The 115,343-nt window shown below is 45.1% G+C and carries 120 protein-coding genes, 6 pseudogenes and 1 other annotated feature (2 of these 127 only partly in view); of the genes and pseudogenes, 99 read left to right on the top strand and 27 right to left on the bottom strand.

The window, feature by feature from the left end; all coding sequences use genetic code 11:
* From alaS to ABDB98_RS12430, 12 genes are all read left to right on the top strand, one after another.
* Nucleotides 1-2,406, top strand: partial view of an alanine--tRNA ligase gene (gene alaS / locus ABDB98_RS12485; RefSeq protein WP_438420297.1) — the 3' portion only. The gene continues 231 nt to the left of window position 1, outside the view; the window shows 2,406 of its 2,637 coding nt (coding positions 232-2,637); its start codon lies off the left edge, out of view; the stop codon is at nt 2,404-2,406.
* An 84-nt stretch (nt 2,407-2,490) separates the two neighbouring features.
* Complete coding sequence (locus tag ABDB98_RS12480; RefSeq protein WP_003152749.1) at nt 2,491-2,757, top strand: IreB family regulatory phosphoprotein; 267 nt, start codon at nt 2,491-2,493, stop codon at nt 2,755-2,757.
* An 8-nt stretch (nt 2,758-2,765) separates the two neighbouring features.
* Nucleotides 2,766-3,182 (top strand): Holliday junction resolvase RuvX, encoded by a 417-nt coding sequence (gene ruvX / locus ABDB98_RS12475; protein WP_438420296.1) that lies wholly within the window; start codon nt 2,766-2,768, stop codon nt 3,180-3,182.
* 12 nt (nt 3,183-3,194) lie between these two features.
* Nucleotides 3,195-3,476, top strand: coding sequence for a DUF1292 domain-containing protein (locus ABDB98_RS12470; RefSeq protein ID WP_003152751.1), 282 nt, complete (start codon nt 3,195-3,197; stop codon nt 3,474-3,476).
* A 110-nt stretch (nt 3,477-3,586) separates the two neighbouring features.
* Nucleotides 3,587-4,678 (top strand): endolytic transglycosylase MltG, encoded by a 1,092-nt coding sequence (gene mltG / locus ABDB98_RS12465; protein ID WP_438420295.1) that lies wholly within the window; start codon nt 3,587-3,589, stop codon nt 4,676-4,678.
* Nucleotides 4,679-4,828: 150 nt separating this feature from the next.
* Nucleotides 4,829-5,482, top strand: coding sequence for an O-methyltransferase (locus ABDB98_RS12460; protein WP_016938835.1), 654 nt, complete (start codon nt 4,829-4,831; stop codon nt 5,480-5,482).
* A 6-nt stretch (nt 5,483-5,488) separates the two neighbouring features.
* Complete coding sequence (locus ABDB98_RS12455) at nt 5,489-6,418, top strand: peptidase U32 family protein (RefSeq protein ID WP_438420294.1); 930 nt, start codon at nt 5,489-5,491, stop codon at nt 6,416-6,418.
* Nucleotides 6,419-6,435: 17 nt separating this feature from the next.
* Nucleotides 6,436-7,704 carry a peptidase U32 family protein gene (locus tag ABDB98_RS12450; protein WP_016938837.1) on the top strand — a complete coding sequence of 423 codons (1,269 nt, stop codon included), beginning with the start codon at nt 6,436-6,438 and terminating at the stop codon, nt 7,702-7,704.
* 5 nt (nt 7,705-7,709) lie between these two features.
* A complete protein-coding gene (gene udk / locus ABDB98_RS12445; RefSeq protein ID WP_016938838.1) occupies nt 7,710-8,345 on the top strand; it encodes a uridine kinase in 636 nt (211 codons plus the stop codon).
* A 253-nt stretch (nt 8,346-8,598) separates the two neighbouring features.
* The gene (gene greA / locus ABDB98_RS12440; RefSeq protein WP_438420293.1) at nt 8,599-9,072 is read left to right on the top strand and encodes a transcription elongation factor GreA; all 474 of its coding nucleotides are present in this window, start codon (nt 8,599-8,601) and stop codon (nt 9,070-9,072) included.
* Between the two features lie 52 nt (nt 9,073-9,124).
* Nucleotides 9,125-10,879 carry a peptidoglycan D,D-transpeptidase FtsI family protein gene (locus ABDB98_RS12435; RefSeq protein ID WP_438420292.1) on the top strand — a complete coding sequence of 585 codons (1,755 nt, stop codon included), beginning with the start codon at nt 9,125-9,127 and terminating at the stop codon, nt 10,877-10,879.
* Nucleotides 10,880-10,942: 63 nt separating this feature from the next.
* A complete protein-coding gene (locus tag ABDB98_RS12430) occupies nt 10,943-11,638 on the top strand; it encodes a YrrS family protein (protein WP_438420291.1) in 696 nt (231 codons plus the stop codon).
* Between the two features lie 40 nt (nt 11,639-11,678).
* Here the strand turns inward: ABDB98_RS12430 and ABDB98_RS12425 are convergent, their stop codons facing one another.
* A complete protein-coding gene (locus ABDB98_RS12425) occupies nt 11,679-11,882 on the bottom strand; it encodes a YrzA family protein (RefSeq protein WP_003152771.1) in 204 nt (67 codons plus the stop codon).
* Between the two features lie 183 nt (nt 11,883-12,065).
* Here ABDB98_RS12425 and ABDB98_RS12420 point away from each other — a divergent pair, with 183 nt between their 5' ends.
* The 5 genes from ABDB98_RS12420 to ABDB98_RS12400 all read left to right on the top strand — a co-directional run bounded on the left by ABDB98_RS12420 (nt 12,066) and on the right by ABDB98_RS12400 (nt 15,851).
* The gene (locus ABDB98_RS12420) at nt 12,066-12,707 is read left to right on the top strand and encodes a class I SAM-dependent methyltransferase (RefSeq protein ID WP_438420290.1); all 642 of its coding nucleotides are present in this window, start codon (nt 12,066-12,068) and stop codon (nt 12,705-12,707) included.
* A 20-nt stretch (nt 12,708-12,727) separates the two neighbouring features.
* Nucleotides 12,728-13,423, top strand: coding sequence for a 5'-methylthioadenosine/S-adenosylhomocysteine nucleosidase (mtnN, locus tag ABDB98_RS12415; protein ID WP_060964679.1), 696 nt, complete (start codon nt 12,728-12,730; stop codon nt 13,421-13,423).
* A 46-nt stretch (nt 13,424-13,469) separates the two neighbouring features.
* Nucleotides 13,470-14,393 (top strand): O-acetylserine dependent cystathionine beta-synthase, encoded by a 924-nt coding sequence (locus ABDB98_RS12410; protein WP_438420289.1) that lies wholly within the window; start codon nt 13,470-13,472, stop codon nt 14,391-14,393.
* A gap of 1 nt (nt 14,394) precedes the next feature.
* Complete coding sequence (locus tag ABDB98_RS12405) at nt 14,395-15,537, top strand: bifunctional cystathionine gamma-lyase/homocysteine desulfhydrase (RefSeq protein ID WP_438420288.1); 1,143 nt, start codon at nt 14,395-14,397, stop codon at nt 15,535-15,537.
* A gap of 83 nt (nt 15,538-15,620) precedes the next feature.
* Nucleotides 15,621-15,851 (top strand): YrhC family protein, encoded by a 231-nt coding sequence (locus ABDB98_RS12400; protein WP_007408222.1) that lies wholly within the window; start codon nt 15,621-15,623, stop codon nt 15,849-15,851.
* Between the two features lie 39 nt (nt 15,852-15,890).
* Here ABDB98_RS12400 and ABDB98_RS12395 read toward each other — a convergent pair whose 3' ends face one another.
* Entirely contained in the window at nt 15,891-16,382 is a 492-nt protein-coding gene (locus ABDB98_RS12395; protein ID WP_438420287.1) for a DUF1641 domain-containing protein, read from the bottom strand.
* A gap of 17 nt (nt 16,383-16,399) precedes the next feature.
* The gene (fdhF, locus tag ABDB98_RS12390) at nt 16,400-19,342 is read right to left on the bottom strand and encodes a formate dehydrogenase subunit alpha (RefSeq protein WP_316098482.1); all 2,943 of its coding nucleotides are present in this window, start codon (nt 19,340-19,342) and stop codon (nt 16,400-16,402) included.
* A gap of 305 nt (nt 19,343-19,647) precedes the next feature.
* Here fdhF and ABDB98_RS12385 point away from each other — a divergent pair, with 305 nt between their 5' ends.
* The 7 genes from ABDB98_RS12385 (at nt 19,648) to ABDB98_RS12355 (ending at nt 26,607) form a co-directional block, all read left to right on the top strand.
* Entirely contained in the window at nt 19,648-20,016 is a 369-nt protein-coding gene (locus tag ABDB98_RS12385) for a DUF2294 domain-containing protein (RefSeq protein WP_016938847.1), read from the top strand.
* A gap of 265 nt (nt 20,017-20,281) precedes the next feature.
* Nucleotides 20,282-21,082, top strand: coding sequence for a formate/nitrite transporter family protein (locus tag ABDB98_RS12380; RefSeq protein ID WP_045926805.1), 801 nt, complete (start codon nt 20,282-20,284; stop codon nt 21,080-21,082).
* 389 nt (nt 21,083-21,471) lie between these two features.
* Nucleotides 21,472-21,612 (top strand): YrzI family small protein, encoded by a 141-nt coding sequence (locus ABDB98_RS12375; RefSeq protein ID WP_016938849.1) that lies wholly within the window; start codon nt 21,472-21,474, stop codon nt 21,610-21,612.
* Nucleotides 21,613-21,781: 169 nt separating this feature from the next.
* Entirely contained in the window at nt 21,782-21,937 is a 156-nt protein-coding gene (locus ABDB98_RS12370) for a hypothetical protein (RefSeq protein ID WP_201025252.1), read from the top strand.
* A 172-nt stretch (nt 21,938-22,109) separates the two neighbouring features.
* On the top strand, nt 22,110-22,649 hold the full coding sequence (locus ABDB98_RS12365; protein WP_045926782.1) for a class I SAM-dependent methyltransferase: 540 nt from the start codon (nt 22,110-22,112) through the stop codon (nt 22,647-22,649).
* A gap of 202 nt (nt 22,650-22,851) precedes the next feature.
* Entirely contained in the window at nt 22,852-23,418 is a 567-nt protein-coding gene (locus ABDB98_RS12360) for a TetR/AcrR family transcriptional regulator (RefSeq protein WP_016938851.1), read from the top strand.
* 27 nt (nt 23,419-23,445) lie between these two features.
* On the top strand, nt 23,446-26,607 hold the full coding sequence (locus ABDB98_RS12355; RefSeq protein WP_438420286.1) for a bifunctional cytochrome P450/NADPH--P450 reductase: 3,162 nt from the start codon (nt 23,446-23,448) through the stop codon (nt 26,605-26,607).
* A 149-nt stretch (nt 26,608-26,756) separates the two neighbouring features.
* Here the strand turns inward: ABDB98_RS12355 and ABDB98_RS12350 are convergent, their stop codons facing one another.
* Complete coding sequence (locus ABDB98_RS12350) at nt 26,757-27,965, bottom strand: MFS transporter (protein ID WP_438420285.1); 1,209 nt, start codon at nt 27,963-27,965, stop codon at nt 26,757-26,759.
* A gap of 215 nt (nt 27,966-28,180) precedes the next feature.
* On the opposite strand from ABDB98_RS12350, the gene ybaK reads away from it, so the two are divergent.
* Both ybaK and ABDB98_RS12340 read left to right on the top strand, forming a co-directional pair.
* Nucleotides 28,181-28,663, top strand: coding sequence for a Cys-tRNA(Pro) deacylase (gene ybaK, locus ABDB98_RS12345; protein ID WP_438420284.1), 483 nt, complete (start codon nt 28,181-28,183; stop codon nt 28,661-28,663).
* A 46-nt stretch (nt 28,664-28,709) separates the two neighbouring features.
* Complete coding sequence (locus ABDB98_RS12340) at nt 28,710-29,627, top strand: MBL fold metallo-hydrolase (protein WP_438420283.1); 918 nt, start codon at nt 28,710-28,712, stop codon at nt 29,625-29,627.
* A 148-nt stretch (nt 29,628-29,775) separates the two neighbouring features.
* Here the strand turns inward: ABDB98_RS12340 and ABDB98_RS12335 are convergent, their stop codons facing one another.
* Nucleotides 29,776-30,501 (bottom strand): MurR/RpiR family transcriptional regulator, encoded by a 726-nt coding sequence (locus ABDB98_RS12335; protein ID WP_438420282.1) that lies wholly within the window; start codon nt 30,499-30,501, stop codon nt 29,776-29,778.
* A 220-nt stretch (nt 30,502-30,721) separates the two neighbouring features.
* Between ABDB98_RS12335 and ABDB98_RS12330 the strand changes: the two genes are divergently transcribed.
* From ABDB98_RS12330 to ABDB98_RS12305, 6 genes are all read left to right on the top strand, one after another.
* Nucleotides 30,722-31,534: a Cof-type HAD-IIB family hydrolase gene (locus tag ABDB98_RS12330; protein ID WP_438420281.1), complete on the top strand. Its 813-nt coding sequence runs from the start codon at nt 30,722-30,724 to the stop codon at nt 31,532-31,534.
* Between the two features lie 32 nt (nt 31,535-31,566).
* The gene (locus tag ABDB98_RS12325; RefSeq protein ID WP_438420280.1) at nt 31,567-32,391 is read left to right on the top strand and encodes a Cof-type HAD-IIB family hydrolase; all 825 of its coding nucleotides are present in this window, start codon (nt 31,567-31,569) and stop codon (nt 32,389-32,391) included.
* 240 nt (nt 32,392-32,631) lie between these two features.
* A complete protein-coding gene (locus ABDB98_RS12320) occupies nt 32,632-32,895 on the top strand; it encodes a DUF2651 family protein (protein WP_438420279.1) in 264 nt (87 codons plus the stop codon).
* Between the two features lie 196 nt (nt 32,896-33,091).
* On the top strand, nt 33,092-33,595 hold the full coding sequence (locus tag ABDB98_RS12315) for a DinB family protein (RefSeq protein ID WP_438420278.1): 504 nt from the start codon (nt 33,092-33,094) through the stop codon (nt 33,593-33,595).
* A gap of 169 nt (nt 33,596-33,764) precedes the next feature.
* Entirely contained in the window at nt 33,765-33,983 is a 219-nt protein-coding gene (locus tag ABDB98_RS12310; protein WP_438420277.1) for a hypothetical protein, read from the top strand.
* Between the two features lie 163 nt (nt 33,984-34,146).
* Entirely contained in the window at nt 34,147-34,683 is a 537-nt protein-coding gene (locus ABDB98_RS12305; RefSeq protein ID WP_438420276.1) for an ATP-binding protein, read from the top strand.
* A gap of 302 nt (nt 34,684-34,985) precedes the next feature.
* On the opposite strand, the gene ABDB98_RS12300 is transcribed toward ABDB98_RS12305, so the two are convergent.
* The 3 genes from ABDB98_RS12300 to ABDB98_RS12290 form a co-directional block, all read right to left on the bottom strand.
* Nucleotides 34,986-35,858, bottom strand: coding sequence for an AraC family transcriptional regulator (locus tag ABDB98_RS12300; protein WP_438420275.1), 873 nt, complete (start codon nt 35,856-35,858; stop codon nt 34,986-34,988).
* Nucleotides 35,859-36,415: 557 nt separating this feature from the next.
* Nucleotides 36,416-36,943 carry a PadR family transcriptional regulator gene (locus ABDB98_RS12295; RefSeq protein ID WP_438422142.1) on the bottom strand — a complete coding sequence of 176 codons (528 nt, stop codon included), beginning with the start codon at nt 36,941-36,943 and terminating at the stop codon, nt 36,416-36,418.
* Nucleotides 36,940-37,782 (bottom strand): sialate O-acetylesterase, encoded by an 843-nt coding sequence (locus tag ABDB98_RS12290; protein ID WP_438420274.1) that lies wholly within the window; start codon nt 37,780-37,782, stop codon nt 36,940-36,942. Before ABDB98_RS12290 ends, ABDB98_RS12295 begins: the two co-directional genes overlap by 4 nt.
* A gap of 111 nt (nt 37,783-37,893) precedes the next feature.
* Between ABDB98_RS12290 and ABDB98_RS12285 the strand changes: the two are divergent.
* Both ABDB98_RS12285 and ABDB98_RS12280 read left to right on the top strand, forming a co-directional pair.
* Nucleotides 37,894-38,260 (top strand): annotated as a pseudogene (locus ABDB98_RS12285) (recombinase RecT); the annotation flags it as partial.
* Between the two features lie 58 nt (nt 38,261-38,318).
* Nucleotides 38,319-38,567: pseudogene (locus tag ABDB98_RS12280) on the top strand (phage major capsid protein); the annotation flags it as partial.
* A gap of 191 nt (nt 38,568-38,758) precedes the next feature.
* On the opposite strand, the gene ABDB98_RS12275 reads toward ABDB98_RS12280, so the two are convergent.
* On the bottom strand, nt 38,759-39,208 hold the full coding sequence (locus tag ABDB98_RS12275; RefSeq protein WP_438420273.1) for a MerR family transcriptional regulator: 450 nt from the start codon (nt 39,206-39,208) through the stop codon (nt 38,759-38,761).
* A 168-nt stretch (nt 39,209-39,376) separates the two neighbouring features.
* Here ABDB98_RS12275 and ABDB98_RS12270 point away from each other — a divergent pair, with 168 nt between their 5' ends.
* Nucleotides 39,377-40,228 carry an aldo/keto reductase gene (locus tag ABDB98_RS12270; protein ID WP_438420272.1) on the top strand — a complete coding sequence of 284 codons (852 nt, stop codon included), beginning with the start codon at nt 39,377-39,379 and terminating at the stop codon, nt 40,226-40,228.
* A 470-nt stretch (nt 40,229-40,698) separates the two neighbouring features.
* On the opposite strand, the gene gdh is transcribed toward ABDB98_RS12270, so the two are convergent.
* From gdh to sigK, 5 genes are all read right to left on the bottom strand, one after another.
* A complete protein-coding gene (gene gdh / locus ABDB98_RS12265) occupies nt 40,699-41,484 on the bottom strand; it encodes a glucose 1-dehydrogenase (protein ID WP_060964700.1) in 786 nt (261 codons plus the stop codon).
* Between the two features lie 68 nt (nt 41,485-41,552).
* Entirely contained in the window at nt 41,553-42,404 is an 852-nt protein-coding gene (locus ABDB98_RS12260) for a RhaT/GlcU family sugar-proton symporter (RefSeq protein ID WP_045926768.1), read from the bottom strand.
* A gap of 521 nt (nt 42,405-42,925) precedes the next feature.
* The gene (locus ABDB98_RS12255) at nt 42,926-43,561 is read right to left on the bottom strand and encodes an FMN-dependent NADH-azoreductase (RefSeq protein ID WP_438420271.1); all 636 of its coding nucleotides are present in this window, start codon (nt 43,559-43,561) and stop codon (nt 42,926-42,928) included.
* A gap of 71 nt (nt 43,562-43,632) precedes the next feature.
* Nucleotides 43,633-43,950: a winged helix-turn-helix transcriptional regulator gene (locus ABDB98_RS12250; RefSeq protein ID WP_438420270.1), complete on the bottom strand. Its 318-nt coding sequence runs from the start codon at nt 43,948-43,950 to the stop codon at nt 43,633-43,635.
* A gap of 519 nt (nt 43,951-44,469) precedes the next feature.
* Nucleotides 44,470-45,198 carry an RNA polymerase sporulation sigma factor SigK gene (gene sigK, locus ABDB98_RS12245; protein ID WP_438420269.1) on the bottom strand — a complete coding sequence of 243 codons (729 nt, stop codon included), beginning with the start codon at nt 45,196-45,198 and terminating at the stop codon, nt 44,470-44,472.
* A 179-nt stretch (nt 45,199-45,377) separates the two neighbouring features.
* Nucleotides 45,378-45,608, top strand: a binding site (T-box leader).
* 47 nt (nt 45,609-45,655) lie between these two features.
* Between sigK and ABDB98_RS12240 the strand changes: the two genes are divergently transcribed.
* Together ABDB98_RS12240 and ABDB98_RS12235 are read left to right on the top strand one after the other, a co-directional pair.
* Entirely contained in the window at nt 45,656-46,912 is a 1,257-nt protein-coding gene (locus ABDB98_RS12240) for an MFS transporter (protein WP_438420268.1), read from the top strand.
* The gene (locus ABDB98_RS12235) at nt 46,878-47,282 is read left to right on the top strand and encodes a GNAT family N-acetyltransferase (protein WP_438420267.1); all 405 of its coding nucleotides are present in this window, start codon (nt 46,878-46,880) and stop codon (nt 47,280-47,282) included. The genes ABDB98_RS12240 and ABDB98_RS12235 overlap by 35 nt, the downstream gene beginning before the upstream one ends.
* Nucleotides 47,283-47,361: 79 nt before the next feature.
* Here the strand turns inward: ABDB98_RS12235 and ABDB98_RS12230 are convergent, their stop codons facing one another.
* The gene (locus ABDB98_RS12230; RefSeq protein WP_099744676.1) at nt 47,362-47,988 is read right to left on the bottom strand and encodes a TVP38/TMEM64 family protein; all 627 of its coding nucleotides are present in this window, start codon (nt 47,986-47,988) and stop codon (nt 47,362-47,364) included.
* Nucleotides 47,989-48,157: 169 nt separating this feature from the next.
* Here ABDB98_RS12230 and ABDB98_RS12225 point away from each other — a divergent pair.
* The 3 genes and pseudogenes from ABDB98_RS12225 (at nt 48,158) to ABDB98_RS12215 (ending at nt 50,400) form a co-directional block, all read left to right on the top strand.
* Nucleotides 48,158-48,749 (top strand): annotated as a pseudogene (locus ABDB98_RS12225) (peptidoglycan recognition protein family protein).
* Between the two features lie 113 nt (nt 48,750-48,862).
* Complete coding sequence (locus tag ABDB98_RS12220) at nt 48,863-49,597, top strand: polysaccharide deacetylase family protein (RefSeq protein WP_438420266.1); 735 nt, start codon at nt 48,863-48,865, stop codon at nt 49,595-49,597.
* A 71-nt stretch (nt 49,598-49,668) separates the two neighbouring features.
* Nucleotides 49,669-50,400, top strand: coding sequence for an SGNH/GDSL hydrolase family protein (locus ABDB98_RS12215; protein ID WP_438420265.1), 732 nt, complete (start codon nt 49,669-49,671; stop codon nt 50,398-50,400).
* A 339-nt stretch (nt 50,401-50,739) separates the two neighbouring features.
* On the opposite strand, the gene ABDB98_RS12210 is transcribed toward ABDB98_RS12215, so the two are convergent.
* Nucleotides 50,740-50,880, bottom strand: a complete 141-nt coding sequence (locus tag ABDB98_RS12210; RefSeq protein WP_003152850.1) for a sporulation histidine kinase inhibitor Sda — start codon at nt 50,878-50,880, stop codon at nt 50,740-50,742.
* A 361-nt stretch (nt 50,881-51,241) separates the two neighbouring features.
* On the opposite strand from ABDB98_RS12210, the gene ABDB98_RS12205 reads away from it, so the two are divergent.
* From ABDB98_RS12205 to ABDB98_RS12170, 8 genes are read left to right on the top strand one after another with little or no spacing between them, the layout of a single operon-like run.
* A complete protein-coding gene (locus ABDB98_RS12205; protein ID WP_014470710.1) occupies nt 51,242-51,760 on the top strand; it encodes a YqeG family HAD IIIA-type phosphatase in 519 nt (172 codons plus the stop codon).
* Between the two features lie 2 nt (nt 51,761-51,762).
* On the top strand, nt 51,763-52,863 hold the full coding sequence (gene yqeH / locus ABDB98_RS12200) for a ribosome biogenesis GTPase YqeH (protein ID WP_438420264.1): 1,101 nt from the start codon (nt 51,763-51,765) through the stop codon (nt 52,861-52,863).
* Nucleotides 52,864-52,882: 19 nt separating this feature from the next.
* Complete coding sequence (aroE, locus tag ABDB98_RS12195) at nt 52,883-53,725, top strand: shikimate dehydrogenase (protein ID WP_438420263.1); 843 nt, start codon at nt 52,883-52,885, stop codon at nt 53,723-53,725.
* Nucleotides 53,719-54,009 carry a ribosome assembly RNA-binding protein YhbY gene (yhbY, locus tag ABDB98_RS12190; RefSeq protein WP_003152858.1) on the top strand — a complete coding sequence of 97 codons (291 nt, stop codon included), beginning with the start codon at nt 53,719-53,721 and terminating at the stop codon, nt 54,007-54,009. Before aroE ends, yhbY begins: the two co-directional genes overlap by 7 nt.
* 10 nt (nt 54,010-54,019) lie before the next feature.
* Nucleotides 54,020-54,589 carry a nicotinate-nucleotide adenylyltransferase gene (locus ABDB98_RS12185; protein WP_016938889.1) on the top strand — a complete coding sequence of 190 codons (570 nt, stop codon included), beginning with the start codon at nt 54,020-54,022 and terminating at the stop codon, nt 54,587-54,589.
* On the top strand, nt 54,579-55,139 hold the full coding sequence (yqeK, locus tag ABDB98_RS12180) for a bis(5'-nucleosyl)-tetraphosphatase (symmetrical) YqeK (RefSeq protein WP_047475592.1): 561 nt from the start codon (nt 54,579-54,581) through the stop codon (nt 55,137-55,139). The genes ABDB98_RS12185 and yqeK overlap by 11 nt, the downstream gene beginning before the upstream one ends.
* Before the next feature lie 16 nt (nt 55,140-55,155).
* Nucleotides 55,156-55,512 (top strand): ribosome silencing factor, encoded by a 357-nt coding sequence (gene rsfS / locus ABDB98_RS12175; RefSeq protein ID WP_016938891.1) that lies wholly within the window; start codon nt 55,156-55,158, stop codon nt 55,510-55,512.
* Nucleotides 55,509-56,246, top strand: a complete 738-nt coding sequence (locus tag ABDB98_RS12170) for a class I SAM-dependent DNA methyltransferase (RefSeq protein WP_438420262.1) — start codon at nt 55,509-55,511, stop codon at nt 56,244-56,246. Before rsfS ends, ABDB98_RS12170 begins: the two co-directional genes overlap by 4 nt.
* 68 nt (nt 56,247-56,314) lie before the next feature.
* Here the strand turns inward: ABDB98_RS12170 and comER are convergent, their stop codons facing one another.
* Nucleotides 56,315-57,136 carry a late competence protein ComER gene (comER, locus tag ABDB98_RS12165; protein WP_438420261.1) on the bottom strand — a complete coding sequence of 274 codons (822 nt, stop codon included), beginning with the start codon at nt 57,134-57,136 and terminating at the stop codon, nt 56,315-56,317.
* 58 nt (nt 57,137-57,194) lie between these two features.
* Here comER and ABDB98_RS12160 point away from each other — a divergent pair, with 58 nt between their 5' ends.
* The 3 genes from ABDB98_RS12160 (at nt 57,195) to ABDB98_RS12150 (ending at nt 60,796) form a co-directional block, all read left to right on the top strand.
* Entirely contained in the window at nt 57,195-57,809 is a 615-nt protein-coding gene (locus ABDB98_RS12160) for a helix-hairpin-helix domain-containing protein (protein ID WP_438420260.1), read from the top strand.
* A gap of 65 nt (nt 57,810-57,874) precedes the next feature.
* Nucleotides 57,875-58,444, top strand: a complete 570-nt coding sequence (locus ABDB98_RS12155) for a ComE operon protein 2 (protein WP_016938895.1) — start codon at nt 57,875-57,877, stop codon at nt 58,442-58,444.
* A complete protein-coding gene (locus tag ABDB98_RS12150; RefSeq protein ID WP_438420259.1) occupies nt 58,445-60,796 on the top strand; it encodes a DNA internalization-related competence protein ComEC/Rec2 in 2,352 nt (783 codons plus the stop codon).
* An 18-nt stretch (nt 60,797-60,814) separates the two neighbouring features.
* Here the strand turns inward: ABDB98_RS12150 and ABDB98_RS12145 are convergent, their stop codons facing one another.
* A complete protein-coding gene (locus ABDB98_RS12145; RefSeq protein WP_003152870.1) occupies nt 60,815-60,949 on the bottom strand; it encodes a YqzM family protein in 135 nt (44 codons plus the stop codon).
* 40 nt (nt 60,950-60,989) lie between these two features.
* Here ABDB98_RS12145 and ABDB98_RS12140 point away from each other — a divergent pair.
* Nucleotides 60,990-61,144 (top strand): annotated as a pseudogene (locus ABDB98_RS12140) (hypothetical protein).
* 39 nt (nt 61,145-61,183) lie between these two features.
* Nucleotides 61,184-62,225 (top strand): annotated as a pseudogene (holA, locus tag ABDB98_RS12135) (DNA polymerase III subunit delta); the annotation flags it as partial.
* Nucleotides 62,226-62,242: 17 nt separating this feature from the next.
* Here the strand turns inward: holA and rpsT are convergent.
* Entirely contained in the window at nt 62,243-62,509 is a 267-nt protein-coding gene (rpsT, locus tag ABDB98_RS12130; RefSeq protein ID WP_003152876.1) for a 30S ribosomal protein S20, read from the bottom strand.
* A 202-nt stretch (nt 62,510-62,711) separates the two neighbouring features.
* On the opposite strand from rpsT, the gene gpr reads away from it, so the two are divergent.
* The 12 genes from gpr (at nt 62,712) to mtaB (ending at nt 76,623) form a co-directional block, all read left to right on the top strand.
* A complete protein-coding gene (gene gpr, locus ABDB98_RS12125) occupies nt 62,712-63,818 on the top strand; it encodes a GPR endopeptidase (RefSeq protein ID WP_438420258.1) in 1,107 nt (368 codons plus the stop codon).
* Between the two features lie 67 nt (nt 63,819-63,885).
* Nucleotides 63,886-65,079, top strand: a complete 1,194-nt coding sequence (gene spoIIP / locus ABDB98_RS12120) for a stage II sporulation protein P (protein ID WP_438420257.1) — start codon at nt 63,886-63,888, stop codon at nt 65,077-65,079.
* A gap of 16 nt (nt 65,080-65,095) precedes the next feature.
* Nucleotides 65,096-65,434, top strand: a complete 339-nt coding sequence (locus ABDB98_RS12115) for a YqxA family protein (protein WP_016938900.1) — start codon at nt 65,096-65,098, stop codon at nt 65,432-65,434.
* Between the two features lie 131 nt (nt 65,435-65,565).
* Nucleotides 65,566-67,401 (top strand): translation elongation factor 4, encoded by a 1,836-nt coding sequence (gene lepA / locus ABDB98_RS12110; RefSeq protein ID WP_438420256.1) that lies wholly within the window; start codon nt 65,566-65,568, stop codon nt 67,399-67,401.
* 58 nt (nt 67,402-67,459) lie between these two features.
* Complete coding sequence (gene hemW, locus ABDB98_RS12105; RefSeq protein ID WP_438420255.1) at nt 67,460-68,599, top strand: radical SAM family heme chaperone HemW; 1,140 nt, start codon at nt 67,460-67,462, stop codon at nt 68,597-68,599.
* Nucleotides 68,600-68,679: 80 nt separating this feature from the next.
* Nucleotides 68,680-69,711, top strand: a complete 1,032-nt coding sequence (gene hrcA / locus ABDB98_RS12100; RefSeq protein WP_016938903.1) for a heat-inducible transcriptional repressor HrcA — start codon at nt 68,680-68,682, stop codon at nt 69,709-69,711.
* Nucleotides 69,712-69,770: 59 nt separating this feature from the next.
* On the top strand, nt 69,771-70,346 hold the full coding sequence (gene grpE / locus ABDB98_RS12095) for a nucleotide exchange factor GrpE (RefSeq protein WP_016938904.1): 576 nt from the start codon (nt 69,771-69,773) through the stop codon (nt 70,344-70,346).
* 24 nt (nt 70,347-70,370) lie between these two features.
* Nucleotides 70,371-72,209, top strand: coding sequence for a molecular chaperone DnaK (dnaK, locus tag ABDB98_RS12090; RefSeq protein WP_438420254.1), 1,839 nt, complete (start codon nt 70,371-70,373; stop codon nt 72,207-72,209).
* A gap of 179 nt (nt 72,210-72,388) precedes the next feature.
* A complete protein-coding gene (dnaJ, locus tag ABDB98_RS12085) occupies nt 72,389-73,516 on the top strand; it encodes a molecular chaperone DnaJ (RefSeq protein ID WP_016938906.1) in 1,128 nt (375 codons plus the stop codon).
* A gap of 23 nt (nt 73,517-73,539) precedes the next feature.
* The gene (gene prmA / locus ABDB98_RS12080) at nt 73,540-74,475 is read left to right on the top strand and encodes a 50S ribosomal protein L11 methyltransferase (RefSeq protein ID WP_438420253.1); all 936 of its coding nucleotides are present in this window, start codon (nt 73,540-73,542) and stop codon (nt 74,473-74,475) included.
* A gap of 22 nt (nt 74,476-74,497) precedes the next feature.
* A complete protein-coding gene (locus tag ABDB98_RS12075) occupies nt 74,498-75,268 on the top strand; it encodes a 16S rRNA (uracil(1498)-N(3))-methyltransferase (RefSeq protein WP_438420252.1) in 771 nt (256 codons plus the stop codon).
* Entirely contained in the window at nt 75,268-76,623 is a 1,356-nt protein-coding gene (gene mtaB / locus ABDB98_RS12070; protein ID WP_438420251.1) for a tRNA (N(6)-L-threonylcarbamoyladenosine(37)-C(2))-methylthiotransferase MtaB, read from the top strand. Before ABDB98_RS12075 ends, mtaB begins: the two co-directional genes overlap by 1 nt.
* Before the next feature lie 35 nt (nt 76,624-76,658).
* Here mtaB and ABDB98_RS12065 read toward each other — a convergent pair whose 3' ends face one another.
* A complete protein-coding gene (locus ABDB98_RS12065) occupies nt 76,659-77,585 on the bottom strand; it encodes a Na/Pi symporter (RefSeq protein WP_060964723.1) in 927 nt (308 codons plus the stop codon).
* 171 nt (nt 77,586-77,756) lie between these two features.
* Between ABDB98_RS12065 and rpsU the strand changes: the two genes are divergently transcribed.
* The 25 genes and pseudogenes from rpsU (at nt 77,757) to ABDB98_RS11940 (ending at nt 100,739) form a co-directional block, all read left to right on the top strand.
* The gene (rpsU, locus tag ABDB98_RS12060; protein ID WP_003152957.1) at nt 77,757-77,930 is read left to right on the top strand and encodes a 30S ribosomal protein S21; all 174 of its coding nucleotides are present in this window, start codon (nt 77,757-77,759) and stop codon (nt 77,928-77,930) included.
* Nucleotides 77,931-77,944: 14 nt separating this feature from the next.
* Nucleotides 77,945-78,391, top strand: coding sequence for a GatB/YqeY domain-containing protein (locus ABDB98_RS12055; RefSeq protein ID WP_007408278.1), 447 nt, complete (start codon nt 77,945-77,947; stop codon nt 78,389-78,391).
* 122 nt (nt 78,392-78,513) lie between these two features.
* Nucleotides 78,514-79,830 (top strand): NfeD family protein, encoded by a 1,317-nt coding sequence (locus tag ABDB98_RS12050; protein ID WP_438420250.1) that lies wholly within the window; start codon nt 78,514-78,516, stop codon nt 79,828-79,830.
* 24 nt (nt 79,831-79,854) lie between these two features.
* The gene (gene floA / locus ABDB98_RS12045; protein ID WP_016938912.1) at nt 79,855-80,847 is read left to right on the top strand and encodes a flotillin-like protein FloA; all 993 of its coding nucleotides are present in this window, start codon (nt 79,855-79,857) and stop codon (nt 80,845-80,847) included.
* A gap of 27 nt (nt 80,848-80,874) precedes the next feature.
* Nucleotides 80,875-81,309 carry a hypothetical protein gene (locus ABDB98_RS12040; RefSeq protein WP_438420249.1) on the top strand — a complete coding sequence of 145 codons (435 nt, stop codon included), beginning with the start codon at nt 80,875-80,877 and terminating at the stop codon, nt 81,307-81,309.
* Between the two features lie 56 nt (nt 81,310-81,365).
* Nucleotides 81,366-81,647, top strand: coding sequence for a sporulation protein YqfC (gene yqfC, locus ABDB98_RS12035; RefSeq protein WP_003152966.1), 282 nt, complete (start codon nt 81,366-81,368; stop codon nt 81,645-81,647).
* 17 nt (nt 81,648-81,664) lie between these two features.
* A pseudogene (gene yqfD / locus ABDB98_RS12030) lies at nt 81,665-82,889 on the top strand (sporulation protein YqfD).
* Complete coding sequence (locus ABDB98_RS12025) at nt 82,853-83,812, top strand: PhoH family protein (protein ID WP_045926742.1); 960 nt, start codon at nt 82,853-82,855, stop codon at nt 83,810-83,812. Before yqfD ends, ABDB98_RS12025 begins: the two are co-directional and overlap by 37 nt.
* An 80-nt stretch (nt 83,813-83,892) precedes the next feature.
* A complete protein-coding gene (locus ABDB98_RS12020) occupies nt 83,893-86,025 on the top strand; it encodes an HD family phosphohydrolase (RefSeq protein ID WP_060964728.1) in 2,133 nt (710 codons plus the stop codon).
* Nucleotides 86,026-86,499 (top strand): rRNA maturation RNase YbeY, encoded by a 474-nt coding sequence (ybeY, locus tag ABDB98_RS12015; protein ID WP_003152973.1) that lies wholly within the window; start codon nt 86,026-86,028, stop codon nt 86,497-86,499.
* A complete protein-coding gene (locus ABDB98_RS12010; RefSeq protein WP_060964729.1) occupies nt 86,480-86,854 on the top strand; it encodes a diacylglycerol kinase family protein in 375 nt (124 codons plus the stop codon). Before ybeY ends, ABDB98_RS12010 begins: the two co-directional genes overlap by 20 nt.
* Nucleotides 86,855-86,975: 121 nt before the next feature.
* Nucleotides 86,976-87,386: a cytidine deaminase gene (locus ABDB98_RS12005; RefSeq protein WP_016938918.1), complete on the top strand. Its 411-nt coding sequence runs from the start codon at nt 86,976-86,978 to the stop codon at nt 87,384-87,386.
* The gene (gene era / locus ABDB98_RS12000; protein ID WP_438420248.1) at nt 87,367-88,272 is read left to right on the top strand and encodes a GTPase Era; all 906 of its coding nucleotides are present in this window, start codon (nt 87,367-87,369) and stop codon (nt 88,270-88,272) included. Before ABDB98_RS12005 ends, era begins: the two co-directional genes overlap by 20 nt.
* A gap of 155 nt (nt 88,273-88,427) precedes the next feature.
* Nucleotides 88,428-88,571, top strand: a complete 144-nt coding sequence (locus ABDB98_RS11995; RefSeq protein ID WP_007408286.1) for a YqzL family protein — start codon at nt 88,428-88,430, stop codon at nt 88,569-88,571.
* 36 nt (nt 88,572-88,607) lie between these two features.
* Complete coding sequence (gene recO, locus ABDB98_RS11990; protein WP_438420247.1) at nt 88,608-89,375, top strand: DNA repair protein RecO; 768 nt, start codon at nt 88,608-88,610, stop codon at nt 89,373-89,375.
* Between the two features lie 301 nt (nt 89,376-89,676).
* Nucleotides 89,677-90,564: a glycine--tRNA ligase subunit alpha gene (gene glyQ, locus ABDB98_RS11985; RefSeq protein ID WP_060964731.1), complete on the top strand. Its 888-nt coding sequence runs from the start codon at nt 89,677-89,679 to the stop codon at nt 90,562-90,564.
* Nucleotides 90,557-92,596, top strand: a complete 2,040-nt coding sequence (gene glyS, locus ABDB98_RS11980) for a glycine--tRNA ligase subunit beta (protein WP_438420246.1) — start codon at nt 90,557-90,559, stop codon at nt 92,594-92,596. The genes glyQ and glyS overlap by 8 nt, the downstream gene beginning before the upstream one ends.
* Before the next feature lie 101 nt (nt 92,597-92,697).
* Nucleotides 92,698-93,336 carry a transcriptional regulator CcpN gene (gene ccpN / locus ABDB98_RS11975; protein ID WP_003152989.1) on the top strand — a complete coding sequence of 213 codons (639 nt, stop codon included), beginning with the start codon at nt 92,698-92,700 and terminating at the stop codon, nt 93,334-93,336.
* A 25-nt stretch (nt 93,337-93,361) separates the two neighbouring features.
* Entirely contained in the window at nt 93,362-94,174 is an 813-nt protein-coding gene (locus ABDB98_RS11970) for a pyruvate, water dikinase regulatory protein (RefSeq protein ID WP_016938923.1), read from the top strand.
* A gap of 256 nt (nt 94,175-94,430) precedes the next feature.
* A complete protein-coding gene (locus tag ABDB98_RS11965) occupies nt 94,431-94,937 on the top strand; it encodes a YaiI/YqxD family protein (protein WP_045926739.1) in 507 nt (168 codons plus the stop codon).
* A gap of 21 nt (nt 94,938-94,958) precedes the next feature.
* Nucleotides 94,959-96,770 carry a DNA primase gene (dnaG, locus tag ABDB98_RS11960; RefSeq protein ID WP_438420245.1) on the top strand — a complete coding sequence of 604 codons (1,812 nt, stop codon included), beginning with the start codon at nt 94,959-94,961 and terminating at the stop codon, nt 96,768-96,770.
* Between the two features lie 192 nt (nt 96,771-96,962).
* On the top strand, nt 96,963-98,084 hold the full coding sequence (rpoD, locus tag ABDB98_RS11955; RefSeq protein WP_016938926.1) for an RNA polymerase sigma factor RpoD: 1,122 nt from the start codon (nt 96,963-96,965) through the stop codon (nt 98,082-98,084).
* Between the two features lie 348 nt (nt 98,085-98,432).
* Entirely contained in the window at nt 98,433-98,795 is a 363-nt protein-coding gene (cccA, locus tag ABDB98_RS11950) for a cytochrome c550 (RefSeq protein ID WP_016938927.1), read from the top strand.
* Nucleotides 98,796-98,977: 182 nt separating this feature from the next.
* Nucleotides 98,978-99,625: a tRNA (adenine(22)-N(1))-methyltransferase gene (locus tag ABDB98_RS11945; protein ID WP_438420244.1), complete on the top strand. Its 648-nt coding sequence runs from the start codon at nt 98,978-98,980 to the stop codon at nt 99,623-99,625.
* Nucleotides 99,618-100,739: a Nif3-like dinuclear metal center hexameric protein gene (locus tag ABDB98_RS11940; RefSeq protein WP_438420243.1), complete on the top strand. Its 1,122-nt coding sequence runs from the start codon at nt 99,618-99,620 to the stop codon at nt 100,737-100,739. Before ABDB98_RS11945 ends, ABDB98_RS11940 begins: the two co-directional genes overlap by 8 nt.
* A gap of 20 nt (nt 100,740-100,759) precedes the next feature.
* Here ABDB98_RS11940 and ABDB98_RS11935 read toward each other — a convergent pair whose 3' ends face one another.
* Entirely contained in the window at nt 100,760-101,704 is a 945-nt protein-coding gene (locus ABDB98_RS11935; protein WP_060964738.1) for a 4-hydroxy-3-methylbut-2-enyl diphosphate reductase, read from the bottom strand.
* A 122-nt stretch (nt 101,705-101,826) separates the two neighbouring features.
* Nucleotides 101,827-102,534: a VrrA/YqfQ family protein gene (vrrA, locus tag ABDB98_RS11930; protein ID WP_049627032.1), complete on the bottom strand. Its 708-nt coding sequence runs from the start codon at nt 102,532-102,534 to the stop codon at nt 101,827-101,829.
* A 165-nt stretch (nt 102,535-102,699) separates the two neighbouring features.
* Between vrrA and ABDB98_RS11925 the strand changes: the two genes are divergently transcribed.
* Complete coding sequence (locus ABDB98_RS11925) at nt 102,700-104,016, top strand: DEAD/DEAH box helicase (protein ID WP_438420242.1); 1,317 nt, start codon at nt 102,700-102,702, stop codon at nt 104,014-104,016.
* Nucleotides 104,017-104,028: 12 nt separating this feature from the next.
* Complete coding sequence (locus tag ABDB98_RS11920) at nt 104,029-104,922, top strand: deoxyribonuclease IV (protein ID WP_016938933.1); 894 nt, start codon at nt 104,029-104,031, stop codon at nt 104,920-104,922.
* Nucleotides 104,923-104,952: 30 nt separating this feature from the next.
* Here ABDB98_RS11920 and ABDB98_RS11915 read toward each other — a convergent pair whose 3' ends face one another.
* On the bottom strand, nt 104,953-105,207 hold the full coding sequence (locus ABDB98_RS11915) for a DUF2624 domain-containing protein (protein ID WP_047475611.1): 255 nt from the start codon (nt 105,205-105,207) through the stop codon (nt 104,953-104,955).
* Between the two features lie 118 nt (nt 105,208-105,325).
* Between ABDB98_RS11915 and ABDB98_RS11910 the strand changes: the two genes are divergently transcribed.
* Together ABDB98_RS11910 and ABDB98_RS11905 are read left to right on the top strand one after the other, a co-directional pair.
* Nucleotides 105,326-106,207 (top strand): YitT family protein, encoded by an 882-nt coding sequence (locus ABDB98_RS11910; protein WP_016938935.1) that lies wholly within the window; start codon nt 105,326-105,328, stop codon nt 106,205-106,207.
* 123 nt (nt 106,208-106,330) lie between these two features.
* Nucleotides 106,331-106,741: a Fur family transcriptional regulator gene (locus ABDB98_RS11905; RefSeq protein ID WP_438420241.1), complete on the top strand. Its 411-nt coding sequence runs from the start codon at nt 106,331-106,333 to the stop codon at nt 106,739-106,741.
* 29 nt (nt 106,742-106,770) lie between these two features.
* Here ABDB98_RS11905 and ABDB98_RS11900 read toward each other — a convergent pair whose 3' ends face one another.
* Nucleotides 106,771-107,352: a 5' nucleotidase, NT5C type gene (locus ABDB98_RS11900; RefSeq protein ID WP_060964742.1), complete on the bottom strand. Its 582-nt coding sequence runs from the start codon at nt 107,350-107,352 to the stop codon at nt 106,771-106,773.
* A gap of 133 nt (nt 107,353-107,485) precedes the next feature.
* Here ABDB98_RS11900 and ABDB98_RS11895 point away from each other — a divergent pair, with 133 nt between their 5' ends.
* Nucleotides 107,486-107,863 (top strand): DUF308 domain-containing protein, encoded by a 378-nt coding sequence (locus ABDB98_RS11895; protein WP_101605443.1) that lies wholly within the window; start codon nt 107,486-107,488, stop codon nt 107,861-107,863.
* Nucleotides 107,864-107,893: 30 nt separating this feature from the next.
* On the opposite strand, the gene ispG is transcribed toward ABDB98_RS11895, so the two are convergent.
* From ispG to ABDB98_RS11880, 3 genes are all read right to left on the bottom strand, one after another.
* A complete protein-coding gene (gene ispG, locus ABDB98_RS11890) occupies nt 107,894-109,012 on the bottom strand; it encodes a flavodoxin-dependent (E)-4-hydroxy-3-methylbut-2-enyl-diphosphate synthase (RefSeq protein WP_198698973.1) in 1,119 nt (372 codons plus the stop codon).
* Between the two features lie 132 nt (nt 109,013-109,144).
* Nucleotides 109,145-109,447: a LysM peptidoglycan-binding domain-containing protein gene (locus ABDB98_RS11885; protein ID WP_438420240.1), complete on the bottom strand. Its 303-nt coding sequence runs from the start codon at nt 109,445-109,447 to the stop codon at nt 109,145-109,147.
* A 93-nt stretch (nt 109,448-109,540) separates the two neighbouring features.
* Complete coding sequence (locus ABDB98_RS11880; RefSeq protein ID WP_438420239.1) at nt 109,541-110,305, bottom strand: DUF1189 domain-containing protein; 765 nt, start codon at nt 110,303-110,305, stop codon at nt 109,541-109,543.
* A gap of 157 nt (nt 110,306-110,462) precedes the next feature.
* On the opposite strand from ABDB98_RS11880, the gene ABDB98_RS11875 reads away from it, so the two are divergent.
* The 4 genes from ABDB98_RS11875 to pbpA form a co-directional block, all read left to right on the top strand.
* Complete coding sequence (locus ABDB98_RS11875) at nt 110,463-110,945, top strand: DUF456 domain-containing protein (RefSeq protein ID WP_060964746.1); 483 nt, start codon at nt 110,463-110,465, stop codon at nt 110,943-110,945.
* Nucleotides 110,946-111,110: 165 nt separating this feature from the next.
* Entirely contained in the window at nt 111,111-111,716 is a 606-nt protein-coding gene (sodA, locus tag ABDB98_RS11870; RefSeq protein ID WP_060964747.1) for a superoxide dismutase SodA, read from the top strand.
* 119 nt (nt 111,717-111,835) lie between these two features.
* The gene (locus ABDB98_RS11865) at nt 111,836-113,125 is read left to right on the top strand and encodes an MFS transporter (RefSeq protein WP_438420238.1); all 1,290 of its coding nucleotides are present in this window, start codon (nt 111,836-111,838) and stop codon (nt 113,123-113,125) included.
* Between the two features lie 101 nt (nt 113,126-113,226).
* Nucleotides 113,227-115,343: the 5' portion of a penicillin-binding protein 2A gene (gene pbpA, locus ABDB98_RS11860; protein WP_060964749.1), read on the top strand. It continues 31 nt past the right edge of the window; only the first 2,117 of its 2,148 coding nucleotides appear in the window; it begins with the start codon at nt 113,227-113,229; the stop codon falls past the right edge of the window.

The raw sequence follows: 115,343 nt of genomic DNA, 5'->3' as shown, positions 1-115,343 counted from the left end.
GTGGGAAAAACGGCGCGCCACCATACGTTCTTTGAGATGCTCGGAAACTTTTCCATCGGCGATTATTTTAAAGAAGAAGCCATCACGTGGGCATGGGAGTTTTTAACGAGCGAAAAGTGGATCGGCTTTGATCCGGAGCTGCTGTCTGTAACGGTTCATCCTGAGGATGAAGAAGCTTATACGCTATGGGCCGAAAAAATCGGCGTTCCGGAAGAAAGAATCATCCGCCTGGAAGGGAACTTCTGGGATATCGGCGAAGGCCCGAGCGGACCGAATACGGAAATTTTCTATGACCGCGGCGAGAAATACGGCAATGATCCGTCAGATTCTGAATTATATCCGGGCGGCGAAAATGATCGTTATCTTGAAGTGTGGAACCTGGTATTTTCAGAGTTCAACCACAATCCGGACGGCACGTACACACCGCTTCCGAAGAAAAACATTGATACGGGCATGGGGCTTGAACGGATGGTCTCCGTTATTCAAGACGTTCCGACAAACTTTGACACTGATTTGTTTATGCCGATTATTGAAGCGGCAGAGCGCATTTCCGGAGATGCTTACGGAAAGGATGCAGTGAAGGACACGGCCTTTAAAGTGATTGCCGATCATATCAGAACAGTCGCATTTGCGGTAAGCGACGGAGCTCTGCCGTCAAACGAAGGGCGCGGGTATGTTCTGAGACGCCTCCTTCGCCGGGCTGTGCGATACGCGAAAACAATCGGTATCAGCCGTCCGTTTATGTATGAGCTGGTACCGACTGTTGCAGGAATTATGGACGCTTTCTATCCGGAGGTGAAAGAAAAGCAAGAGTTTATCGCCAAAGTCATCAAAACGGAGGAAGAGCGCTTCCATGAAACATTGAACGAAGGTCTTGCCATTTTATCTGACGTGATAAAGAAAGAAAAGGAAAAAGGCAGCGTCATCATCTCCGGAAAAGACGTATTCAAACTGTACGATACGTACGGATTCCCGGTTGAATTGACGGAGGAATACGCGGAAGATGAGCAAATGAAGGTTGATCATAAAGGCTTTGAAGCCGAAATGGAAAAACAGCGTGAACGGGCGAGAAATGCGCGCCAAGATGTAGGAAGCATGCAGGTGCAGGGCGGCGCATTGCGCGACATTACTGCAGAAAGCACGTTTGTCGGCTACAGTTCCGTAAAAGCTGAAGCGAAGGTGATCGAGCTTCTTCATGACGGGCAATTAATCAGCGAGGCGCATGAAGGGGATACCGTTCAGATTCTACTTGATGAAACGCCTTTCTATGCTGAAAGCGGCGGACAGATCGGTGACAGAGGAGTGCTGAGAAGCGCGCAGGCTGTCGTAACCATTAAAGACGTGAAAAAAGCTCCGAACGGCCAGCATGTCCACGAAGGCACAGTGGATAGCGGCACGATTCAAAAAGGCGCAAGCGTCACCGCTGAAGTGGAGGACCAAATGAGAAGCGGCGTAGTGAAAAACCATACGGCAACCCACCTTCTGCACCAGGCGCTGAAAGACGTTCTCGGCACACATGTCAACCAAGCGGGTTCACTTGTTACCGATAATCGTCTGCGTTTTGACTTCTCTCATTTCGGTCAAGTGACTAAAGAAGAACTTGAACGCATTGAAGGAATCGTCAACGAAAAAATCTGGGAGAGCATTCCGGTAGCGATTGATCTGAAACCGATCAATGAAGCAAAAGAAATGGGCGCAATGGCCCTGTTCGGCGAGAAATACGGCGATATCGTCCGCGTCGTACAAGTCGGAGATTACAGCATTGAGCTTTGCGGCGGATGCCATGTTACGAATACGGCTGAAATCGGCCTGTTTAAAATCGTATCCGAATCAGGGATCGGCGCAGGTACGCGAAGAATCGAAGCCGTAACGGGAAAAGGCGCTTATCAGGAAATGAACAGCCAGCTCAGCCTTCTGCAGCACGCTGCGGACGAGCTGAAATCAAACGTAAAAGACGTGCCGAAGCGAATCCAGTCTCTTCAAGCGGAGCTGAAGGAAGCGCAAAGAGAAAATGAATCATTGCTCAGCAAACTCGGCAATGTGGAAGCCGGAGCCATTCTGTCTAAAGTAAAAGACATCGGCGGCGTAAAAGTGCTGGCTGAAAAAGTAAACGCGAAAGACATGAACCACCTTCGCACAATGGTGGATGACCTGAAGGCGAAGCTCGGTTCTGCGGTCATCATTCTCGGCGCCGTGCAAAATGACAAAGTCAACCTGTCAGCGGGCGTAACAAAAGACCTGATCGAAAAAGGCCTTCACGCCGGCAAAATGGTCAAACAAGCGGCAGAAGTCTGCGGAGGCGGAGGCGGAGGCCGTCCGGACATGGCGCAGGCCGGCGGAAAGCAGCCTGAGAAATTGGAAGAGGCGCTCGCATCTGCGGAAGATTGGATAAAATCCGTTTTATAATCCTTTCAACTAGTGTAGAATGATGATAAGATGAGGACCTCAGGCTGAACTTTGCCTGCGAATTTGGGAAAGAGGTGCAAAACGGTGAGCTCGTTTGATAAAACGATGAAATTTAATTTCTCCGATGATTCTGCTGAAACAAACGTCGAAGAAGTGCTGATTACAGTATATGATGCGCTTCAGGAAAAGGGGTACAATCCTATCAACCAGATTGTCGGATACTTGCTGTCTGGAGACCCTGCATACATTCCTAGGCATCGCGACGCCCGGAACTTAATTCGCAAATTGGAACGTGACGAATTAATTGAGGAATTGGTAAAATCCTATCTAGAACAGCATAAAGAGGCGTAAATACACTCATGAGAATATTGGGACTTGATCTGGGAACGAAAACACTCGGCGTCGCTTTAAGCGATGAGATGGGCTGGACCGCTCAGGGCATTGAGACGATAAAAATAAACGAAGCTGAAGGAGATTACGGTCTGAACCGTTTATCCGAGCTGATGAAAGACTATAATGTAGAGAAGGTCGTGCTCGGTTTTCCGAAAAACATGAACGGGACGATCGGTCCGAGAGGCGAAGCCAGCCAAACATTTGCGAAACTGCTTGAAACAGCGTACAATGTCCCTGTTGTGCTGTGGGACGAGCGTCTGACGACGATGGCGGCTGAAAAAATGCTGATCGCGGCTGACGTCAGCAGGCAAAAACGAAAAAAAGTCATTGATAAAATGGCGGCTGTCATGATCCTTCAAGGATATCTGGACAGTTTAAACTAAGAGGTGAAAGAAATGGAACACGGCGAAAAACACATTACAATTGTCGATGATCAAGGTAACGAACAGCTTTGCGAAGTGCTGTTTACATTTGAAAACGACACATTCAACAAATCTTACGTTCTTTATTATCCGATTGATGCTCAAGACGATGATGAAATCGAAATTCACGCTTCAAGCTTCGAGCCGAACGAAAACGGCGAAGACGGCGAACTGATGCCGATTGAAACTGATGAAGAGTGGGAAATGATCGAAGAAACGCTGAATACGTTTTTAGCGGAAGAAGACGAAGAATAAAATGAACAGAAAAAGCCGGAGCGCATATGCCGCTTCGGCTTTTTTTGTAATAAATTGCCGAATGCCTGCGAATCATGTAGTATAAGAGCTGTTGGGAGGAAAATACTTGTATGAATATCAATCAGACTAAACATTCATTTCTGCGCAAAAACAAAAAAACGACGATAATACTGTCCTCCGTGATCGCTCTGATCATCATCATTTGCGGTGCTTTTTTCTATGGAAAATCTCTGCTGTCCCCGGTTGACAAAGGCAGCAAAACGACAGTCAATATTAATATTCCGAGCGGTTCTTCGGTTTCGGCAATCGCCGGAATTCTTGAGGATCAGCATGTCATCAAAAGCAAAAAAGCATTTCAGCTGTATGTGAAGTATAAAGGCGCTTCCGGATTTCAGGCGGGATTTTACCATCTGAATAAAGGAATGGACGCGGATGCGATTATCAAAAAACTGACCGCGGGATCTGCGGGGTATGCCTTTCAGATCACCGTTCCCGAAGGAAAACAGCTGACACAGATTGCCGACGCGATCGCAAAAGAAACATCATATTCAAAAGAAGAGATCATGGCAAAATTGGACGACAAAACATTTATCGACAAACTGAAAAAACAGTTTCCTGATACAATAACGGACGCCCTTTCAAACAAGAAGCTTAAGCATCCGCTCGAAGGCTATTTATACCCGGCCACATATCCGTTTAATGATCCGGATGCATCGCTTGATAAGATTTTGACGGCAATGGTTCAGGAAACAAACACCCGTATCGAAACATATAAATCTGAACTGGAAAAAAAGAAACTTTCCGTCCATAACGCCCTGACGATGGCATCGCTTATCGAAGAGGAAGCCACTGCCAAAGCCGACCGTCACAAAATCGCAAGCGTCTTTTACAACAGACTTGCAGAAAAAATGCCACTGCAGACTGACCCGACGGTATTATATGCGGCCGGCAGGCATAAGAGCCGGGTCTTCTACAAAGACCTGAAAATTGATTCTCCGTTTAACACGTATAAACATAAGGGGCTGCCGCCGGGACCGATTGCAAACGCCGGGGATTCATCGTGGGAAGCGGCTCTTAACCCTGACAAAACGGATTATCTCTATTTCCTGGCAAAATCTAACGGTGAGGTCGTATTCACGAAAACATTAAAAGATCATAATAAAGCGAAGGAAAAGTATATTTCCAAAAAAGACAGTGAATAAAGGAGGGCAAAAGCTCTCCTTTTATTCCATTCTGAAAGGTTTTATGATAAAATATATCGGGTTGTTTACTTATGGATAAAGAAGTGTCTTAAGAGAGTGTCCCCGCGGATTCGTCAGGGGCACTCCTTTTTAGAACGGAGGCTGTTTGCCGTGAATGATCGGTATGAACAAATAAACGAGTATATAAACGCGATGCTGAAGCCTCGGCCTGATAAAGTGAAAAAGCTTGAAGCCTATGCAAAAGAGCACCATGTTCCGATTATGGAAGAAGCGGGCATTGAAGTGCTGCTTCAAATGCTGTCGATTCAACAGGCGAAAAACATCTTGGAAATCGGCACGGCAATCGGATATTCGGCTATACGGATGGCGCTTGAACTTCCGGATGCGAATATTTACACGATTGAACGGGACGACAAACGCTATGAAGAAGCTGTGAACAATATAAAAGACTTTGAAATGGAAAATCGGATTCACGTACTTTACGGGGATGCGCTTGAACTTTCTGAGTCTGTCCGTGTCACGGCTCCTTATGATGCCATTTTTATCGATGCGGCAAAAGGCCAGTACACGAACTTTTTTGAGCTCTATGAACCGATGCTTGCGCCGGATGGGGTCATTTTCACAGACAATGTTCTGTTTAAAGGGCTGGTGGCGCAAGATCACTCGGAAATTGAGCCGAAAAGAAGACGGAAGCTTGTTGAAAAAATTGATCAATATAACCAATGGCTGATGAACCGGCCTGACTATCAAACGGTCATACTGCCGGTCGGAGACGGCATCGCCATCAGTAAAAAGAAGAGGTGAATGATCATGAAAAAACCTGAACTTTTGGTGACTCCGACTTCCGTACAGGATATTCTTCCGCTCATTCAAGCGGGGGCAACGGCGCTGTTAGTCGGAGAACAAAGATACGGCCTGAGACTGGCCGGGGAATTTTCAAGAGAAGATATTAAAGAAGCCGTAAAAACAGCTCATCAGGAAGGCGCGAAAGTGTACGCTGCCGTCAATGCTATTTTTCACAATGAAAAAGTGGACGAGCTGAACGGCTATCTTGCCTTTTTGCAGAAAGCCGGCGTGGATGCGGCTGTTTTCGGTGATCCGGCCGTTTTAATGGCGGCGCGTGAAGCGGCTCCCGGGCTCAAACTGCACTGGAGCACGGAAACAACGGGAACCAACTACTATTCCTGCAATTACTGGGGACGCAAAGGCGCACGGCGCGCAGTGCTGGCAAAGGAATTAAATATGGACAGCGTCATTGACATAAAAGAAAACGCCGAAGTGGAAATTGAAATTCAAATCCACGGCATGACGTGCATGTTCCAATCTAAGCGTTCATTAGTGGGCCATTACTTCGAATACCAGGGAAAAGTCATGGACATCGAACAGAAGAAAAAAGAAGCGGGCATGTTTCTGCATGACAAAGAACGGGGCAATAAATACCCGATTTTTGAAGACGAAAACGGCACGCACATCATGAGTCCGAACGATGTGTGCATGATTGATGAATTAGAGGATCTGATAGACGCCGGCATTGATTCTTTCAAAATCGACGGAGTTTTGAAGTCTCCTGAATACTTAACCGAAGTGACCCGCATGTACAGAGAGGCAATCGATTTGTGCATCGAAAGCCGCGAGACATACGAAGAGAAAAAAGAGAGCTGGATAGAGCGGATTGAAAGCATTCAGCCTGTGAACAGAAGCATCGACACAGGATTCTTCTTTAAAGAAACGGTCTATTAAAAAGGAGGGTGCAACGGATGACAGCCGTAAATCAAACCATTTCCAAAGTCGTAAACGGAAAACGCGTCATTACGAAAAAACCTGAACTTCTTGCTCCGGCAGGAAACCTTGAAAAATTAAAAATTGCCGTTCATTACGGGGCGGACGCGGTTTTTATCGGAGGACAGGAATACGGGCTCCGCTCTAATGCGGATAACTTTTCTATAGAAGAAATTGCAGAGGGCGTAGAATTTGCCAAAAAATACGGGGCGAAAATATATGTGACAACAAACATTTTCGCCCATAATGAAAATATGGACGGTCTGGAAGAATACTTAAAAGCGTTGGGAGACGCAAAAGTTGCCGGAATTATCGTCGCTGATCCGCTGATTATTGAAACATGCCGGAGAGTCGCCCCGGACGTAGAGATTCATCTCAGCACACAGCAGTCCCTTTCCAACTGGAAAGCGGTGCAGTTCTGGAAAGAAGAAGGTCTTGACCGTGTGGTGCTTGCCCGTGAAACGAGCGGACTGGAAATTAAAGAAATGAAGGAAAAGGTGGATATTGAAATCGAAACCTTTATCCATGGCGCCATGTGTATCGCTTATTCGGGCCGATGCGTGCTGAGCAATCACATGACGGCCCGTGATTCCAACCGCGGCGGCTGCTGTCAGTCGTGCCGCTGGGATTATGACCTGTATCAGACAGACGGTGCAAATGCGGTCGCGCTCTATGACGAAGAAGACGCTCCGTTTGCGATGAGCCCGAAAGATTTAAAATTGATTGAATCCATACCGCAAATGATCGAGATGGGCATCGACAGCCTGAAAATTGAAGGCCGGATGAAATCGATTCATTACGTAGCGACGGTTGTCAGCGTGTATCGCAAAGTCATCGACGCATACTGCGCTGATCCTGAAAACTTTGTCATTCAAAAAGAATGGCTTGATGAGCTGGACAAATGTGCAAACCGGGATACTGCGCCTGCTTTCTTTGAAGGCACGCCCGGTTTTGAGGAGCAGATGTTCGGCGAACACGGAAAGAAAACAACATTTGATTTTGCCGGTCTCGTGCTCGCATATAACGAGGAAACTCAAATGGTGACGCTCCAGCAGCGCAATTTCTTTAAACAAGGTGACGAAGTTGAATTTTTCGGTCCTGAAATTGACAATTTCACATTCACCATCGGCACTATTTGGGACGAAGACGGAAACGAGCTTGATGCTGCCCGCCATCCCCTGCAAATCGTTACATTTAAAGTAGACAAAAAGATTTATCCGAGCAACATGATGAGAAAGGGGAAGTAATCCCAATGGGTAAGAGTCCTGTAGTTATAGGTATCGCCGGAGGTTCCGGATCAGGAAAAACAAGCGTCACTCGTTCCATTTACGAACAGTTTAAAGGACACTCGATTTTAATGATCCAGCAAGACCTTTATTATAAAGACCAAAGCCATCTTCCGTTTGAAGAAAGGCTCAACACAAACTATGATCATCCGCTCGCATTTGATAATGACTATTTAATCGAGCATATTCAAGAGCTTTTGAATTACCGGCCGATAGAAAAGCCGATTTATGATTATAAACTCCATACGCGTTCTGAGGAAACCATTCCGGTTGAGCCGAAGGATGTCATTATTCTGGAAGGCATTCTCGTTCTTGAAGATAAAAGGCTTCGCGACCTCATGGACATAAAACTTTATGTCGACACGGACGCGGATCTCCGTATCATCAGACGGATTATGAGAGATATTAACGAAAGAGGCCGTTCTATTGATTCTGTCATCGAGCAGTATGTATCCGTCGTCAGACCGATGCACAATCAGTTTGTTGAACCGACGAAACGCTACGCGGACATCATTATTCCGGAAGGCGGCCAAAACCACGTCGCGATTGATCTGATGGTCACGAAGATTCAAACGATCCTTGAACAAAATGCAATTTTGTAATACCATAGCATAGACATAAATAACTCAGACCATATTATGTATAGGCTGGAAGGGAATGAGACAGTTCCCTTCTTTCCCTGTTTATAAACCGAAACATTTGCAGAAAACACACATTCAGTTTAAGATAAACAGTACCTATATGGGAGAGAAGAACGAGGACTGCCCTGTGTTCTCATTCTTGATTTTTTCGTTTATGCTCTCATACATAATCACACGTTATTGTTGAGGGACAACCACCAAGGAGTGAAGGAACATGGCACAAGAAAAAGTTTTTCCGATGACTCAAGAAGGAAAACAAAAACTTGAACAAGAATTAGAGCAATTGAAAACGGTTAAACGTAAAGAAGTAGTAGAACGCATCAAAATCGCAAGAAGCTTCGGAGATCTGTCAGAGAACTCTGAGTATGATTCTGCAAAAGAAGAACAGGCATTTGTGGAAGGGCGCATCACGACGCTTGAAAATATGATCCGCAATGCGAAAATCATTGAGGATGACGGCGGTTCAAATGTTGTCGGTTTGGGAAAAACCGTATCATTCATCGAATTGCCTGACGGTGAAGAAGAATCTTACACGATCGTCGGAAGTGCTGAAGCTGATCCGTTTGAAGGAAAAATCTCAAACGATTCGCCGATCGCAAAAAGCCTGCTCGGCAGAAAAGTGGACGACGAAGTCACTGTTCAGACGCCGGGCGGAGAAATGCTCGTGAAAATTGTGAAAATTTCATAAGATCCGTTTAACAATGAAACACCTCGTCCAAAATGTGGATGAGGTGTTTTTTATGATCGTATCAAAAAGGCTGAAAACGGCCGTGATTTGTTTTCTGCTCGTGTTTTTCTTTTTGCTTGCCAGGCTGGCTGAAATTCAGCTGTTTTTTACAGAATCTTTTTCAAAATCTAATATTAATCTGATTCAGGAAAGCGTCAAGCAGCGGACGGAAGAAGTCCTAATTTCAGACGGACGCGGCTCTTTTCTTGATCGGAACGGCAAAGAGCTGACCGGAAAAAAGCAGCCTGCCGTCGTTCTGTTTCCCTTTCTCGTGACGCAGGATTGGCCGATTGACCGGGTATCCGCCATTCTCGGGATGAAACAGGATGAGCTCAGGCAGCTTCTCACGGAAGCGAAAAAACCGGTGATCCTAAACAGCAGAAAAATAAAACATCTGACGAAACAATCCGTGTCAAATATCAATTCTTTGAAATATCCCGGCATTTACGGCGTATATATGAAAGACAGCAAAGAAACAAACATAGCCGCTCATCTGTTGGGCGCGACAAATCAGGACCCGGAGCTTTTGAAAAAGAAATATCCCGGCCGTAAGGAACTGCCGATCACGGCAAAAATCGGGACAAGCGGGATGGAACGGACGTTTGATGAGTTTTTGCTGGCGGATCAGGACACAAAACTTTTGTATCATGTCGACGGAAGGGGAAACCCTTTATTCGGAATGGACGTCAAATATACGGCAGAAGCAAACGCGTTTTATCCGCTGCAAGTCAAAACCTCCATCGACCGCAACATTCAAAAAGCAATGGAAGATGTATTGAAAGACCGCGGGTTAAAAAAGGGGGGAGCCGTCCTTTTAGACATTGAAAAAAGCAGTGTGCTCGGAATGGTATCAAAGCCTGACGCCGACATGTCAAAGCAGCAGACACTGCAAAATTACATGCTGACGCCGATTTATCCGGGATCCGTGTTTAAAACGGTGGTCGCCGCAGCCGCAATTGAACAAAATGAAGTGAAGCCGGGCACATCCTTTAACTGCAGTCTCAACCTGTACGGAGAGCCGGGTGACGACAAAGGCACGCTCAATTTTGGAGAAAGCTTTGCCCAAAGCTGCAATTATACGTTTACAAGTCTTGCGGAAAAATTGGTCAAAAAAGATGACTCCGCTATTGAAAACATGGCGGAAAAACTCGGTCTCACACAGCGGGCGGGCTGGGAAGGCAAGCTGTACCGGGAAGACGGATTCAGGCAGCTGTATAATGAAAAAAGCGGCGTCATTTGGGGAGATGCCAAAGACAAAACCGTCAAAAAAGCAGTAGCCCAGACGGCAATCGGACAGAAAAACGTGAAAGTCATCCCGCTTGAAGTCGCCAATATGATGGCGACGATCGCGCGCGGCGGCGAAAAAAAACAAGTCAAAATCGCGGACAAAATCGAATACAAAAACGGAACGACGATGGCGTCATTCAAAGATCAGCCGTTAAAGGGGAAAACGATCGATAAATATACGGCCCAGCAGCTTCAAAAAATTCTCAGAGAAGTCGTCACTTCACCGAAAGGAACCGGCAGGAGATTTCAGGATCTGCCGTATGCGGTGGCGGGAAAATCCGGAACGGCCCAGACGGGAATGTTTACAAAAGATAAACAGACGCTTTACAACAAATGGTTTGCGGGATACTTTCCCGCGGACAAGCCGAAATACGCTCTCGTTGTGCTGCACATGGACACGCCGGGAGATAAGGCTCTGACAAATACAGTGTTTTATGATATTGTTAAAAAGGTACATGAAAATGAAACAAATCAGACATAGAACAACCGCTCAGCCCATGTTAAAATATATGCTGAGCAAGAGGGATAAAGGAGTGCAGAATGATTGAGCAATAAACAATCTCGTTTTGAAAACCGTGATAAGCGCAGAAAAGCAAATTTGGTGCTTAACATTTTAATTGCTATCGTATCTATTCTTATTGTCGTCGTTGCAGTCAGCCTCTTCATCAACAGTCCGTCCAGCGACGTGAGCCAGAAGCAGGAAACCCCTGCATCAAGCAAGACGAAGCAGACATCAGATGAGGACATAAAAGACAGCAAAAAAGATACGGCATCAGACGATGACAAAAAAGATAAACAGGATAAGGACAAATCCGATTCATCTTCAGACTCTGACAGCAAAAAAGACGATGATTCATCGAAAAGTGATGACAGCAAAAAAGCCTCTGATTCAAGCGATCCTTTTAAAGGAGCAAAAATAACAGAGGGCGGCTCATCCAGCGATGTCGATAAAACAATTGTTAACTCAAAATGGAAACCGGTCGGCACAAAGCAGACAGGAGAACATGCGGCGACGTATGACTCAAGCTCTGAAGACTGGTCCGAAATGCTTGACGCCATCTCTTACGCAACCGGCGTGTCAAAAGATCACATGACAGTGCTGTGGCTCGGAAACAATGGAAGCCCGCAAGATGCGAAGGGTAAAGTTTTAGACAAAACGAACGGCAAAAAGTATCAGGTCACTATCACTTGGGAAGACAAAAAAGGCTGGAAGCCGACAAAAGTAGAAACCTTAAAATAACCGCAAAAAAGCAGCTGACTCTTCAGCTGCTTTTTTTCTGTCATACGTCAGCTGAAAAATGCACCGACGCGCTGTAAAGAATTCTGCCGTCAACGGCCGTCACCTGATGGGATACCGAACGGACGCGAAGCATAATCGCCTGGTTGTTTTCAATCTGTACGTTTATTTTCTTTTCCAGCTCCTGCAAAGATGCCGCTTCAAAAAATTCTACTTTATCTTTTATTAAATCCAATTGAAAATTCATCAGTATAGATCCTCCTGATTTTTCTTCTGAGTCAATGAAAGTATAAGCCTTTCTGCTGTAATTGTGCAATAATCCCAAAGTATTTTAGTACCCTTTCGCTCTTTTTTGTGATAGGATAGGAACTGTTCCATGATTAATCCATACTATACTCATAGGAATTATAAATTATGGAGAGTGAAAAATATGGGCCGTGAATTTATTCCTTTATTTGAAGATTGGGCAGCGACTTATGACGCCACGGTGCACGGAGCTGACGAACAATATGCTGATGTCTTTAAAGGGTATGACAAGATTCTTGACAGCATCGTCGCACTTTCGGGTTCTAACGTTTTAGAGTTCGGACCGGGCACAGGGAATTTAACGGCGAAATTAGCCGCCGCGAACAAAAAAGTGTTTGGTGTAGAACCGTCACCGTCAATGAGAAAACTGGCAGCTGACAAGCTTTCTGACAGAGCTGTGTTCAGTGACGGGGATTTTCTGGAGTTTCCTGCTCCGCCTTTCCAAATAGATACCATCGTCAGCTCGTACGCATTTCATCATTTAACCGATGAAGAAAAGCACGCGGCTGTAAAGCAATATGGCACAATCCTTCAGAAGCATGATAAAATAGTGTTTGCCGATACCGTCTTTAAAGACCATGAAGCATACGGGGAAGCCGTCAGAAAAGCAAACCGAAACGGCTATCACCAATTAGCGGACGATTTAAAGACGGAACATTATCCGACACTCGGGACAATGAAAAACATCTTTTCAGCTGAGGGATTTGCCGCAAGATTTACGCAGCAAAACGACTTTGTCTGGATAATGGAGGCGATTAAACGGTAAATCGAAGGGATTGTGTATAAATGAAACTGGCAGTCATCGGAGCAATGGAAGAAGAAGTTACGATTTTAAGAAGCAAACTGAAAGACGCAAAACAAGAAATGATCGCTCACTGTGAGTTTACGACGGGCAGCTATGAAGGCGTCGAAGTTATCTTGCTGAAATCGGGCATCGGAAAAGTCAACGCGGCGATCAGCACGACGCTTCTGCTTGACCGTTTCAAACCTGATTATGTGATTAACACAGGCTCAGCGGGCGGATTTCATCATACATTGAATGTAGGAGACGTCGTCATCTCAACAGATGTCCGCCATCATGACGTGGACGTGACGGCGTTTGACTATGAATACGGACAGGTGCCGGGTCTTCCGGCAGCATACAAGGCTGATGAAAAGCTGATCAGCATTACCGAGGAAGCGGTTTCTGAACTGAACGGCATTCAAGTCGCAAAAGGCACAATCGCTACTGGAGATTCTTTTATGAATGATCCGAAGCGGGTTGAAGACGTACGCGCCAAGTTTGCGGATTTGTATGCGGTTGAGATGGAAGCTGCAGCTGTCGCACAGGTGTGCCACCAGTTCCAAACGCCTTTTGTTGTCATCAGAGCTCTATCTGATATTGCCGGAAAAGAATCTGACGTTTCATTTGATAAATTTTTAGAACAGGCAGCCGTTCATTCAACTGAGCTTGTCCTGAATGTCATCAAACGAATTCACTAAGCGGGGGATTCTCGTTCTCCTCCGCTTTCAGGGGGAGGACACAATATTGAACGTGATAACAGATATTACAGAACTGATCGGAAATACACCGCTGCTCCGTCTCAAGCATTTTGATATACCGGAGGGAACAGCGGTTTATGCTAAGCTTGAGATGATGAATCCGGGCGGCAGCATTAAAGACAGGCTGGGCGAGATGCTCATTGAAGATGCGCTTCGCACGGGCAAGGTGAAACCGGGCGGCGTTATCATTGAAGCGACAGCCGGGAACACCGGAATCGGACTCGCTCTGTGCGCCAGAAAGCATCAGCTTCGCGCCGTTTTTTGCGTCCCGGAGCATTTCAGCAGAGAAAAGCAGCAGATTATGAAAGCCCTCGGAGCGGACATTGTGCATACGCCGAGAGAAGAAGGCATGCAGGGAGCCATCCGAAAAGCGCTTGAGCTGGAGAGAGAGATTAATAATTCTTATGCCGTTCTGCAATTTAAAAACCGAGTAAATCCATTGACTTACTATAAAACACTCGGTCCCGAAATTTGGAACGCGCTCGGCGGCAATATCCACACCTTTGTCGCCGGAGCAGGTTCCGGCGGGACATTTGCCGGAACGGCAGCTTATTTAAAAGAAAAAAATCCTGCCGTCAAAACGGTGATCGTTGAACCCGAAGGCTCCATCCTGAACGGCGGAGAACCGCACGCCCATAAAACGGAAGGCATCGGTATGGAGTTTATCCCGGATTATATGGACGAGAGCCATTTTGACGCCATTTACACGGTGGAAGACGATAAGGCGTTTTCGTTTGTCAGAGAAGCGGCCGAGAAAGAAGGCCTTTTAATCGGAAGCTCATCAGGGGCGGCTCTATATGCGGCGCTGGAAGAAGCGAAAAAAGCGCCCGCCGGCTCAAATATCGTCACCATTTTCCCAGATGGCAGCGATCGTTATATAAGCAAAAACATTTTCCAAGGAGGTCAGTAAGATGAAGAAAAAAACGCTGATGGTGCACGGAGGAATTACGGGAGATGAAAAGACCGGAGCGGTTTCCGTACCGATTTATCAAGTAAGCACGTACCAGCAGCCGAAAGCGGGCGAGCACACGGGCTATGAATATTCAAGAACGGCCAATCCGACGCGGACGGCTCTTGAAAGTTTAATTACGGAGCTTGAAGGCGGCGCGGCGGGATATGCATTCGGTTCTGGTATGGCTGCGATTACAGCCGTCATGATGATGTTTGACAGCGGCGATCATGTTATTTTGACGGATGATGTATACGGCGGCACTTACCGGGTGATGACAGGCGTGCTGAACCGCTTCGGCATTGAAGCGGACTTTGTCGATACGAGCAGCAAAGAAAAAGTCCAAAAAGCCATCCGTCCGAATACGAAAGCCATTTATATCGAAACGCCGACAAACCCGCTTTTGAAAGTGACTGACCTCAAACTGATGTCTGACATCGCAAAAGAAGCGGGCGTATTGCTTATCGTCGATAATACGTTTTACACGCCGTATTTCCAGCAGCCGCTCAGCTTCGGCGCTGACATCGTGCTGCACAGCGCGACAAAATATCTCGGCGGCCACAGCGATGTCGTCGGCGGCTTAGTCGTGACGGCGGATAAAGAGCTCGGTGAAAAGCTCCATTACGTGCAAAACTCAACAGGCGGCGTTTTAGGACCGCAGGATTCATGGCTTTTAATGAGAGGCATTAAAACACTGGGACTCAGAATGGATGCTATCAATCACAGCGCCGGAAAAATCGCCGAGCTGCTTGAAGCGCATGATGCCGTTCAGACGCTCTACTATCCGGGATCAGCGAAACACCCGGGCCATGAGCTGACAAAAGCGCAAAGCTCCGGTTTCGGCGGAATGATTTCCTTTGATATTGGCAGCAGCGAACGCGTGGACGCATTTTTAGAAAAATTGAACCTGTTTACGATCGCGGAAAGCTTAGGAGCGGTTGAAAGCTTAATCTCCGTGCCGTCCAGAATGACGCATGCTTCAATCCCGCGCGACCGCCGGCTTGCACTTGGCATAACAGACGGGCTCGTCCGGATCTCAGTCGGTATTGAGGATACTGAGGATTTAACGGCGGATGTGAAACAGGCGCTTGATTCACTTTTATAAAGATTGGATAGATTTACATTCTCTGTCGGCTGCCAGCTTATATTATAATGTTGTTAGACTATAAAACTGGCAGGTGACTTTATATGGAGAAGAAAAGACTGAAATCATTAATAGAAGATTTTAAGCATTACGCATTTATTCTGCTTGCAGTCAGCACCTTCATTTATATCGGCGCGGTTCTTCCTGGACAAGGGCTGACTGCGGGCCAGAAAATGCTGATGTTTGTAACGGATTGTGTATTTTTAGCGGGCGCTTATTTCTGCGTGGACCGTTCACTTATTTATAAAAAGAGGCTGGAAGAAGCCGAGGAATAAAAAAAAGCCATTGTCAAAAGACAATGGCTTTTTCGTTGCTTACTCAGACGGCGTTTCCCGTAATTCTTTTCCCATTCCTTTTAAAAACTGCAGACCGAAGCCGAGCGCGCGATTAATATCGGGATCACCGGCGGCTTTCATCAGTTCAAACATACTGACTTTCCGGTCTTCTTTTAAAAAGCTTTGCGCCTGTTCCGTTCCAGCCATGACGCTTTCTAAAAGTCTGCCCATAAATTCAGGATCAGCTTTTGACAGCGCGCCTCCCGCTGCCATCATCGTATTCAGGAGATTTGTGACAGGTTCCCGGGAAATCTGTCCGAGTGCGATTTTGGCAATTTCCTCTTTCGCCTGGAGCATATAGCCGGCGGCATCAAAAATGCCCAAGCCATTCAGCTCAGCCATAATAGACATCGTTTTCGCGACGGCTTCTTCATTTTCTGCGAGAAGCGTCTTCAGCTCTTCCAGCTTTTCTGCTTTCAGCTGTTCCTCCGTTTTTGTTTCTTTTTGAATTTCAGTAATTGGGCTTGCCATAATGCTTCCTCCTTTCCTTAATCAGTTAAGTGCACATAGCCCGGACGGTTCCATTTTCGCTGAGCTTCCACACCATTTTGCGGATGACGTTTTTTGTTCCGCGGATTCGTTTTCGGAAGCGGCGGAGTATCACAGGAACCGAGCACTTCCATGCGGACTTTTGTCTGCTTATAGGCAGGCGTATGTGTCCGTGAATCATACGCTGGCCCGGTCAGGAAATTAATCGCCGAATCTTTATCTGTAGAGTTCATCGGCAGATAAAGCTCATTTGCGCGGACGCGGTCTGTTACAAGCGCGTTCAATTTAACCGCTCCAAAAGGAGAGACGAGGCGGATCATTGTTCCGTCACAAATTCCGCGTTCAGCCGCAAGCTCCGGCGATACTTCAACAAATACGTCCGGCACTTTAGACTGAATGCCTTTAGATTTGTTTGTCATATTTCCTTCGTGGAAATGTTCAAGCATCCGCCCGTTATTAATGTGCAAGTCATATTCTTCAGGGAATACGGCAGGCTCCACCCAATCGCTCAGGGCAAAACGGGCTTTTTTGTCAGGGAAGTTAAAGCCGTCTTCATAAAGAAGCGGAGTGCTTTCTCCCGTAAAGCTTCCCCATAAGAAGCTGTTCCAGCCGGTAAGAACGTCGTAGCTTGCTTTTCCGAACAGCGGAGAAAGGCTCGCCATTTCTGAGAAAATATCGCTTGGATGCGTGTAATTCCAATCAGCGCCTAAACGGTTGGCGACTTCCTGAATAATCCACCAGTCCGGTTTTGCATCACCAAGCGTCGGAAGCGCCTGATACAATCTTTGCACACGCCGCTCTGTGTTTGTAAATGTTCCGTCTTTTTCAAGAGAAGGAACCGCAGGCAGGATGACATCCGCGTATTGCGCCGTTCTTGAAAGGAAAATATCCTGCACAACAAAGAAATCAAGGCTGGATAAAATGTCATGAACATGGTTGGCGTTTGAATCGACGAGCGCCATGTCTTCACCGACAAGATACATCGCCTTCATCTTTCCTTCTTCAATCGCATGGAGCATTTCAATATTATCAAGACCCGGCTTGCCGTCAATCTCGACACCGTAAGCTTTTTCGAATTTAGCGCGGGCCGCATCATCGGTAATATGCTGATATCCCGGAAGCCAGCCCGGGAGAGTTCCCATATCGCAAGCGCCTTGAACGTTGTTATGTCCCCGCAGCGGATAAGCTCCGGCACCCGGACGGCGGTAGTTTCCTGTGGCTAGCAGCAGATTGGAAATCGCCGCTGATGTATCAGAGCCGCCTGTATTTTGAGTAACGCCCATGCCCCAAAGAACACAAGTGCCGTCTGCATCACGAATCATTTCGGCAATGCGGATGATCGTATCCTGAGAAAGTCCGGTGATGCGCTCCGCATAGTCTAATGTATACTTTTTCAGCGTTTCTTTATAATCTTCAAAGTAGTTGACATTCTCATCAATAAACGCTTGATCGTGCCAGCCCTGGTCAATCATATATTTCGTCACTGCCATGAGCCAGACTTGGTCAGTTCCTTGTTTCGGGCTGATAAAGAGGTCGGACCGTTCAGCCATTTCATTTCTGCGCAGATCGGCAACAATTAATTTTTGTCCGTGCAGCTTATGCGCGCGTTTCACGCGTGTGGCCAGAACGGGATGTCCTTCCGCCGGATTAGCGCCGACGATGAGCACGAGGCCCGCTTTTGCGATATCTTTAATTGTGCCGGCGTCTCCGCCCATACCGACGGTGCGGAATAAGCCGTCCGTTGCCGGTGACTGGCAGTAGCGTGAGCAGTTATCCACGTTGTTGGTTTCAAATACTTGGCGCGCTAATTTTTGGATGACGTAGTTGTCTTCATTCGTAATTTTAGAAGAAGAAATAAAACCGACAGAACCGCTGCCGTGCTCAGCCTTGATCGAACCGAGTCTTGAAGCGACAAGGTCAAGGGCTTCTTCCCATGACGATTCAACAAATGCGCCGTTTTTCCGGATGAGCGGTTTTGTAATCCGTTCTTCCGAATTCACAAAGTCCCAGCCGAATTTTCCTTTGACACAAGTGGAAATCGCATTAACCGGAGCATCGGAAACAGGCTGAATTTTCAGGATGTCACGTCCTTTTGTCCATACTTCAAAAGAGCATCCGACACCGCAGAACGTGCAGACTGTTTTTGTTTTTTTCGTCCGTTTATCGCGCATAGCCGCTTCCACTTCTGACACGGCGAAGATGCTTGTATAGTCGGGTTCCACATTTTTGACTAAATCAATCATCGGCTCCATGACGTCTTCTTTGATGCCGGTCATAAATCCGGCCTGGCCAAGCATTGATTTTTCCATCAGTGCGTTACAAGGGCAGACAGTGACACACTGGCCGCAGCTGACACAAGAAGATTCATTAATGGCGACGCCTTCGTCCCAAATGACCCGCGGGCGGTCGCGCTCCCAATCAATGGAAAGGGTCTCATTCACCTGAAGGTTTTGGCATACTTCCACACATTGGCCGCAGGCGATACATTGATTCGGATCATAGCGGTAAAACGGGTGAGACATATCCACCGCGCACTTTGAATCGTCTTTCGGCGTATACGGATATTTCTGGTGCTCAATTCCCATCATTTCCGCTGTATTATGCAGCGTGCAGTTTCCGTTGTTGTTATCGCAGACTGTACAGTAAAGCAGATGATTCTCGAGCAGGCGGTCCATGGCCTCTGTCTGAGCCTCTTTTACCCTTCCCGACGTAAGCGAGATTGACATTCCGTTTTCTGCTGCGGTGGAACAAGAGCGCTGCAATTTTCCGTTTACTTCAACAATACAGGTGTCGCATGTTTGAATCGGATCCACTTCCGGTACATGGCATATTTGCGGAATCTCAATTCCGTTTTGATTTAAAATATCTAAAATTTTAGTCCCCTCTGGTGCTTCATACTCCGTGCCGTCGATTGTGACACGGATAGACTGAACGTCTGTCACTTCCAATTCCCCTCCATCTTTTAAAATCGAAAAAAGCCATGCACATAGATACCGGCCTCCTGTGCAGAGATCGGTATAAATACGCATGGCGGAATAGTTCACTAGCAAGTCTTACTAACAGACCAATCCTATCTGTATAAAACGATAGACTCATAACACGTTTCCTATTACGAATCCATCTTCACTGCTTTTATTATAAGGTGATATTTATTATAATACAATACGAAAGGAAAACTTTAACCAGGTGAAATGCTACAAAGGGGAACCGGGAATGTCTTTCATAGGCTGAAATCGGAGGGGACAATATGTCTAAAAAAATCCATGAATTTAACGATATTATTCGGAAATTGCGCAAAGAATTATTTGGAAAAGGGCCGGAACGAATTCACACCGTTTTTGTGGATAACATGGCGGTATCTACGCTTTACGGCAATTTAAGCGCAAGTGAGCAGTTTATCGCACGCACACCTGAAGGAAGAGAAATGGTTCACGCAGCGCGGACCAGCTTAATTCAGGAGCTGTATTCAAAACAAACGCCTGAAGGAATGGAAGAGCTCATCGGGGCAAAGCTCGTGCATCTGTTTTCAGACATCAAGATCGAAGAGAATATTGCGGTGTCTGTATTCGTATTTGACCGAACAATTGAAGAGCGCCGAGAAGAAATCAAAAGCTGAAAAAAATTCAATTGACACGAAATTGTCACATTTGATATGATATGAACTGCCAGCAGTGGCTTAAGGACGATTTTTTATGGAATGTGTGCATGAACTGTACATGTTCTATAGCTAACATTTTCATTCTGCTTGATATTGTTGTATGGGTATGCATACAAGTTAGGCAGCATTCAAACCCGTTTCAGACGGGCTGTTTGAATGCTGCCTTTTTTATTAAGTTCCTTTTGAAAACTGCCGGATGAATTGATAATGGAGGGGTTTAATGATGGCTTTTCGTAAACCGGACGAAATAGCGGAGCTTGCGGTCGAATCAGGGGTAAAAAAGGTGCAATCACCGCTTTCAGCACTGATCGTATTAGGATTTTTAGGAGGAGCGTTTATCGCACTCGGTTATTTGCTTGATATCCGTGTCATCGGAGATCTTCCGAAAGAATGGGGCAGCCTGTCAAGCTTAATCGGCGCGGCTGTGTTTCCCGTCGGACTGGTGCTTGTCGTTCTTGCCGGCGCGGAGCTGATTACGGGAAATATGATGTCAGTATCCATGGCGCTGTTTTCCAGAAGAATATCCGCCGGTTCTTTAGTGAAAAATTGGATGATCGTGACGTTAATGAATCTTGTCGGCGCGCTGTTTGTCGCTTACTTTTTCGGACATGTTGTCGGATTAACTGAAACGGGACCGTATTTGGAAAAAACGATTGCGGTCGCACAAGGCAAATTGGATATGCCGTTTGGAAAAGTCATTGTGTCGGCGATCGGCTGCAACTGGCTTGTCTGTTTAGCCGTCTGGCTTTCTTTCGGGGCAGAAGACGGAGCCGGTAAAATCGCGGGTATATGGTTTCCGATTATGGCGTTTGTCGCAATCGGTTTTCAGCACGTTGTCGCCAATATGTTTATCATCCCGGCTGCAATTTTTGCAGGCTCTTTTTCATGGGGGGATCTGATTCTTAATCTCATTCCGGCTTTTATCGGGAATGTGATCGGCGGCGCAGTGTTTGTCGGCCTTATTTATTTTATTGCATATTCAAAAAAGGATCAGAATAAACAAGGGATGAAAAGAGTTTCCTGAGGTAAGAAAGATGCCGGAAAACATGGACAATTGAAGCGGAATTCCAACACATTTTCCGTCCAAATCTTGAAAATAATGTTTACAAATTGGAAGACGGTGGATATACTTACAAAGTAAGAAAAAAAGCAAAGGGAGGTTGAGTCACATGACAACGTTAAACGGCAAGCAAAACCGAAAATTGAACCGATTCAGCCTGTGGAAGAGTTCGTGTCCTTCCTTAACCTCTGCCTGTTAAGCACGTTAATTTCGGAGTTTAGGACATTCGCAGCTCCCCGCAGGGAAAGAAGCACCTGCTTCTTTTGTCTGCGGATTTAGTCTGCCCGCAGCACATATGAAGTTTGCTGCGGGTTATTTTCGCCTGTGCGGATATTGAAAGGGGGTGAGCGATAATGACCATTAATCTCTTCTTTTTGACACTGACCATTTCAAAGCGTTTTAAAAGTGCTGAAGAATATGAACGAGAACAGCAGGTCGAAGAGTTTTACAATGAAGCGAAAGAACGCCAGATGAAACATTTTTATATGAACTGAGTGAACAAAAAGAGCCAAAATGGAGAAGAAGGAGGAGATCATCATGTTCAGAATTGAACTGCTGAATCATTACACAATGGAGAAGGACCAGGTTTAGCTGGAATTTTGCTGTCACCGCGCAGACGGCCTGCATACCATGGTAAAGAAAAATCGGTAAGCGGGTGATAGCATGCAGGACGGACAGAACAGAATTCCATCTATCGGACACGGGTATGCGTCAATGCCCCATTCATTTAAACACGGCTACGGCAACCCGTATCGCCGTCAGAGAATGGCGGCGCTTTCCCGGCAGACAAGATATATAACACCGTATTATTGGTACTAGAGCAGGCGGAAAACCTACGTTTTCCGTCTTTTTTTTATGAAAACTGATATAAATTTCAATTAAATCGAAACATTTATGAAGAGAAGTGCGTCTAATTAGCACCTCGTACTAATAGGAGGTAATATTATTTCTGAATAATAAATCACAGAAATAGAAAAGCGGGTGTTATACAATGTTGCAACATACATCTTCAGCATTAAAACGAATGCGCGCGAAATACTTTGCTACATCAGAACCGGCACAACCAGTCATTCGGCAAATCATGATGGATATACAGGAATACGACCGCATTCTGGAAATCGGAACCGGAAACGGCTCAATGTTTAAACAAATCATCGGACAGCTTGAAAAGGGCAGTCTTAAAAGTATAGAAACATCAAAACGTAAAATACGGAAAACACAGCGCGCAAACCGTTCAGCCATAAAAGCCGGACTCGGAAACATTCAGCATGGGCGGCCTGAAAGCATTCCGTTCGACGACCGCAGCTTTCATAAAGTCTTCTCGTTACATACTGCTGAAACGGTCAGCGATTACCGGACAGCATGTAAAGAAGTGTACCGCGTGCTTCAAATTGACGGGTCCTTTTATATGGTTTTGAAGCCTTCACGAATGAGCGAAAATGATGTAATTCAGGTGCTGCGTGATCAGCATTTCAGAGACATTTCAGTTGTCAGCAGAGATTCATTCCATTTTATCACTGCCATTAAATAGAATATTTCTTGGGAAATAAAAGAGCTGCTTAAGTCACGGCAGCTCTTTTTTATAAATTGGGCATATTTCCTTATTTTTGGCTATTTCACACATGTTTTATATTAAAAAAAGTTTTTTTCTTATACAATAATGATCAGATGACCGTACATTATTTTTGAACAAACGGAATGAATATTCATTCCGCGTTTAAAAGGGGGATTAGATGACAGCTTCAAACAAAGTTGAACTCATTATGAAAGCGTCGCTTACTTTGTTTACAGAGAGAGGATTTGACGCAACGACGATTCCGATGATTGCCGCTCAGGCGGATGTCGGAACCGGCACAATTTACCGTTACTTTGACAGTAAAGAAACGCTTGTTAATGTGCTGTATCAGGAAAGTGCGCAGCGTTTTATGAAAAAAGTCAAAACTGATTTTTCGAAAATATCTGTAAGAGAAGGGTTCCATCACCTTTTTTACTGCCTGATTGATTTTACGAAGGAAAGCGAGTATGCATTGTTTTTTCTTGAAACGAATAAGGACGCCTACTTTCTGAATGAAACGAGCCGTAAGCTTCTTGATGAAATCACACAGATGCTTGACGTCTTTTTTCAGCGCGGCAAGTCTGAAGGCGTGCTCCGGAATCTGCCGTCCGATGTGCTGATGGCGATTTTGCTAGGGGCATATCTCAAACTCTATCAGCTTGTCCGGACGGGAAGCGTTGAGATCACAAAACCGTTTCTGAAAGAATTGGAGCAATGCTCTTGGGACGCCATCCGAACTCATTAATTATTCGCAGAAGGAAGGAAGATCGATATGAAACAGCTAAACGCTATACCGCAGCCGAAAACATACGGACCACTGAAAAATCTCCCTCACCTGGAAAAAGAAAAACTTTCACAATCGCTTTGGAAAATTGCCGAAGAATACGGCCCGATCTTTCGTTTTGAATTTCCGAGCTCTGTCGGGGTTTTCGTATCAGGCCGTGAACTTGCAGCAGAAGTGTGTGATGAAAAGCGATTTGACAAAAACCTCAGCAAAGCCTTGCTCAAAGTCCGTGAATTTGGCGGTGACGGATTATTTACGAGCTGGACAAACGAAAAGAATTGGCAGAAAGCGCATCGGATTTTACTGCCGAGCTTCAGTCAGAAAGCAATGAAAGGCTATCACTCAATGATGCTTGATATTGCCATGCAGCTCGTGCAGAAGTGGAGCAGATTAAATCCGAACGAAGAAATTGACGTCGCTGAAGATATGACGCGCCTGACGCTGGATACAATTGGCCTGTGCGGATTTCGTTACCGCTTTAACAGCTTTTACCGCGATACACAGCATCCTTTTATCACGAGCATGCTTCGTGCGCTGCAGGAGGCAATGCGCCAATCACAAAGACACAGCCTGCAGGACAAGCTGATGATCAAAACGAGACATCAGTTCCAGCAGGATATTGAAGTGATGAATGAACTCGTAGACCGGATTATTGCTGAGCGGAGGGAAAATCCGGATGAGAATCTGTCTGACCTTTTATCATTGATGCTTGAAGCGAAAGATCCTGTAACGGGTGAAAGGCTGGATGATGAAAATATCCGCTATCAAATCATTACTTTTTTGATCGCCGGGCATGAAACCACAAGCGGACTGCTTTCATTCGCGATTTACTGCCTGCTGAAAAATAAAGATAAATTGGAAAAAGCCGTTGAGGAAGCCGAACGGGTGCTGACGGGAGAGACACCTGAATATAAGCAGATTCAGCAGCTGACATATATCCGCATGGTGTTAAACGAAACATTGCGGCTTTATCCGACTGCCCCGGCATTTTCCCTCTACGCGAAGGAAGATACGGTTCTCGGCGGAAAATATCCGATTGAGAAAGGACAGCCGGTGACGATTCTGACTCCGCAGCTGCACCGGGATAAAAGTGCGTGGGGAGAGGATGCCGAGTTATTCCGCCCGGAAAGGTTCAGTGATCCCGCGGCAATTCCGGCCGATGCGTATAAGCCGTTCGGAAACGGACAGCGCGCATGCATCGGGATGCAGTTTGCCCTTCAGGAAGCGACAATGGTGCTCGGGCTTGTCCTTAAACACTTTGAACTGATTGATCACACGGATTATGAGCTTACGATTAAAGAAGCTTTAACCATTAAGCCTGGTGATTTTAAAATCCGTGTGAAAAACAAGGACGTGTCCAATCAGCAGCCCGCACAGAACTGTAAAGCTGAAAACAGCGGTCACAAAGAAGAAACGGAAGAAATACCGTCCCACGGAACTCCGCTTCTCATTCTTTACGGATCAAATTTAGGAACTGCGGAAGGGATCGCGGAAGAGCTGGCTGACATCGGCAGAAGTAAAGGTTTTTCAACTGAAACCGGCCCGCTCGATGATTATGCCGGGAAATTGCCTGTAAAAGGCGCTGTCGTTATTGTTACGGCTTCTTACAACGGAGCGCCGCCTGATAATGCGGCGGGTTTTGTGAAATGGATGGAAACCCTTGAAGACCAGGAATTAAAGGGTGTTTCTTACGCCGTCTTCGGCTGCGGAGACCGCAACTGGGCCGCCACTTACCAGAGAATCCCACGCCTTATAGACAAAGTGCTTGAAGAAAAAGGCGCAGCACGGCTGACCTCTCTCGGAGAGGGCGACAATGCCGATGATTTTGAGTACAGTCAGGAAGCTTGGGAAGACTCATTCTGGCAGGACATCATCAAGGCTTTTCATATAGAAGCCGCTCCAAAACAGCAGAATAAATCACAGTTATCAATAGAATACGTAAGTGAAGCAGCTGAAACGCCGATTGCCAAAACGTATAAAGCATTTGAGGCGGAAGTGATTACAAACAAAGAGCTTCATACCGAAAGCAGCAAGCGCTCAGTCCGGCATATTGAACTGCGTCTTCCGGAAACAGAAACTTATCAGGAAGGAGACCATCTTGGGGTGCTTCCGCAAAACAGCGGGAAACTGATCAGCCGTGTTATTCGCCGGTTCGGTCTTGATCCGAATCAGCCTTTTAAGATCAAGGGGCGGCAGTTGCCTCATCTGCCAATGGACCGGGCAGTTAATGCGCCGGAGATTTTGGCGTCATATGTAGAGCTGCAGGAGCCGGCAACGAGAGCCCAGCTTCGCGAACTTGCGGCTCATACGGTATGCCCGCCGCACCAAAAAGAATTGGAGCATCTTTATTCTGATGACGCGGCATATAAAGAAAACGTGCTGAAAAAACGAATGACCATGCTGGATCTGCTGGAAGAATATCCGGCTTGTGAACTGCCGTTTGCACGCTTTTTAGAACTTCTGCCGTCATTGAAGGCGCGCTATTATTCAATCTCAAGCTCACCGAAGGCAAAAAGCGGAGAGCTCAGTATCACAGTCGGCGTTGTGACGGCTCCGGCGTGGAGCGGCCGGGGAGAATACCGGGGCGTGGCTTCGAACTATTTAGCCGGATTACAGAATGGCGATCATGCCGTATGTTTCATCCGCTCACCGCAGTCCGGTTTTTCACTGCCTGAAAATACGAAAACACCTCTCATTATGGTCGGGGCGGGCACCGGAATTGCGCCGTTCAGAGGGTTTATCCAGGCGCGGGCTGCCGAAAAAATGTCCGGTCACAGCCTGGGCGAAGCTCATTTATACTTCGGCTGCAGGCATCCTGAAGAAGACGATCTGTACAAAGATGAATTCGACCAGGCGGAGAAAAACGGCCTTGTTACCGTGCATCGGGCGTATTCCAGGTTAGATCAGGATTGTAAAGTATATGTACAGGATGTCCTGCTTCGCGAGGCTGCACAGATTATTGCGCTTCTTGACCAAGGCGGCCATCTCTATATATGCGGTGACGGAAGCAAAATGGCTCCGGCTGTGGAAAACGTACTGCTTCAGGCGTATGAAAATGTGCATAACACTGATTCAAAAGTTTCCTTGAATTGGCTTGAACAGCTGCAAGCGGAAGGAAGATATGCGAAAGATGTTTGGGCAGGTGTGTAACAGAAGCGTGAGGCAAATGAGGAATGTTGTTTAATTGAAGAAAGCCGGCACGATATTTGAAATCTACTGAATCAAAAGGAATAGTTATAGGGAGTATCGTGCCGGCCTTATTTTTATTATCGGACAAAAGACACAAACCTTTAATGTTTTTATTGATTTATATGCAGGCGGCTATGTTTTCTTTTTTTGAATTCCGCCATAAATAAAACCGGATAAGACAACACCAGCAAAGCCGAAATAAAAGAAATGATGCCGATCCAATGAAAATGCGTCCAAAAGAAACCGCCGCAAGACCCAGCCGCACTTGAACCGATATAATATGCAAGCAGATATAATGAAGAAGCTTGCGCGCGATGATCACCGGCTGCCCGGCCGACCCAGGCGCTTGCAATTGAATGTGCGCCGAAGAAGCCGAAGGTAAACACGGCAATGCCCGCAATTTTAAGGGCAAGCTGGGGCAAAAGTGTCACCGCTGCACCGGCCAGCATAATCAAAATCGCAATCTTAATCATTTTTGAACTTCCGAAAAGGTCCGCTTTTTTCCCCATATAGACAGAGCTGAACGTTCCCGCGAGATAGACGATAAAAATAAAGCCGATCACAGTCTGCGACAAATGATAAGGAGCAGCCATTAAATGAAAACCGATATAGTTATATAAAGTGACAAAACTCCCCATTAATATAAATCCCAGAGATATTAATAAAAGCAGACGCTTGCGGTGTATGACCGCTCCATATTCTTTAAATGCCGCTTTTACGCCCGCATGCCGCTGAGATGAGTGGCGCGGAGCCGGAAGAAAACGCCAAAACAAATAGCTTAACATTATAGAAAGAATGCCGATGATGGCAAGCGCCGGCCGCCAGCCGAATAAATCGGTCAGAAGCCCTGTTAACAGCCTCCCGCTCATTCCCCCGATGCTTGTGCCGCTGATATACAGGCCCATCATTTTCCCGAGGCCCTTCGGATCAAACTCCTCGCCTACATATGTCATAGCGACAGCCGGAACGCCTGCCAGAAAAATACCGAGCAGACCTCTCATCGCCAAAAGCGCCGGAAAAGCCGGACTGAACGCTGTTAATAGACCTAAAACAGAAGTGGCTGTTAACGACAGCACCATCAATTTTTTTCTTCCGAATCCGTCAGATAACGAAGCGGCGGCCAATAATGAAAATGCCAAAACGGCTGTTGAGATGGATAAAGTTAAGCTGGCAGCCGCAGCGGAAATATGAAACTCTTCCGAAAACAAAGGCAAAAGCGGCTGTGTCGTGTAAAGCGTGGCAAATGTCACAAAGCCGCTGATAAACAGAGCCAAGCTGGCCTTTCTGTACGCCTTTGTATGAGGCTGAATAAACGTCATGAATGTCCCTCTTTTCTCACTGTTGCTTATATATGTATCGTACGCTTTTCATTTCAATGTGTCTAATTTATAATAACTATGGAATTAATGCGTATAGGTTATGAAGGAAGGAGAGAAGCAGAAAATGAACCTTCATCATCAAATTGACAGCTTCATTGCAGCGGCTAAAAAAGATCATATAAAACAGAAAAAACTACAGGTAACGGAGGAGCGTCATGGCGAAAAAAACAGTTAAAACAAATGCCGTCCGTATCATTGAACAGCAAAACATTTCCTATGAGCTATTAAGTTACAAAACAGATGGGGGACAGCCTGCGGATGGCCTTTCGGTTTCGGAGAAAATCGGATATCCCGCCGAAAATGTCTATAAAACGCTAGTAACATCGGCAGGAACAGAGCGTTATTACGTTTTTGTTGTTCCCGTTGCAAAGGAACTGAATCTGAAAAAGGCTGCAAAGGCAGCAGGTGAGAAGAAAATAGAAATGATTGCCATGAAGGACCTTTTGAGAATCACCGGCTATATGCGCGGAGGCTGTTCTCCGATCGGCATGAAAAAATGGTTTCCGACTTTTATTGATAATTCCGCCGAAACACTGGAGTTTATGATTGTCAGTGCGGGGAAAATCGGATTGCAGGTGAAATTAGCGCCTCAAGATTTAGCCGCAGCAAGCCGGGCATCCTTTACAGACATTGTATAAATGTCCGATGAATCGAACGAAATACACGTTTCAAGGGAGAATGATCATGAGAAAAAGATACGAAAACTTGAATGGCGTGAAGAATGAACATGGATTCAGGGACATGTGGAAATGGATGAAGGAACGACGAGAGAAAAGTAAAGACTTAAGCGAGAACATTCCGAAAGCGGCCGGCAGGGATATTCATGATGTTGCCGTCAATCGGACAAAAACGGCCATTACATGGATCGGCCATTCTTCATTTCTGATCCAAATACAAGGGCTTAACATGATCACCGACCCTGTATGGGCGCGGCGGATGGGCTTTCAAAAACGGCTGACAGATCCCGGATACGAATTGAGCGAACTGCCTGAGGTTGATGCTGTGCTCATTTCACACGGGCATTATGACCATCTTGATTTTCCGAGTATAAAACAACTGAGAGGAAACCCGGATTTTTACGTGCCTGCGGGACTGAAAAAGCTGTTCATCAAAAAAGGCTGCAAAAAGGTGTTTGAAATGAATTGGTGGGATCGTTTCGAGATGCGGGGAGTGAACATATCATTTGTGCCTGCCCAGCACTGGACACGGAGAACGCTTTGGGATACCGATACCTCTCACTGGGGAGGCTGGGTCATAGAAAGCGAAAACGGTGAATCCATCTATTTTGCAGGAGATACCGGCTATTTTGAAGGCTTTAAAGAAATCGGAGAAAGGTTTCATATTAAGGCGGCTCTGATGCCGATAGGCGCGTACGAACCGGAATGGTTGATGAAAGTGTCACATATCAATCCGGAAGATGCCGTGAAAGCGTTTTTGGAGCTGAAGGCTGACAGCTTCATTCCCATGCATTACGGGGCATTCCGGCTTGCTGATGATACAGGCCCGGAAGCATTAAGCAGACTGCACAGCGAATGGGACCGACTTGTACTACCTCCGGAAAAACTGAAAGCATTAGCGCTCGGAGAAACATTTTGGCTGTAACGGCTGCCCTTTTCAGAATAGAAGAAGCCAATTCCGGGACGAAAAACCGCTGTTCGGCTGTTTAAAGTTTCTGGTTCAGCCTAAGCTGTTTAACATATCGATTTTCCTGCCCACCAGTTCTCTTGCTGGGGGTATTTTGCATGAATGTTTATTCTCTCAGCTTGTATACTTCCCGTGCCATGGATTCAAGTATGTACATGGCGGGGATTTGGGTGGTGATATTCGCATTTTCAACCCATTCCTCCGTCACGTAATATGAAAGATTTACATCGGACATTTTGGCGATGGTCGAGTGTTTATGGTTTGTAATACTGATGACCTGGCTGCCTTCTTGTTTCAGCTGGTTCAGATGAGTGACCGTAGAGTGGCCTTCACCTGAAACCGACAGAGCAATTGTTATGCTGTTTTGGCGGAAATGGGAATGGACCGGAAAGTAAGGATCTTTAATGTACATGGAGAGTTTCCCTAAGCATGAAAAATATCTGGCTCCGTATTCGGCAAGAATTCCCGAACTTCCCACTCCGATAAAAATGACGCTTTCTGCATCGGCCGCAAGGGCTGCGGCTTTCTTCAGCTTTTCTTCCATGCCCCCGCTCATTGTTCTCTCAAAAAATTCGGCAACGGAATGATGGGGACTTTTTACATTTGTTTTTTTATTTGCTTCCGCATACATTTTCAGCTTGACCTTAAATTCTGAAAACCCTTCACAGTTTATTTTTTTGCAGAAACGTAAAATAGAAGCCGTAGATACATGGGTTTCATCTGCCAGCTCACGGATCCGCATATAGACGACTTTCTCGCTGTTTTGAGAGATGTAGTTGTATAAAGAAGTTTCAAGCTCGTTAAATGAAGCAATCATCTCGTGTGTGAACATGCAGGGGGATTCTCCTTTTCATGAGAATGGTGAATGTACATCTAATCGTAACATATCATTTTAAAAGAAACATAGCGTTATATTTACGTGACAAATCACTTATTGTGTCATTCAGAACAAGACGTCACCCAATGATTTACGGGACGAATAAACTGCGGCTATAATTCGTTCATACGCTATTCGAATCATTTCTTCAAGGGTCTGAAAAAAGGAGGACAATATGGGTGTTAAGCTGATAGCCGTTGATATGGACGGGACGTTTCTGAATGATGAAATGGCATATAACAAAGAGCGTTTTATGAACCAGTATCGTGAATTAAAAGCGCGGGGAATTAAATTTGCCGTAGCAAGCGGCAACCAATATGCCCAGCTGAAATTTTTCTTTCCGGAAATCGAAAATGAAATCGCTTTCGTTGCTGAGAATGGCGCTTTTGTCGTGAATGCCGGAGAAGAATTATTCGCGGGTAAAATGTCTGAAGATACAATTCAAGCGGTATTCGATGCTTTAAAGCGGTATGATGTGAAAAACGTCATTGTCTGCGGAAAAAAAAGCGCGTATATTCATGAAAATGCCGGTGAAGATGAATATCTGCATGCCGGTAAGTATTATCATGTGTTAAAAAGGGTGCCGCATTTTGAAAACATCGATGATGACATTTTTAAATTTTCCATCAGCTTTCCCGCCGAACATTGTTCCGCACTTCTGAGCCAATTGAAAAACGCCATCGGATCTTTCGTCACGCCTGTATCAAGCGGGCACGGTGACATAGATCTGATCATGCCGGGGCTTCATAAAGCAAGCGGGATGAAGCTTCTCCAGAAACAATGGGGGATAAATGATGAAGAATGCGCGGCCTTCGGAGACAGCGGGAATGATTTGGAGATGGTGTCCGCCGTGAAATACGGAGTGGCCATGGACAATGCACATGAAAGCATTAAACAGGCTGCCGCGCATATCACGCAATCCAACAATGAAGAAGGGGTCTTAAACGCGATTGATGCCATTCTCAAAGATGAAAAACCGTTTGTCTGAAAAAGACGTTTTAACTGCGGAGGTGCTGAACGATGATTAAATTAGTGATTACGGATTTAGACGGCACATTTTTAAATAATCAAGGCGATTTTGACCGAACATTATTTGAAGAGACTAAACGAGTAATGGCGGAACAGCATGTCGCTTTCGCCCTCTGTACCGGAAAGCAGTGTGAAAGGGTGGAGGCTTTATTCGGAGAAGATGCGAAAGATTTTTGGATTTTAGGAGACAGTGCCACGCGTATGAAAAAGAACGGCAAATTCGTATATGAATCTTTGATCAGCAATGCAGCGGGACTGTCAATTATAAAGGTTTTGGAAAAAATCAGCTGCGGGCACAGCATTATTGCGTGCACCAAAAAAAGCGCGATGGTGAAAGAGAACCTGTCTGAAAGTGAAATGAAATTCGTGAATGCCTCTTATGCTCATGTAACGAAAATAGCTGATTTCACTGAGATAAAAGACGACTTTATCAAGATTACGGTTCATGACCCCGACGCCAACTGCCAGGAAACGAGAGAAAAACTGCATGCATTTTTTCACCAATTATATATTGTAGCATCAGAAGACACCTGGATGGACATTTCAAATATCGGAATACACAAAGGAACAACCGTACAGGAACTGCAGCGATTGTTAGGGGTTTCGCCCGATGAAACAATGGCGTTCGGAGACGGACGCAATGACAAAGAATTGATGGAAGCGGCATCCTACAGCTTTGCGGTCAAAAACGCCATTGACGAAATAAAAGATGCGGCGCATTTTGTCATTAAATCAAATGAGGAAAGCGGCGTCATGCACACGATTATGAGAATATTAGCGCTGCAGAAACAGAACATGAAGACATCCCATGGGTAAATCGCGTGTGCTGAAGTCGGTGCGGCAGGACTTACTAGGGGACGAAAAAAGCAGACTATCCGAAGGCTGCTTTTTTTCTGCAATAATAAATAAATATCTATATATGATTGAGTATATTGGTGTAATATGTAATAAATGGAATGGAACTTATGGGAAAATCATTTCATATCACTTGATATTAGACAAAGCGCTGAACAAAACAGGAAATTTCCCGTTTTGAAATCATGAGAAGGTGTTTGTATGAGTCCGCTGTTGAGTCCTGCGTATATCATTCTCATCATTCTTCCGGCAGTTTCTTTTCTGTTGGGGATTTTAGGATATTTTATCTTCAAAAAAGTATGGATGATGGTTGTTATTGTTTTCATTTTGTCCTTGATATTTATGTTTATTGTAATAGGTGCCGAGCCGACATTTTTGATTTGGGTGGCTATGATGACGGGAAGCTGTTTTATCTCCGGTTCAATCACTAAGACGATATCGACTTTTGCAAAGCGAAACTATTAGCCTGTTTGAACAGCTATACTTCTTTTTATCGATTGAAGAAAAAGAAGTATAGAGTGATCTGTCGGATTCTTGTTTTGGGTGTTATTGTCAGATCGGGCATTCTATTAAGAATGTCATTAGACAGGTCTGTTTAAAGTTTTAACTTAACGGAGCATGATTATTGAACGCGAGGCGCATGGAAAAAAGGAGGATTTTTATGTTTCAAACCTTAGACCATTTTTTGAAATCTTGGGAGTTCGAAGCCGATGCGACACAGAAACTATTAAATACTCTGACTGATAAATCACTAAAACAAGAAATCACTTCACAAAATTGGACTTTAGGCCGTATTGCTTGGCATACTGTTGCTGCTATTCGCATCATTACATCAAACACAGATTTAACATTTCACGCCCCAGCTGAAGATTATCCTGTTCCCGCTTCGGCCCAGTTGATAGCTGACGGCTATCATCAAGCAAGCAATGCGTTCGTGCAGGCGTTAAAAATGCAATGGACTGACGATACACTTGAAGAACGTATCAGCTTTATGGGTCAGCAGTTGCCAAATGGTTCACTTTTACTGTTTTTAATTCAACATCAAAGTCATCATCGGGGACAAATGACCGTTCTTATGAGACAGGCAGGTTTACCTGTTCCAGGTATTTATGGCCCGGCAAAAGAGGAATGGACAAAGTTTGGGTTGGAAGCTCCGGAAATGTAACCAAACTTTTAAAGAAGTAACCTACTAAAAAATACTCGAATGAACAAATGAGCTGGCCGGTGAGATGACTGTAAAGGGAAAAGGATCAAACTTGATAAAAGGTTTGATCCTTTTTTGAGGAGCTTCCTTATTCCGAAACCTTTTGTCGATCAATGAAAGGAGAGTTAAGGTGAATTACATTTATAAGAAAAAGGAAAAGAAAAATGGAAATTGTATTATTTCAATCAGAGATAAATTGGAGAATGCACTTATTGAGTTTGAACAAAAAAATAATCAAATTGAGATCGTGGTCAATGAGCGTAACGAGAAAACAACTAAGTTTTCGCTGCCAATTGAGACTTTTGAGAAAGTGTATGAAGATATTAAAATAGGCCGGAGAGAAAGTTAATCATTCTGTTTGAAAATGATCATGAAGTTCGTAAGCAGTATGGTTTTAACACACATCTGGATTCCCCTAGAAAAGCAAAGATTTTGGGGATTTATGTTAAAATAACAGTCAGAACCTTGTGCAGCGGACAGGGAGTTTCGTTGCTTCATAAGGAGGGGGAACTATGAAAAATAAGATTCACATACTGGGAGCCTCTGGAGTCGGCACTTCAACATTGGGTGCTGCATTATCAAAGCATTTGCCTCATACGCATCTTGATACTGATGATTACTATTGGACAGATAAATTCACTAAAAAAAGAGAAATTCCTGAAAGAAGAAAGCTGCTTGAAAAAGACTTAACAATAAATGAGAAATGGATTCTTTCTGGCGCAGTGTGCCGCTGGGGCGATGATCTAAAAAGTGATTTTGACCTTGTCATCTTCTTATGGATTCCGCAAGATATCCGGCTTGAAAGATTAAGGCATAGGGAATTTCAACGTTATGGAAACGAAGTGTTAGCCGGCGGCAGTAAATATGAAGAATCAAAAACATTTTTAGAGTGGGCTTCTTTATATGATAATGCTGGTATGGAAGTTAGAAGTAAAGCTTTACACGAACATTGGATGGCAGATTTATCTTGTCCAGTGTTAAAAATTGAAGGAGATTACTCAGTCAATGAAAGAGTTGATCGTGTCTTGGATTATTTGAATTCTAATTAAACGAACAGAAGCATAAAAAACTCACTTCGGGAAACCGTGAAGGCAGGAATCAAAACGGGAGATCTTGGCGGTCAATCATCAACGTCAGACTTTGCAGAAGCAATTGCAGAAAGGATCGGACGTTAAAGCGGAAAATAAGAGGCGCGATGCAGAGCATCAAAACGCAATAGGACACTTCAATTTAGATTTTCTGTAAGAACGGCTCTGCTCATTAAAAAACTCAATTCGTAGATTTAGCGGCATCAATATTGCCGCAGATCGGGTTAGTGAGGAAGGGATGAGCCCCCTTCCTGTAAGATATATTACTTTTTTGAAATGGGTATCCAAATTTCACTTTTAAAAGATGGTGATGTTACATCTTTATGCTCATTCCACAGTATTTCTGGGCCTTCAATTTGTTCATAATTTGACGATGGAAACCATTCGGAATAAATCCGCCCCCATACTTCCTGCAGTGCATTCGGAAATGATCCGGCTGCTTCGAATACAGCCCACGTTGAAGCAGGGACTTCAAGCTGTGATAGATGATTTGGGCAATGTTTCGTTGTGGCTGCGCCAATATAGTGATCAAGCTCTCCGTTTTCCTCTGTCCGGCCTTCAGAAAAGTTCGTGGATGCACTAATGAGTCCTACAGGCGCTACATTAGAAAGCTCTTTTAGTTGATTGATTGCTGCTTCATCTAAACTTTCCCACATCGATGCAATGTCAGGATTCACTCCTTTGAACAAAATAGGGACTCTTTTTTTTATGCCGACGATGCGAAATGCCTCTTTTTCTTCAATGCGATAGTTCATTTCATTTCCTCCTTTGATTGATAACTGGAAAGTCATTCGCGGATAAGCTTTAAGTGAATGGCCATTATGTTTAGCTTCTGATGGTCTTATGCCATGCAAATGTTTAAATGCTCTTGCGAAAGAATCTGGTGAGTGATAACCGTATTTTATTGCAAGATCAATCACCTTTACGCTGCTGTCTTTAAGTTCAAAAGCTGCAAGAGTAAGACGTCTGCGACGAATATATTCCGATAATGAAATACCTGCAAGGAAGGAAAACATCCTTTTAAAATGATATTCAGAGCAGAAAGCAAGCCTTGCTGCTTCTTTGAAATCAATATCGTTCGTGAGGTTTTCTTCAATATACGTTAATGCGCTATTCATCCTTTTAAGCGTATCCATTTATTTGACCTCCTTTAACAAAAGAATAACAGGAGCGAAATGTATCTACCCGACATTCCGTGCACAGTTTTGCAGGATAACTTATATGTAATAAATTAAGTTATTCCCCTGTATTTGTACAGCTAATGAAAACACCTCATAACTGATTGGGTTTCATAAGATGAAAGAAAGTTATCATTGTTTTATATTAAAAAGAAAATAAGAAGATGTCAGATCCGGCTTTTCGCAAGTGATTCTTCCTTTAGGGAGATCACTTTTGCTTATTCGACTAAAGCAGCAGTTTAGCGGAAGAAGGAGAAGAAACAGTTGACTTCCTTGAATACTAAATAGGTGTAAAAAGTGGTTATTCATACGAAGGATTGAAAAAGAAGAACACGCAGCAGATTCACTTGCTCTTGTTGGGGGGCAAGTGTTGACAACCCTATTACTGGTTTAATTAAAGAAGGAGTATAAAACCTGTGTCAATGATGTTACGAGATATCTGCGACACAGGTTTTATATGTAGGTAACTCATCTTCTTATATATTTAACATTGCATTTTTTTATTATGAAATAGTTCATTCTATTTCTGCTTTCAATTTTTCGAACCACTCTAAATTAACCAAGTGATGTGAACGGGAATTTTCGTTCATACGGCGAAAGTAATTGATTGTGCCGGGAATTTCTTGAGTGACAGACAGGTATTCATCAAGGAGCTCGATTCGAGTTTTAGTCTGATCGATTTGTGATTGGATCAGATCCAGTAATTTATTTTTGTCGAATTCATCGGCAAAGAGTAACGCCCCATAAAATTGCAGGTTCACATATTCCGATTTGGTGCCGTATTTGATCATTAATTTCTCGAATTCTGCCCTTCCCGATTCTGTGACGTTAAAGTGACGGATTTCACGCCCGCTGGTTGAGGGTTTCTGATGAATCTGTTCAATAAAACACTTTTCTTCAAGTTGCTGAAGATTGTAATAGAATGAACCTTTCGTGAAGTTAACAATGTATTTGTAATGACGTTTTTCTATTAAGGTCAGAAGTTCATAGCCATGAGCGCCGGGGTTTTGGATGAGCAGACCAAGGATAAGTAAGGGAATTATGGTTTCATCACCTTCGCCATCCGCGCCTCAAATTCCGCGTACGTGATTTTGCCCGAAGCCAAATCCATACTATGAAGGTAAATCTGTTCTGTTTTAGAATAGCCACCCTTCACTTTCAGTGATTGCTCCTCTCCCGAAATAGGTTTCAGGATATGGCACTTTTTCGAAAAAGCCTCGAAATAGCGGTAACCGAATTTGCGTTGTGAAGCTGCGTCTAAATGAATGCCATCAGGATTTGCAGTCAAACCTGCTGCAGTAACAAAATAACAATTCGGTTGTTCATTAGCGAATCGCAGCAATTGTTCATTAACCTGTCGAAATTCAATCGCGTGCTGTCCAAAACCAGTCTTCCCAAGAAAGTCACCAAGCCCTCCAATCATCAACGGTACCTCATCAAGTTCCAACTCGTTTCTTAGCGTCTCGATGATAAGGGTTAATTTCTCGTAATAAGTTTCATGCAGCGAACGATAACTGTCACTCTCACCCTGGTGCCAAAGGATTCCGCAAATTTGACTGGATCGGAGGGCGAAGCGGGCTTCGGACAAAGCATGCTGAAAAAGGATGCCTTCCGGATGCCAGTCATTCAATGAACTGCCACCTTCCGCACAAGGGATCAAGCCAATTTCTTCATCGGGATGAGCTTTCGACCATGCATCTGCAAAAGATGCCGCCAGACCAACGCCGGAAACCGGACGGTCGTAATTAATCGGCTCTGTCATCATCTGCCACTGTCCATTGCGCAGCATTTTTATTTTTTCATTATAGATAGGGTCTACTTCATTCAAAAATCCACGGCCTGCCATATTCGACTGCCCCAACATTAAAAAAGACTTTATCATCTAATTTTTCACTTCTTTACATTAATATTTAGTCTAATTAGACTATAGTCAATTCAGTTTGTCTTGTAAAGTTTTAACAAGGTTTTATTAGTATGTATGAGAAACGTTCCAGTGGCAGCTACACTCAACCTGCCTATAGATAAAAACTTAGGGTATGCCTGGATAGGTTCAATTCCAGCTTGTATATAAAGGGTACATACAGCTTGCTTTGCGAACAGGCCAATATAAATCCATCATTTGCATACCGATTCATGAAGGCGATTTGCAGAAGTGGAATCCGCTGACGAGAGATTGACTTTGAAAAACGAGAATCAGATGCGGTAATTGGCTATGCAGCTTATTTTGAGTTGATAAATGGCTTCCGAAAAAACAATGTACTGGACAAAGGCACAAGCAGAAAAGCACAAAAAGAAATTCAGTAAGTCTGTCTGAGTTTGGGTGGAAAAATGACTGGCATGCGATGGCTCTTAAGACTGTATGAAAAGCAGTTTTGAGCAAGTGGGGGATTCTTTCTAAAAAGCAGTTATTAATGAGTTATCCGAATGGTTCCAGACACGCCAACGATTTTAAGAGATGCGCGAGTTATCCAAATGGATCATGACACACAGAAAATCGAGTAGATCGGTTTTGATCAGCATATTTTAAGAGCAGCACAACAGGGAGACCGCTGACTAAGGATCAAAAGTCTGTTCCATCAACTAGTACAGTTAACTTAAGCACAAAAGAAGTAATTGCTGAAGTTTAACATTACCTATGACACACTTGAAAACAAAATCGAACAAGAAGTCGCATACAGATGCGACTTCTATCAATTTCCAATTAACGAAAAGTAACCTTAAGAAAAAATTTAAGGACTTGCAGCCCTATGGCCGTATAAACAAATTTAATCCCTCATAATATGTCATCAAACTTAGCATACTCAATATGGATTCCAATTTAGGAGTTTAAGAGCCATTGATGTGCTCATAAATATCTCTCACACTTTCCGAGCATCCGGCGAGTAAAATACGTCACTATGCATATGCTGTATTTTTTCCCAGTTGGCGGGATTGGTTGTATCAAAAGAGCGGTGCTCCATGATGGCCTGATATAGGGCGGTTTTTTGTTCCAAATGGGCAATGTGCTGTTTGGCTTCTTCAAGCTGAGCGAGTGCATCTTCTTTATGCTCCATCATGAGTGTGTACCGTTGTGGAATGGTCGAATCTCCTTCAAGACAGAGATTCACGTACGTTTTAATAACTTCAATCGGCATCCCGGATTGCCTGAGGCATTTGACGCCAAACAGCCAGTTGATTGATTCTTCGTCGAACAAACGAATATTGTTTTTATTGCGTTGTACGCTCGGCACCAGGCCTTTATCCGTGTAAAAGCGCACCGCATGCTCGGTGAGTCCGGTTATTATCGCTGCTTCTTTGACTGTATGCATATGTAATCCTCCTTTAAACATTTAAAAAAAGTGCTTGCCTTCGTGTTACACGAAGATAATAAGCTTATTATAACGCAAACCAGCCGCAGCGGAATTCATTCTGCAGTGCCCGATTTTCGGGATGCGTGCCGTTTGTCATTCTACATTTGAACAATAGGAGGAATTACAATGCAAACCGTAACATTAAACAATGGAGTGAAAATGCCAATTATCGGCTTCGGTGTATACCAAGTCCCCGATGCTCAAGAATGTGAAAACGCAGTATATGAAGCACTGATGGCCGGTTACCGCCTGATTGACACCGCTTCCGGTTACCTAAACGAGGAAGCAGTCGGACGTGCAATCAAGCGGAGCGGCGTACCGCGTGAGGAGCTATTCATTACGACCAAGCTCTGGATTCAGGATGCCGGCTATGAAAGCGCCAAAATAGCATTTTCCAAATCATTGAGTAAGCTGCAGCTGGATTATCTTGATTTATACCTTATTCACCAACCATACGGCGATTACTACGGCGCTTGGCGTGCGATGGAGGACTTGTACCGTGAAGGCAAAATCAGGGCAATCGGAGTCAGCAACTTCTATCCCGACCGTCTTATGGATCTCATCATGCATAATGAAATCGTGCCAGCCGTCAATCAAGTCGAAACACATCCATTCTATCAGCAAAAAGAAAGTGCTGCTTTTATGAAAGAGCAGGGAGTACAACACGAGTCGTGGGCACCGTTCGCTGAAGGACGCAATAACATGTTCAGCAACGAAGTGTTGACTTCCATTGCGGAAAAACACAATAAATCCGTCGCCCAGGTCGTGCTGCGTTGGCTTGTTCAGCATGAAGTCGTTACAATTCCAAAATCGGTGCGCAAAGAACGGATTGTCGAAAACTTTGACATTTTCGATTTTGAGTTGAGCTTAGAGGATATCGAAAAAATTTCCGACCTTGATAAAGGAGAAAGTCTTTTCGGCTCGCACCAAGATCCGAAAATTGTAAAAACGATAGGCGCCATGAAATTCGATCTGTAAATTGATCATCTATTTATTTGCTAAGATAATAGCAGAATTGCTGCTGTCGGTGACGTACAGAGGGTGAATGGAAATTTCAATTATTGACATTAGAAAGCTGATATACTAAGTGTGTTGTGAAAATTTCGGCAATAAAGCGTGATCCAGCTTCAAATGTCGGTTTCAAAATTGCAGGAGATTAAGTCAGGGCTAGAGGAAGGGAAGAACCCTTCCTTTTTTACTTGGACGGACTAAAATAGTGCTCTTTCTCTGGCCAAAATGAATATAAAATGATATGCAGACAAAATACCGCAAAGCGCATGACTAATAAAAAACGCACAAGTGGATAAAATGAACCTATTTGTTCAATACAATCAGCTGCTTTGAAAGTATATAAAAAAGGACACCAAACCAACAGCACCAGTGCTATAAGTTCAGTGTCCGCAGACTTCTATTTTTTATTTCTCTAAAGCCTTAAGGCCTTATTTTTATTAACCTCTTCCAGCTTGGAAAGAAGGGTATTTCGTCATACCGCCATCTGCAAAGAGTGTAATACCCGTTACATAACTTGCTTCAGAAGATGCTAAGAATGCTGCTACTGCTGCTACTTCTTCTGGTTTACCGATGTAACCCATTGGAATCATGCTTTCAACATCTGCACGTTGTTCTGGATCTGCGAATTTTTCAGCGTTGATTGGTGTGTTCATCGCACCTGGTCCAATGTTATTTACGCGGATACCTTTTGGCGCATATTCAAGAGCCAATGTTTCCGTCATAAGTTTCATTCCGCCTTTACTTGCTGCATAGTGAACAAATAATGGCCAAGGAATCATTTCATGTACGCTGGACATGTTAATTACGTTTCCTTTAATGTCGTTTTCAACGAAATATTTGATTGCTTCACGGCTTCCTAAGAATGCACCTGTTAAGTTTGTATCAATAACTTTGTTCCAGTTATCTAGAGATAGCTCATGAGAAGGAACTGGGTTTTCAACACCAGCGTTGTTAATCATTACGTCTAGAGTACCGAATTCTTTAATAGCTGTTTGAACAAGATTTACAACGTCTTCTTCTTTTGTTACGTCACCTTGAACGATGATTGCTTGTCCGCCTGCTTCTTCTACTTCTTTTTTCGCATCTAAAGCTTCTTCTTCATGGTTGTAATAGTTAATAACAACTTTTGCTTCTTCTTGACCGAAGCGAACAGCCATTGCACGTCCAAGGCCTGTAGATCCGCCTGTAATTACGACTACTTTATCTTTTAAATCTTTATACATGATAAGTTCCTCCTGGTTCTAACGATTATTTTTTTAATAGATATTCTTACTGTTTAGTTTAATGTATTTTAACTTTTTGCTATTCCCAGCAGCACTCCGCCCAAAATAATGAGCACAATGCCAATTGAAATCGAAATAAGCTGACGCTTTGTTTTCTTTTCGCCTAGTAAGAAGATACCTCCAAGCGTTGACACGACGATTCCCATTTGTGATAGTGAAAAACTTGTCGCTACCCCTACCTTAGGTTGGGAAATAAATAAGAACATATTACCCGCAGCCCATATAAGACCGGGAATAATGTTGCGAATTGTGTATTTATTAAAAGGCTTATGTTTATAAGTGAGGATGAGTCCGCCGATAAACATACCGATTGCTTGAGGGAATAAAGCCACCCAGCCATCAACGTTAAACAAACGTGCAACGACAACATATACTAAATATCCAATCGTAGATATGATGAGTGTGATAATGCCCTTTTTAAATTGCCCAGATTGCTCTTTATTTTTTTTGCTTTCAAGTGAGGTTAACACAATCCCAATCACGATAAAAATGAGGGCTAGTATTCCCAATAGAACTGTAGTGACTGTTGACCACTCATGAAAAACAATCACCCCAAACAAAGCTGTTGATACGAGCTGCATACCTGTTGAAATCGGCATCGTTTTAGAAACACCAATATATTCAATGGTTTTTAACTGATTACTTTGTCCAACAGCCCAAAACAACCCTGAAACGATTCCTACAATAAAGATAAAAGGCGTCAATACAGGATGGATAACGAGATAGATAACAGCTGAAAAGATCAGTGCTCCAATCGTTGTTCCAAGTGTTTGACTATAAGGTCCTCCGCCTAACTTGACATTGAAGAGGACGATACTTCCCCAAAATATTGCAGGAAGAATGGCTAAGAAAATATCCATTTGATGCAAACCTTCTTTCCCAAACCCTTGATGTATTGAAAGTGGCTAGTTTTGTTTCGTCACTTTACGTTACTAATAGTAACCTAGGTAACTAAAATAGTCAATGGTTTCATCTTGCATTTCTTTTTTTCTGATTAGTTCTTCAATTAGACCTTTCTTGATGTTTCGGGTCTGGAATAATAAAAATGGTTCATTTATATGAAATCTGATATCAATAGAAAAAATCAGTCGTAACGAAAAAAAACTAACCTAAGTTACTATTGGTTACTTAGGTTAGTTTACCGTATAGGTTATGAGTGGGTTGTAACTAACATATAAAAAAGAAAGGTGAAACTCAAAAATGGCAGAAAAATTAATATCTGCTGGGAAAGTGTTTATTGAGGGCACAGTCGTATAAATCATGCAGGTTGGAGGTGTGCGACAGCTATTTATGTTTAAAGAAAAAGAGGAATCAGTATAGAAGATGTATAAAACAAAATTGAAGGGCCTTGATAAGGTTCAAGGCCTTATGATGTGTTGGATTAAAATTGTTTAGCCATCTCTTTGGCTTGCCGAATTGCTTTATCTTTAATTTGAGAAGTTTGTTCTGGAAACTTCATTTGCCCTTCAATAATAATACTTTCAAATGATTTGATACCAAAAAAATCCATGATCACTTCTAAGTATCGGTTTCCCATCTCTCTTTCCATTTCAGGACCATGTGAGTAGATGTCTCCCCGCGATTGTATATGGAGAGCTTTTTTTCCTTCTAGTAAGCCTTTTGAGCCTTCTTTTGTATACGTGAAGGTTTTGCCTGACACCGCGATTGCATCAATATAGGTCTTCATGATGGCTGGAACGGATAAATTCCACATAGGTGTTACAAAAATATATTTATCAGCTAACAAAAACTGTCCGCCTAATTCAGCTAAACGGGCGACTTTTAACCGTTCATCCGCTGATAAATCTTGAAGTGAAGCTTGAGAGCGAAGTTTTTTCCAACCATTAAATACATCTGCATCTAGATACGGAATATCAGCTTTGTATAAATCTAAATGGACAACATCATCTTCAGGATGTGTTTGCTTATAGCTTTCAATGAATTCTTTTCCTACGGTCATGCTGAGTGATTCATCTTCAGGCAGAGGATGTGCTGTGATATAGAGAACATTAGACATGGAGATCTTCCTTCCTTATTAGATAATTAAAAACAGCGCTGTGTTTATTGGCATAGATACTAAAAGAATGGTCAATCCTTGACCCAGCTTTCCGCCCATTGACTAATCGGCCCTAATATTTTTCCTAATTCTGTTCCTTTTTGAGTTAAAGAGTACTCAGAACGTATCGGACGATCGGGGATTACATTTCGAACAACAATTCCCTGTTCTTCTAATTCTTTAATCCGTTCAGTTAATATCCTTCTGCTTAAGGAAGGCATGCTCTCACTTAACTCACTAAAGCGCTTAGGACCACTCATTAGCACATAAATAATTAAACCTGTCCACTTTTTCCCAATTATTTCGAAGCTTTTTTCTACTTTAGGTTGTAAATTTTTCGACTCGCCCATATTATATGTCCTCCTTCAATAAATATGGATGAAAAATAACTTATGCATTTATTGTAACAAAAATAATGGAAATGTATTTGGGTACTTTGAATTAAAAAGGTTGATATCTCTTTTTTTAGTTACTTTTTATCCCCTTGGTTCCTTTTAGTATCGAATAATTTTCTAAAATAGTCAAATTATGATTATAAAATGAATATATTTTATTGATAACAATGTGCGGATATTAAAGGGAAATAATTCAATAACTTAAGTATAAATGAGTAATTGTGACGGTTAAATAAATTAACGATAAGAGGGAAATGAAATGCCTCTTATGTTGTATTGATCATGCCGCGTTCGTTATACATGATTGAACATATAAATGATGAGATATCAAGCTACATGTGGAGGTGAATAAACAGGGGGATATTCAGCTTTTTGATCCAGGTTGATAGAGTATATGTAAGGAACTGTCACATCTCTTTTTCAAAAAGTCTTCGTAAAACAGAAAAAGCCGGAATGTCAGATCCGGCTTTTCGCTTATTTTCCCTTAGATTTCTTACGCTTCTCTTTTTCCGCCCGGTAAAACTCATGAAACATCTTCATCAATGCGCGTTTTTCAATCCGCGACACATAGCTTCTTGAAATGCCGAGCTCTTTCGCGATCTCGCGCTGCGTCTTTTCTTTTTTTAAATCAAGGCCGAAGCGGCCGACGATCACTTCTTTTTCGCGGTCGTCTAAAATGTCGATATATTTTTTGACCTTTTCAAGCTCCATGTTGAGCTGAATGGTGTCGATCACATCTTCGCTTTCCGACTTGAGCACATCGATCAGGCTTATTTCATTCCCTTCTTTATCCTGGCCGATCGGATCATGAAGGGAAACATCTTTTTTTGTTTTTTTCAAGGCGCGCAGATGCATTAAAATCTCGTTCTCAATACATCGTGCGGCATATGTCGCAAGCTTCGTGCCTTTTCCGGCTGAATAGCTTTCGATGCCTTTAATCAGCCCGATTGTACCGATGGAGATCAGATCTTCTGCGTCTTCCCCCGTGTTTTCGAATTTTTTTACAATATGGGCGACTAAACGGAGATTATGTTCGATCAGCATATTGCGGGCGTGTTCATCTCCTTCGGCCATAAGGTCTAAGTATTTTTTCTCCTCATGATTTGAGAGCGGTTGTGGAAAGGCATTATTTTTCACGTATGATACTAAAAACACGAGTTCTTTCACAATAAACCCGAGCGCTGCAAAAACACCTGTCACCATCCTCACCTCCACAAAGTTATGTAGGCAAAAGCCTATATGTAACTGTATGTGGCAGTCAGGCTGTTTGTGTCTGTACAGGGAAATTAATCAAAGGCAAGTTTTATTTCTTACAGCCTCTTGATTTTTTCTGATTTAGCCTGTATATTGTTAAAAAAAGTAAAATCGAAAAGAATATAAATTGAAAAGCGCTGAAGAGAAGAGTAGACAGATATCATTCATGACAGAGAGCTCCGGGAGCTGGGAAGGAGTATGAATGGATGTGTTGAAACAAACCTCTTAGCTTCGCATCGGAATCATGCAAAACGAGGATGATGCGGCGGATACTCCTGTTACCGAGTAAGCTTTTGTACCGGCAAGGCCGGCGCCAAACCGAATTGAGGTGGCATAGCGGGCTGTTTCCCGTCCTCAAGACTTCATTGTCTTGAGGGCGTTTTTTATTTTCTGAGGGAGGGATAAGATGAAAAACTGGAAGTCTTGGCGGCACCCGGTGCTTTTGTTAACCGGAATCGGGGTGGCGAATATTGGTGAATGGATTTATTTTTTGTCTCTTAACCTTATTGTCTTAAAAGAAACGGGGTCTGCTTTTGCAGTGTCCATTCTTTATTTAATCAGGCCTGCGGCTGTTTTGATGACAAATGGGTGGGCGGGCAGCATCATCGACAGGTGTAACAAACGGAGTATGATGATGTCGCTTGATTTCATCCGGGCTGGATTCATTGCCGTTCTGCCGCTGATGTTTACTGCATGGTCTCTATATTCCGTTTATTGTATCGTGTTTTTGATTCATATGGCTAATGCGATGTTTCGTCCGTTTTCCATGGCGTATGTGACGATGCTTATCCCGGCTGAAAAGAGAAAACGATTCAATTCACTAAGGGCTTTGCCGGAATCAGGGGCTTTTCTCCTCGGCCCGGCTGCGACCGGGCTGCTTTTTATCGTCGGCACGCCGATTTTTGCGATTTGGGTGAATGCGGCTGCTTTAATGCTGTCCGGTTTCATCACGATGATGCTGCCGAATCTTGAAAGTGAGCCTCACGTACATTCTCCCAGGCAGAAGCTTTCTTTGGCAGTGTGCAAAGAAGATTGGAAGCTCGTATATCGCTTCAGCCGAACGGCGCGAAACGTCATGATCATTTATTTTTTATTCAGTCTGGTCATGACCGTGATGTTGTCTGCACTCGATTCGCTTGAAGTCGCTTTTTCAAAAGAGGTTCTTCAGCTGACTGATGCTGATTACGGTTTTCTCGTCAGTGTGTCAGGGGCAGGGGTTATAGCGGGGGCGCTTGCCAATGTGTTCTTTAATAAAAAAATGCCGGCTTCTTTATTGATGGGAATGGGCTCTTTTTTCACAGCGGCGGGATATATGATTTATGCGTTTTCTCACGTTTTTTGGACGGCTGCTTGCGGGTTTTTCTGTCTGGCTTTTTTCTTGGCATTTGCCAATACGGGATTTCAGACGTTTTATCAAAAAAATGTTCCGGTGGACATTATGGGGAGGGTGGACAGCTTTTATTCATTAGTTGAAGCTGTCTTCATTATATTGATAACGGCAGTTTTCGGAGCCGCGGCAGTCAGTTCTTCCGTCCGCCATATCGTCATCACAGGCGCAGCCGTTATGCTGATGTTGGCAGCCGTTTTATGCTCATTCTTACTTGCGGCCGCAAAAAGGAGGACACTTGATGGATTTCAAGCGAATCAATTTAAACAAACATAAAGAGACGGCCGTTTCATTTCGCAAAGATTCGTTTCTCGTCAGCTTTGGCACGGCGGATCATTTTAATAAGGATGAGTATCTCAGATGGCTGTCATCTCAAATCAAGAGCTTTCCCGACGGTTTTGTGCTGCTTTTTCATAACGGGCAGCCGATCGGACAGCTTGAAGCCTCCATTAAACTTTATCGCGATCAAAAAATCGGTTATGTGCACCTTTACTATATTACTGAGCGGCAGAGGGGAATGGGGTACGGGACGAAGCTCCATCAATACGCGAATCAGTTTTTCAGAACGAACGGTGTTTCGGAATATCATCTTAGAGTTTCTCCGGACAATAAAGCGGCCCTGTCATTTTACAAAAGCAAAACCTGAAAGTGCTCGGTTCAGAATTAAACGGATAGGTTCTCAGAATGAGAGAGCCGTACCGCCGGAATAGGGGGCGGTACGCGCTTCATTTTTTCGTCGTTTTTAAAAGGCCGGGAAACTTTTTATAAATGACCGCCATTAACACGAGCATATACATTCCGTAAATTCCGAAAGACAGCAGTTTGTTGCTTGTAAATGAAGCGCCTGCGACTGTCACGATCACAATGTTCGGAATTTTGCCGAGCGTCGATGCGGAAAAAAAGATCGGCCATCGTATGTTGCTCAGCCCGCATACGGTATTCATGGCAAGCGACGGTATAATCGGAATCAGCCGCCCGAAAAGCACCGCGGTAAACGCGTGCTGATGAAATGAATCTTCATATTGGGCCGCGGCCGGGTAAGACCGCAGCTTTTTTCTGGCCCAGTCTCTGAATCCGTACCGGACGAGGAAAAACAAGGCCATTGTCCCGAGCATCGCGCCTGACAATGTAATCCACACCCCGTTTACAATCCCGAAGACCGCTCCGTTTAAGGCCGCGATAATGGCGAATGGAACAATCGGAAAAAATACGTCAGCTGCGACCAGCAGGATACTCATAAGCACGGCGTACATTCCGCCCGCACGAATCATGCCGAGCCAGACGTCTTTTTGCATAAAACCGATCATCACAACAGCAATGATGACGGCAAGACTGAATCCTTTTTTTATCATCTGTACGTTCACCTCTTTTCAAATAGTATACAGTACAAATCTATCTCCTTCTATTAAAAAAGGGTGTCCGATAAGCGTGCTTTTGCATTGTTTAATAGGAGAGGGATAAAATGGTATCCGAAAAAAAGACCCGATACCGAAATCAAACGGCAACCGGCCGGGATATGCAATGGACCCGGATTATATTACCGCCCATCATACATCCAACACGGACGAGGGCGCAGACGCGAAAGATGCGCGCAAATGACGTGAAACAGCCGGACACAGCTATCAGCTGGCACTTTACAGTGGATGACTCAGTGGTTTATCAGCATTTGCCGCTCGATGAGAACGGCTGGCACGCCGGAGACGGAACAAATGGGACAGGGAATGGGAATTGAAATTTGTGAAAACGCCGACGGTAATTTTGATAAGGCTGTGCAAAAATATACCTCTTGAACGCGCTGTTCCCCATAAAGAATTGCCCCGGCAGGCTGCTGAACAGCTGGGAAGCCTTTTGAAAAAGGCATTAACGGCTCTGCAAATAAATCATTAAACTGACGACCCCTTATACAAAGGGCGAAAAGGTGACTCAAGTGCAAAGAGTCCTTGCCGCCGCTGATTTTTATTCTGATAAAAATACGGAAAATCATGGAGTTGACGGAATATACGGACCCAAAACCGCCAATGCCGTAAAGCGGTTCCAAATCACGAACGGCTTACAGGCTGACGGGATTTACGGTCCGAAAACGAAAGACAAGCCGGAAGCAGTGCTGTCATAATTCGGAATTACCTGTTTCTTACAGAAAAAGCGGGTGATGTACATTAGTTGCGCGCAGAATGATTTTTAAAAAAGGGGACACGTTAACAGTAGTGTTTACTGGAGGTGTAAACGTTGAAATGCTTTCATCTGATCATTATGATATGCGTCCTCACGAGTCTCACTGCCGTGTCCGCCGATGCGAAATCATTAAAAAGAAGTGACATGGAGAAGACGGGAAACGTGTACTGGGACATAAGGTCTGAAAAAAAGAAACTGTCTTTAACCTTCGATGACGGCCCCCACCCTGTCTATACAGAGGCTGTGTTAGACGTGCTGAAACAGTACAATGTTAAAGCGACTTTTTTTTGTATCGGAAGCCGTATAGACAATTACCCTATAACGGCAAAGCGCATTATTGAAGAAGGACATGAAATCGGCAACCATACGATGAACCATGTTTATTTTCACCGTCTGAAACGCAAAGACATTTTAAAAGAGCTTCACAGCTCAGCCCGCCATATTACATCGCTTCAGCCGGAAGGGGACAAGTTATTCCGCCCGCCGGGAGGATCGCTGAACCGTACGGCTTTCAAAAGCATCTTAAAAGAGGGCTATCATATCATCATGTGGTCTTGGAACCAAGATCCGAGGGACTGGAGAAGGCCCGGAAAAGGAAAAATCGTCAGACACGTTGTTTCACATGCCAGAGGTGGAGATATTATTCTTCTGCATGACGGCGGAGGCAACCGGCGCCAGACGGTTGAGGCTTTGAAAGAAATCATTCCCCAGCTGAAAAAGCAGGGCTACACGTTTGTTAAAGTTTCGGATTTGATCGGAGAGGATGCCGGCCCTTTTCATATCCAGTAAAGAGAGTGCCGCGTTGAAAGCCGCAAAAGAGACGTGTACCATATAGGATGTAAGGTTTGGGGGGAGAAAAAATGAAGTTTGCTGTTCTTTTTATTGCGATAGCCTGTCTGTTATCAGGATGCGCCGCGGGCAAAGAGAAAAGCGCTGTCGCTTTCGGTGACAGCAATACGCGCGGTTCCAATTGGGATTATCGTGATTATCCAAAGGCGCAGCAGTGGGTAAACATGTTAAAAACAACGGAACGCGGCCGTCTTACGGTTATAAATGCAGGGATAGGCGGTCAGACGACTGAGGATGCGCGCCTGCGATTTCAAAGCGACGTGCTTGACCGCAAGCCCCAATATTTATTTATCATGTTCGGAACAAATGATGCGGGCATTTTGACGGGACAACAGCCGCGAGTATCAAAGAAACGGTTTAAAGAAAACCTGACTTATTTTGTAAACGAAAGCCGAAAGCACCGTATAAAGCCGATTTTAATGACGTGCATTCCAGTTATAGAAGGAAACGGAACGCATCATCTCTATTACTATTCAAGATATAAAGCTTCAGCCTTTAAAGAAAAAGGCGGAGCGAGAAAATGGCATAATTCCTATAACGGCATTACAAGGCAGGTTGCAAAAGAGTTAAAAGTGCCTCTGGTGGATAATTGGAAACACTTTATACGCGCGGACGGCGGCAAAGATACAGACCGGGCGCTCATCCAATCCGGACTGATAGATCCTTCCGGAAATCACATGACGCCAAAAGGGGCCAGAATCTTAATTGAAGGCATAAAAAATGGGCGGATTTTGGAACGCTGACGCCGTCAGCTGCCTAAGCCGTTTTGCTCGTGCATCATAGGCTGTAGAAAAACATCTTTTTGGAGGCGATTTGCTATGAACCGCGGTTTCCCTCCGCCATATCCTGTATGCCCGCCTCCTCGGGTGAATGCGGGGTACTGGTACGCATTTTTTGTTGTGCTGCTCGTCGTTTTTCTCGTTCTGGGCGGCCTGTATTGGTTCAAAATTTAACAGCAGTCTTCTTAAACACCTCTGTAAGGGGTGTTTTTTGTTGAAAGTGGTAGTAAAGCGTATAACCGAAGTGATATAATATCAGTCATCTGAGTAAAAAAAGGAAATTCGCCCGGAAAATTTTTCTGTTTAAGAAGAAACGGAAATAATGTGTCCGAGCGATCTTCTTTTGATTTCGTTTTCAATTAACTCGATAAATTCACGGCTCAAATTCATTTCATTGGCTTTGAAATAAGATTCTATTAGTAATTCATCAGAAAGCTTTCTCATGCCGGGGACCCAATTAATGGGAGTGGCACCTCCTTAACAGTTGTAATCAATCATCAGACGCGAGCATATGATGGAAGGTTGCGTTTCAATCATGGTGAGGTTATCTTTAATCTACCATGAAATACAAATAAGAACAATCGTTCTGTTATCCACACTCATAAGTGGATAACTTGTTAGTATCTTGTTTATAATCTGGATAAATCCGGATGTAATAAGAGTGGATAATGTGTGTAATTTTATCCACAACTGGTGAAGAAACCCAATTTTTGTCGAAATTTTTTTGCTGAGTCCGACTTTGTTTTTAAATCCGACAGGTTTCGACATATAGATGATAGAAAGAAAAAAGGGAAGGGTGCGGGTTTTGTTAAAAAAGTTTTTTTTACCTGACGAATTTGTGAAAAATATATTTCATATCACACCGGAAAAGCTCAAGGAGCGCAATGTGAAAGGGATTATTACAGACCTTGACAATACGCTTGTGGAGTGGGACAGACCGAGTGCGACACCTCGATTAATCGAGTGGTTTGAAGAAATGAAGGAGCACGGCATTAAAGTCACGATCGTCTCCAATAATAATGAACGAAGAGTGAAATTATTCTCGGAGCCGCTTGGCATACCGTTTATTTATAAGGCAAGAAAACCGATGGGACGCGCCTTTAAAAGAGCCGTCAGCAGCATGGATCTGAAAAAAGAAGACTGTGTGGTCATCGGCGATCAGCTGCTTACTGATGTTCTCGGCGGAAACAGACACGGGTATCATACGATCCTTGTCGTGCCGGTCGCTTCCTCTGACGGGGTCATGACGCGCTTTAACCGCCGGATTGAACGGAGAATATTGAGTTCTTTGAAACGTAAAGGCCATATTCAGTGGGAGGATTAGAAATGGAAAAGGTTGTTTGCATCGGCTGCGGAGTAGCGATCCAGACCGAGGATAAACAAGGTCTTGGGTATGCGCCGAAGGCATCGCTCACAAAAGAGAATGTCATCTGCCAGCGCTGCTTCAGACTGAAAAACTACAATGAAATTCAAGATGTTTCATTAACGGACGATGACTTTTTAAATATCTTGCACACAATCGGCGATACTGACTCTCTTATTGTCAAAGTCGTTGATATTTTTGATTTTAACGGAAGCTGGATAAACGGACTGAACCGCTTTGTCGGCGGAAATCCGATCATCCTTGTCGGCAATAAGGCTGATATCCTTCCGAAATCCGTAAAACGGGAACGGCTCGTTCAATGGATGAAACGCGAAGCGAAAGAATACGGCTTAAAACCTCTTGATGTCTTTTTAATCAGCGCTTCACGCGGACAAGGGATGAAAGAAGTCATTGACGCCATAGAACATTACCGCGAAGGTCGCGATGTGTATGTGGTGGGCTGTACGAATGTCGGCAAATCAACGTTTATCAACCGGATTATTAAAGAGGTCTCAGGGGAAGAGAATATCATTACCACCTCTCAATTTCCGGGCACGACGCTTGATGCAATTGAAATCCCGCTTGATGACGGGTCCGCGCTTTATGATACTCCGGGAATCATTAACCATCACCAGATGGCGCATTACGTAGACAAGCGTGACTTAAAGGTGCTGACACCGAAAAAAGAACTGAAGCCGCGCACTTTCCAGCTGAATGAGAAACAAACGCTTTACTTCGGCGGGCTTGCCCGGTTTGATTATGTTTCAGGCGATAAATCGGCGTTTGTCTGCTATATGCCGAATGAATTGATGATTCACAGAACAAAGCTTGAAAATGCTGACGCCTTATACGAAAAGCATGCGGGTGAACTGCTCACCCCGCCCGGGAAAGATCATTTGGATGAATTTCCGGAGCTTACGGCTCACACGTTTACGATTAAAGAAGGAAAGACGGATATCGTTTTTTCCGGTCTCGGATGGGTCACGGTGCAGCATGCAGATAAAAAAATAACGGCTTACGCTCCGAAAGGCGTACACGTATTTGTCCGCCGTTCATTAATATAGAGAGAAGGGGAGAGGGAGCATGAAACAATTGTACGGAGTAATCGGAAATCCGATCGGGCATTCAATGTCACCCGATATTCATAACGCGGCTTTGAAAGATAAGAACATCAACGGGCAGTATTATGCGTTTCAGGTGGAACCTCACAACCTCAAGGACGCCGTTAACGGAATTAAAGCACTGGGCATCTGCGGAATTAATGTAACAGTCCCGCATAAAGTCGCGATCATGGAGCATCTGGATGAAATACATGAAAGCGCAAAAGTACTCGGGGCCGTAAATACCGTCAAAAGAGAGGGAGACAGGCTCATCGGGTATAATACTGACGGAGATGGATTTTATAAATCCTTAGTCAAAGTTTTGGACAAACCGATATCAGAGCTCTCCATTCTAATGATAGGAGCGGGAGGGGCGGCAAGAGCAATTTTTACGACGATCGTCCGCAAAGAGCCGAAACAGTTTGACGTTTGCAACCGCACGCCGGAAAAAGCAGAAAGTCTGATTGCGGCCGCTCCCTCTTTTCAGCAGAAACGCGCTCTTACATTAGAAGAAGCTGAAAATCAGCTTGAGCAATATGACGTCATTATTCATACAACATCTGTCGGCATGTATCCGAACACGGATGCCGTGCCGCTCTCATTGGAACGGGCCAAAGCGGGCGCCATCGTTTGTGATATCGTATACAACCCGATTCAAACGGCGTTATTAAAAGAAGCTGAAAAAAGAGGTTTGAAAACCCTTGACGGCGTCGGCATGTTTGTAGAACAGGCCGCACTGTCCTTCCAGCTGTGGACGGAACAGGAGCCTGACAGCGGCCTGATGAGAGCAATTGTTGAAGGAAAACTAGGAGGAACACAATGTTAACAGGAAAACAAAAACGGTTTTTGCGTTCAAAAGCGCATCATTTAACGCCTATTTTTCAAGTGGGAAAGGGCGGAGTCAACGAAAACATGGTGAAACAGATTGCCGAGGCTTTAGAGGCAAGAGAGCTGATTAAAGTCAGCGTGCTTCAAAACTGCGAAGACGATAAAAACGATGTCGCAGAAGCCCTTGTGAAAGGCAGCCGTTCTCAATTGGTACAGACGATCGGAAATACGATCGTATTGTATAAGGAATCAAAGGAAAATAAACAAATCGAGCTTCCGTAAGGTGGTTGACATGAAGAAAATCGGAATATTCGGGGGCACATTTGACCCTCCGCATAACGGTCATCTTCTGATGGCTAATGAAGTCCTTCATCAGGCGGAGCTCGATGAGATTTGGTTTATGCCGAATAAAATTCCCCCGCATAAGCAGAATGAAGACTTTACCGACAGCCGGCACCGGGTTGAGATGCTGAAGCTTGCCATCAGCTCAAATCCCGGTTTTAAGCTTGAGCTTGCGGAAATGGAGCGGAAAGGTCCTTCTTATACCTATGATACCGTCCGTTTACTGAAGGAGCGGCACCCGAACGACAAGCTTTTCTTTATTATCGGGGCGGATATGATTGAATATCTGCCGAAATGGTACAAACTGGACGAACTGCTTACACTCATTCAATTTATCGGAGTGCGGCGCCCGGGGTATCATATTGAGACCCCGTATCCGCTGCTTTTTGCCGACGTTCCGGAATTTGACGTATCGTCAACGATGCTGAGAGAACGTCTCAAAGCAAAAAAAACGACGCAATACTTAATGCCGGATAAAGTGAGGCAGTATATAGAGGAGAATGATTTATATGAATCGTGAGGAAGCACTTGCCTGCGTCAAAGAACAGCTGACCGAGCATCGCTACATCCACACAATCGGCGTGACAGATACGGCGGTTATTCTCGCAGGCCGGTTCGGAGCAGATCCGAAAAAAGCGGAAATGGCGGCTATTTTTCATGATTACGCCAAATTCCGGCCGAAAGAAGAAATGAAGCAGATCATCGTGCGGGAAAAAATGCCGGCTGAGCTTTTGGATTACAATGCCGAGCTCTGGCATGCTCCTGCGGGGGCGTATCTGGCTGAGAAAGAAGCGGGGATCACTGACCCGGAGATCTTAGACGCGATCCGCTATCACACGTCAGGGCGTCCCGGAATGACCCTTTTAGACAAAGTCATTTACGTGGCGGATTACATTGAACCCGGCCGCCATTTCCCCGGAGTGGAAGATGTGCGCCGCCTGGCGGAAACGGATCTGAACGAAGCGCTTATACAAGCGCTGAAAAATACAATGATATTTCTGATGAAAAAAAACCAGCCGGTCTTCCCGGAGACATTTGCAACCTATAACTGGCTGGTGTCTCAAAATTGACAGGAGGAATATGGAAATGGATCAAGCTTCCGTATTAAAAATCGCAGCAAAAGCATGCGACGATAAACGTGCAGAGGATATTTTAGCGCTCGACATGGAAGGAATCTCACTTGTAGCGGATTACTTTTTAATCTGCCACGGGAATTCTGATAAACAGGTTCAGGCAATTGCGCGTGAAATTAAAGATCAGGCAGAAGAAAACGGCATTGATGTCAAAAAGATGGAAGGGTTTGATGAGGCCCGCTGGATTTTAGTTGATCTCGGCGACGTCATTGTCCACGTTTTCCATAAAGATGAAAGAAGCTACTACAATCTTGAAAAGCTATGGGGCGACGCGCCGCTCGCAGAGCTTGAACTCGGCTTGAACTCATGATTTACCAAGGCTTCGCCGGCGTATATGACGAGTTAATGTCCCATGCGCCGTATGATGAATGGGCGGGCTGGATCGAAGCGTCTCTTCCGGAAAAGGGAAAGGTGCTTGATCTTGCCTGCGGAACCGGAGAAATATCCATCAGGCTTGCCGAAAAAGGCTGCGAAGTCACGGGGATTGATTTGAGTGAAGACATGCTGAGCTGTGCCCAGCAGAAAAAAACGGGAAAGCCGATTCTTTTTCTCCAGCAGGATATGAGAGAGCTTTCCGGTTTTGATGAACAGTTTGATGCCGTAGTCATCTGCTGTGATTCCCTCAATTACTTAAAAACGAAAAATGATGTCTTGAGCACCTTCAAAAGTGTTTTTCAAGTTTTGAAGGAGGGCGGCCTGCTTCTGTTTGACGTCCATTCCCCATATAAAATGACGGAGCTTTTTCCGGACAGCACCCATGCGGACCAGGATGAGCAGATCAGCTATATTTGGCAAAGTTTTGCCGGCGATGAAGAGCTTTCTGTCATCCATGATATGTCCTTTTTCGTGTGGAACGGACAAACTTATGACCGCTATGACGAGACGCATGAGCAAAAAACATTTTACATTGAAGAATATGAACAAATGCTTGCAGAGACAGGATTTGAACTGAAGAAAGTGACGGCTGATTTTACAGACCGGCCTCCTTCAAGAGAGTCCGAGCGTCTTTTCTTTACGGCAGGCAAACCAAAAACCATCGTTTAAACAAAACGATGGTTTTTAAAATGCATTTTTGCCGATTGGCACGTTATAGCGTTTTATGGCATACTCATTTACACGTGAAATTGCTTCTTCACTAAAGATATATCTTCATCGTATTTGTCATGTGTACGCTGAAAGACACGGTTGAACATATCCTGTACACCGCTTTCAAGCGCCTTCAGTCCTTCTCCGGTGACGCCGCCTTTAACGCACACTTTTTCCTGCAAGGCGGGAAGGGTGTAATGCCCTGTTTCCAGAAGCTTTCCGAGACCGACAAGCATTTCCGTCGACATAATGACGGCTTCTTCTTTGGTGATGTCCGTTTCTTCCACTGCCGCGTCAATAAAGCGTTGAACGAGATAACTCATAAAAGCAGGGCCGCAGCTGACAATGTCTGACGCCGCCCTTGTTATACCGCTATTGATTTCTACAGGCTTTGAAATATGAGTGATCAGCGTTTGGATATCCGCTTTTGCAGCCTCACTGCAGCTATTGCCGAACGTAACAAGCGAGACACCGGCAAAGGCGCGGTTTGTAATGCTCGGAATGACACGGGCCGTCTGGCACGGAACCGTATGTTCAATCTGTTCCGTTTGAACAGGGCTGGTAATGGAGATTAAAATGTGATCTTTTAGTAAATGAGGTGTGAGCTTCTTCAGCAAAGGATATATATCCAGCGGTTTTACACAAATGAATATCATTTCATTTTCCTGTACGAGCTTTTCCTGATCCTCGGTGACATGGATGCCGCTGAAACGCTCTTTTAGTTTTAATGCTTTTTCGATTGTTCTGTTTGTGATGGTGATATGTGAGGGATCGGCAGCGTTTGATTCAATTAACGATTCAATCAGGATCGTTCCCATGTTTCCGGTGCCGATAAAGCCTATTTTCAATGAATTCCCCTCCTTTTTCCCTTAATCCTCTAAACCTTATGCGGGGAGGCAATGCAATATGACGAAAGCGATGATGACGGAGCAGATGCGGCGGAACCTGAAAATTCTGGGTGTTTGTCTTACGGCAGGAGCGGTTATTATCTGCATTTGGCTGTTTCGTCCTGAAAAAGAAGAACTGGTCAAACAGCAGTCCGTGCTCGGCCAAACAGCCTCAGCATCCGGCACGGACAAAACAGACACCGCAGACGATAAGATTATGATTGATATTAAGGGAGCGGTCCGAAATCCAGGCGTGTATGAAATGAAGGCGGGAGACAGAGTGACACAAGCCATTGAAAAAGCCGGCGGCCTGAAGGAAAAGGCGGATGAACTGAATGTTAATTTAGCAGAGCAGCTGCAAGACGGGACGGTCGTTTATATTCCGAGCGAAGGCGAAGAGGAGAATCGCCCGAAAACCGCAGCAGGTGAGAAGGAGGATGCGCCTGTCAATATCAATACGGCAACTCTGGACGAACTTCAGGCGATTTCCGGTGTGGGGCAGAAAAAAGCGGAAGCAATCATCGCCTACCGGGAAGAAAACGGACGGTTTCAGACTGCTGAAGATTTGATGAAGGTATCAGGCTTTGGAGAAAAGTCATTTGAGCGGATAAAAACTTCCATTACGGTAAAGTGAATTGACGGTTTTGCTCAAAACTATGTAAACTTAGAAAAGCAACAAGACTTTTGGAGGGAACACTTGTGGAACGAATCTCATGGAATCAATATTTTATGGCGCAAAGCCATTTGCTGGCGCTGAGAAGCACATGTCCGAGACTGTCAGTCGGGGCAACCGTTGTCAGAGACAAGCGGATGATTGCCGGCGGGTACAACGGTTCAATTGCCGGCGGCGTCCATTGTGCTGATGAAGGATGTCTTTTAATAGATAATCACTGCCAGCGGACCATACATGCAGAGATGAATGCAATTCTGCAATGTTCTAAGTTCGGTGTGCCGACTGAGGGCGCCGAAATTTATGTGACGCATTATCCTTGTATTCAATGCTGTAAATCAATTATTCAGGCGGGCATCAAAACGGTCTATTATGCCGAAGATTACAAAACACAGCCATACGCAAAAGAGCTGTTCACCCAAGCAGGAGTCAAGGTGGAACAGGTTGAACTTGATGAAATGATCATTGATCTGAAAAACCGCGAAAAATTGTCTTTTGTAGCGGGTTTGATTCAGCAATTATCTGATGCGGGAGTTAAGGCGGATGAACTGAAAAAAATTCATGAACAGGCCAATGAGCTGTTTACCAGTTACGTATAAATGAAATATAAATACCTTCTTCTGCCTCTGGCGGCGGTTTCTGCAACCGCGGGAATTGCCGCCGCAAATTTCTTCTGGGTTCTATTCTTTTTCCTTCTGTATCTTCTCTTTATTTTTGTAAAAACAAAGCAGTACACACCGTTTATCGTCAGCCTCGTTTCTTTTTGTCTTTATTTCTTTCTGTATACGGTTTGTGACGCTGCGAATGTATCCCGGTATCAGGCCGGGAGCTATACTGAACAGGCCGTCATCACAAATATTCCGAAGGTTGACGGGGCGAAAATGTCTGCCGTTATCCGAACGCATGACAAAGAAAAATGGGCCGCTTCATACAAAATCCGGTCTCTTGAAGAAAAAAGTCTCATTGAACAGCTGGAACCGGGGATGCGCTGCGTGTTTACCGGCTCTTTGGAACAGCCCGGACATGCGACGATTCCCGGAGGTTTTGATTATAAGGAATATCTTAATTCTCAGCATATTCACTGGTTATTTTCCGTGACTTCCATTCAGCAGTGTGAAAAATCCGGCATGCCGCTGTATAAACTGCTCAACATCAGAAAGAATTTGATTTCGATCATTCAAAATCACGTGCCTGAATCCTCTGCCGGAATTGTAGAAGCGCTGAACTTAGGAGAAAGATTTTCTATAGAGGACGATATACTGAACGCTTATCAAAATCTGGGAGTCGTTCATTTAATGGCCATTTCCGGAATGCATGTCGGTCTGATTACCGCGGGAATATTTTATGTTCTGATCAGAATCGGGCTGACAAGAGAAAAGGCGGGGGTTTTGCTGCTGTTTTTTTTACCGGTGTATACGCTGTTAAGTGGTGCGGCCCCGTCCGTATTGCGCGCATCTCTCATGCTGGGATTTTATATCGCCGGAACTCTTTTTAAACGCAGAATTCATTCCTCGACTGCATTGTCTGTGTCTTATCTGCTGCTCCTCATGTTTAATCCTTACCTCCTTTGGCAGGCGGGCTTCCAGCTTTCTTTTGCGGTAAGCGCCGCTTTAATTCTATCATCCTCCATTTTAAAGAAAGCAGGGAAAAGAAGACTTGCCGGGCTTGCGATGGCCTCATTCATTGCGGAGCTCAGTTCGCTTCCGTTTCTGCTCTATCATTTCCAGCAGATTTCGCTTGTCAGTTTTCCGATGAATATGGTGATGGTGCCTTTTTATACGTTATTTGTCATTCCATTTTCGGTCATCGGTTTCCTTCTTCTCTTACTTTCAAGGCAGGTCGGGGAATGTTTGTTTTATATGTTTGACCTTGTAATGAAGCCTGTGCATGATTTCATGACATATGCGGCATCCGTTGATTTATTTACAATGATTGTGTCAAAGCCTGACTTTCTTTCCCTTCTTCTGCTTGCGGTTTCCGTGTTTACGCTTTTTGCAGCTTTGGAAAAGGGAGGTTTTTTGAAACTCAGGACATCGCCTCTTTTTTTCTGCGCGGTTTTGGTTTATTTAATGTTCCGTCCTTATTTCAGTCCCTGGGGAGAAGCGGATATGCTTGATATCGGGCAGGGAGACTCGCTGTTTATAAGTGCGCCGCACCGCAAAGGAACCGTAATGGTTGATACAGGGGGAGTGGTGGCTTATCCGGGAGAATCATGGAAAGAAAAACGCCACCCGTATTCTATCGGTGAGAAGGTTTTGATTCCGTTTTTGAACGGAAAAGGGGTGAAAAAGCTGGATGCGCTGATTTTAACCCATGCGGATCAGGATCATATCGGGGAAGCCGGAGTATTAATCAAAAAACATAGAGTCAAACGGCTGATTGTTCCCATGGGATTCGTGAAGGAACCGAAGGATCAGGACATATTGAAGATGGCGAAAGAAAATAACATTCCCGTTGCTGAAGCAAAGCGGGGCGACATCATTACAGCCGGTCATCTTCAGTTTCAGGTGCTGTCCCCGGAGTCATCTGATGTAAAGAGTAAAAATGATTCGTCACTGGTGCTTTGGACGGTTTTAGGCGGAGTGAGCTGGCTTTTGACGGGAGATTTAGAATCGGACGGCGAAACGGAAGTGCTGAAAGCGTATCCGAATCTGAAGGCTGATATATTGAAGGCCGGTCATCACGGCAGCAAAAGCTCTACGAGTGAAGCCTTTTTGAAACAGCTTCAGCCGGAAGCGGCACTGATTTCAGCAGGTGAAGATAATCGTTACCATCATCCGCATGAAGAGGTGCTGGATCGTTTGAAAGCGTACTCTGTCAATGTGCTTCGCACCGATCTCAGCGGAACGATTCAATACAGATTTAAAAAAGGCGCCGGAACGTTTTCTGTCTTTCCTCCATATGATATAGAAGAAACCAGGGCGCAGGAAGTAAAAAAGACTGCCGATTGACAGCAGCCCGGAATGCGGCTAAGAGCCGATAAGATGGATGGCTGTTGCCATCACGAACAAAAAGGCGAAAAATCCGAAGGACACGACAAAACCGACAGCTGAGTCAACAGCATCATTTCGTTTGCTTTGAACGTTTTTTTCAAAATCATTCAATTTCATCCCTCCTGACTTCCCTAAGTATACTGGAATTGTTTTGAAAAATCTAGAAGTGATGGTAACGTTTTCTGTTCTTGTGATTATCGCCTTTTTACAAGCAGCCCCGGGAGCTTGTGAATCAGGCGTTTATTATAAATGAGGAAGCTGTCCTTTTTAAAGCTTCCTCTTTACTATTTGCCTAACTCAATTTAGGATAGAAGGGGATCAAGAAAGAGAGGAAGTCATACGATCATGGTATTTGATGTTTGGAAAGCCCTGAAAAAAGGGGATGTCCGCTCCGTTTATTGTTTATACGGAAAAGAAACGTATCTTCTCCAAGAGACTGTCAGCCGGATCAGACAAGCTGTCGTTGATGAGGGGACAAAAGATTTTAACCTGTCTGTTTTTGATCTTGAAGAGGATCCGCTTGATCAGGCGATAACCGATGCGGAAACGTTTCCGTTTATGGGGGAGAAGCGGCTGGTCATTGTGAAAAACCCGTCTTTTTTAACAGGGGAAAAAAAGAAAGAAAAAATAGAGCACAATACAGGCGCTCTTGAGACTTATCTGAAGGAGCCTGCGCCTTATACGGTTTTTGTGATTGTGGCTCCGTATGAGAAGCTGGATGAGCGGAAAAAACTGACGAAGGCGCTGAAGCAGCAAGCTCTGATGATTGAAGCTAAGGAGCTGAATGCAAAGGAAACGACTGACTTTACGATTAATCTGGCAAAATCCGAAAATAAAACGATCGACGCAGAAGCTGCCGAGCATTTGGTTCTGCTTGCAAACGGCCACCTGTCTTCCATATATCAGGAAATACAAAAACTCTCCGCCTACACCGGAGACAGACATGAGATTACGCTTGAAGATGTCCGGGAGCTTGTCGCGAGAAGTTTGGAGCAGAATATTTTTGAGCTGATCAACAAAATCGTGAACCGAAAACGGACGGAAAGCCTTCAAATATTTTATGATCTTTTAAAACAAAACGAAGAACCGATCAAAATCATGGCGCTGATCGCCAACCAGTTCCGTCTCATTATGCAGACGAAGTATTTTGCCGGACAAGGATACGGTCAAAAGCAAATCGCATCCAATTTAAAGGTTCACCCTTTCCGGGTAAAGCTGGCGATGGACCAGGCGAGGCTTTTTTCTGAAGAAGAGCTCAGGCGTATTATAGAGAAACTCGCAGTGATGGATTACGAAATGAAAACCGGGAAAAAGGACAAGCAGCTCTTGCTGGAGCTCTTTCTCCTTGAACTTCTCCGGAACGAATGAAAAAAACGATCCCCGTTACCAGGGATCGTTTTTGTATTATGCAGAAAGTCCGTTCACTTGTTTCGCAAGTCTAGATTTGTATCGAGCTGCGGCATTTTTGTGTACAAGACCTGTTTTCACTGCTTTATCAATGCGTTTCGCTGCTTCAGAAAGAGCAGTTTTCGCTTTATCCGCTTCGTTGTTGGCAACAGAAGCTTCTACTTGTTTGATTGCAGTACGCATAGCAGATTTGATTGTCGCGTTATGAGCGCGGCGTTCGTTGTTTGTTTTTGTACGTTTAATCGCTGATTTAATGTTTGGCATGTGTTTCACCTCCTAAGATACAACCTGTAGCACAGTGTCTTAAGGTTAAATCTTCTTCACAATAGAACAAATTGTATTCTATCAAACAGAACTTTAGATTGCAATATAAATGTAAAGTATTTTTCGTTGATGGGTAAATTCGCATGATTCGTTTTACAAATGGCCACACTATGTACCACGATGATTGAAGGAGGTCTTCCCCGTGAAAAACAACGAACTGGATGTCAATCAATTTCTGATACGGACGGATTTAGCGGTAGAAACAAAACAGGCGGTAAAAGACGGACAAGCCGGTCAGAAAAAAGAAATAAACGGGTTTATTGAAAAAGAACGCGACAAGGGCGGCGTTAAAGTCAGAACTGTGGATATTACAAAAGAAGGCGCCGAGCTATCGGGCAAAAAGCAGGGGCGCTATGTCACGATCGAAGCGCAGGGTGTGAGGGAGCACGACTCTGAAATGCAGGAAAAAGTAACGGAAGTGTTTGCCGAGGAATTTTCCGCCTATCTGGCGGCATTAAAAATTCCAAAGGATGCAAGCTGTTTGATCGTCGGTCTCGGCAACTGGAATGTGACGCCGGATGCACTCGGCCCTCTCGTGACCGAAAATCTGCTTGTGACGCGGCATTTGTTCAGGCTTCAGCCGGAAAATGTGCAGGAAGGGTACAGGCCGGTCAGCGCGCTTGCTCCCGGAGTGATGGGATTAACGGGAATTGAAACGAGCGATATTATTCAAGGCGTGATCAAAGAATCGAAGCCGGATTTTGTGATTGCTGTAGACGCTCTTGCGGCAAGAGCCGTTGAAAGGGTGAACACGACCATCCAATTTTCTGATACGGGCATTCACCCGGGATCAGGCGTCGGCAATAAGAGAAAAGAATTAAGCAAAGAGACGCTCGGCATCCCAGTCATCGCAATCGGTGTCCCGACTGTCGTTGATGCGGTGACGATCGCAAGTGATACAGTGGACTACATATTAAAGCATTTCGGCAGAGAAATGAAAGATGACAGCCCGTCGAGGTCTTTGGTGCCCGCCGGAATGAACTTCGGCAAAAAGAAGGTGCTCACAGATGAAGATCTTCCCGGAGAAAAAGAGCGCCAATCCTTTTTAGGCATTGTCGGCACGCTGGACGAAAACGAAAAACGCCAGCTGATTCATGAAGTGCTTTCTCCGCTCGGCCATAATCTGATGGTCACGCCGAAGGAGATTGACACCTTTATTGATGATATGGCGAACGTGCTTGCAAATGGGTTAAACACCGCCCTTCATGAAAAGGTCTCACAAGATAACAAAGGTTCTTATAATCATTAAAATGGTTCTACCTCCTCTAGCTTGTTCATAGAGTAATTACTAGACAAGCGCTGGAGGGATTCAAATCATGAGAAAAAAACGCAGAAACCGTCAAATTGTCGTTGCAGTAAACGGTGGAAATGCGCTCAAGGGCATGTTTTTGTTTATGACAAGCCTTATCGTTATTTTCGTATTATCCGGTGTGCTCACATCGCTTCGCCCTGAACTGAGGCTTTCTTCCGATTCTCTTCACGGAATTGCCGGAGAGCTTCCGGGTGACGCGTTTGCACACCTCCTTGGCATGGAAAATCATTATTTCGCATCAGAGCTTCCTGAAAAAGACTCGTTTCAGCTGTCACGGCTTTCCTTAAAACTGGCGACAAGCATTAATCTGGAAGATCCGCGGAGCTTCTTGGGACGCGAGCTGCCGGGATTCGCTCAATACGATACGGAGATCCTGTTGGCGGGGCAGGGGACGGATTATACGAATATGCCGGCTGAATCTCCGCCGCCGTCAAAGGTGATGGAAAAAGAAAAAGAAGTGAATCTTGCAGAAATCGAAAACAAAACGAAAAAAGAAGAAACGGCGCCGCCAAAGCATTCGACCGGCAGCAAAAAAGTCGTCTTTATTTATCACACTCACAATACCGAATCCTATCTCCCTCTGTTAAAAGGGGAAACAAATCCGGATAACGCCCGCCATTCGAAGGCCAATGTCACGCTTGTCGGAGATATGTTCGGAAAAGCGCTGGAAGCGCAAGGCGTAGGAGCGGACGTAGATAAAACCGACATTCAGGGCCGCCTGAACAAAGACGGTTTAAATTATGCGCGTAGCTATGACGAATCAAGACCGGTTGTAAAAAGCGCGCTCGCCAAAAATAAAAATCTGCAATATACCATAGATATTCACCGGGATTCCCGCCGCAAGAAAAATACGACAGCCGATATTAAAGGAAAAAGCTATGCCAGAGTCGCCATCGTTGTCGGCAAAAAAAGCGCCAATTTTGAAGAAAACTATAAGCTCGCAAGTGAACTTCATAAGCTCATGGAGAAAAAATATCCCGGCTTAAGCGTCGGTGTTTTATCAAAAGGCTCTCCGGGAGATAATGGAGTATACAACCAGGATTTAAACGACCGGTCGCTTCTGCTGGAATTCGGAGGCGTGGATAACAACCTTGAAGAACTGAGACGCGCATCCGATGCCGTAGCCGATGTATTCAGCGAACTGTACTGGGATGCTGAAAAAGTCAGCTCGCAATCAGGAGAGAAGAAAAAACAATAGAAATCAGGTGATGCAAATGATCCGATTTACCGGCAAATGCCTGCTGATCGCCATTGTCATGTTTGTCGGCGTTTTGTTCGGCATGCAGCAGGCAAACAGCGGAATGCTTGATATGAAAGGATACAAAGACCCCTCCTTAAAAGGTGCATTCACGCTTAGCGGCGGAGAGGGTCAGGAAAAAGAGGCATCCATTTTGGGCCAAACCGTTACGGCGAAAGATCTGGAAGAAAAACAAAAACAGCTGGAACAGGCGGAAACCTTCAACCTGTTTTCAAAAGCCGGGGAAACCCTTTCAAATACCGTGACGGACTCGGCCCAGGCGATGTACGAGTGGGTTTCGAAACTGAACCGATAGCATTTTAAGGAGAAAAGCGGACGATTCCAAATAGGAAGCTTTTCTCTTTCTTGTTTTAATTGAATGTTTACAATCCTATTGATATAATCTAAGCTAGTGTATTTTGCGTTTAATAGTAGGAGTGATAGATTGTGACAGATAAAGAAAAGCGTTTAGAGAGGCAGTCAAGAATCCGGAATTTCTCGATCATCGCCCATATAGACCACGGCAAATCGACCTTGGCGGATCGGATTTTAGAAAAAACATCGGCGATCACCCAGCGGGAAATGAAAGAACAATTGCTTGATTCAATGGACCTTGAACGCGAACGGGGAATTACCATCAAATTAAATTCCGTTCAGCTGAAATACAAAGCAAAAGACGGAGAAGAATATATATTCCATCTCATCGACACGCCCGGACACGTCGACTTTACATATGAAGTATCACGAAGCCTGGCTGCTTGTGAAGGCGCGATTCTCGTTGTTGATGCAGCCCAGGGAATTGAAGCGCAGACATTGGCCAACGTCTATCTGGCGCTTGATAATGACCTTGAGATTCTTCCTGTCATTAATAAAATCGATCTCCCGAGCGCAGAGCCAGAACGTGTGCGTCAAGAAGTTGAGGACGTTATCGGTCTTGACGCTTCAGACGCCGTCCTCGCTTCAGCGAAAGCTGGTATCGGCATCGAAGACATTTTAGAGCAGATCGTAGAAAAAGTGCCTGCTCCCGCGGGAGATCCGGAAGCTCCGCTGAAAGCGCTCATCTTTGACTCCCTTTATGACGCGTACCGCGGAGTCGTCGCGTATATCAGAGTCGTAGAAGGAACGGTAAAACCTGGCCAGAAAATTAAAATGATGGCGACCGGAAAAGAGTTTGAAGTCATCGAAGTCGGCGTCTTCACGCCGAAAGCGCAGCCGGCTGACGAATTGACAGTCGGTGATGTAGGCTATTTGACAGCCGCTATTAAAAACGTCGGCGACACCCGTGTCGGTGATACGATTACAAGCGCGGTTAAGCCTGCGGAAGAAGCGCTTCCGGGATACCGCAAACTCAATCCGATGGTCTATTGCGGACTTTACCCGATTGACACAGCCAAATATAATGACTTGCGCGAGGCTCTGGAAAAACTTGAATTGAATGACTCCTCCCTTCAATACGAGGCGGAGACGTCACAAGCCCTCGGCTTCGGCTTCCGCTGCGGCTTTTTAGGAATGCTTCACATGGAGATCATTCAAGAACGGATTGAACGGGAATTTAAAATTGATCTCATCACGACCGCGCCGAGCGTTATTTATGACGTATATATGACGGACGGTGAAAAGATCGTCGTCGATAACCCGTCAAACATGCCTGACCCGCAAAAAATAGAACGGGTGGAAGAACCTTATGTCAAAGCGACGATGATGGTTCCGAACGATTATGTCGGAGCGGTTATGGAGCTTTGTCAGGGGAAACGGGGCAACTTTATCGATATGCAGTACTTAGACGCCAACCGGGTCAGCATTGTATACGAGATGCCTCTTGCGGAAATTGTTTACGAATTTTTTGATCAGCTGAAGTCCAGTACGAAAGGGTACGCCTCTTTCGATTACGAGCTGATCGGCTACAAGCCGTCTAAACTTGTCAAAATGGACATTATGCTGAACGGAGAAAAAATCGACGCCCTTTCATTTATCGTGCATCGCGATTACGCGTACGAACGCGGAAAAGTAATTGTGGAAAAACTGAAAGAGCTTATTCCGCGCCAGCACTTTGAAGTACCGATTCAAGCGGCGATCGGACAGAAAATCGTGGCCCGCTCAACCATTAAGGCCATGCGGAAAAACGTTCTTGCAAAATGTTACGGCGGAGACATATCGCGGAAACGGAAGCTTCTTGAAAAACAAAAAGAAGGAAAACGCCGGATGAAGCAGGTCGGCTCAGTCGAAGTGCCGCAGGAAGCGTTTATGGCCGTCCTTAAAATGGATGACAGCCCGAAAAAATAACGGAAGCCGCCGCAGTCCCGCACTGCGGCTTCTTTCTGTAAAGAAGAAGGTGTTTCAAATGAAATCAGCTTATATTCATATTCCGTTTTGTGAGCATATCTGCCACTATTGCGATTTCAATAAATATTTTATTCAGAGCCAGCCTGTCGATGAGTACTTAAACTCACTCGAAAAGGAAATGATAAATACGATAGAACGTACGGGCCGCCCTGATCTTCGCACGATTTTTATCGGGGGAGGCACGCCGACATCGCTCTCGCCCGCCCAGCTTGAAAAACTGATGGATTCCATTCACCGCGTGCTGAAGCCTTCTGACGGACTCATTGAATTTGCCGCGGAAGCGAATCCGGATGACTTGTCCTCGGAAAAATTAAAAATCCTGAAAAATGCCGGTGTAAATCGGCTGAGCTTCGGTGTTCAAACTTTCGAAGACGCGCTTTTGCAGAAAATCGGCAGGGTGCATAAACAAAAGGACGTGTTCAGCTCCTTTGAACGGGCGAGGGCGCTCGGTTTTGACAACATCAGTCTCGATTTAATGTTCGGCCTGCCGGGACAGACGCTGGCTGACCTTGACAATTCTGTTAAAACGGCTTTGTCGCTGGATGCGGAGCACTATTCCGTTTACTCGCTGATCGTCGAGCCGAAAACAGTGTTTTATAATTTGATGCAAAAAGGCCGCCTGCATCTCCCTGCGCAAGAACAAGAGGCTCAGATGTATGAAACGGTCATGAGGCAGATGAGTGAAGCGGGCATCCGCCAATACGAAATCAGCAACTTCGCAAAGCCCGGGTACGAGTCGCAGCATAATCTGACCTATTGGAGCAATGAAGAGTATTTCGGTTTTGGCGCAGGGGCTCACGGATATATCAGCGGCACCCGCACCGTCAACGCCGGTCCCGTGAAACATTATATTCAGCTCATCGAAGAAAAAGGGCTGCCTTACCGGGACACGCACGAGGTGACACGTGAAGAGCAGATTGAGGAAGAAATGTTCCTCGGTCTCAGAAAAATGTCAGGCGTGCAAAAAAAAGCTTTCCTGGATAAATTCGGACGTTCAGTCGATGAACTGTTTCCTGATATTCTCAAAGATTTAACTGAAAAAGGCCTGATCTGTGACTCGGAAAAATCGGTAGCATTAACGCATGAAGGCAAATTATTAGGAAATGAGGTTTTTGGCGCTTTTTTGGGTGAGTTATAATTGACATTTTTCTTTTCGTTTGTTACTTTTGATATAGAATTAGCACTCGCTGACCTTGAGTGCTAACAGGGGTGATGATGATGTTAACAAATCGTCAGCTGTTGATCCTGCAAGTGATTATTAATGATTTTATACAATCAGCGCAGCCTGTAGGATCAAGAACTCTTTCAAAAAAAGACGAGATTACATTCAGCTCTGCAACGATCAGAAACGAGATGGCTGACTTGGAGGAATTGGGCTTTATTGAAAAAACCCATTCATCCTCAGGACGGATTCCGTCGGAAAAAGGGTACAGGTATTATGTCGATCATTTGCTGTCACCCGTCAAGCTGACAAAAACCGATCTGGATTTAATTCACTCGATATTTAAAGAAAAAATCTTCGAGCTTGAAAAAACAGTCCAAAAATCAGCGCAGATCCTGTCCGAACTGACAAACTACACATCGATTGTTCTCGGGCCGACGCTGAGCGAGAATTATCTTAAACAGATTCAAATCGTTCCGATCCAGCCGGATAAGGCGGTCGCCATCCTCGTTACGAATACGGGGCATGTCGAAAACCGCACGATCAATTTCCCGGCTAAAGTGGATTTGGCCGATATTGAAAAACTGGTCAATATATTGAACGACCGATTAGCGGGCGTTCCGATGGACGAACTGAATGAGCGTATTTTTAAAGAGGTTGTCACATATTTAAGGCAGCATATCGCCAACTATGACAGCATTCTCGAATCGCTCCGCTCCACATTCCATCCGGCGGGCCATGTTGAGAAATTATTTTTCGGCGGAAAAATCAATATGCTGAATCAGCCGGAGTTCCATGATATTGAACGGGTCCGCTCGCTCTTATCCTTAATTGAAAAAGAGCAGGATGTCCTGAAGCTGTTTCAGTCGTCAAAAGCCGGGATTTCAATCAAAATCGGTAAAGAAAACGACTACGAAGAAATGGAAAACTGCAGCCTGATCACGGCCACCTATACGGTTGACACGAAGCAGATCGGATCAATCGCTATTATCGGGCCGACACGCATGAATTATTCAAGAGTCGTCAGCCTGCTGCAGCACGTGACTTCGGACTTGTCAAAAGCATTCACAAGTTTGTATGATGAATAAGGGAATTTTGGCAATCATTTTCAGTCATCTTTTTACAGCATTTGAGGGAGGTGAACACAATGTCAGAAGAAAAACAAACCGCAGAACAGGTTGAAGCAGCAGAACAAGAAGAAACGACAGAACAGGCAGAACAAGCCGCTTCACAAGAACAGCATGAAGAAACGGCAGGTCAGGAAGAAGCCCTTCAGCACCAAATTGATGAATTGCAGGGTTTGCTTGATGAAAAAGAAAATAAGCTTTTGCGTGTTCAAGCAGACTTTGAAAACTATAAACGACGCAGCCGCCTTGAAATGGAAGCTGCTCAAAAATACCGTTCTCAAAACGTCGTAACGGAAATCCTTCCGGCTCTCGACAACTTTGAACGGGCCTTACAGGTAGAAGCTGAAAGCGAGCAGACAAAAAGCTTGCTGCAAGGTATGGAAATGGTCCGCCGCCAGCTGATGGACGCTCTTGAAAGAGAAGGCGTTGAAGCCATCGAAGCTGTCGGTCAGGAATTTGATCCGAACCTTCACCAAGCCGTCATGCAGGTGGAAGATGAAAACTTCGGCAGCAATATTGTTATCGAAGAACTGCAAAAAGGCTACAAACTGAAGGACCGCGTCATCCGTCCTTCAATGGTTAAAGTGAATCAATAACTACATAGCAGGAGGTAATTCAAAGTGAGTAAAGTAATCGGAATTGACTTGGGTACGACAAACTCATGTGTGGCAGTGCTTGAAGGCGGCGAGCCGACAGTTATCGCTAACGCTGAGGGCAACCGTACTACTCCGTCAGTCGTTGCATTTAAAAACGGCGAGCGCCAAGTAGGGGAAGTGGCAAAACGCCAATCTATCACAAACCCTAACACAATCATGTCTGTCAAACGCCATATGGGTACTGACTATAAAGTAGAAATCGAAGGAAAAGACTACACGCCTCAAGAAGTGTCAGCCATTATCCTTCAGCATCTGAAAGCATACGCTGAAAGCTACCTTGGCGAAACAGTTTCTAAAGCTGTTATCACGGTTCCTGCATACTTCAACGATGCAGAACGCCAAGCGACAAAAGATGCCGGTAAAATTGCCGGTCTTGAAGTAGAGCGTATTATCAACGAGCCGACTGCAGCAGCGCTTGCATACGGACTTGATAAAACGGACGAAGACCAAACGATTCTTGTTTACGACCTTGGCGGCGGTACGTTTGACGTATCTGTGCTTGAACTTGGCGACGGCGTGTTTGAAGTCCGTTCAACTGCCGGTGACAACCGTCTTGGCGGGGACGACTTTGACCAAGTCATCATCGACCATCTCGTAGCAGAATTCAAAAAAGAAAACGGCATTGATCTGTCAAAAGACAAAATGGCGCTTCAGCGTTTGAAAGATGCGGCTGAGAAAGCGAAAAAAGATCTTTCCGGCGTATCATCTACACAAATTTCTTTACCGTTTATCACAGCGGGAGACGCAGGTCCTCTTCACCTTGAGCTGACATTGACCCGCGCTAAATTCGAAGAGCTTTCCGCTCATCTCGTTGAGCGCACAATGGCTCCTGTCCGTCAGGCTCTTCAAGATGCGGATCTTTCTGCAAGCGAAATCGACAAAGTTATCCTTGTCGGCGGATCTACACGTATTCCTGCCGTACAGGAAGCAATCAAAAAAGAAACAGGCAAAGAAGCGCATAAAGGCGTAAACCCGGATGAAGTTGTAGCGCTTGGTGCTGCAATTCAAGGCGGCGTCATCACAGGAGACGTAAAAGACGTTGTCCTTCTTGACGTTACACCGCTGTCACTCGGTATTGAAACAATGGGCGGCGTATTCACGAAACTGATCGACCGCAATACGACAATTCCGACAAGCAAATCACAAGTATTCTCAACTGCTGCTGATAACCAAACAGCCGTTGACATTCACGTGCTTCAAGGTGAGCGCCCGATGTCTGCCGACAACAAAACACTCGGCCGCTTCCAGCTTACTGATATCCCGCCTGCACCGCGCGGCGTACCGCAAATCGAAGTTTCTTTCGATATTGACAAAAACGGTATCGTAAACGTAAGAGCGAAAGACTTAGGCACAGGAAAAGAACAAAACATTACAATCAAATCTTCTTCAGGTCTTTCTGATGACGAAATCGAACGCATGGTGAAAGAAGCGGAAGAAAACGCTGACGCTGATGCGAAGAAAAAAGAAGAAATCGAAGTCCGCAACGAAGCTGACCAGCTTGTGTTCCAAACGGAAAAAACATTAAAAGACCTGGAAGGCAAAGTGGATGAAGACCAAGTGAAAAAAGCAAACGACGCGAAAGACGCGCTGAAAGCAGCTATCGAGAAAAACGAAATTGAAGAGATCAAAGCGAAAAAAGATGAGCTTCAAACAATCGTTCAAGAGCTTTCCATGAAGCTTTATGAAGAAGCGGCAAAAGCACAGCAGGCTGAAGGCGCAGCAAACGCTGAAGGCAAAAAAGCGGACGATAACGTTGTCGATGCGGAATACGAAGAAGTAAAAGACGACGAAACGAAAAAATAAGTTCTTTCCGCAGAACGCAAAAGAACACACAGCATATTCTGATTCAACAGACAGAAAGTCAAAGTCAGGCATCTCTTGGCTTTGACTTTTTTTCTTGCCCGGGATAAAAGGAATTGAAAAAACATAATTCAAAATGATACAATCTAATTTATGTGAGAAATTCGGGAGAGTGAAGCGAGATGAGTAAGCGTGATTACTATGAAGTGCTTGGAGTAAGTAAGAGCGCTTCAAAGGATGAAATCAAAAAAGCCTATCGGAAGCTTTCAAAAAAATATCATCCTGATATCAATAAAGAATCCGGAGCAGATGAAAAATTCAAAGAGGTAAAAGAAGCATACGAAGCGCTCTCAGATGACCAAAAACGGGCTCAATATGATCAATTCGGCCATACTGACCCTAATCAGGGCTTCGGCGGCGGTTTCGGCGGCGGAGGAGACTTCGGCGGCTTCGGTTTCGATGACATCTTCTCAAGCATCTTCGGCGGCGGCACGAGACGCCGTGATCCGAACGCGCCGAGGCAGGGCGCGGATCTGCAGTATACAATGACACTGTCATTTGAAGATGCGGCTTTCGGAAAAGAGACGATCATTGAAATTCCTCGCGAAGAGAATTGTGAAACATGCAAAGGCTCAGGCGCGAAGCCGGGGACAAAGCCGGAGACGTGCTCGCATTGCGGCGGTTCAGGCCAGCTGAATGTCGAACAGAACACGCCGTTTGGCAAAGTGGTTAACAGAAGAGTCTGCCACCACTGTGAAGGAACAGGAAAAATCATTAAAAACAAGTGCTCTGACTGCGGCGGCACGGGCAAAGTGAAAAAACGGAAAAAAATCAACGTTACGATCCCTGCCGGTGTGGACGACGGACAGCAGCTCCGCGTTCCGGGTCAAGGTGAACCGGGTGTAAACGGAGGTCCTCCGGGAGACCTGTTTGTCGTATTCCATGTGCGCGCCCACGAGTTCTTTGAGCGTGACGGAGATGATATTTACTGTGAAATGCCGTTAACGTTTGCCCAAGCGGCACTCGGAGACGAAGTTGAAGTGCCCACGCTTCACGGAAAAGTGAAATTAAAAATTCCTGCCGGCACACAAACCGGCACAAAATTCAGATTAAGAGGCAAAGGCGTGCAGAATGTCCGCGGCTACGGACAAGGCGACCAGCACATTGTCGTCCGCGTCGTTACGCCGACGAATCTGACAGATAAACAAAAAGACATCATCCGCGAGTTCGCTGAAGTCAGCGGCAACCTGCCGGATGAACAAGAAATGAGTTTCTTTGACAAAGTAAAACGCGCATTTAAAGGCGAGTAATGATTGGATAGGAGTTGGTAGTTTTGAAATGGTCCGAAATCAGCATTCACACAACACATGAAGCGGTCGAACCCATCTCAAATATTTTGCATGAAGCTGGTGCGAGCGGGGTTGTCATCGAAGATCCGCTTGATTTAATGAAAGAGCGTGAGAATGTTTACGGGGAAATCTACCAGCTCGACCCCAATGATTACCCCGATGAGGGTGTCATTGTCAAAGCGTATCTGCCGATCAACAGTTTCCTTGGCGAAACGGTCGACGGCATTAAAGAGACGATTAATAATCTGCTTTTGTACGACATTGATTTAGGCAGAAACACAATCACCATTTCTGAAGTTAATGAAGAGGAATGGGCGACAGCTTGGAAAAAGTATTATCATCCGGTAAAAATTTCTGAAAAATTCACGATCCTACCCACATGGGAAACGTACACACCCGTGAATACCGATGAACTGATTATCGAAATGGACCCGGGCATGGCATTCGGTACGGGAACGCATCCGACAACCGTTCTGTGCATTCAGGCGCTTGAGCGTATCGTTCAAAAAGGCGACCGTGTCATTGATGTCGGCACCGGCTCAGGAATTTTGAGCATTGCAGCCGCCATGCTTGAGGCTGAATCGGTTCATGCGTATGATCTTGACCCGGTCGCTGTCGAAAGCGCGCGTCTGAATGTGAAATTGAACAAAGTAAGCGATACGGCCGAAGTGAAACAGAACAATTTGTTAGACGGCATTACAGGCGAACACGATGTCATTGTCGCGAATATTTTGGCGGAAGTGATTCTCCGCTTTACATCGCAGGCGTATGACCTGCTAAAAGACGGGGGCCACTTTATTACTTCAGGCATTATCGGCCAGAAAAAACAGGAAGTAAAAGAAGCGTTGGAAAAAGCCGGTTTTACCATTACAGAAATTCTGTCTATGGAAGATTGGGTCAGCATCATCGCGAAAAAATAACAGTTAGTAGGTGTCACAGCGTATGCAACGATATTTTATCGAGCTCACGAAGCAGGAGATGGACGAAACCCCCGATTTTCAAATTACGGGAGAGGACGTCCACCACATTGCAAACGTCATGAGAATGAGTGCAGGAGACCGGATAATCTGCTGTTCGAAAGACGGCCATGAAGCGTTATGCCTGCTCAAAGAGGTTTCTAAAGATCATATTTCATGCAGCATTGCTGAATGGACGGGAGAAAACCGTGAGCTGCCGTTAAAAATCAGGATCGCCAGCGGCCTTCCGAAAGGCGATAAGCTTGAATGGATTATTCAAAAAGGGACCGAGCTCGGGGCAAATATGTTCATCCCCTTTCAAGGCGCCAGATCCGTCGTTAAGCTTGACGACAAAAAGGCAAAGAAGAAGCGGGAGAGATGGGCGAAAATCGCGAAGGAGGCGGCGGAGCAATCGTACCGCAATGAAATTCCCGAAGTGAAAGCCGTTCATACGTTCCGGCAGCTGCTTGAAATGGCGGAGAATGTCGATAAATGTGTCGTTGCATACGAGGAGTCATCAAAACAGGGAGAAACGGGCGCTTTCGCCGCGGAGCTCAAAAGCCTTCCGAAAGGTTCGTCTCTTCTCATCGTATTCGGCCCTGAAGGCGGTCTGACTGAGTCTGAAGTTCAGCAGCTTTCAGAAAAAGGCGCCGTCTTATGCGGCCTCGGACCTAGAATTTTACGGACTGAAACTGCGCCGCTTTACGCGTTAAGCGCAGTTTCCTATCATACAGAGTTATTAAGAGGTGATCAGTAATGGCAACTGTTGCTTTTCATACCCTTGGCTGCAAGGTCAATCATTATGAAACAGAAGCAATCTGGCAGCTGTTTAAAGATGCGGGTTATGAACGAAAAGAATTCGAGCAGACAGCAGATGTATATGTCATTAATACATGTACGGTAACAAACACGGGAGATAAAAAAAGCCGTCAAGTCATCAGACGGGCGATCCGCCAAAATCCTGACGGCGTCATCTGCGTAACGGGGTGCTATGCGCAAACATCTCCGGCAGAAATTATGGCCATCCCGGGCGTTGACATCGTCGTCGGCACGCAGGATCGCGAAAAAATGCTCGGTTACATTGAGCAGTACAGAGAAGAGCGCCAGCCGATCAACGGCGTCGGCAACATTATGAAAGCACGTGTGTTTGAAGAGCTGGATGTTCCCGCTTTTACTGACCGGACAAGAGCGTCATTGAAAATCCAAGAAGGCTGCAACAACTTCTGTACGTTCTGCATCATCCCTTGGGCGCGCGGCCTGCTTCGTTCCCGCGGTCCTGAAGAGGTCATTAAACAGGCGCAGCAGCTGGTGGATGCCGGTTATAAAGAAATCGTTCTGACGGGGATTCATACGGGCGGCTACGGCGAAGATATGAAAGATTTTAATTTCGCCAAGCTTCTCCGTGAATTGGATACACGTGTAGAAGGACTGAAAAGAATCAGAATCTCATCTATTGAAGCAAGCCAAATCACTGATGAAGTGATTGAAGTGCTGGATGCGTCTGATAAAATTGTCCGCCACCTTCACATCCCGATTCAGTCAGGATCAAACACCGTTCTGAAACGGATGAGACGCAAATATACGATGGAATTTTTCGCGGACCGTTTAAATAAGCTGAAAGAAGCGCTGCCGGGTCTTGCTGTCACTTCTGATGTTATCGTCGGTTTTCCGGGTGAAACGGAAGAAGAATTTATGGAAACATACCGGTTCATTAAAGAACATAAATTTTCTGAGCTTCACGTATTCCCTTACAGCAAACGCACCGGAACGCCTGCGGCCAGAATGGAAGATCAGGTTGACGAGAATGTGAAAAATGAACGGGTGCACAAGCTGATTGCTCTGTCTGACCAGCTTGCCAAAGAATACGCCTCCGATTATGAAGGAGAGGTTCTTGAAATCATTCCGGAAGAGACGTTTAAAGAGTCTGATGAAGACGGCATGTTCGTCGGCTATACAGACAATTACATGAAAGTCGTCTTCAAAGGCACGGAAGATTTAATCGGCAAACTTGTCAAAGTCAAAATTCAAAAAGCGGGCTATCCGTACAATGAAGGACAATTCGTCCGCGTTGTTGAAGAAGAAATGACTCAGAACATGCGTATGTCTTCGTAACAGATAAAAAACCGATGCTTTCACGCATCGGTTTTTTACGGTTTCGGAGGGATCAGCCTGTCAATCAGCCGATAAAATAAATGCGTGAACGGCAGAAATAATAACGCGGTGACAACATTAAACAAAAGGCTGAAATGCGCGATCATTTGCGCGGGATCGTCAGACAGCCGCTCTGTAAAACCTGCTGCTGCGGACAGGAAGGGAAAGACAAGAAGTACGCCGAGTATATTAAAGACAACGTGAGCACCGGCGGTCTGTCTGGCGGCATAACCCCCTGAAACAGCAGCCATGACGGCCGTGACGCATGTCCCGATATTAGATCCGAGAACGACGCTGACCGCCTGTTCAATGCCGATCATCCCTTCGTTCATAAAGCTCATTAAAATGCCGATGCAGACGGAGCTTGAATGAATGATGGCCGTCAATATCATGCCGATCAAAAGAGCGGACCAGCTTGAATCATTTACATGGCGCAAAACCTCCGCCCCCGCCTTCATTTCTGTCAGCGGAACGGCAAGACGGCTGAAGCACGTGATGCAAAAAAAGATGATGCCGAGACCGAGAAAGCTTACGCCGATCTGCCTGAACGGATATTTCCGGATAAGAATAAACACAAGGCCGCCGATCAAAAGCACCCAAATGAGCACATCCATCTTTATGGCCAAAAACTCCGTCGTAAATGTGGAGCCGACATTCGTGCCGAGAATCATCGGAATGGTCCGTTTAAAAGGCAAAGCGCCTGCACTGACAAAGCCAATCACAATAACCATAAAAGCTGAGCTGCTCTGAAGAAAACCCGTGAATACAATGCTGATGAGAAAAGCTTTCAAAGGGTGGTCGGTAAACAAGAGGAGGCTCTTCTCAATTTTTGAATACGTTAAAGCAATCAGCCCCTGTCTGAGCAGGCTCATTCCGAGTAAAAAAACAAGGATAAGTGCGGTAAAGAGAATCAGTATCAGCAAACGAAACACCCCTTTCTATCATTATATAGACAAGCCGCGTTATTCATGACGGAAAAGTGAACTCACTTAGTTGACCTGACTCATGGCTTATATTATAATGTCAAAGTACATGTTTATATGTGTATCTTTTTAAAGGTAGTCGATTGGTGTATTCGGAGGGAGGGAAAGAGAATGTCAAAAACGGTCGTTAGAAAAAACGAATCGCTTGAAGATGCTCTTCGTCGCTTCAAACGCAGTGTATCAAAGACAGGTACTTTGCAAGAAGCAAGAAAGCGCGAATTTTATGAAAAACCTAGCGTAAAGCGCAAGAAAAAGTCAGAAGCTGCTAGAAAACGCAAATTCTAAAAGAGGGTGGATTTATGAGTCTTCTTGAGCGACTTAACCAAGATATGAAGCTGTATATGAAAAGCCGTGAGAAAGACAAACTGACTGTCGTTCGAATGGTGAAAGCTTCACTTCAAAACGAAGCAATTAAGCTTAAGAAAGACAGTTTGACCGAGGATGAGGAACTTACTGTCCTATCTCGTGAACTTAAGCAACGTAAAGACTCCCTCCATGAATTTTCAAACGCTAATCGTTTAGATTTAGTAGATAAAGTTCAAAAAGAGCTGGACATTTTAGAAGTTTATTTACCGAAGCAGCTTTCTGAAGAAGAGCTGCAGACAATCGTAAATGAAACCATCGCTGAAGTCGGTGCGAGCTCGAAAGCGGACATGGGCAAAGTGATGAGTGCTATTATGCCTAAAGTAAAAGGTAAAGCTGACGGCAGCGTGATTAACAGGCTTGTCAGCAGTCAATTATCTTAATTGACGAAGAAAAAGACATCTTTCCTCGAGAGATGTCTTTTTTTATACATAAAAAAATGAAACTAAAGTACATTTGTTACGTATATAAAGAAGAATGAAACGGGAAGGAGGGTATATCAGCCTTGTTCCGAAAAAAAACCGGAATTGCTGTTGCTCTATTGGGCTTATTTGTATTATCTTTATTAGGAGTTCAATTGAACGCAAAAGCTGATCGTCCATCGGTTTATGTCATCCCGGTTGAGAAAAATGTCGAACAGGGGCTTGCCGCTTTTTTATCGCGTTCTTTCAAAGAAGCGAAGGAATCCGGCGCGTCACACATTATTCTTGACATCAATACACCGGGAGGCGCCGTTCAATCAGCTTTGGATATTGCAGATGTCATCGGCGGCGCGGATGTGCCTGTTACCGCTTACGTGAATAAACGGGCGCTTTCTGCCGGGGCATATATAGCGCTTCAGGCAGATGACATTTATATGGCGCCGGGCGGAAAAATGGGTGCCGCAGCCATCATCGACGGCAAAGGAAACGCGGCAGACAAAAAGGCCCAATCACTGTGGCATGCAGAAATGGAGGACGCAGCGGCTAAAAACAACCGAAACCCGAAATACGCCCTGGCCATGGCAGACCCCGCCATCAATGCAAAAGAAGCGGGCGCTCCGAAGGGAAAACTGCTGACACTGACAGCTGAAAAAGCCAAGGAAGTCGGATATTCGGAGGGAACGGTTTCAAACCTCGATGCTTTATATACAAAGCTCGGTTTTGACAAAGCCGATGTTCACCATGCAAAAGAGGGTTTTGTCGGAAATTTGGGAAGATGGCTGACAAATCCGTTTGTTGTCCCCGTCTTATTAACGCTCGCTTTGCTTGGTTTGACCATTGAATTGTTCTCGCCGGGCCTCGGCATACCGGGCGCCGTCGGACTGACGGCCATGCTGCTGTTTTTCACCGGGCATATCGCTGCCGGATTCGCCGGCTATGACAGTGTATTCTTATTTTGCGCCGGTTTGGTTTTTATCCTTTTAGAGATATTTCTGCCCGGAGGCATAATCGGTCTTATCGGTGTTGCAGGCGTCATCGCGAGCCTCTTTCTCGCTGCGGGCAGCTTTACTGTAATGGCGGTTTCTCTCTTGATCGCCTTTAGTGTGTCTATTGCTGCCTTTATCATATTAACAAGGGTGTTGGGGAAACGAATGAAATTCTTTAAGAAATTGATATTAACTGATTCAACAAGCACGGAGAACGGTTATGTTTCAAATCAGAACCGGACGGAGCTGCTGGGGAAAGTCGGTGTTACCGCTACAGCCCTCAGACCGTCAGGCACCGTTATTATTGATGATGAACGCCTTGATGTCGTTTCAGAAGGATCATTTACTGAAAAAGACAGACAGGTGAAAGTGGTGAAAGCGGAAGGCTCACGCATTGTCGTGAGAGAAATATAGATGATAATCTTGAGGAGGAATTAGATGGAACTGTCAAGTTTGGCGATTTTAGCAATAGTCGCAGCTGCCATAATTGTGTTAGCCATATTCTTCACCTTTGTACCGGTGATGCTATGGATTTCGGCGCTTGCAGCAGGAGTCAGAATCAGTATTTTCACTTTGGTCGGGATGAGGCTGCGCCGCGTCATTCCAAGCCGCGTTGTCAACCCGTTAATTAAAGCGCACAAAGCCGGCCTGTCCGCAACAACAAATCAGCTCGAAAGCCATTACCTGGCCGGAGGTAATGTCGACAGGGTGGTCAATGCCCTGATTGCGGCACAGCGCGCCAATATTGAGCTGACATTTGAACGCTGCGCAGCCATTGACCTGGCCGGGCGTGACGTGTTGGAAGCCGTACAGATGAGCGTCAATCCGAAGGTCATTGAAACACCGTTTATCGCGGGTGTCGCCATGGACGGAATTGAAGTAAAAGCAAAAGCCAGAATCACGGTAAGAGCCAATATCGAGCGCCTTGTCGGAGGAGCGGGAGAAGAGACGGTTGTCGCCCGTGTCGGAGAAGGGATTGTCTCGACAATCGGTTCTTCGCATAATCATAAAAAAGTGCTTGAAAACCCTGATATGATTTCGCAGACCGTACTTGGCAAAGGGCTGGATTCAGGCACGGCATTTGAAATTCTCTCGATTGACATCGCCGACGTGGATATCGGCAAAAACATCGGAGCGATTCTTCAGACAGACCAGGCGGAAGCAGACAAAAACATTGCGCAGGCCAAAGCCGAAGAGCGCCGCGCCATGGCCGTCGCCCAAGAGCAGGAAATGCGTGCGCGCGTAGAAGAAATGCGTGCGAAAGTCGTGGAAGCTGAAGCGGAAGTGCCGCTTGCGATGGCTGAAGCCTTACGTGAAGGAAACATCGGTGTCATGGATTATATGAACATAAAAAATATCGACGCTGACACGGACATGAGGGATTCTATCGGCAAGCTGACGAATGACCAGCAAGATGAAGACCAACAATAACCTCTCTATTAAGGAGGGAGCCGCTATATGCACGAGATTCTGACAAATCCGCTCGTCATTGCCGCCGTCATCGGCATTATATCGGCAATATTCGGCAAAAAAAACAAAGATGAAAAACGCCCGCCGAATAGACGTCCCGCAGATCAGAAAAAAAAGCAGGATCACACACAGCCGCCGATAGAGCAAAAGCCGGAAGCGGAAGAAATGCCAGGTGTTTCCAAAGAGAACCCTTTTGAGCAAAAAAGAAGGGAAGCTGAAAAGCGCCTTGCGGAGACAGAGCAGATGTTCAATGGGCTTGATCATAAGCTGACATCTCAACGCACACGAAATGCGTCTCTGAAGAAATCAGCCCTCAAGATTAAGAAAGAAACTGCCGTGCAGGGCATCATATTCAGTGAGATTTTAGGTCCGCCCCGTGCAAAAAAACCGCACCGGACCATGCGGAGCATCGGTAAAAATTAAAGTGTTAGAACCCCTTTTCAAATCATACATATGAGATGAAAGGGGGTTCTTTTTTTATGGGGCAAAGAAAGAATCGTGTAAAGGCGTGGCTGACTAGAGCATTGGAAATTCCCCCGGACGTTATGATGGATCTGCCTCGCATTACGATGGTCGGCAGACTTCATATCTACATAGAAAATCACAGAGGCCTCTTGCTGTTCAGCGAAGAAGAAGTCAGGCTGATGCTCAAGCAGGGGCAATGTATCATATCAGGAAAAAACTTGGTCATTAAGGCAATCCTTCCTGAGGAAATTCTTTTGGAAGGCACGATAGATCACGTAAGATATGTCGATTCATAAAGCCGGGGGGAAATAATGTGAAAAACAAATGGCTGTCATTTTTTTCGGGTAAAGTCCAAATGGAAGTCAAAGGAAAAGGGATTGAACGGCTGCTGAATGAATGCACGAGAAACGGAATCGCCATCTTTGCGGTGAAAAAAAAGCAAGACTGTGTTCTGCTGATGATTCAGCTTCAAGATGTACATGCTTTCAGAAGAGTCATCAGAAAACATGAATGCAAAGCAAGCTTTACAAAAAGAAAGGGCCTGCCCTTTCTGCTTCTCAAATCAAAAATAAACCTGGGCTTCACTGCGGGATTTGTGATATTTTTCGTTATATTGTTTCTTTTGTCCAACATGATTTGGGACATTGATATTAAAGGGGCAAAGCCCGAAACCGAGCATCAGATGATGAAGCATCTGGAAGAAATCGGTGTAAAAAAAGGCCGTTTGCAATTTTTGATGATGACGCCGGAGAAAATTCAAAAATCATTAACAAACGGCATCGATAATATTACGTGGGTGGGTGTGGAATTGAACGGGACAGCCCTTCATATGAAAGTGGTTGAAAAAAATGAACCGACAAAAGAAAAGTACGTGAGCCCCCGCCATATCGTTGCCAAAAAGAAGGCGGTCATCAAAAGGATGTTCGTGCAAAAGGGGCAGCCGATGGCTTTTGTGAACGATCATGTTGACAAAGGACAGCTCCTCGTCTCAGGACTGATCGGAAATGAAGACCGGAAAGTCGCTTCAAAAGCGGAAATTTACGGAGAAACATGGTACAAGTCAGAAGTAACTGTGCCTCTTGAAACATCATTTACGCTATATACGGGTAAAGTAAGGACGAAGCACAAGCTGTCTTTCGGATCATGGGGCGTGCCTTTTTGGGGTTTCGGGTTTAATGAGGAGCCGCTGAAACATCCGAAAACAGAGGAAGAAAAGCATCCGTTTCAATTTCTGGGGCTGAAGCTTCCGGTATCTTACGTCAAAGAACAGACAAGAGAAAGCGAAACCTCCGTGCGGACTTATACGAAGGACGAAGCGGTTCAGGCCGGCATCAAAATGGGCAGACAAGACGTAGAGAAGCGATTAAGCGGCAGCGGAGAGGTGGAAAGTGAAAAAGTTTTGCACCAATCCGTTGAGAATGGTAAAGTAAAGTTGATTATTCTCTACCAAGTTATAGAAGATATCGTGCAAACCACACCTATTGTTCAGGGAGACTAAAGAATGGCAGAACATTTACTTGCGATTAATCACAAACTGAAAAGCCCGGATGAAGCACTTTCTTTGTTCGGCAGCCAAGATGCCTTTTTACATTTAATGGAGAAGGATCTGGGCGTAAGCATCATCACACGCGGTGAAACCATTTACGTTTCCGGCAATGATGAGTCTTTTGAGATTGCTGACAGATTATTGGGCTCGCTCCTTACTTTAATCCGCAAGGGGATCGAGATTTCGGAACGTGATGTGCTGTATGCCGTGAAAATGGCAAAGAAAGATGAACTGGACTATTTTGAAAGCATGTATGAAGAGGAAATAACGAAAACGGCAAAAGGCAAACCGATCCGTGTCAAAACCATCGGCCAGAGAGAATATGTCGCGGCGATGAAGAAAAACGACATGGTGTTCGGTATCGGGCCGGCGGGAACCGGCAAAACATATTTGGCGGTCGTAAAAGCGGTGCATGCTTTAAAAAACGGCCACATTAAAAAAATCATTTTAACAAGACCCGCTGTGGAAGCCGGCGAAAGCCTCGGTTTTCTGCCCGGAGACTTAAAGGAAAAAGTAGATCCTTATCTGCGCCCGCTGTATGACGCGCTCCACGATGTGCTCGGAAGCGACCATACGGAGCGTCTGATGGAAAGAGGGGTTATCGAAATCGCCCCGCTTGCCTATATGAGAGGGCGGACGCTTGACGACGCATATGTGATTCTTGATGAAGCCCAGAATACCACTCCCGCTCAAATGAAAATGTTTTTGACGAGATTGGGTTTTGGCTCTAAAATGATCATTACGGGCGACGTAAGCCAAATTGACCTGCCGAAAGGCGTCACATCGGGACTTGCAGTAGCGAGGGATATGCTGAATGACATAAACGGCATTTCCGTGATTGAACTTGACCAGACAGATGTGGTCAGACATCCGCTTGTTGCAAAGATTATTGAAGCTTATGATAAGCAAAAGTAATGCAAAAATGACCCGATCTCCCGTTATCGGGTCATTTTTATATGATGTGTTCCTGATGTTTCAGGGAGGAGGTTCTTGTTTTGAAAAAGAAGGGAAAGGGTAAAAGCGCCCGGGAACGGTTCCGCACTTTCAGACATGCCCGCTCAGCCCATGTGCTGCTGTATCTGCTGCTTTCAGCGATCATGTTTGGTTTGCTCTTTATTCATGTAAAACCTGAATCACTTAATTTGGATTTGTTCTCAGTCAGTGATAAGACGATTTACGCGCCCGCCACAGTGGAAGATCAGCAGGCGACGGAAGCGAAAAAACAGGCGGCCGAAGATGCAGTAGAAGATCAATACACTCTGAAAAAAGGCTATACTGACAACCGGCTTGACCTGATCACCTCCATATTTGACAGCATCGGAGAAGTGAAAACAGATGCGGATAAAGACAAAAAGTCACCTTCGGAAAAATCGCTGGTCAAATCGGTGAAAAGCAAGCTGACACAGGATGTCAATGAATCCATCTCGGAAGATGCCATTAAATCGCTTCTCCATGCGAACAATGAAGATTTTTCATTTGTGAGGGATTCTGTCATAACCGCGGTGAACACGGTGATGAGCAGTGAAATTCCTTCTGAAAAGCTTGCTGAAGCGAAGGATAAGGTCGCCAAAGAGCTGAAAAGCGCCTCCGTGCCGTCAAAATATTTAGCGGCTGCGACTGAAATCGGAAAATATGCGGTGATCCCGAATTACGTGTTTGATCCGAAAGCGACCGATGAAAAACGTCAGGAAGCGTCAGACAGCGTTCAGCCGGTGCAGATAAAACAAGGACAGGTTCTCGTGGAAGAGAATGACCTGATCGACCGGGAAGTATACAGAAAGCTCGAACTGACGGGGCTTTTGAATAATTCCAACCTGTTAAAGCCGATCAGCGGTCTTCTTCTGATGATCGGGCTGTTTATTGCCACGCTTGTCTACTATTTCGAGAAACAGCAGCAGGAGCTTAAGCTGAAAAATAAATCCCTATTGCTGTTTTCTATCATTACAACGCTTATTCTCGTCATAATGGAAGTCGTCAGTCTCTTTCAGAAGATTGAATACACCAACATCGGCTATCTGGTTCCGATCGCCGCCGGCGCGATTTTGTTCAGGCTGCTGCTCAATGAAAGGCTTGCCATTTTAGGGAGCATTATTCTGGCGATCTGCGGCAGTATGATGTTTAATCAGGGTGTGACGGGCACATTTAATTATGTGATCGGTATCTACTATTTAATCAGCAGCATTTCAGGCATTCTGTTTTTGGGGAAACATAACGTGAGATCAAAAATATTGCAGGCGGGATTGTTCGTCTCATTTATTAATATGATTATCGTGCTGTCGCTTTTATTAATACAAAACACGGCGCTGTCGCCCGTTGAAATCGGAACGCTGATGCTGATGGGGGTCGTCTCGGGACTGGCTTCATCCGTTTTGATTATCGGTCTGATGCCGTTTTTTGAGACGGGATTCGGCATTCTTTCTACAATGAGGCTGATTGAACTGTCTAATCCGAACCATCCCCTGCTTCGGAAGATTTTAACGGAAACACCCGGTACATATCATCACAGCGTCATGGTGGCGAATTTGTCGGAAGCGGCCTGTGAAGCTGTAGGGGCAAACGGTCTTTTGGCAAGGGTCGGAGCGTATTATCACGATCTCGGCAAAACGAAACGCCCGCAATATTTTATTGAAAATCAGATGAATATGGATAATCCGCATGACAAGCTGTCTCCTCAGCTCAGCAAAAATATTATCATCGCGCATACGACAGACGGTGCGAATATGCTCAGAAGCTATAAGTTTCCGAAAGAGCTCGTGGATATCGCAGAGCAGCATCACGGAACGTCTCTTTTAAAATTCTTTTATTATAAAGCGAAGGAAAAGGGCGACCAGATTACAGAGCAAGAGTTCCGCTACCCGGGGCCGAAGCCGCAATCAAAAGAAGCCGCAATCATTTCAGTGGCCGACAGCGTCGAAGCTGCCGTCCGTTCCATGCATAATCCCAATCCCGAACGGATTGAAAAACTGGTGCGGGGAATTATATCCGACAAGCTTCAGGACGGGCAGTTCTCAGAATGTGATCTCACGTTCCGAGAGCTGGATACGATCGCAAAAACACTATGTGCGACTTTAAAAGGAATTTTCCACTCCCGGATTGAATATCCGGAGGCTACGAAGAAGGTGAAATAAATGGGTTTACTCATAGATATTGTTGATGAAACAAACAGCGTCTCAGCCGACGCGCTCCAAGAAGTAGAAAAGCTGCTTCAATTTGCGGCGGAAAAAGAAGGCGTTCAGGATCAGGCTGAAGTATCCGTTACGATTGTGACAAATGAGGAAATCAGAGAAATCAACAGAGACTACCGGGGAAAAGACACCCCGACTGACGTCATTTCGTTTGCACTTGAGGAAGAAGGCGAAGACGAGGTTGAAATCGTGGGCGCTGACATGCCGCCTGTTTTAGGAGATATTATCATCAGTGCCGACAGAACGAAGGAGCAGGCTGAAGAGTACGGCCATTCGTTTATGAGAGAGCTTGGCTTTCTGGCCGTCCACGGCTTTTTGCATCTGCTGGGCTATGATCACATGACAAAAGAAGAAGAGGAAGAAATGTTTTCAAAGCAAAAGGATTTGCTGGATGAGTATGGACTCACGAGATCATAAAAACGAGTGGAGCAGATTCCTGAAAAGCTTTGTCCATGCATGGAGGGGAATCTGGAAAACGGCGCGGTCAGAGCGGAATTTTCAATTTCACATCATCGCGGCCTGCGCCGTTATCCTTTGCGGTTTTCTCACCGGGCTCAATACGGCCGAATGGGCCGTTATTTTGATCCTGATCGGCGGAATGCTTACTCTTGAGCTTGTAAATACGGCGATAGAGCATGTTGTTGATTTAGTTACCGATCAGTATCATCCGCTCGCAAAAGCGGCAAAGGATGCAGCAGCCGGAGCCGTTTGCGTCTTTGCCGTGATTTCGTGTATTATTGGTTTACTCATCTTCTTGCCGAAGATATGTTAGCAGAAGATTCTTACAATTATTTTACATTGCCAAAAATGGGCGTGAAAAACCAATCATAATTATGTAAAATAAAAGTGACAGCGGTATCATTCAGGATTAAGGTAAGAGAGGAAAAGTACACATGAACAGACAAGAATTGATTCAAGAAGCATTAACAGCACGGGACACAGCGTATGTGCCGTATTCAAACTTCAGAGTGGGAGCCGCTCTTCTTACCAAAGACGGAAAAGTGTACAGAGGCTGCAACATCGAGAATGCGGCATACAGCATGTGCAACTGTGCTGAACGCACGGCGATATTCAAAGCTGTTTCCGAGGGGGATACGGAATTTGCGATGCTCGCCGTGGCTGCGGACACTCCGGGACCGGTTTCACCGTGCGGAGCCTGCAGACAAGTAATTTCCGAGCTGTGCTCAAAGGATATGCTTGTTATTCTGACCAACTTACAAGGACAAATAAAAGAAATGACTGCGGAAGAATTATTGCCGGGCGCATTTTCATCGGAGGATTTACATGACGAACGAAAGCTTTAAATCAGGATTTGTATCAATCATCGGAAGACCGAATGTTGGAAAGTCGACCTTTTTAAACAGGGTCATCGGTCAAAAGATCGCCATCATGAGCGACAAACCCCAGACGACAAGAAATAAAGTCCAAGGGGTGCTGACAACAGGCACATCGCAGACCATTTTTATTGATACACCGGGCATTCACAAACCGAAGCACAAGCTTGGCGATTTTATGATGAAAGTGGCGCAGAACACGCTGAAAGAAGTTGACTTGGTGTTATTTATGATTAACGCCGAGGAAGGGTACGGAAAGGGCGACGAGTTTATCATTGAAAAGCTTGGACAGACGTCCACGCCGGTCTTTTTGATCGTAAACAAAATTGATAAGATCCACCCTGACCAGCTCCTTCTTTTAATTGATGAGTACCGTTCGCGCTATCCGTTTAAGGAAATCGTGCCGATCTCAGCTTTGGAAGGAAACAACATCGAGACCCTGCTCACGCAGATTGAAGCGTATTTACCGGAAGGGCCTCAGTTCTATCCGAGCGATCAGGTGACTGACCATCCTGAGCGGTTTATTATTTCTGAACTGATCAGGGAAAAGGTGCTCCATCTTACAAGGGAAGAAGTGCCGCACAGCATCGCTGTCGCTATCGAGTCCATTAAAGGGCAGGAGAACGGCTCCATCCATGTCGCGGCCACCATCGTGGTCGAGCGGGATTCTCAAAAAGGAATCGTCATCGGGAAAAAAGGAGCTCTTCTGAAAGAAGTCGGCAAAAGAGCGCGGGCTGATATTGAAGCGCTGCTGGGCTCACGCGTTTACCTGGAACTATGGGTGAAAGTGCAGAAGGACTGGCGGAATAAAATGTCTCAGCTGCGTGATTTCGGCTTCAAAGAGGATGAATATTAAGTCATCTGAGGCGCATGCCTGATGTGTGGGATTACCTCACAGAAACAGGGATTCGTTAGCAAAATTTGTTTAACATGAAAAGGAGGACATCAGGTCAAGATAAGGGTAAGAATTTGGATTGGCAAGCTAGTTTAATGATGAAAGGTGGGTTTTTTGTGTTGAATTTTACCTGGAACGTATTTTCTCAAACAGGAAGTGTTGATACGTACCTTCTTTTTAAAGAACTGGAAAAAGAGAACCTGGAAAGACCCGAAGAACCGGAAGATGAGCTAGCCCGTATTGATTTTCCAATTTTGTAAACCTCTTGGCCCCTCCCATTGTTGGAAGGTGCGGAAATGCTGACAAAATGTGAAGGAATCGTGCTCCGTACGAATGACTACGGAGAGACGAATAAAATCGTGACATTGCTGACGAGGGAACACGGCAAAATCGGCGTCATGGCAAGGGGTGCCAGGAAGTCAGCCAGCCGGCTGTCAGCAGTCAGCCAGCCTTTTTTGTACGGGTCATTTTTAATGCAAAGAACATCCGGACTCGGCACGCTCCAGCAGGGTGAAATGATTCTCAGCATGAGAACGATCAGAGAAGACTTGTTTTTGACGGCATATGCCGCTTTTATCGCTGAACTCACTGACAAAGGAACGGAAGAGAAGAAACCGAACCCCTATTTATTCGAATTGATTCTCGAATCCTTTAAGAGGCTGAATGAGGGGACTGACCCGGACGTAATCACCTTCATCGTTCAGATGAAAATGCTTGGCGTCATGGGGCTGTATCCGGAGCTGAATCATTGTGTCCACTGTAAAAGCCGGGACGGGACGTTTCATTTTTCGATAAGAGATAACGGTTTTATCTGCCATCGCTGCTTTGAAAAGGATCCGTACAAAGTTCCGATTTCGCCGCAAACGGCAAGGCTGCTAAGGCTTTTTTATTACTTTGATATCGGAAGGCTCGGCAGCGTCTCGTTAAAGCACGAAACCAAAAGTGAAATAAAACAGGTCATTGATCTGTATTACGAGGAATATTCAGGGCTTTATTTAAAGTCAAAGCGGTTTTTAGATCAGATGGAAAGCATGAAGAACCTTTTGGATGAAAACAAAAGTTGACATTCTGCCCATCTTTTTATATGATCATTTATTATAAAATATGTTGCAGTGACAGAAAGAAGTACTTGCGTCCAACTCATATAAGCGACCTTAGGACAGTGTAAGCTAGGGATGAGCGCGCAACGAAAGGCATTCTTGAGCAACTCTTTAAAAAGAGGCTGAGCGATTCACATCCTCAGCAACTAGGGTGGAACCGCGGGAGAACTCTCGTCCCTATGTTTGCGGCTGGCAAGCATAGAGACGGGAGTTTTTTGATTGCCGCCGCACTTGTAAAAGAATGGAGAAAGTGGAGGTGCTTGAAATGAACATTCAAGATATGATTTTAACCTTGCAGAAACACTGGTCTAATGAAGGCTGTGTGCTCATGCAGGCGTATGATGTGGAGAAAGGCGCAGGCACAATGAGCCCGTATACATTTTTACGAAGCATCGGACCTGAGCCGTGGAAAGTGGCTTACGTTGAGCCTTCCAGACGGCCTGCGGACGGACGGTACGGAGAAAACCCGAACAGACTTTATCAGCATCACCAATTCCAAGTCATTATCAAGCCGTCGCCTGATAACATCCAGGAGCTTTACCTGGATTCATTGCGCGCCCTCGGTATTGATCCGCTCGAGCATGATATTCGTTTCGTAGAAGACAACTGGGAAAACCCGTCTTTAGGCTGTGCGGGCCTTGGCTGGGAAGTATGGCTTGACGGTATGGAAATCACCCAGTTTACGTACTTCCAGCAGGTGGGCGGAATTGAATGTAAACCGGTGTCTGTTGAGATTACGTACGGCATTGAGCGTCTTGCGTCTTATATTCAGGATAAAGAAAACGTCTTTGATCTTGAATGGACATCAGGATTCACAGTGAAAGATTTGTTTATGATGGCTGAATATGAACATTCCGTTTATACATTTGAAACATCAGATGTGGATATGCTTTTCCATTTGTTCAGCACTTACGAAAAAGAAGCGATCAGACAAATGGATAACGGCCTTGTGCATCCGGCCTATGATTATGTGCTGAAGTGCTCTCACACATTTAACCTGCTTGACGCAAAAGGCGCAATCTCAGTGACAGAGCGGACGGGTTATATCGGACGGGTCCGCAACTTAGCTAGAAAAGTAGCCAAAACGTATTATGAAGAACGGGAAAAATTAGGGTTCCCAATGCTTAAAGAGGAGGGCTCTTCCCATGAGTAAACAAGATTTGCTTTTAGAGATCGGACTCGAGGAAATGCCGGCGCGTTTTTTACATGACAGCATGGTGCAGCTCGGTGACAAACTGACCGGCTGGCTGACTGAAAAAAATATTGCCCACGGTGAAGTGAAACTTTTTAATACACCGAGACGTCTGGCAGTATATATAAAAGACGTAGCAGAAAAACAGGCTGATATTCAGGAAGAAGCAAAAGGACCGGCGAAAAAAATCGCTTTGGATGCTGACGGAAACTGGACAAAAGCCGCTATCGGATTTTCCAAAGGCCAAGGCGCCGGAGTGGATGACCTGTATATAAAAGACGTAAACGGCACGGAATATGTTTTCGTCCAAAAATTCCAGGCGGGACAAGAGACGAAAACACTTTTACCGCAGCTGGAAAACTTGATTACCGGAATGCATTTCCCGAAAAACATGCGCTGGGGCACACAGGATCTGCGTTATATCCGTCCGATCAAATGGATTGCCGCTCTCTTCGGAAAAGACGTCATTCCGTTTGAAATCACGAATGTAGAGACGGGCCGGAACACACAGGGACACCGTTTTCTCGGTCAAGAAGTATCTGTTGATGCACCGTCATCATACGAAGAGCTGCTGAAAGAACAGCACGTCATTGCCGACCCGAAAGTGCGCAAACAAATGATTCAGGGGCAGCTGGACGCGCTTGCAAACGAAAAGAAATGGAATATTCCGATAGATGAAGATCTGCTGAACGAAGTCAATCATCTGGTGGAATATCCGACAGCGCTTTACGGCTCTTTTGAACCCGAGTTTCTTTCTTTACCTGAAGAAGTGCTTGTGACAACTATGAAAGAGCATCAGCGCTACTTCCCGGTAAAAGATGAAAACGGGAATCTGCTGCCTCATTTTATTACGGTAAGAAACGGGAACAGCCATGCCCTTGAAAATGTTGCCCGCGGAAACGAGAAAGTGCTGAGAGCAAGACTTTCAGATGCTGCGTTCTTCTACAAGGAAGACCAAAAGCTGAACATCGATGAAAATGTGAAGAAACTGGAAAATATCGTTTTCCATGAAGAGCTCGGTTCCCTCGGGGATAAAGTAAGAAGAGTGGTCACCATTGCGGGTAAACTTGCGGTCCGCCTGAAGGCTGATGAACAGACGCAAAAACATGTGAAGCGCGCCGCAGAGATTTCTAAATTTGACCTTGTTACACATATGATTTATGAGTTCCCTGAGCTTCAAGGCGTCATGGGAGAAAAATACGCGCGCATGCTCGGTGAAGATGAAGCCGTCGCTGCCGCGGTAAATGAGCACTACATGCCGAGAGCGGCCGGGGGAGAGGTGCCTTCAACCTTTACCGGTGCGGTCGTGGCATTAGCCGATAAACTGGACACGATTGCTTCCTTCTTCAGCATTGACGTGATCCCGACAGGTTCTCAGGATCCGTACGGATTGCGCCGTCAGGCAAGCGGCATCGTTTCCATTCTGATCGACCGCAACTGGGGCATCTCTTTTAAAGAACTGCTGTCATTGACAGAAACGGAAAAAGAAAATGAGCTTCTTGATTTCTTTACACAGCGTCTGAAATACGTCTTAAACGCTGAAGACATCCGTCATGACGTGATTGAAGCCGTTCTGGACAGCACGGAGCTTGAGCCGTATGCAGCTGTTTCTAAAGCAAAAGTGCTTGAGAAACACCTCGGCACACCTGGATTTAAAGAAACGGCTGAATCACTGGGGCGGGTCATCTCCATCAGTAAGAAAGGCGAGAGCCGTGATATCAAGCCGGATCTGTTTGAAAATGAACAGGAGAAAAACCTGTTTGACGCTTATCAAAAAACAAAAGACAGCGTCGCTGAAAGCTTTGCCTCTAAAAACTATGAACAGGCGCTGGCCGCGCTCAGCGGATTAAAGAAGCCGATCGAAGATTACTTTAATCACACGATGGTAAATGCGGACGATGAAGCATTAAAAACCAACCGTTTAGCGCAAATGACTGCACTTGCAGATGTGATCAAGTCTTTTGCTAATATGAATCATCTTATTGTAAAATAAAGAAAAAGACGGTTGCTGTGTGATCGGCAATCGTCTTTTCCCCTTTTACATAAACATCACAGAATGAAAAACATAGATAAAGAAACCCTTCCATAAAGGTGGTGAGTACGATCGAATTAAATAAACGGCAAGAACAAATTTTACAAATTGTAAAGGAAAACGGCCCGATTACCGGAGAGCATATTGCAGAACAGCTCAATTTAACAAGAGCCACGCTGCGGCCGGACTTGGCCATACTCACCATGTCAGGCTTCTTAGAGGCCCGTCCGCGGGTCGGTTATTTTTATACCGGAAAAACGGGAAATCAGCTGCTTGCGGATAAACTGAAAAAGCTGCAAGTGAAAGATTTTCAATCGATCCCTGTCGTCATCAATGAAAACGTCTCGGTATACGATGCCATCTGCACCATGTTTTTAGAAGATGTCGGCACGTTATTTGTCGTAGATCGTGATGCTGTCTTAGTCGGTGTGCTGTCACGCAAAGATTTGCTGCGGGCGAGCATCGGCCAGCAGGAACTTGCCTCAATACCGGTTCATATTATTATGACCAGAATGCCGAATATCGCCGTCTGCCGGCGTGACGATTATGTGATGGACATCGCCAAATATTTGATTGAGAAACAGATCGATGCCCTGCCCGTTATTAAAGATACGGATAAAGGCTTTGAGGTCATCGGCCGCTTTACCAAAACGAATATGACCAAGATACTTGTCAGTTTATCAGAGAATGAAATCATATAAGCTTGAAAACTAACGGGGGGATAACATGGACAATCGCATCATTTATGTAGTATCAGACTCAGTCGGAGAAACCGCCGAACTCGTTGTAAAAGCCTCGCTCAGCCAGTTTAACGGCTCAGCCGATGATACGCATATCAGAAGAATACCTTATGTGGAAGATATCGGCACCATTAATGAAGTCGTGTCTCTCGCCAAAGCGGACGGCGGCATTATCTGTTTTACGCTCGTTGTTCCTGAAATGCGCAAATACTTAGTTGAACAAGCGGAAAAAGCGAATGTGATGTACTACGATATTATCGGTCCGCTCATCGACAAAATGGAAACAGCCTACGGTCTGACGGCGAAATATGAACCGGGCCGCGTCCGCCAGCTTGATGAAGATTATTTCAAAAAGGTCGAGGCGATCGAGTTTGCCGTTAAATATGACGACGGCAGGGACCCAAGAGGCATTTTAAAAGCCGATATCATCCTGCTCGGCGTATCAAGAACGTCTAAAACCCCATTATCTCAATATCTTGCCCATAAGCGCCTGAAAGTGGCCAACGTGCCGATCGTACCTGAAGTCGATCCGCCGGAAGAACTGTTCAGCGTTGATCCGAAAAAATGCATCGGGTTAAAAATCAGCCCTGATAAACTGAACCATATTCGAAAAGAACGGTTAAAATCTCTCGGCTTAAATGACAAAGCCATTTACGCCAACATCAACAGAATTAAAGAAGAGCTGGAGTATTTTGAGAAAATCGTGGATCGGATCGGCTGCCAAGTCGTTGACGTTTCGAACAAAGCGGTCGAGGAAACAGCGAACATCATTCATCATCTGAAAACAAAGGGCCGATAACTCAGGACGCTTTATCCTGGGTTTTTGGGTATGCAAATAGGGAATAAACAAAAAGGATGGCATCTTCGCGAAGTTTGTATTATAATAAAAAATTGTGATAAAATGTTTATTTTTAGGTTTAAGCTTAGTGTGATACGAATAAACTATTACGGGTAAGATGTCAAGATTAACTCCCGGAAATTTTTCGACAAAGACTCAAAATAGATCCGCAGTCATGGAGCATATGCGATTTCGCTTGTTTTTATGCAGGAGATTGATGGAGGGATGGAGAATTAGTCTTCTAAATGAAAAAGAAAAGACGATTTTTGTCGATGCAGACGCATGCCCCGTAAAAGAGGAAATCTTGCTCATTGCATCGCAATTCAGCGTCCGTGTTATTTTCGTCGCATCATTTGAACACTACCAGCTTTCCAGAAGCAAAGACGAGAACTGGATATACGTTGATCCTCATAAAGAAGCGGCGGATTTATACATCGCAAACCATGTGAGATCGGGAGACGTCGTAGTCACGCAGGATATCGGTTTAGCATCTCTTCTGCTGAACAGAAATATCGCCGTCTTATCGGAAAGGGGCCGTTCTTACACTGAAGACACGATTGACTTCGCTCTGATGAGCCGTCATATGTCAGGCAAAATGAGAAGAAGCGGCATCTATTCCAAAGGACCTAAAAAATTAAATAAAGAAGATCGGAATCGATTTGTTACCCTGCTTAAAAAAATCCTGTCGAATGATGAAGGGATTTCAAATCAAAACATCGAATAATGTACGACGGAGTGTTATAAGATGGGAAACCGCATACCAGATGAAGTAGTTAATCAGGTGCAGCAGTCAGCAGACATTGTTGAAGTCATAGGTGATTATGTCCAATTGAAAAAGCAAGGCCGCAACTACTTTGGGCTCTGTCCGTTTCACGGTGAAAACACGCCCTCGTTTTCCGTCTCCAGTGATAAGCAGATCTTTCATTGCTTCGGGTGCGGAGCGGGCGGGAACGTTTTCTCTTTCTTACGGCAGATGGAAGGCTATTCATTTACGGAAGCTGTTTCTCACCTTGCTGATAAATATCAGATTGATTTCCCTGATGATATAACGATTCACTCTGCATCCAGGCCTGAATCTTCCGGAGACCAGAAGATGGCGGAAGCTCACGAGCTTCTGAAGAAATTTTACCATCATTTGTTAATGAATACAAAGGAAGGCCAGGAAGCGTTAGATTACCTTTTATCAAGGGGTTTTACGAAAGAGCTCATAGATGAGTTTGAAATCGGCTACGCGCTGGATTCCTGGGATTTCATGACGAAATTCTTGAAAAAGCGCGGTTTTGAGGAAGAACTGATGGAGAAAGCGGGTCTGCTGATCAGAAGGGAAGACGGCAGCGGGTATTTTGACCGTTTCAGAAACAGAATCATGTTTCCCATTCATGATCATCACGGAGCCGTGGCGGCTTTTTCAGGAAGGGCGCTCGGAAGCCAGCAGCCGAAATATATGAACAGTCCGGAAACGCCGCTGTTTCATAAATCTAAGCTGCTGTACAACTTCCATAAGGCCCGCCTGCCGATCAGGAAAGAGGAGAGAGCCGTTCTGTTTGAAGGCTTTGCGGATGTCATTTCCGCCGTCAGCTCAGGCGTAAAAGAAAGTATCGCCACAATGGGGACGTCGCTCACCGAAGAGCATGTGAAAATCCTGAGAAGAAATGTTCAGGAGGTCATTCTCTGCTATGATTCGGATAAAGCCGGGTACGAAGCTACGCTGAAAGCGGCCGACCTGCTTCAGAAAGCTGATTGTAAGGTAAGAGTAAGCATGATGCCTGACGGTCTTGATCCTGATGACTATGTCAGAACTCAGGGCGGAGAAAAATTCAGGACAGATATCATTGATGCAAGCGTTACGGTCATGGCTTTTAAAATGCAATATTACCGCAAAGGGAAAAACTTATCTGACGAAGGAGACCGGCTCGCTTACATGAAAGAAGTGCTGAAAGAAATCAGCGCTCTTTCGGGGTCGCTTGAGCAGGAAATGTATGTGAAGCAGCTCGCCTCCGAATTTTCTCTTTCGGTAGAATCTTTGACGGAACAGCTTTCCATCTATGCCGCCCAAAGCGTCTCCGGCGGCAAAAACGCCGAACCGCAGCCAAGGCGGGCCCGTGTGACGACAAAAGCGAAACGGCGCCGTCTCCGTCCCGCCTATGAGAATGCGGAAAGACTTCTTCTCGCTCATATGCTGAGAGACCGAAACGTCATAAAGAAAGTGATTGAGCGTGTCGGCTTTGAATTTAACATTGACGGACATCGTGCGCTGGCAGCGTATCTGTACGCTGTTTATGAAGAGGGCGCTGAAATGACGCCGCAGCATCTTATGGCGAGAATGCAGGATGATGAAATCAGCCAGCTGCTTTCAGATATAGGGATGCTCCAAATAAACGAGGAGCTCTCAGAGGCCGAGTTATCCGATTATGTAAAAAAAGTGTTGGATCACCGAAAATGGTCAATGATAAAGGAAAAAGAAGCAGAACGAGCGGATGCAGAGAGGCAGAAAGACTTTGTGAAAGCTGCGTCTCTGGCTCAAGAAATTGTCGCATTGAACCGATCATTAAAATAACATCAAAAAAGAGGCTTGCGTTCTCTTGGCAATGATTCCTTGCGGAGGAGCAAATAGATCGCTTGACCTCATCATGAATTGTCACTTATTATCCGCAGCCCTGCATGCTGAAAAAGAGAGAAGGCTCCCGGGACGGATAAGAAACATACCGCTTTTAGAATTCGTTGCAAGCTTTGGAAGGAGGGATCCATAATGGCTGATAAACAAACCCACGAGACAGAAACAGAACTTACACTGGATCAGGTAAAAGACCAGCTTACTGAAACCGGAAAAAAACGTGGCGTTTTAACATATGAAGAAATTGCTGAACGCATGTCCAGCTTTGAAATTGAATCAGACCAAATGGATGAGTATTATGAATTTTTAGGAGAACAAGGTGTTGAATTAATTAGTGAAAATGAAGAAACGGAAGATCCTAATATTCAACAGCTTGCCAAAGCCGAAGAAGAATTTGACCTTAATGACCTCAGCGTACCGCCTGGCGTAAAGATCAATGATCCAGTCCGCATGTACCTTAAGGAAATCGGACGGGTAAATCTTCTTTCTGCTAAAGAAGAAATCACCTATGCTCAAAAAATTGAAGAAGGTGACGAAGAATCTAAACGCAGATTGGCTGAAGCAAACCTTCGTTTAGTTGTCAGCATTGCTAAACGGTATGTCGGCCGCGGCATGCTTTTCTTAGACTTGATTCAAGAAGGAAACATGGGTCTCATGAAAGCCGTCGAAAAGTTTGACTACCGTAAAGGATATAAATTCAGTACGTATGCGACTTGGTGGATCAGACAGGCGATTACACGCGCCATCGCTGACCAAGCGAGAACGATCCGTATCCCGGTTCACATGGTGGAAACGATCAACAAATTAATCCGTGTGCAGCGTCAGCTTCTTCAGGATCTGGGCAGAGAGCCGTCACCGGAAGAGATTGCTGAAGACATGGATCTTACGCCTGAAAAAGTTCGTGAAATATTAAAAATTGCCCAAGAGCCTGTTTCTTTAGAAACGCCGATCGGTGAAGAAGACGATTCACATCTCGGTGATTTCATTGAAGACCAGGAAGCGACGTCTCCGTCAGATCATGCGGCATATGAGCTTTTGAAAGAACAGCTGGAAGATGTGCTGGATACGTTGACGGATCGTGAAGAAAACGTGCTGCGTCTCCGTTTCGGTCTGGATGACGGACGCACAAGAACGCTTGAAGAAGTCGGCAAAGTGTTTGGAGTAACGAGAGAGCGTATTCGCCAAATTGAAGCAAAAGCGCTTCGTAAATTGAGACATCCGAGCAGAAGCAAACGTCTGAAGGATTTTCTCGAATAGAATGGAACGGGTCTGTTGATCCGTTCTTTTTTACGTATAAGATATATGGATAATATACCTTTATTTTACTGGATAAGCATGTGTTTTGCAAATGGGTTCGGAAAAAATGCGGCATGTCCTGAATAGAGGGAAAGCGAGATAAGTTAATTTATATTCCTTATTGTAAGCGTATACAATTCATTATACAATAGAATAAAGACAATTTTGGGTAAACAAAACAGTTATTTTTGTTTATGTATAAATTGTGAAATCAAAGAAATTGCTTAATGAGACCATTTACATTTTGTAAAAATAAGTTAGAATTAGAAGTGTTTACATAGGGGGAGAATGAAAAAGGGGGATGGAGATATGAAGTGGAATCCGCTGATTCCTTTTTTGCTCATCGCAGTTCTGGGAATAGGGCTGACTTTCTTTCTGTCAGTAAAAGGGAATGGAGATGCGCATCAGATCGCAAGCGGCGGTGAAAGCAAAAATGCCGAAAAGGAAACTGCAAACGCTTCACCTGAAGAGATTTATAAAGCGAACTGCATCACCTGTCACGGGGAAAACTATGAAGGTGTCTCAGGGCCGAGCTTAAAAGGCGTCGGCAAAAGAAAAGATGTCGCTGCGATTAAAACGAGAATTGAAAAAGGCGGCAACGGGATGCCAGCCGGCCTTGTCCCGGCCGAAAAGCTGGATGACATGGCAAAATGGGTTTCTGAGATTAAATAAAGCTTTACCTGTCCCTATATAAAAGACATATGAAAAACTCTATCCGCCGCTTGGATTCCGGGCGGTTTTTTTATATGATAGTAAAGGAAAAAGAACCTGAGAAAAGTTGTGATATTGTGAATGAAATGAAGTTATCTAAAAGATTGCAGTCTGTAGCGGAATATATCCCTCCAGGTGCCCTGGTGGCTGATATCGGGTCAGACCATGCGTATCTTCCCTGCTATGCCGTTTTGAATCATCTGGCAAGCCGCGCAATCGCCGGTGAAATTACAGACGGGCCGTTTCTATCCGCCAAACAGCAGGTGGAAAAACTGGACTTAAGCGCTCTTATCTCCGTAAGGAAAGGTGACGGGCTGAGCGTCCTTGAAAAGGGAGAAGCGGACGCCATCACAATCGCGGGCATGGGCGGAGCGCTGATCGCTCATATTTTGGAGTCCGGAAAAACAAAACTGACGGGGCGTGAACGGCTGATTCTGCAGCCGAATATTCATGCCGTTCATATAAGAGAGTGGCTTTATCAGGAAGGCTATGAACTGATTGATGAAGTCATTCTCGAAGAAGACGGTAAGTGTTATGAAATACTCGTCGCGGAAACCGGCGACCGTGATGCGCCGTACCGGGACACCACGATGGCTGCCGGAATGCTTGCCGGTCCGTTTTTGTTAAAAGAAAAGAGTGAAGTGTTTCTTCGGAAATGGACCCAGGAACTTAAGCATACTGAACATATTTATGAACAGATCAGCCGCAGCGCAAAGAATGAAAACCATGAAAAATTAGCTGAACTGAAAGAGCGGATCTTACTGCTGAAGGAGGTAATCGGACATGCCTAAACATGTGAACGGACAGGAAATCATCCAGCTGTTTGAACAATTTTCACCGAAGGCTTTTGCGGTGGAAGGAGACAAAATCGGTCTGCAGATCGGCACATTGAATAAGCCGGTGAAAAATGTCATGGTCACGCTGGATGTTCTGGAACAGACGGTGGATGAAGCCATTGAAAAAAAGGTTGACTTAATTATTGCTCACCATCCGCCGATTTTTCGGCCGCTTAAACAGATCACCACTGATCAGCCTGGCGGAAGATTGATTGAGAAATGTATAAAGCATGATATTGCCGTATATGCGGCTCATACGAATCTCGATGTGGCGGACGGCGGTGTTAACGATCTGCTTGCGGAAGCTCTCGGCCTGACAGACACAGAAGTGCTCGTTCCGACATATTCGGACCCGCTGAAAAAGCTTGCCGTGTATGTGCCGAAAGACTATGAAGAAGCTGTAAGAACCGCACTCGGCAATGCCGGAGCGGGACATATCGGCAATTACAGCCATTGTGCATTCTCTTCTGAGGGAATCGGCAGCTTTAAACCGCTGGACGGGGCAGACCCATTTATCGGACAGACAGGAGAGCTGGAACTCGTCCATGAAGTGAGACTTGAGACCGTTTTTCCGGCAAGTATGGAGAAAAACATCGTAAAAGCGCTGAAAAAAAGCCATCCGTATGAAGAGGTGGCGTATGATATTTATCCGGTGGAGCAGTCCCCGCTTGAAAAAGGACTCGGCCGCATCGGAAAACTTCAGCAAGACATGACGCTTGAAGAGTTTGCGCTGTTTGTGAAAGAGAAATTTGACGTCAACGGAGTCCGGATGGTCGGAGAGCGAAACAGCAAGGTGAAAAAAGTCGCAGTGCTTGGCGGTGACGGAAATAAATATATTTACCAGGCTAAGCGGAAGGGTGCAGATGTTTACGTGACGGGCGACCTTTATTTCCATGTAGCGCATGACGCGATGATGATGGGGTTAAACGTCGTAGACCCGGGGCATTATGCTGAAAAGATCATGAGAAAAGGCACTGCTGAGAAGCTTACGGCAATGGCCGGGGAGAAAAATTACGACGTGCGTATTTTCGCTTCCGAAACAGACACAAATCCATTTACCTTCCTATAAAAAAACTGAGGCCCGGGGCCTCAGTTTTTTATTTTTACTTTCGGAAGGATTTTTTTGAGCGGCACATTGTGCTCAAGCTGCCATGTCGATTCATCGTTATGGTCAAACTGCTCTAAAAACCGGATGACTTCCTTTGTAATCGGTGTCGGTGTTGAAGCGCCCGCGGTAACGGCGACGGTATTGACGTCTTTGAGCCATTCGAGCTTCAATTCACTGATGTCTCCGATGCGGTAGGCTTTTGTTCCGGCGATTTCTTCTGACACTTGAGCCAGCCTGTTGGAGTTATTGCTTTTCGGATCGCCGACAACAATGGTTAAGTCCGCTTTCTTTGCCTGCTCTGAGACAGCTTCTTGACGAACCTGTGTAGCCAGGCAGATTTCCTGATGATATTCCACGTGCGGGTACTTTTCTTGGACTGATTCCATAATATCATGGACGTCCCACTGGGACATGGTCGTTTGGTTTGTAACGATTAATTTCTCAGCCTGAATATCGAGGTTTCTCACGTCTTCCTCTGTTTCAACGAGATGAACGATTTCAGGGGCGACGCCGACGGCTCCTTCTGGCTCGGGGTGGCCTTTTTTGCCGATATAAATGACGTGGTAGCCTTCTGCTTTTACTTTTCGGATTAAGTCATGTGTTTTCGTGACGTCCGGGCATGTGGCGTCAATCGCAACAAGCCCTTTTTCCTCAGCGGCTTTTCTTACTTCCGGAGATACTCCGTGTGCGGTGAAAATAACGGTTCCTTTTTCCACCTGCTTTAAAATCTCCAGACGGTTAGTGCCGTCAAGCGTGTAAATTCCGTCTTCTTCAAACGCATCTGTGACATGCTTATTATGAACGATCATTCCGAGTATATATATAGGTCTTGGCAAACTTTTATCGAGTGCCGCGTTTTTGGCTATGACCATGGCATCAACAACGCCGTAACAATAGCCGCGCGGCGAGATTTTGATAACGTCCAATGTAGATGTCCTCCTATCAAAAGTGAGTGTAGAGGCAATATAAAAAGCCGTAGTTAAACGGCTCAAATCTTGCATTCTTCTGATCTCATTATAGCTAATCTTTCGTGAGATATCAAAGAATGTTAAATATATAATTTCGGCTTTGATCTGCCCGATGTTCTTTTTGGACGCGGCTGTTCCGCTGATGTTGCTTCAGTTTCGTCTTTTTCTTGTGAAGCGGATGCTTTTTCAGACGTCTTCTTTGATGTTTTAGATGAGGCGTCTGATTTGTTTTCACCTTCAGTTTCGTCCGTTTTTTCATCTTCATCCTTTTTGTCCTGTTCGGCTGTTTCTTTTGTCTCGCCGGATTCGCTATCTTCATTCTCATCATCGCTGCTGCTTAATTGACTGTAAAGCTTCATCATGGCGGGCAGATTCCGCACTAAAGGGCCGTACTGCTGGATCATCGGCGTAACCTGCTGCGCCACGCCGAGCACCTTCTGAACATTGCCGAGCATGCTCGACAGGGATGCCGGACTTGCCAGACTCTGAATTCCCTGCAATCCCTGCAGGCCTGCGCCTGCTCCTCCGCTGGCCGCTGCCGGTGCGGACCCGGCAGCGCTTCCCCCTGATCCGGGTAAAAAACGGGAAAGCATTCCTTTTAAGCCTCCTCCGCCTGTGCCTGCGTTTCTCAAACCTGCTCCGGCCATCTGCTGCTGAGGGAAAAACTGCCGGCCCTGCTGCATCATCTGCCGGCCCGGCAATGACGGTCTGCCTCTCATCATCATCCGCGGGTTCATCAACGGCCGGCCCTGCTGCGCCATATTTCTCATCGGCTGCTGTGGAAACATACTTGTACCTCCTTTCTGTCTCTCTGCTATTACAATATGCATCGGAGGGGGCATTTGCTTTTCTGTCCGGAAAACAGGATTCCCCCAAGACATGGTGTTTTTAAGTAAAATCGGTTATAATGTGATGATGGACACAGAATGTGCCGCTTTAAGGAGCTGGGAAAAATGAAAGAAACTAAATTTGATGGATACAACTTAAAACCGTTTATTATAGATGCAGTTCACCGCCTTGGTTTTTATGAACCGACAGATATTCAAAAGCGGCTGATACCCGCTGTATTGAAAAACGAAAGCGTGATCGGGCAGTCCCAGACGGGGACGGGAAAAACCCACGCCTATTTATTGCCTATTCTGAATCGGATTGATCCGGATTCTGATACGGTGCAGGCGGTTATCACGGCGCCGACGAGAGAGCTTGCCAATCAGATTTATCAGGAAGCGCTCAAAATCACACAGGGTGCCGAAGACGGGCCGATCCGGACAAAATGCTTTATCGGCGGAACGGACAAGCAAAAATCAATTGATAAGCTGAAAACACAGCCTCATCTCGTCGTCGGAACGCCGGGCCGGATTGCGGATCTGATTAAAGCGCAGGCATTGAACGTCTATAAAGCGCAGTCTCTCGTCATTGACGAAGCTGATCTGATGCTTGATATGGGCTTTTTAGAAGACGTTGATTACATCGGATCCCGTATGCCGGAACAACTGCAGATGCTTGTTTTCTCAGCTACGATTCCGGAAAAGCTGAAGCCGTTTTTGAAAAAGTATATGGAAAATCCGAAATACGCTCATGTTGAGCCGAAAAGGATCACAGCCGAAAAGATCGAACATGTTTTGGTTCCTTCTAAACAGCGTGATAAAGACAAACTGCTTTTTGATATGATGTCGAACCTGAATCCTTATCTGGGCATCGTGTTTGCCAATACGAAAAATACGGCTGACCATATTGCAAAATACCTGACCGAAAAAGGCATGAGAATCGGCCTTCTGCACGGGGGATTAACGCCGCGTGAACGTAAAAAGGTAATGAAGCAGATTAATGATCTGGAATTCACTTATGTCATTGCGACAGACCTTGCGGCAAGAGGAATTGACATTAAAGGCGTAAGCCATGTCATCAACTACGAGCTTCCGGACGATCTGGATTTTTATGTTCACCGCGTCGGAAGAACCGCACGCGCCGGTTCATCAGGCCAAGCACTGACTATATACGAGCTTTCTGACGAAGATGCGCTCGCAAGACTCGAAAAGATGGGCATTGTGTTTGACTATGCGGAGCTTGTAAACGGGGAATGGAAGAAAGGCGATGACCGCCACCGCCGTAAAAATCGCAAAAAGACGGCAAATGAGGCTGACCAAATGGCGAAACGCCTTGTGAAAAAGCCGAAAAAAGTAAAGCCGGGCTATAAAAAGAAAATGAGCTACGAAATGGAGAAAATTAGAAAGAAGCAGAGGAGAAACCAATCTAACAGAGGAAAGTAGGGGGGAATCGGGTTGCTGAAAATAGGCTCACACGTATCAATGAGCGGAAAACATATGCTCCTTGCCGCAAGCAAGGAAGCCGTTTCATACGGGGCGAACACATTTATGATCTATACGGGCGCTCCCCAAAATACGCGCCGCAAAAAAATTGAAGACTTGAATATTGAAGCGGGCCGCGCCCATATGAAGGAAAACGGCATCGGTGACATTGTCGTGCATGCGCCGTACATCATTAACATCGGAAATACGACAAACCCGGCAACGTTTGAGCTGGGCGTTGATTTTCTGCGTTCTGAAATTGAAAGGACGGCAGCGATCGGAGCGAAACAGATCGTGCTTCATCCAGGAGCGCATGTCGGAGCCGGTGCTGAAACGGGCATCAAAAAGATCATTGAAGGATTAAACGAAGTGATTGATCCGGGCCAAAGCGTCCAGATTGCGCTGGAGACAATGGCGGGCAAAGGGTCAGAATGCGGAAGAAGTTTTGAAGAGCTTGCCGAGATCATTGCGGGCGTCACACATAATGAACATCTTTCCGTCTGCTTTGACACTTGTCACACCCATGATGCAGGATATGATGTTGCCAATGATTTTGACGGCGTTCTTAATGAGTTTGATAAAATCGTCGGCATCGACCGGATAAAAGTCCTTCATGTGAATGACAGCAAAAATATCAGGGGAGCCCGTAAAGACCGTCATGAAAACATCGGGTTCGGAGAGATCGGTTTTGACGCTCTGCAGTACATTGTTCATCATGAGCAGCTTGCCGATATTCCGAAAATCCTCGAAACACCGTATGTAGGCGAAGACAAGAAAAATAAGAAGCCGCCGTACCGTTTTGAAATCGAAATGCTGAAAGAAAAGCAGTTTGACAAGGAGCTTCTTGAAAAAATATCAGCTCAATAAAAAGGAGGGGGGGGAATTGCCCCTCCTTTTTTACCCTGAAAATTGATTGAAAAGTTCGTCAACTTTCCGAGCCGTCTCTTTTGAGGTAATCGTTTCCACTTTTTTCAGCAGGCGAAGCCGCTCCTGTTCATCAAAAATATTGATGTTTTTTCCGTGCATCAGAGCCGCTACCTCAGCCGCTTGACTTCTCGTAATGCTGATTCCGTATTGCTTTGAATATTTCAGCAGGTCGTCCGCAGTGGCTTGATTGAGCCGCTGCAAAATGATTCTTTGTATTAAAATCATCGATACTTTCACCTCTTTAGACATAATGTATTGAGCAAATTATTAAAATGTTACAGCTTTTAATGGTAAAATGAAGTTGCTTACTGTTTAAAATAGTTATTACAGGAAAGGAGATTTTATGACCCCAAATAAACAGCACAAAAAAGAATCATTTTTACACTTTATCTTCAGGGTCATCATGATTCTGATCGGGGCGGGTTCAGCCGCCGTAAGTATTGAATTGTTTCTGGTCCCTAATAATTTTATCGACGGAGGCATTATCGGTGTTTCATTAATTTTAGACCACCTCTTTATGTCCAATCCCCTCCTCAATTTCGCCTTATTCGTTGTGTTACTCAACATTCCATTTATGATTTTCGGATATAAATATATCGGAAAAACATTTCTCATCTCTACGGTTATCGGAATCGTCGGTTTAGCGCTGATTGAATCCTCCTTGCACCATGTGGAGGCCTTTACGACCCAGCCTATTTTGGCGACGGTATTCGGCGGGCTTTTGCTCGGTTTCGGGGTAGGCCTTGTCATCCGAAACGGAGGCTCGATGGACGGTACTGAAATACTCGGTATCCTTCTCACAAAAAAGCTGCCCTTTTCAGTCGGAGAATTCGTTATGCTCATCAATGTGTTTATTTTTATATGGGCCGGTTTTGTGTTCGGTCCGGAGCAGGCGATGTATTCTTTCATGACTTATTATATTGCCATGAAAACGATTGACGCCGTCATTCAGGGGCTCGATGAAACAAAAGCGGTCATTATTGTGGCAGACCAGTATGCGGAAATTTCAGACGCGATCTTGCACCGGCTTGGAAGGGGAACCACCAAGCTTCAGGGAAAAGGCGGATATACGGATGAAACCAAAGAAGTCATTTACGCGGTCGTGACAAGGCTTGAAGTGACAAAGTTGAAATCCATTGTGTTTGAAATTGATAAAAACGCATTTATTACGATCATGAATACCCATGAAACGAGGGGCGGTAAGTTCAAAACCGCGATTCACTAGGCTTTCGTTTACTTTTCGTCATTTTATAGGTATAATTTTATACAGCATAAGAAAATGGCCTGCTGTTCATTCAGCTGCCATTTTCTTTTTGGAGCGATACCGTGTTGTAAAGGGGAGGTCCTCATGAACGTACAAGAAGCGTTGAACCTGCTGAAAGAAAAAGGGTATAAATATACGAGTAAGCGAGAAGACATGCTGCAGCTTTTTGCTGATTCTGATAAATATCTGACGGCCAAAAACGTGCTTGCCGCATTAAACGACGACTATCCGGGTTTGAGCTTTGATACCATATACCGAAATCTTTCGTTATATGAAGAACTCGGTATTTTAGAAACGACGGAGCTGTCCGGGGAAAAACTGTTCCGATTTACATGCTCTTATACCCATCACCATCACCATTTTATCTGTTTAACCTGCGGGAAAACGAAGGAAATTGAGTCCTGTCCGATGGATAAGCTTTACGATGATTTGGAAGGGTATGAAATCACCGGTCATAAATTTGAAATTTACGGCACCTGTCCGGCGTGCCGATAAAAAACCTCCTGTATAAGCAGGAGGTTTTTTCAGCTTCTGACATGCTGAAGGCTGTGTTTGTTTTTATTGATCCAGGCGACGGCTTCAAGCCAATTCTGCACCCTGATAATATTGGAATCGGTGGGGAGCTGGTTATAAGGGGAATCAAAAAGGATAACCGGAATGCCTGCTTCTTTTGCGATCATTGTCGCGTTGCCGTGGTGATCTTCGAAAAACAGGTCAATGCCGTGTTTTTTGACGGCCTCCACTTTGTGATGACTCCCGACAAGCTCAATGTGATCGTAATGAACGTCCCGGTTTGCAAACCAGTCCAGCGTGACATCTTCTAAGTGGCTGCGTCTTGCCGTAATGTAGATGAGGCGATGCTCTTCTTTCAGTCCGTCCAGCGCCTGCTTCGCAAATTCCGCGAGCTTTGCTTCTTTATATATGGCTGCTTCATGAACATTCATCCATTCCCAAAACTCCTCAGCTGTAATGTTCAAAAGCTTGGTCAGATCATAATCAGTCATATCATCCAAGGTAATGGAAAGATGAAATGAGCGGTTTAAATAAGGGACAAATGTATCCTGTGCCGTAACCGTGCCGTCAATATCTATACCTAACCGTAACATGTCCACACTCCTATATTTTCATCCCTTCAAGTGTAACATAAACAATTGACAATACCAGCAAAGTTTAGCAAACATGATTCCGTAAAAAACGCGGAAACTAAAAAAGCTCCTTTCATAAAAGAAAAAGGGGGAATTGAAGGTGGCATACGATTACGAAAATCGAAAAGACAACGACTACTATGTGGATCATGGATCGGAAGGAACGGATATCACGCGTGATGTTTATTCAGAAGAGACAGCGGCCGAAATTTCAGAGCCATATCGTGCTTCTGACCGAGCAGCAGACCGCGATGATAACCGGGACGGAGTAAGCGAAGGCCGGGGTATAGGGTATGCAGCATTGGCTATTTCTATCATCTCCCTGTTCGTACTCCCAGTTTTATTAGGGGCATGCGGCATTATCGTCGGCTATATCGCCAGAAGAAGAGGAGCGGGCGCTCTAGGCGGCTGGGCGATGGGAATCGGTATTGTTTCCCTTGTGCTGGGCATCTTCATTACACCGTTTTTCTAACACGCAAAAAAAAGCTTGGCGGATTATCCGTCAAGCTTTTTGTGTGTCTTGTTCTGCTTTTGCTTTTTCTGCTTCAAGCTTTGCGTAGTGTTCTTCTGCCAGTTTGTCGATTTCTTTTTTCAGCTCTTCGACCATTGTTTCTTCAGGGACTTTGCGGACGATTTGGCCTTTGCGGAAAAGAAGTCCTTCGCCGCGGGCGCCGGCAATACCGATATCGGCTTCTCTTGCTTCGCCCGGTCCGTTAACGGCGCACCCGAGAACGGCTACTTTAATCGGCGCTTTGACTTTAGAAATGTATTCTTCGACTTCATTTGCGATGCTGATGAGATCAATTTCGATCCGTCCGCATGTCGGGCATGAAATAAGCGTAGCCGCATTTGAAGCGAGACCGAATGATTTCAGCAGCTCTCTGGCTACTTTTACTTCTTCAACAGGGTCGGCGCTCAGGGAGATCCGGAGTGTGTTTCCGATTCCTTTGCTTAATATCGCTCCGAGTCCGGCCGCGCTTTTTACCGTTCCTGCAAACAGCGTGCCTGATTCTGTAATCCCAAGGTGGAGCGGATAATCAAATGCTTTTGACGCTTTTTCATATGCTTCTATGGCGAGATTGACGTCAGACGCTTTCATGCTGACGATAATATCGTGAAAATCAAGGTCTTCCAGGATTTTTATATGATGAAGCGCACTCTCAACCATGCCGTCAGCAGTCGGATAGCCGTACTTTTCAAGAATTCGTTTTTCCAATGATCCTGCGTTTACACCGATCCGGATCGGAATTCCTTTTTCTTTAGCCGCTTTTACGACCGCTTCCACTTTTTCACGGCGGCCGATATTACCGGGGTTGATTCTGATTTTGTCGGCGCCGCCCTCAATTGCTTTTAATGCGAGCTTGTAATCAAAATGAATATCGACAACGAGAGGGATGGAAATTCGTTTTTTGATGTCGGCAATTGCGTTCGCCGCGCGTTCGTCAGGGCATGCCACCCGGACAATTTGGCAGCCGGCTTCAGCTAAACGGTTGATTTCCGCCACTGTTGCTTCTACGTCGTGTGTTTTGGTCGTCGTCATACTTTGGATGACGACTTCGTTATTTCCGCCTATTGTTAAAGGTCCCACTTTGACGGGACGCGTTTTTGTACGATGTGTGATTTCACTCACTTGTCAATCGCTCCTTAATTGTAGTTACCGCTTCTGCAGGCTGAGCCTTTTACATGTCAGGCAACTTCTATTTACATATTATATTGTAACAGTGTATTTGCCGAACTGACAAGAAATTAACGTTTAATTACGGTAGACGGGGAATTTATAAGCGGTGCCCGCCTGAATGGCGTTTGCTTTCACATTCGGATTCAGCGCTTCAAAATCTTGTACAATATCATCCGGCGCTTTATGTTCGCCGACGATCGACATCACCGTTTCACCTTTTTTGACCGTAACCGTTCTGTATGATGTTTCCTGATTTGCAGGCTGAGCCGCCGCAGCGTATGCAGGAAGGCCTTGAGAAGGGATCGTGCCGATTTTAAGATCGTAAAGGATAATAAATATCACAAATAAACTGCCGAATACAAAAGTAAGCCGCTTCATTCCAACCGCCTCCCGCATACATGTTTACTTCATTGTATGCTTGTCCCATTTTGTTCATGACAAAAAAAAGAAGACCGCGGGGGGCGGTCTTTGTTACACAGCAGTCTTTCTTGGCGGTATCTCTTTTAAGACGAGGAAAAGGATGATAAAGTTTACAAACCAATTCACTAAAAATTCGCTCGGCACCGTAATGACAAGCGCACGCATAATCGTAAAGAATATGGTGGAGAGCGTAATGGAATAAGCCGAAAGCTTCCAGAGCTGCTGATAATTCAATGTCTTTCTTTGAGCATTTTTTATAATCAGGCCGATGACGGCGAGAAATGAGACTTCAATGAATTTGCCGGCCGCCGTCATAATGAACAGCAAAACGGAAAGGACGGCGACGATCATCGTTTTATTTTGGTTTAAAGCTGATATGATTTCACTTTTAGTGATATCAGCAGGCATTAATGAATAATTCATTTCTGTCGCTTGTCCGTCTACTGCAAGCACCATTTTATTCTTCAAAATGCCGATTGCGTTTTGTTTCGCCGCTATTTGTTTAGCGCCGTACGCATCAGTGGGATCAAACACGATGACAAACCCGTTCGCTTCCGTTTCCTTAGAGGCGGAAGCTTTCGTCTGCAATTCACCGTTTGAAATTTTGAAATCAGGGAAATCTTTTTCTAACACGGTTTTGAAACCGTTCATTGAGTTTACGGTGCCTGAGCAAAGGTAATAAGCGCTCGGCAGCGTAAAAAGGACAGACAGCAAAAATACATAAAGGATCGCTTTTCCTATCCCCTGAAACCGTGTTTTTGCAATATCTGCCGGAGAGTATGTACTTTTCAATAAAGCCGTAAATATGTTCAACATCTTCACTTCCTAGCCTAAACTGGTATATGTTGCTTATTGTATCGTTCACCGGAGATGAACACAAGTGAGAGTATTTAAAGCGGCGGTAAGGAATCATACATATTAAGAAAAAGCGGAAGCGGTAATGCTCCGTAAAACAAAGGAGGTTGTTTAGGTTATGAGTGTTTTGTATTGGCTGATTATTATTGCGGTCTTCGTCATTGCTTTCATCGGTCTTGTGTATCCGGTGATCCCAAGCGTTATATTTATCGTGGCCGGTTTTCTCCTCTACGGATTTCTGTTTTCCTTCAGTCCGTATTCTTACCTCTTCTGGCTCATCGAGGCGGTATTTGCGGCCGTTTTATTCGCAGCTGACTATGTGTCAAACTTACTTGGCATCAAAAGGTACGGAGGGAGCAGGGCGGCGATCTGGGGAAGCACGATCGGATTATTGATCGGGCCCTTTGTTATTCCCGTGGCAGGCATTATATTAGGTCCGTTTATCGGTGCTGTCTGCGCTGAGGTATTTGTTCATCAAAAGGATATCAAGTCTGCGGCAAAAGTGGGACTGGGGTCGTTAATCGGCTTTTTAACAAGCGTCGCGGCCAAAGGAGTCATTCAGCTCTTTATGATTGGATACTTCTTATGGACGGTGCTTTAGAAGGTTTAATTTAGGCCGTGAACGGATAAAGTGTAATATGTCTGCTGGAATCGCCGGATTGTGAGCTTTTTCATTGATTACCATGCTTTCTTTTGTTACATTGAGATTAGAAAAGTTCGCTTAAAGCGGCATTTCAGTACATATATTTAAAGGAGGAAAAAAATTATGGCTTACAAACTTCCAGAACTGCCTTACGCTTATGATGCTTTAGAACCGCATATCGATAAGGAAACGATGACGATTCACCACACGAAGCACCATAACACATACGTTACAAACCTGAACAAAGCGATCGAAGGATCAGCTCTTGCAGAGAAATCTGTAGAAGAGCTTGTCGCTGATTTAAACGCAGTGCCGGAGGATATCCGCACAGCTGTCCGCAACAATGGCGGCGGACATGCAAACCACTCTTTATTCTGGACTCTTTTATCTCCAAACGGCGGAGGCGAACCGACTGGTGAGCTTGCTGAAGAGATCAAAAGCACGTTCGGAAGCTTCGATCAATTTAAAGAAAAATTCGCTGCAGCGGCTGCCGGCCGTTTCGGTTCCGGCTGGGCTTGGCTTGTTGTAAACAACGGCAAACTTGAAATTACAAGCACGCCAAACCAAGATTCACCGCTTTCAGAAGGTAAAACGCCTGTCCTCGGTCTTGATGTTTGGGAGCATGCTTACTACCTGAACTACCAAAACCGCCGTCCTGATTACATTTCAGCTTTCTGGAATGTTGTAAATTGGGATGAAGTTGCCCGCCTTTACAGCGAAGCAAAATAAATAGTTCTGATCAAACAAGGTCTCCCGAGGGAGGCCTTGTTTTTTTATTGACTTTGATTCCTTTTTACATATCTCAGTTTGAGTGAGACAGACTAATGTGTAGTAAAGGGGAGTCAATGATGAGCAAAATAAAAAAAATTATCGGCGACATCGAAGTAAATAAAGGTCTGCTGCTGTTATTGACGATTGGCGGCCTTTACTCATTAGGCATCGCGCTGTCAAATACATTTGTCAATGTGTACTTATGGAAACAGTCAGGAAAATTCATTGATTTGGCCATATACAATTTATCGGTCGTGACGATGCAGCCGATTACCTTTCTTCTGGCGGGCCGGCTGGCTAAAAAAATTGACAGGGTGTTTATTCTCAGGTTCGGTGTTATCTTTTTGGCGGCTTTTTATTTAAGTGTGCTCCTTGCCGGGGACAATGCGGCTTCCCGCCTCATTTTGATCGGTGCCGTGCTCGGAGTGGGATACGGTTTTTACTGGCTGGCCTTTAATGTGCTGACTTTCGAAATTACGGAACCTGAAACGAGAGATTTTTTCAACGGCTTTTTAGGCATTTTATCTTCGTCGGCAGGGATGATCGGCCCGATTGTGGCCGGGTTTGTCATCTCAAGACTTCAAAACAATACGGGTTATACAGTCATTTTCAGCCTGTCGCTCGGCTTATTTGCCCTTGCCGTGGTCATGAGCTTTTTTCTCAAGCGGAGAGAGTCGAAAGGCCGGTTTATGCTGAAAAAAGTTTATGATGAGCGTCACACGAATCTGAATTGGCGCCGGATTACAAACGCGCACTTTTTTCAAGGCTTGAGAGAAGGGATTTTTGTTTTTTTAATCAGCGTATTTGTGTTCATTGCGACAAACAGTGAGCTGGCGCTCGGGACATTCGGTCTCGTCAATTCCGCTGTTTCTTTTTTTGCTTACTATTTTGCATCAAGGCTCATCAAAAAAAGATCGCGTAAAAAGGCGATTCTTATCGGCGGATTGATTGTGTACGGCGCCCTGTTTCTTATTATTTTTCATATGAGCTTTACGACGCTTCTTATATACGGAGTGTTTATTGCGATCGGCTATCCTGTTCTGCTCGTGCCGTATGTCTCGCTTACATATGATGTAATAGGCCGGGCGCGGCTTGCCAGAAAGGCCAGAATTGAGTACATCGTGCTCAGGGAATTGTTTTTAAATGCAGGCCGGATCGTTTCCATCCTGTGCTTCCTTTTGATCGTTACCTTGCTGAAGGAAAAAGTGGGAATACCGGCGGCGCTCGTGCTGCTCGGAGCCGGCCATCCGCTGATTTATTACTTTATTAAAGACGTTAAACTGGATACGGAAACTTCTGATGAAACAGTGGAAGAGGACCGACAAAAACAGGCGGGTGAACCGAATTTTATAAAAGGAGAAAGATAAAAGGGTTATCTGTAGAAAATTATCGAAAAAACCTTTAGAATGAAAAATGGCACCTGAACAAAAGGTGTCATTTCTTTCTGTAAATAAGAAAAGGTGATGTCATGAGGAGAAATAAAAAGAAAATAGCAGTAAGCAAAGAAAAGAAAAAATCATTGCCGATCCGGCTTAATTTTTTGTTTTTGGCCGCGTTTCTTATTTTCACGTGGATTATCGTCGAGCTTGGCATCAAGCAGATCGTTCAGGGTGATGACTATAAAAACGCCGCCAATAAGCAAGAAGAATCTGATGTCAGCACGGCGGTTCCAAGAGGGAAAATATACGACCGGAACCTTAATCCCATCGTAACGAATAAAGCATTAAATGCGATTACATATACACGTTCAGCCTCAACCACCCAGGCACAGCGTTTAAAAATCGCAAAAAAACTGTCGGGTATGATTAAGGTAAGCACCAAAAAGGTGACTGAACGGGATAAAAAAGACTATTGGATGTTAACGAGGCCTGATGAAGCGAAAAAACTGATTACGGCCAAAGAAAAGCAAAAAGCTGAAGACAAAAAATTGTCTGATGATGATTTATACCAGCTCCAGCTGAAACGCATTACGGACAAACAGCTGAATGAACTCACTTCAAAAGATATGCAGATCCTCGCGATCAAAAGGCAGATGGATTCAGGCTACTCACTGACGCCTCAATACATCAAAAATGAAGGAGTGTCGGCAAAAGAAATGGCCGTCGTCAGCGAACATTTAGATGAGCTGCCGGGGGTTGACGTGACGTCTGACTGGGAACGGTCTTATCCTTACAAAAGTCTGATCCGGACATTGCTCGGCAGTGTATCCAGCTCGAACGAAGGTCTTCCGTCCAACCTGCTGGATCACTATCTGTCACTCGGATACAGCCGGAATGACAGGGTCGGAAAAAGCTATTTAGAATATCAATATGAAAGCCTGCTGCAGGGACAAAAAGAGAAAGTGCAGAACTTAACCGACTCATCTGGAAATGTCACGGGCAGCAAAGTGATTTCTAAAGGACAGGCCGGCAAAGACCTTGTGTTATCCATTGATATGGACCTGCAGAAGTCCGTTGAAAAAATCATTGAGAAAAATTTAAGATCGGCCAAAGCGAGACCGAGCACGAAGCTTCTTGATCGGGCCTTTGTCGTCATGATGAACCCGAAAAACGGCGAAGTGCTGACGATGGCCGGCAAACAGATTACGAATGACCATGGAAAGTACAAAATTAATGATTACGCCCTTGGCGCAATGACGTCCTCCTATGCAATGGGATCGGCGGTCAAAGGAGCAACGGTATTGACGGGACTCCAGACGGGCGCGATTAATTTGAACACCGTTTTTCAGGATGAGCCTTTGTATTTCAAAGGTAGTAAAAACCCGAAAAAATCATGGACGAATTTAGGTCCTGTTGATATCCAAAAAGCGCTTCAGGAATCATCAAACGTGTTCATGTTTAAAACGGCGATCGCCGTCGGTAAAGGGGAATATAAAAAAGGCCAGTCTCTGCCGCTTGATATGAAGGCATTTGATACATTCAGATACTACTTCAGTCAGTTCGGTCTAGGAGTGAAGACGGGAATTGATCTCCCGAATGAAGCGACCGGGTATCAAGGGACACAGCGGATTTCCGGTCTTCTGTTAGACTTTGCCATCGGACAGTATGATACGTTCACACCGCTGCAAATGGCACAGTATGTATCAACAATCGCCAATGGAGGCTATCGTTTAAAACCTCAGCTTGTAAAAGAGGTCAGACAGCCTGATTCAAAAAGAGGAATCGGAGCAGTTGTAGAGTCTGTTCAGCCTCAAGTACTGAACAAGATTGATATGAATAATGCGGACATTAAAGAAGTGCAGGCAGGTTTCAGACGTGTCATGACAAAAGGGACAGCCGCAACTGATTTTGCGACGGCGAAATACAGTCCTGCCGGTAAAACGGGTACGGCGCAATCTTTCTATGACGGTCCGGACAAATCAGAGACGGGTGAAGGAACGTATAATACGACTCTTGTCGCTTATGCACCTGCTGATAATCCGGAAGTGGCTATTTCTGTAGTCGTTCCTTGGGCCTATATTGATTACAGCGATCGATATTCGATTACGAATGATATAGGAAGAGCAGCTCTGGACAAATACTTCGAGCTGAAAAAGAAACAAGAAGATAATAATACGAAGCAGAAAAACGAAGATAAAATTCAGGA

The sequence above is a fragment of the Bacillus siamensis genome (assembly GCF_051628075.1).
Taxonomy (GTDB): domain Bacteria; phylum Bacillota; class Bacilli; order Bacillales; family Bacillaceae; genus Bacillus; species Bacillus siamensis.
This window is presented reverse-complemented; position numbering and strand designations above follow the sequence as displayed.

Bases quoted from the DNA above. Each gene is read 5' to 3' on its own strand.
- ruvX (WP_438420296.1), top strand. From the start codon at position 2,766: ATGAGAATATTGGGACTTGATCTGGGAACGAAAACACTCGGCGTCGCT.
- ABDB98_RS12470 (WP_003152751.1), top strand. From the start codon at position 3,195: ATGGAACACGGCGAAAAACACATTACAATTGTCGATGATCAAGGTAAC.
- mltG (WP_438420295.1), top strand. From the start codon at position 3,587: ATGAATATCAATCAGACTAAACATTCATTTCTGCGCAAAAACAAAAAA.
- ABDB98_RS12455 (WP_438420294.1), top strand. From the start codon at position 5,489: ATGAAAAAACCTGAACTTTTGGTGACTCCGACTTCCGTACAGGATATT.
- ABDB98_RS12450 (WP_016938837.1), top strand. From the start codon at position 6,436: ATGACAGCCGTAAATCAAACCATTTCCAAAGTCGTAAACGGAAAACGC.
- udk (WP_016938838.1), top strand. From the start codon at position 7,710: ATGGGTAAGAGTCCTGTAGTTATAGGTATCGCCGGAGGTTCCGGATCA.
- greA (WP_438420293.1), top strand. From the start codon at position 8,599: ATGGCACAAGAAAAAGTTTTTCCGATGACTCAAGAAGGAAAACAAAAA.
- ABDB98_RS12435 (WP_438420292.1), top strand. From the start codon at position 9,125: ATGATCGTATCAAAAAGGCTGAAAACGGCCGTGATTTGTTTTCTGCTC.
- ABDB98_RS12425 (WP_003152771.1), bottom strand. From the start codon at position 11,882: ATGAATTTTCAATTGGATTTAATAAAAGATAAAGTAGAATTTTTTGAA.
- ABDB98_RS12420 (WP_438420290.1), top strand. From the start codon at position 12,066: ATGGGCCGTGAATTTATTCCTTTATTTGAAGATTGGGCAGCGACTTAT.
- mtnN (WP_060964679.1), top strand. From the start codon at position 12,728: ATGAAACTGGCAGTCATCGGAGCAATGGAAGAAGAAGTTACGATTTTA.
- ABDB98_RS12405 (WP_438420288.1), top strand. From the start codon at position 14,395: ATGAAGAAAAAAACGCTGATGGTGCACGGAGGAATTACGGGAGATGAA.
- ABDB98_RS12400 (WP_007408222.1), top strand. From the start codon at position 15,621: ATGGAGAAGAAAAGACTGAAATCATTAATAGAAGATTTTAAGCATTAC.
- ABDB98_RS12395 (WP_438420287.1), bottom strand. From the start codon at position 16,382: ATGGCAAGCCCAATTACTGAAATTCAAAAAGAAACAAAAACGGAGGAA.
- ABDB98_RS12385 (WP_016938847.1), top strand. From the start codon at position 19,648: ATGTCTAAAAAAATCCATGAATTTAACGATATTATTCGGAAATTGCGC.
- ABDB98_RS12380 (WP_045926805.1), top strand. From the start codon at position 20,282: ATGGCTTTTCGTAAACCGGACGAAATAGCGGAGCTTGCGGTCGAATCA.
- ABDB98_RS12375 (WP_016938849.1), top strand. From the start codon at position 21,472: ATGACCATTAATCTCTTCTTTTTGACACTGACCATTTCAAAGCGTTTT.
- ABDB98_RS12370 (WP_201025252.1), top strand. From the start codon at position 21,782: ATGCAGGACGGACAGAACAGAATTCCATCTATCGGACACGGGTATGCG.
- ABDB98_RS12365 (WP_045926782.1), top strand. From the start codon at position 22,110: ATGTTGCAACATACATCTTCAGCATTAAAACGAATGCGCGCGAAATAC.
- ABDB98_RS12360 (WP_016938851.1), top strand. From the start codon at position 22,852: ATGACAGCTTCAAACAAAGTTGAACTCATTATGAAAGCGTCGCTTACT.
- ABDB98_RS12355 (WP_438420286.1), top strand. From the start codon at position 23,446: ATGAAACAGCTAAACGCTATACCGCAGCCGAAAACATACGGACCACTG.
- ABDB98_RS12350 (WP_438420285.1), bottom strand. From the start codon at position 27,965: ATGACGTTTATTCAGCCTCATACAAAGGCGTACAGAAAGGCCAGCTTG.
- ybaK (WP_438420284.1), top strand. From the start codon at position 28,181: ATGGCGAAAAAAACAGTTAAAACAAATGCCGTCCGTATCATTGAACAG.
- ABDB98_RS12340 (WP_438420283.1), top strand. From the start codon at position 28,710: ATGAGAAAAAGATACGAAAACTTGAATGGCGTGAAGAATGAACATGGA.
- ABDB98_RS12335 (WP_438420282.1), bottom strand. From the start codon at position 30,501: ATGTTCACACACGAGATGATTGCTTCATTTAACGAGCTTGAAACTTCT.
- ABDB98_RS12330 (WP_438420281.1), top strand. From the start codon at position 30,722: ATGGGTGTTAAGCTGATAGCCGTTGATATGGACGGGACGTTTCTGAAT.
- ABDB98_RS12325 (WP_438420280.1), top strand. From the start codon at position 31,567: ATGATTAAATTAGTGATTACGGATTTAGACGGCACATTTTTAAATAAT.
- ABDB98_RS12320 (WP_438420279.1), top strand. From the start codon at position 32,632: ATGAGTCCGCTGTTGAGTCCTGCGTATATCATTCTCATCATTCTTCCG.
- ABDB98_RS12315 (WP_438420278.1), top strand. From the start codon at position 33,092: ATGTTTCAAACCTTAGACCATTTTTTGAAATCTTGGGAGTTCGAAGCC.
- ABDB98_RS12305 (WP_438420276.1), top strand. From the start codon at position 34,147: ATGAAAAATAAGATTCACATACTGGGAGCCTCTGGAGTCGGCACTTCA.
- ABDB98_RS12300 (WP_438420275.1), bottom strand. From the start codon at position 35,858: ATGGATACGCTTAAAAGGATGAATAGCGCATTAACGTATATTGAAGAA.
- ABDB98_RS12290 (WP_438420274.1), bottom strand. From the start codon at position 37,782: ATGATAAAGTCTTTTTTAATGTTGGGGCAGTCGAATATGGCAGGCCGT.
- ABDB98_RS12275 (WP_438420273.1), bottom strand. From the start codon at position 39,208: ATGCATACAGTCAAAGAAGCAGCGATAATAACCGGACTCACCGAGCAT.
- ABDB98_RS12270 (WP_438420272.1), top strand. From the start codon at position 39,377: ATGCAAACCGTAACATTAAACAATGGAGTGAAAATGCCAATTATCGGC.
- gdh (WP_060964700.1), bottom strand. From the start codon at position 41,484: ATGTATAAAGATTTAAAAGATAAAGTAGTCGTAATTACAGGCGGATCT.
- ABDB98_RS12260 (WP_045926768.1), bottom strand. From the start codon at position 42,404: ATGGATATTTTCTTAGCCATTCTTCCTGCAATATTTTGGGGAAGTATC.
- ABDB98_RS12255 (WP_438420271.1), bottom strand. From the start codon at position 43,561: ATGTCTAATGTTCTCTATATCACAGCACATCCTCTGCCTGAAGATGAA.
- ABDB98_RS12250 (WP_438420270.1), bottom strand. From the start codon at position 43,950: ATGGGCGAGTCGAAAAATTTACAACCTAAAGTAGAAAAAAGCTTCGAA.
- sigK (WP_438420269.1), bottom strand. From the start codon at position 45,198: ATGGTGACAGGTGTTTTTGCAGCGCTCGGGTTTATTGTGAAAGAACTC.
- ABDB98_RS12240 (WP_438420268.1), top strand. From the start codon at position 45,656: ATGAAAAACTGGAAGTCTTGGCGGCACCCGGTGCTTTTGTTAACCGGA.
- ABDB98_RS12235 (WP_438420267.1), top strand. From the start codon at position 46,878: ATGGATTTCAAGCGAATCAATTTAAACAAACATAAAGAGACGGCCGTT.
- ABDB98_RS12230 (WP_099744676.1), bottom strand. From the start codon at position 47,988: ATGATAAAAAAAGGATTCAGTCTTGCCGTCATCATTGCTGTTGTGATG.
- ABDB98_RS12215 (WP_438420265.1), top strand. From the start codon at position 49,669: ATGAAGTTTGCTGTTCTTTTTATTGCGATAGCCTGTCTGTTATCAGGA.
- ABDB98_RS12210 (WP_003152850.1), bottom strand. From the start codon at position 50,880: ATGAGAAAGCTTTCTGATGAATTACTAATAGAATCTTATTTCAAAGCC.
- yqeH (WP_438420264.1), top strand. From the start codon at position 51,763: ATGGAAAAGGTTGTTTGCATCGGCTGCGGAGTAGCGATCCAGACCGAG.
- aroE (WP_438420263.1), top strand. From the start codon at position 52,883: ATGAAACAATTGTACGGAGTAATCGGAAATCCGATCGGGCATTCAATG.
- yhbY (WP_003152858.1), top strand. From the start codon at position 53,719: ATGTTAACAGGAAAACAAAAACGGTTTTTGCGTTCAAAAGCGCATCAT.
- ABDB98_RS12185 (WP_016938889.1), top strand. From the start codon at position 54,020: ATGAAGAAAATCGGAATATTCGGGGGCACATTTGACCCTCCGCATAAC.
- yqeK (WP_047475592.1), top strand. From the start codon at position 54,579: ATGAATCGTGAGGAAGCACTTGCCTGCGTCAAAGAACAGCTGACCGAG.
- rsfS (WP_016938891.1), top strand. From the start codon at position 55,156: ATGGATCAAGCTTCCGTATTAAAAATCGCAGCAAAAGCATGCGACGAT.
- ABDB98_RS12170 (WP_438420262.1), top strand. From the start codon at position 55,509: ATGATTTACCAAGGCTTCGCCGGCGTATATGACGAGTTAATGTCCCAT.
- ABDB98_RS12160 (WP_438420260.1), top strand. From the start codon at position 57,195: ATGACGAAAGCGATGATGACGGAGCAGATGCGGCGGAACCTGAAAATT.
- ABDB98_RS12150 (WP_438420259.1), top strand. From the start codon at position 58,445: ATGAAATATAAATACCTTCTTCTGCCTCTGGCGGCGGTTTCTGCAACC.
- rpsT (WP_003152876.1), bottom strand. From the start codon at position 62,509: ATGCCAAACATTAAATCAGCGATTAAACGTACAAAAACAAACAACGAA.
- spoIIP (WP_438420257.1), top strand. From the start codon at position 63,886: ATGAGAAAAAAACGCAGAAACCGTCAAATTGTCGTTGCAGTAAACGGT.
- ABDB98_RS12115 (WP_016938900.1), top strand. From the start codon at position 65,096: ATGATCCGATTTACCGGCAAATGCCTGCTGATCGCCATTGTCATGTTT.
- hemW (WP_438420255.1), top strand. From the start codon at position 67,460: ATGAAATCAGCTTATATTCATATTCCGTTTTGTGAGCATATCTGCCAC.
- hrcA (WP_016938903.1), top strand. From the start codon at position 68,680: ATGTTAACAAATCGTCAGCTGTTGATCCTGCAAGTGATTATTAATGAT.
- grpE (WP_016938904.1), top strand. From the start codon at position 69,771: ATGTCAGAAGAAAAACAAACCGCAGAACAGGTTGAAGCAGCAGAACAA.
- dnaJ (WP_016938906.1), top strand. From the start codon at position 72,389: ATGAGTAAGCGTGATTACTATGAAGTGCTTGGAGTAAGTAAGAGCGCT.
- ABDB98_RS12075 (WP_438420252.1), top strand. From the start codon at position 74,498: ATGCAACGATATTTTATCGAGCTCACGAAGCAGGAGATGGACGAAACC.
- mtaB (WP_438420251.1), top strand. From the start codon at position 75,268: ATGGCAACTGTTGCTTTTCATACCCTTGGCTGCAAGGTCAATCATTAT.
- rpsU (WP_003152957.1), top strand. From the start codon at position 77,757: ATGTCAAAAACGGTCGTTAGAAAAAACGAATCGCTTGAAGATGCTCTT.
- ABDB98_RS12055 (WP_007408278.1), top strand. From the start codon at position 77,945: ATGAGTCTTCTTGAGCGACTTAACCAAGATATGAAGCTGTATATGAAA.
- floA (WP_016938912.1), top strand. From the start codon at position 79,855: ATGGAACTGTCAAGTTTGGCGATTTTAGCAATAGTCGCAGCTGCCATA.
- ABDB98_RS12040 (WP_438420249.1), top strand. From the start codon at position 80,875: ATGCACGAGATTCTGACAAATCCGCTCGTCATTGCCGCCGTCATCGGC.
- yqfC (WP_003152966.1), top strand. From the start codon at position 81,366: ATGGGGCAAAGAAAGAATCGTGTAAAGGCGTGGCTGACTAGAGCATTG.
- ABDB98_RS12025 (WP_045926742.1), top strand. From the start codon at position 82,853: ATGGCAGAACATTTACTTGCGATTAATCACAAACTGAAAAGCCCGGAT.
- ybeY (WP_003152973.1), top strand. From the start codon at position 86,026: ATGGGTTTACTCATAGATATTGTTGATGAAACAAACAGCGTCTCAGCC.
- ABDB98_RS12010 (WP_060964729.1), top strand. From the start codon at position 86,480: ATGGACTCACGAGATCATAAAAACGAGTGGAGCAGATTCCTGAAAAGC.
- ABDB98_RS12005 (WP_016938918.1), top strand. From the start codon at position 86,976: ATGAACAGACAAGAATTGATTCAAGAAGCATTAACAGCACGGGACACA.
- era (WP_438420248.1), top strand. From the start codon at position 87,367: ATGACGAACGAAAGCTTTAAATCAGGATTTGTATCAATCATCGGAAGA.
- recO (WP_438420247.1), top strand. From the start codon at position 88,608: ATGCTGACAAAATGTGAAGGAATCGTGCTCCGTACGAATGACTACGGA.
- glyQ (WP_060964731.1), top strand. From the start codon at position 89,677: ATGAACATTCAAGATATGATTTTAACCTTGCAGAAACACTGGTCTAAT.
- glyS (WP_438420246.1), top strand. From the start codon at position 90,557: ATGAGTAAACAAGATTTGCTTTTAGAGATCGGACTCGAGGAAATGCCG.
- ABDB98_RS11970 (WP_016938923.1), top strand. From the start codon at position 93,362: ATGGACAATCGCATCATTTATGTAGTATCAGACTCAGTCGGAGAAACC.
- ABDB98_RS11965 (WP_045926739.1), top strand. From the start codon at position 94,431: ATGGAGGGATGGAGAATTAGTCTTCTAAATGAAAAAGAAAAGACGATT.
- dnaG (WP_438420245.1), top strand. From the start codon at position 94,959: ATGGGAAACCGCATACCAGATGAAGTAGTTAATCAGGTGCAGCAGTCA.
- rpoD (WP_016938926.1), top strand. From the start codon at position 96,963: ATGGCTGATAAACAAACCCACGAGACAGAAACAGAACTTACACTGGAT.
- cccA (WP_016938927.1), top strand. From the start codon at position 98,433: ATGAAGTGGAATCCGCTGATTCCTTTTTTGCTCATCGCAGTTCTGGGA.
- ABDB98_RS11940 (WP_438420243.1), top strand. From the start codon at position 99,618: ATGCCTAAACATGTGAACGGACAGGAAATCATCCAGCTGTTTGAACAA.
- vrrA (WP_049627032.1), bottom strand. From the start codon at position 102,534: ATGTTTCCACAGCAGCCGATGAGAAATATGGCGCAGCAGGGCCGGCCG.
- ABDB98_RS11925 (WP_438420242.1), top strand. From the start codon at position 102,700: ATGAAAGAAACTAAATTTGATGGATACAACTTAAAACCGTTTATTATA.
- ABDB98_RS11915 (WP_047475611.1), bottom strand. From the start codon at position 105,207: ATGATTTTAATACAAAGAATCATTTTGCAGCGGCTCAATCAAGCCACT.
- ABDB98_RS11910 (WP_016938935.1), top strand. From the start codon at position 105,326: ATGACCCCAAATAAACAGCACAAAAAAGAATCATTTTTACACTTTATC.
- ABDB98_RS11905 (WP_438420241.1), top strand. From the start codon at position 106,331: ATGAACGTACAAGAAGCGTTGAACCTGCTGAAAGAAAAAGGGTATAAA.
- ABDB98_RS11900 (WP_060964742.1), bottom strand. From the start codon at position 107,352: ATGTTACGGTTAGGTATAGATATTGACGGCACGGTTACGGCACAGGAT.
- ABDB98_RS11885 (WP_438420240.1), bottom strand. From the start codon at position 109,447: ATGAAGCGGCTTACTTTTGTATTCGGCAGTTTATTTGTGATATTTATT.
- ABDB98_RS11880 (WP_438420239.1), bottom strand. From the start codon at position 110,305: ATGTTGAACATATTTACGGCTTTATTGAAAAGTACATACTCTCCGGCA.
- ABDB98_RS11875 (WP_060964746.1), top strand. From the start codon at position 110,463: ATGAGTGTTTTGTATTGGCTGATTATTATTGCGGTCTTCGTCATTGCT.
- sodA (WP_060964747.1), top strand. From the start codon at position 111,111: ATGGCTTACAAACTTCCAGAACTGCCTTACGCTTATGATGCTTTAGAA.
- ABDB98_RS11865 (WP_438420238.1), top strand. From the start codon at position 111,836: ATGAGCAAAATAAAAAAAATTATCGGCGACATCGAAGTAAATAAAGGT.